103 protein-coding genes and 3 tRNA genes (2 of these 106 cut by a window edge) are annotated in these 115343 nt (G+C 73.0%); 70 read left to right on the forward strand and 36 right to left on the reverse strand.

The annotated features are described in order from the left end of the window. Window positions 1-741, forward strand: the 3' portion of a protein-coding gene (locus M8316_RS03670) for a sugar kinase (RefSeq protein ID WP_250052120.1). It extends 339 nt beyond the left edge of the window; 741 of the gene's 1080 nt are visible here — the last part of the coding sequence; its start codon lies off the left edge, out of view; it ends in the stop codon at window positions 739-741. 311 nt (window positions 742-1052) lie between these two features. Continuing rightward, a complete protein-coding gene (locus M8316_RS20410; RefSeq protein ID WP_272494597.1) occupies window positions 1053-6536 on the forward strand; it encodes a LamG-like jellyroll fold domain-containing protein in 5484 nt (1827 codons plus the stop codon). 243 nt (window positions 6537-6779) lie between these two features. Here the strand turns inward: M8316_RS20410 and M8316_RS03685 are convergent, their stop codons facing one another. Further along, window positions 6780-7004: a tautomerase family protein gene (locus M8316_RS03685; RefSeq protein ID WP_250052121.1), complete on the reverse strand. Its 225-nt coding sequence runs from the start codon at window positions 7002-7004 to the stop codon at window positions 6780-6782. Window positions 7005-7166: 162 nt separating this feature from the next. On the opposite strand from M8316_RS03685, the gene M8316_RS03690 reads away from it, so the two are divergent. Both M8316_RS03690 and M8316_RS03695 read left to right on the forward strand, forming a co-directional pair. After that, the gene (locus M8316_RS03690) at window positions 7167-7823 is read left to right on the forward strand and encodes a YcnI family protein (protein ID WP_250052122.1); all 657 of its coding nucleotides are present in this window, start codon (window positions 7167-7169) and stop codon (window positions 7821-7823) included. Beyond that, window positions 7820-9460 (forward strand): copper resistance CopC/CopD family protein, encoded by a 1641-nt coding sequence (locus M8316_RS03695; RefSeq protein WP_250052123.1) that lies wholly within the window; start codon window positions 7820-7822, stop codon window positions 9458-9460. The genes M8316_RS03690 and M8316_RS03695 overlap by 4 nt, the downstream gene beginning before the upstream one ends. Here M8316_RS03695 and M8316_RS03700 read toward each other — a convergent pair. Beyond that, window positions 9417-10652 (reverse strand): cobalamin-independent methionine synthase II family protein, encoded by a 1236-nt coding sequence (locus M8316_RS03700; RefSeq protein ID WP_250052124.1) that lies wholly within the window; start codon window positions 10650-10652, stop codon window positions 9417-9419. The two genes, M8316_RS03695 and M8316_RS03700, sit on opposite strands and share 44 nt — an antisense overlap. Window positions 10653-10860: 208 nt before the next feature. Beyond that, window positions 10861-11661 (reverse strand): IclR family transcriptional regulator domain-containing protein, encoded by an 801-nt coding sequence (locus M8316_RS03705; protein ID WP_250052126.1) that lies wholly within the window; start codon window positions 11659-11661, stop codon window positions 10861-10863. 220 nt (window positions 11662-11881) lie between these two features. On the opposite strand from M8316_RS03705, the gene M8316_RS03710 reads away from it, so the two are divergent. From M8316_RS03710 to M8316_RS03750, 9 genes are all read left to right on the forward strand, one after another. Continuing rightward, window positions 11882-13051: a CaiB/BaiF CoA transferase family protein gene (locus M8316_RS03710; protein ID WP_250052127.1), complete on the forward strand. Its 1170-nt coding sequence runs from the start codon at window positions 11882-11884 to the stop codon at window positions 13049-13051. Further along, the gene (locus tag M8316_RS03715) at window positions 13048-13890 is read left to right on the forward strand and encodes a citryl-CoA lyase (RefSeq protein WP_250052129.1); all 843 of its coding nucleotides are present in this window, start codon (window positions 13048-13050) and stop codon (window positions 13888-13890) included. The genes M8316_RS03710 and M8316_RS03715 overlap by 4 nt, the downstream gene beginning before the upstream one ends. Continuing rightward, window positions 13877-14380, forward strand: coding sequence for a DoxX family protein (locus tag M8316_RS03720; protein ID WP_250052130.1), 504 nt, complete (start codon window positions 13877-13879; stop codon window positions 14378-14380). Before M8316_RS03715 ends, M8316_RS03720 begins: the two co-directional genes overlap by 14 nt. Before the next feature lie 49 nt (window positions 14381-14429). After that, complete coding sequence (locus M8316_RS03725; protein ID WP_250052131.1) at window positions 14430-15341, forward strand: DODA-type extradiol aromatic ring-opening family dioxygenase; 912 nt, start codon at window positions 14430-14432, stop codon at window positions 15339-15341. Then, complete coding sequence (locus tag M8316_RS03730) at window positions 15338-15700, forward strand: hypothetical protein (RefSeq protein ID WP_250052132.1); 363 nt, start codon at window positions 15338-15340, stop codon at window positions 15698-15700. Before M8316_RS03725 ends, M8316_RS03730 begins: the two co-directional genes overlap by 4 nt. Before the next feature lie 71 nt (window positions 15701-15771). Then, the gene (locus M8316_RS03735; RefSeq protein WP_250052139.1) at window positions 15772-17247 is read left to right on the forward strand and encodes an amidohydrolase family protein; all 1476 of its coding nucleotides are present in this window, start codon (window positions 15772-15774) and stop codon (window positions 17245-17247) included. Next, complete coding sequence (locus tag M8316_RS03740; protein WP_250052140.1) at window positions 17244-19034, forward strand: FAD-dependent monooxygenase; 1791 nt, start codon at window positions 17244-17246, stop codon at window positions 19032-19034. Before M8316_RS03735 ends, M8316_RS03740 begins: the two co-directional genes overlap by 4 nt. Window positions 19035-19198: 164 nt before the next feature. Continuing rightward, the gene (locus M8316_RS20960) at window positions 19199-20263 is read left to right on the forward strand and encodes an isopenicillin N synthase family dioxygenase (RefSeq protein WP_250052142.1); all 1065 of its coding nucleotides are present in this window, start codon (window positions 19199-19201) and stop codon (window positions 20261-20263) included. Then, a complete protein-coding gene (locus M8316_RS03750) occupies window positions 20260-21132 on the forward strand; it encodes a helix-turn-helix transcriptional regulator (RefSeq protein WP_250052144.1) in 873 nt (290 codons plus the stop codon). The genes M8316_RS20960 and M8316_RS03750 overlap by 4 nt, the downstream gene beginning before the upstream one ends. 44 nt (window positions 21133-21176) lie before the next feature. On the opposite strand, the gene M8316_RS03755 is transcribed toward M8316_RS03750, so the two are convergent. Beyond that, window positions 21177-22097, reverse strand: coding sequence for an aldo/keto reductase (locus tag M8316_RS03755; RefSeq protein ID WP_250052146.1), 921 nt, complete (start codon window positions 22095-22097; stop codon window positions 21177-21179). Window positions 22098-22274: 177 nt separating this feature from the next. Between M8316_RS03755 and poxB the strand changes: the two genes are divergently transcribed. Both poxB and M8316_RS03765 read left to right on the forward strand, forming a co-directional pair. Beyond that, window positions 22275-23996 (forward strand): ubiquinone-dependent pyruvate dehydrogenase, encoded by a 1722-nt coding sequence (poxB, locus tag M8316_RS03760; protein ID WP_250052148.1) that lies wholly within the window; start codon window positions 22275-22277, stop codon window positions 23994-23996. 33 nt (window positions 23997-24029) lie between these two features. After that, on the forward strand, window positions 24030-25295 hold the full coding sequence (locus M8316_RS03765; protein WP_250052150.1) for an MFS transporter: 1266 nt from the start codon (window positions 24030-24032) through the stop codon (window positions 25293-25295). 148 nt (window positions 25296-25443) lie between these two features. Here M8316_RS03765 and rpsN read toward each other — a convergent pair whose 3' ends face one another. From rpsN to M8316_RS03805, 8 genes are all read right to left on the reverse strand, one after another. Beyond that, window positions 25444-25746, reverse strand: a complete 303-nt coding sequence (rpsN, locus tag M8316_RS03770) for a 30S ribosomal protein S14 (protein WP_250052152.1) — start codon at window positions 25744-25746, stop codon at window positions 25444-25446. After that, window positions 25746-25982: a 50S ribosomal protein L28 gene (gene rpmB / locus M8316_RS03775; RefSeq protein WP_250052154.1), complete on the reverse strand. Its 237-nt coding sequence runs from the start codon at window positions 25980-25982 to the stop codon at window positions 25746-25748. The genes rpsN and rpmB overlap by 1 nt, the downstream gene beginning before the upstream one ends. 28 nt (window positions 25983-26010) lie before the next feature. Continuing rightward, window positions 26011-26133: a type B 50S ribosomal protein L36 gene (ykgO, locus tag M8316_RS03780; protein ID WP_139979359.1), complete on the reverse strand. Its 123-nt coding sequence runs from the start codon at window positions 26131-26133 to the stop codon at window positions 26011-26013. Window positions 26134-26175: 42 nt separating this feature from the next. Further along, window positions 26176-26430, reverse strand: coding sequence for a 30S ribosomal protein S18 (gene rpsR, locus M8316_RS03785; protein ID WP_250052156.1), 255 nt, complete (start codon window positions 26428-26430; stop codon window positions 26176-26178). Next, on the reverse strand, window positions 26427-26606 hold the full coding sequence (rpmF, locus tag M8316_RS03790; protein ID WP_250052158.1) for a 50S ribosomal protein L32: 180 nt from the start codon (window positions 26604-26606) through the stop codon (window positions 26427-26429). The genes rpsR and rpmF overlap by 4 nt, the downstream gene beginning before the upstream one ends. Window positions 26607-26647: 41 nt before the next feature. Then, complete coding sequence (locus tag M8316_RS20965) at window positions 26648-27757, reverse strand: CobW family GTP-binding protein (RefSeq protein ID WP_250052160.1); 1110 nt, start codon at window positions 27755-27757, stop codon at window positions 26648-26650. Window positions 27758-27943: 186 nt separating this feature from the next. Continuing rightward, complete coding sequence (locus tag M8316_RS03800) at window positions 27944-28948, reverse strand: sugar phosphate isomerase/epimerase family protein (protein WP_250052162.1); 1005 nt, start codon at window positions 28946-28948, stop codon at window positions 27944-27946. A 176-nt stretch (window positions 28949-29124) separates the two neighbouring features. Continuing rightward, complete coding sequence (locus tag M8316_RS03805; protein WP_250052164.1) at window positions 29125-30162, reverse strand: LacI family DNA-binding transcriptional regulator; 1038 nt, start codon at window positions 30160-30162, stop codon at window positions 29125-29127. A 218-nt stretch (window positions 30163-30380) separates the two neighbouring features. On the opposite strand from M8316_RS03805, the gene M8316_RS03810 reads away from it, so the two are divergent. Further along, window positions 30381-32591, forward strand: coding sequence for a cytochrome P450 (locus M8316_RS03810; RefSeq protein WP_250052166.1), 2211 nt, complete (start codon window positions 30381-30383; stop codon window positions 32589-32591). 27 nt (window positions 32592-32618) lie between these two features. Here M8316_RS03810 and M8316_RS03815 read toward each other — a convergent pair whose 3' ends face one another. The 6 genes from M8316_RS03815 to M8316_RS03840 form a co-directional block, all read right to left on the reverse strand. Then, a complete protein-coding gene (locus M8316_RS03815) occupies window positions 32619-33191 on the reverse strand; it encodes a P-loop NTPase family protein (protein ID WP_250052168.1) in 573 nt (190 codons plus the stop codon). Between the two features lie 105 nt (window positions 33192-33296). Then, window positions 33297-34178 (reverse strand): class II fructose-bisphosphate aldolase, encoded by an 882-nt coding sequence (locus M8316_RS03820; protein WP_250052169.1) that lies wholly within the window; start codon window positions 34176-34178, stop codon window positions 33297-33299. Next, window positions 34175-35608, reverse strand: coding sequence for a GntP family transporter (locus tag M8316_RS03825; protein ID WP_250052170.1), 1434 nt, complete (start codon window positions 35606-35608; stop codon window positions 34175-34177). Before M8316_RS03825 ends, M8316_RS03820 begins: the two co-directional genes overlap by 4 nt. 198 nt (window positions 35609-35806) lie before the next feature. Then, window positions 35807-36745 carry an NAD(P)-dependent oxidoreductase gene (locus M8316_RS03830; protein WP_250052171.1) on the reverse strand — a complete coding sequence of 313 codons (939 nt, stop codon included), beginning with the start codon at window positions 36743-36745 and terminating at the stop codon, window positions 35807-35809. Beyond that, entirely contained in the window at window positions 36742-38226 is a 1485-nt protein-coding gene (locus tag M8316_RS03835; RefSeq protein WP_250052172.1) for a four-carbon acid sugar kinase family protein, read from the reverse strand. The genes M8316_RS03830 and M8316_RS03835 overlap by 4 nt, the downstream gene beginning before the upstream one ends. 196 nt (window positions 38227-38422) lie before the next feature. Further along, on the reverse strand, window positions 38423-39124 hold the full coding sequence (locus M8316_RS03840; RefSeq protein ID WP_250052173.1) for a FadR/GntR family transcriptional regulator: 702 nt from the start codon (window positions 39122-39124) through the stop codon (window positions 38423-38425). 174 nt (window positions 39125-39298) lie between these two features. Here M8316_RS03840 and M8316_RS03845 point away from each other — a divergent pair, with 174 nt between their 5' ends. From M8316_RS03845 to M8316_RS03870, 6 genes are all read left to right on the forward strand, one after another. Further along, window positions 39299-39688 carry a tautomerase family protein gene (locus tag M8316_RS03845; RefSeq protein ID WP_250052174.1) on the forward strand — a complete coding sequence of 130 codons (390 nt, stop codon included), beginning with the start codon at window positions 39299-39301 and terminating at the stop codon, window positions 39686-39688. 122 nt (window positions 39689-39810) lie between these two features. Continuing rightward, window positions 39811-40569 carry a sulfite exporter TauE/SafE family protein gene (locus M8316_RS03850; RefSeq protein WP_250052175.1) on the forward strand — a complete coding sequence of 253 codons (759 nt, stop codon included), beginning with the start codon at window positions 39811-39813 and terminating at the stop codon, window positions 40567-40569. 142 nt (window positions 40570-40711) lie between these two features. Next, entirely contained in the window at window positions 40712-41767 is a 1056-nt protein-coding gene (locus tag M8316_RS03855) for a LacI family DNA-binding transcriptional regulator (protein ID WP_250052176.1), read from the forward strand. A gap of 267 nt (window positions 41768-42034) precedes the next feature. Beyond that, window positions 42035-42964, forward strand: coding sequence for a TIM barrel protein (locus tag M8316_RS03860; RefSeq protein WP_250052178.1), 930 nt, complete (start codon window positions 42035-42037; stop codon window positions 42962-42964). 83 nt (window positions 42965-43047) lie between these two features. Continuing rightward, window positions 43048-44073: a Gfo/Idh/MocA family protein gene (locus M8316_RS03865; RefSeq protein ID WP_250052179.1), complete on the forward strand. Its 1026-nt coding sequence runs from the start codon at window positions 43048-43050 to the stop codon at window positions 44071-44073. A 194-nt stretch (window positions 44074-44267) separates the two neighbouring features. Next, window positions 44268-45149 (forward strand): sugar phosphate isomerase/epimerase family protein, encoded by an 882-nt coding sequence (locus M8316_RS03870; protein WP_250052181.1) that lies wholly within the window; start codon window positions 44268-44270, stop codon window positions 45147-45149. A 290-nt stretch (window positions 45150-45439) separates the two neighbouring features. On the opposite strand, the gene M8316_RS03875 is transcribed toward M8316_RS03870, so the two are convergent. After that, window positions 45440-45793 carry a universal stress protein gene (locus M8316_RS03875; protein ID WP_250052183.1) on the reverse strand — a complete coding sequence of 118 codons (354 nt, stop codon included), beginning with the start codon at window positions 45791-45793 and terminating at the stop codon, window positions 45440-45442. A gap of 40 nt (window positions 45794-45833) precedes the next feature. Continuing rightward, on the reverse strand, window positions 45834-47255 hold the full coding sequence (locus M8316_RS03880; RefSeq protein ID WP_250052185.1) for a sugar porter family MFS transporter: 1422 nt from the start codon (window positions 47253-47255) through the stop codon (window positions 45834-45836). A 267-nt stretch (window positions 47256-47522) separates the two neighbouring features. Between M8316_RS03880 and M8316_RS03885 the strand changes: the two genes are divergently transcribed. From M8316_RS03885 to M8316_RS03910, 6 genes are all read left to right on the forward strand, one after another. After that, window positions 47523-48284: a GntR family transcriptional regulator gene (locus tag M8316_RS03885; RefSeq protein WP_250052187.1), complete on the forward strand. Its 762-nt coding sequence runs from the start codon at window positions 47523-47525 to the stop codon at window positions 48282-48284. Between the two features lie 227 nt (window positions 48285-48511). Then, the gene (iolC, locus tag M8316_RS03890) at window positions 48512-49495 is read left to right on the forward strand and encodes a 5-dehydro-2-deoxygluconokinase (RefSeq protein WP_250052189.1); all 984 of its coding nucleotides are present in this window, start codon (window positions 48512-48514) and stop codon (window positions 49493-49495) included. Between the two features lie 5 nt (window positions 49496-49500). Next, window positions 49501-50370: a Cgl0159 family (beta/alpha)8-fold protein gene (locus tag M8316_RS03895; protein WP_250052191.1), complete on the forward strand. Its 870-nt coding sequence runs from the start codon at window positions 49501-49503 to the stop codon at window positions 50368-50370. Further along, window positions 50367-51317 carry a 5-deoxy-glucuronate isomerase gene (iolB, locus tag M8316_RS03900; RefSeq protein ID WP_250052193.1) on the forward strand — a complete coding sequence of 317 codons (951 nt, stop codon included), beginning with the start codon at window positions 50367-50369 and terminating at the stop codon, window positions 51315-51317. Before M8316_RS03895 ends, iolB begins: the two co-directional genes overlap by 4 nt. Continuing rightward, a complete protein-coding gene (iolD, locus tag M8316_RS03905; RefSeq protein WP_250052194.1) occupies window positions 51317-53287 on the forward strand; it encodes a 3D-(3,5/4)-trihydroxycyclohexane-1,2-dione acylhydrolase (decyclizing) in 1971 nt (656 codons plus the stop codon). The genes iolB and iolD overlap by 1 nt, the downstream gene beginning before the upstream one ends. Window positions 53288-53409: 122 nt before the next feature. After that, entirely contained in the window at window positions 53410-54912 is a 1503-nt protein-coding gene (locus M8316_RS03910; protein WP_250052195.1) for a CoA-acylating methylmalonate-semialdehyde dehydrogenase, read from the forward strand. Between the two features lie 78 nt (window positions 54913-54990). Here M8316_RS03910 and M8316_RS03915 read toward each other — a convergent pair whose 3' ends face one another. From M8316_RS03915 to M8316_RS03935, 5 genes are all read right to left on the reverse strand, one after another. Next, window positions 54991-55659, reverse strand: a complete 669-nt coding sequence (locus tag M8316_RS03915) for an SDR family NAD(P)-dependent oxidoreductase (RefSeq protein WP_250052196.1) — start codon at window positions 55657-55659, stop codon at window positions 54991-54993. 153 nt (window positions 55660-55812) lie between these two features. After that, the gene (gene sodN, locus M8316_RS03920; RefSeq protein ID WP_250052197.1) at window positions 55813-56214 is read right to left on the reverse strand and encodes a superoxide dismutase, Ni; all 402 of its coding nucleotides are present in this window, start codon (window positions 56212-56214) and stop codon (window positions 55813-55815) included. A 208-nt stretch (window positions 56215-56422) separates the two neighbouring features. Further along, complete coding sequence (gene soxR / locus M8316_RS03925; protein ID WP_250052198.1) at window positions 56423-56896, reverse strand: redox-sensitive transcriptional activator SoxR; 474 nt, start codon at window positions 56894-56896, stop codon at window positions 56423-56425. Then, window positions 56893-57444 (reverse strand): flavin reductase family protein, encoded by a 552-nt coding sequence (locus M8316_RS03930; protein ID WP_250052199.1) that lies wholly within the window; start codon window positions 57442-57444, stop codon window positions 56893-56895. Before M8316_RS03930 ends, soxR begins: the two co-directional genes overlap by 4 nt. A 180-nt stretch (window positions 57445-57624) precedes the next feature. After that, entirely contained in the window at window positions 57625-58233 is a 609-nt protein-coding gene (locus M8316_RS03935) for a flavin reductase family protein (protein ID WP_250052200.1), read from the reverse strand. A 106-nt stretch (window positions 58234-58339) separates the two neighbouring features. On the opposite strand from M8316_RS03935, the gene M8316_RS03940 reads away from it, so the two are divergent. After that, entirely contained in the window at window positions 58340-59515 is a 1176-nt protein-coding gene (locus tag M8316_RS03940) for an SLAC1 family transporter (protein ID WP_250052202.1), read from the forward strand. 104 nt (window positions 59516-59619) lie between these two features. Here M8316_RS03940 and M8316_RS03945 read toward each other — a convergent pair whose 3' ends face one another. Beyond that, window positions 59620-60999 carry an NAD-dependent succinate-semialdehyde dehydrogenase gene (locus tag M8316_RS03945; protein WP_250052204.1) on the reverse strand — a complete coding sequence of 460 codons (1380 nt, stop codon included), beginning with the start codon at window positions 60997-60999 and terminating at the stop codon, window positions 59620-59622. 51 nt (window positions 61000-61050) lie between these two features. Further along, a complete protein-coding gene (gene gabT / locus M8316_RS03950; protein ID WP_250052206.1) occupies window positions 61051-62403 on the reverse strand; it encodes a 4-aminobutyrate--2-oxoglutarate transaminase in 1353 nt (450 codons plus the stop codon). A gap of 119 nt (window positions 62404-62522) precedes the next feature. On the opposite strand from gabT, the gene M8316_RS03955 reads away from it, so the two are divergent. Both M8316_RS03955 and mptB read left to right on the forward strand, forming a co-directional pair. After that, window positions 62523-63416 (forward strand): LysR family transcriptional regulator, encoded by an 894-nt coding sequence (locus M8316_RS03955; RefSeq protein WP_250052207.1) that lies wholly within the window; start codon window positions 62523-62525, stop codon window positions 63414-63416. 66 nt (window positions 63417-63482) lie between these two features. Beyond that, window positions 63483-65030, forward strand: coding sequence for a polyprenol phosphomannose-dependent alpha 1,6 mannosyltransferase MptB (mptB, locus tag M8316_RS03960; protein ID WP_250052208.1), 1548 nt, complete (start codon window positions 63483-63485; stop codon window positions 65028-65030). Window positions 65031-65073: 43 nt separating this feature from the next. Here mptB and M8316_RS03965 read toward each other — a convergent pair whose 3' ends face one another. Genes M8316_RS03965 through M8316_RS03975 form a run of 3 tightly spaced genes read right to left on the reverse strand, consistent with a single transcriptional unit; the run spans window position 65074 to window position 68325 of the window. Continuing rightward, window positions 65074-65874 (reverse strand): hypothetical protein, encoded by an 801-nt coding sequence (locus tag M8316_RS03965; protein WP_250052210.1) that lies wholly within the window; start codon window positions 65872-65874, stop codon window positions 65074-65076. A 19-nt stretch (window positions 65875-65893) separates the two neighbouring features. After that, entirely contained in the window at window positions 65894-67144 is a 1251-nt protein-coding gene (locus M8316_RS03970) for a multidrug effflux MFS transporter (protein ID WP_250052212.1), read from the reverse strand. Beyond that, the gene (locus tag M8316_RS03975; protein ID WP_250052213.1) at window positions 67141-68325 is read right to left on the reverse strand and encodes an ROK family transcriptional regulator; all 1185 of its coding nucleotides are present in this window, start codon (window positions 68323-68325) and stop codon (window positions 67141-67143) included. Before M8316_RS03975 ends, M8316_RS03970 begins: the two co-directional genes overlap by 4 nt. A gap of 84 nt (window positions 68326-68409) precedes the next feature. Between M8316_RS03975 and zwf the strand changes: the two genes are divergently transcribed. From zwf to eda, 3 genes are read left to right on the forward strand one after another with little or no spacing between them, the layout of a single operon-like run. After that, a complete protein-coding gene (zwf, locus tag M8316_RS03980) occupies window positions 68410-70098 on the forward strand; it encodes a glucose-6-phosphate dehydrogenase (protein WP_250052214.1) in 1689 nt (562 codons plus the stop codon). After that, window positions 70095-72029 carry a phosphogluconate dehydratase gene (gene edd / locus M8316_RS03985; protein ID WP_250052215.1) on the forward strand — a complete coding sequence of 645 codons (1935 nt, stop codon included), beginning with the start codon at window positions 70095-70097 and terminating at the stop codon, window positions 72027-72029. Before zwf ends, edd begins: the two co-directional genes overlap by 4 nt. After that, window positions 72013-72639, forward strand: a complete 627-nt coding sequence (gene eda / locus M8316_RS03990) for a bifunctional 4-hydroxy-2-oxoglutarate aldolase/2-dehydro-3-deoxy-phosphogluconate aldolase (protein WP_250052216.1) — start codon at window positions 72013-72015, stop codon at window positions 72637-72639. Before edd ends, eda begins: the two co-directional genes overlap by 17 nt. A 58-nt stretch (window positions 72640-72697) precedes the next feature. Here the strand turns inward: eda and M8316_RS03995 are convergent, their stop codons facing one another. Beyond that, window positions 72698-73882: an XdhC family protein gene (locus tag M8316_RS03995; protein ID WP_250052217.1), complete on the reverse strand. Its 1185-nt coding sequence runs from the start codon at window positions 73880-73882 to the stop codon at window positions 72698-72700. 132 nt (window positions 73883-74014) lie between these two features. After that, window positions 74015-75157 carry a glycosyltransferase gene (locus M8316_RS04000; RefSeq protein ID WP_504928282.1) on the reverse strand — a complete coding sequence of 381 codons (1143 nt, stop codon included), beginning with the start codon at window positions 75155-75157 and terminating at the stop codon, window positions 74015-74017. A 103-nt stretch (window positions 75158-75260) separates the two neighbouring features. Here M8316_RS04000 and M8316_RS04005 point away from each other — a divergent pair, with 103 nt between their 5' ends. From M8316_RS04005 to M8316_RS04060, 12 genes are all read left to right on the forward strand, one after another. Further along, the gene (locus M8316_RS04005) at window positions 75261-75584 is read left to right on the forward strand and encodes a DUF1905 domain-containing protein (protein ID WP_250052219.1); all 324 of its coding nucleotides are present in this window, start codon (window positions 75261-75263) and stop codon (window positions 75582-75584) included. 109 nt (window positions 75585-75693) lie between these two features. Continuing rightward, complete coding sequence (locus tag M8316_RS04010; RefSeq protein ID WP_250052221.1) at window positions 75694-78048, forward strand: FdhF/YdeP family oxidoreductase; 2355 nt, start codon at window positions 75694-75696, stop codon at window positions 78046-78048. 31 nt (window positions 78049-78079) lie between these two features. Continuing rightward, on the forward strand, window positions 78080-79102 hold the full coding sequence (locus M8316_RS04015) for a pirin family protein (RefSeq protein ID WP_250052223.1): 1023 nt from the start codon (window positions 78080-78082) through the stop codon (window positions 79100-79102). A gap of 129 nt (window positions 79103-79231) precedes the next feature. After that, entirely contained in the window at window positions 79232-79810 is a 579-nt protein-coding gene (locus M8316_RS04020) for a DNA-3-methyladenine glycosylase I (protein WP_250052225.1), read from the forward strand. Window positions 79811-79867: 57 nt separating this feature from the next. Beyond that, complete coding sequence (locus M8316_RS04025) at window positions 79868-80269, forward strand: CidA/LrgA family protein (protein ID WP_250052227.1); 402 nt, start codon at window positions 79868-79870, stop codon at window positions 80267-80269. Next, window positions 80266-80970 carry an LrgB family protein gene (locus tag M8316_RS04030; protein ID WP_250052229.1) on the forward strand — a complete coding sequence of 235 codons (705 nt, stop codon included), beginning with the start codon at window positions 80266-80268 and terminating at the stop codon, window positions 80968-80970. The genes M8316_RS04025 and M8316_RS04030 overlap by 4 nt, the downstream gene beginning before the upstream one ends. A gap of 101 nt (window positions 80971-81071) precedes the next feature. Beyond that, window positions 81072-81144: transfer RNA gene (locus M8316_RS04035), tRNA-Thr, on the forward strand. A gap of 53 nt (window positions 81145-81197) precedes the next feature. Continuing rightward, window positions 81198-81274: transfer RNA gene (locus M8316_RS04040), tRNA-Met, on the forward strand. A 41-nt stretch (window positions 81275-81315) separates the two neighbouring features. Further along, window positions 81316-81486 (forward strand): 50S ribosomal protein L33, encoded by a 171-nt coding sequence (gene rpmG, locus M8316_RS04045; protein ID WP_136570641.1) that lies wholly within the window; start codon window positions 81316-81318, stop codon window positions 81484-81486. 95 nt (window positions 81487-81581) lie between these two features. Next, window positions 81582-81995 (forward strand): FAS1-like dehydratase domain-containing protein, encoded by a 414-nt coding sequence (locus M8316_RS04050; protein WP_250052231.1) that lies wholly within the window; start codon window positions 81582-81584, stop codon window positions 81993-81995. Beyond that, entirely contained in the window at window positions 81992-82390 is a 399-nt protein-coding gene (locus M8316_RS04055) for a MaoC/PaaZ C-terminal domain-containing protein (protein ID WP_250052233.1), read from the forward strand. The genes M8316_RS04050 and M8316_RS04055 overlap by 4 nt, the downstream gene beginning before the upstream one ends. Continuing rightward, window positions 82383-83441 (forward strand): UDP-N-acetylmuramate dehydrogenase, encoded by a 1059-nt coding sequence (locus M8316_RS04060; RefSeq protein WP_250052235.1) that lies wholly within the window; start codon window positions 82383-82385, stop codon window positions 83439-83441. Before M8316_RS04055 ends, M8316_RS04060 begins: the two co-directional genes overlap by 8 nt. A gap of 31 nt (window positions 83442-83472) precedes the next feature. Here the strand turns inward: M8316_RS04060 and M8316_RS20970 are convergent, their stop codons facing one another. Together M8316_RS20970 and M8316_RS04070 are read right to left on the reverse strand one after the other, a co-directional pair. Then, complete coding sequence (locus tag M8316_RS20970) at window positions 83473-84228, reverse strand: DUF4190 domain-containing protein (RefSeq protein WP_250052237.1); 756 nt, start codon at window positions 84226-84228, stop codon at window positions 83473-83475. A gap of 38 nt (window positions 84229-84266) precedes the next feature. Further along, window positions 84267-85316: an adenosine deaminase gene (locus M8316_RS04070; protein ID WP_250052239.1), complete on the reverse strand. Its 1050-nt coding sequence runs from the start codon at window positions 85314-85316 to the stop codon at window positions 84267-84269. A 129-nt stretch (window positions 85317-85445) separates the two neighbouring features. On the opposite strand from M8316_RS04070, the gene M8316_RS04075 reads away from it, so the two are divergent. The 6 genes from M8316_RS04075 (at window position 85446) to M8316_RS04100 (ending at window position 89451) form a co-directional block, all read left to right on the forward strand. After that, window positions 85446-85518 (forward strand) — tRNA-Trp (locus M8316_RS04075). A 35-nt stretch (window positions 85519-85553) separates the two neighbouring features. Next, window positions 85554-85778: a preprotein translocase subunit SecE gene (gene secE / locus M8316_RS04080; RefSeq protein ID WP_250052241.1), complete on the forward strand. Its 225-nt coding sequence runs from the start codon at window positions 85554-85556 to the stop codon at window positions 85776-85778. A gap of 168 nt (window positions 85779-85946) precedes the next feature. Continuing rightward, entirely contained in the window at window positions 85947-86789 is an 843-nt protein-coding gene (gene nusG, locus M8316_RS04085; protein WP_250052243.1) for a transcription termination/antitermination protein NusG, read from the forward strand. Window positions 86790-86982: 193 nt separating this feature from the next. Next, window positions 86983-87411 carry a 50S ribosomal protein L11 gene (gene rplK / locus M8316_RS04090; protein ID WP_250052245.1) on the forward strand — a complete coding sequence of 143 codons (429 nt, stop codon included), beginning with the start codon at window positions 86983-86985 and terminating at the stop codon, window positions 87409-87411. Between the two features lie 120 nt (window positions 87412-87531). Beyond that, a complete protein-coding gene (rplA, locus tag M8316_RS04095; RefSeq protein WP_250052247.1) occupies window positions 87532-88245 on the forward strand; it encodes a 50S ribosomal protein L1 in 714 nt (237 codons plus the stop codon). A 129-nt stretch (window positions 88246-88374) separates the two neighbouring features. Next, window positions 88375-89451, forward strand: a complete 1077-nt coding sequence (locus tag M8316_RS04100; RefSeq protein WP_250052249.1) for a TRM11 family SAM-dependent methyltransferase — start codon at window positions 88375-88377, stop codon at window positions 89449-89451. 108 nt (window positions 89452-89559) lie between these two features. On the opposite strand, the gene M8316_RS04105 is transcribed toward M8316_RS04100, so the two are convergent. Further along, the gene (locus tag M8316_RS04105) at window positions 89560-90840 is read right to left on the reverse strand and encodes an aspartate aminotransferase type Ic (protein WP_250052251.1); all 1281 of its coding nucleotides are present in this window, start codon (window positions 90838-90840) and stop codon (window positions 89560-89562) included. Between the two features lie 303 nt (window positions 90841-91143). On the opposite strand from M8316_RS04105, the gene rplJ reads away from it, so the two are divergent. The 18 genes from rplJ to M8316_RS20435 all read left to right on the forward strand — a co-directional run bounded on the left by rplJ (window position 91144) and on the right by M8316_RS20435 (window position 115294). Continuing rightward, window positions 91144-91782, forward strand: coding sequence for a 50S ribosomal protein L10 (rplJ, locus tag M8316_RS04110; RefSeq protein ID WP_250052253.1), 639 nt, complete (start codon window positions 91144-91146; stop codon window positions 91780-91782). Between the two features lie 86 nt (window positions 91783-91868). Continuing rightward, window positions 91869-92261, forward strand: coding sequence for a 50S ribosomal protein L7/L12 (gene rplL / locus M8316_RS04115; RefSeq protein ID WP_250052255.1), 393 nt, complete (start codon window positions 91869-91871; stop codon window positions 92259-92261). Window positions 92262-92615: 354 nt separating this feature from the next. Then, window positions 92616-93569, forward strand: a complete 954-nt coding sequence (locus tag M8316_RS04120; protein ID WP_250052257.1) for an ABC transporter ATP-binding protein — start codon at window positions 92616-92618, stop codon at window positions 93567-93569. Window positions 93570-93576: 7 nt separating this feature from the next. Next, complete coding sequence (locus M8316_RS04125; RefSeq protein ID WP_250052258.1) at window positions 93577-94359, forward strand: MlaE family ABC transporter permease; 783 nt, start codon at window positions 93577-93579, stop codon at window positions 94357-94359. Between the two features lie 7 nt (window positions 94360-94366). Next, on the forward strand, window positions 94367-95194 hold the full coding sequence (locus M8316_RS04130) for an MlaE family ABC transporter permease (protein WP_250052259.1): 828 nt from the start codon (window positions 94367-94369) through the stop codon (window positions 95192-95194). A 2-nt stretch (window positions 95195-95196) separates the two neighbouring features. After that, window positions 95197-96477, forward strand: a complete 1281-nt coding sequence (locus tag M8316_RS04135; RefSeq protein ID WP_250052260.1) for an MCE family protein — start codon at window positions 95197-95199, stop codon at window positions 96475-96477. Next, window positions 96474-97520, forward strand: coding sequence for an MCE family protein (locus M8316_RS04140; RefSeq protein ID WP_250052261.1), 1047 nt, complete (start codon window positions 96474-96476; stop codon window positions 97518-97520). The genes M8316_RS04135 and M8316_RS04140 overlap by 4 nt, the downstream gene beginning before the upstream one ends. Continuing rightward, complete coding sequence (locus M8316_RS04145; protein WP_250052262.1) at window positions 97517-98515, forward strand: MCE family protein; 999 nt, start codon at window positions 97517-97519, stop codon at window positions 98513-98515. Before M8316_RS04140 ends, M8316_RS04145 begins: the two co-directional genes overlap by 4 nt. Next, window positions 98512-99672 (forward strand): MCE family protein, encoded by a 1161-nt coding sequence (locus M8316_RS04150; RefSeq protein WP_250052263.1) that lies wholly within the window; start codon window positions 98512-98514, stop codon window positions 99670-99672. Before M8316_RS04145 ends, M8316_RS04150 begins: the two co-directional genes overlap by 4 nt. Next, a complete protein-coding gene (locus M8316_RS04155) occupies window positions 99669-101297 on the forward strand; it encodes an MCE family protein (RefSeq protein WP_250052264.1) in 1629 nt (542 codons plus the stop codon). The genes M8316_RS04150 and M8316_RS04155 overlap by 4 nt, the downstream gene beginning before the upstream one ends. Next, window positions 101294-102580, forward strand: coding sequence for an MCE family protein (locus tag M8316_RS04160; RefSeq protein ID WP_250052266.1), 1287 nt, complete (start codon window positions 101294-101296; stop codon window positions 102578-102580). Before M8316_RS04155 ends, M8316_RS04160 begins: the two co-directional genes overlap by 4 nt. Window positions 102581-102587: 7 nt before the next feature. Continuing rightward, on the forward strand, window positions 102588-103370 hold the full coding sequence (locus tag M8316_RS04165; RefSeq protein WP_250052269.1) for a hypothetical protein: 783 nt from the start codon (window positions 102588-102590) through the stop codon (window positions 103368-103370). After that, window positions 103367-104182, forward strand: coding sequence for a J domain-containing protein (locus M8316_RS04170; protein ID WP_250052271.1), 816 nt, complete (start codon window positions 103367-103369; stop codon window positions 104180-104182). The genes M8316_RS04165 and M8316_RS04170 overlap by 4 nt, the downstream gene beginning before the upstream one ends. A 316-nt stretch (window positions 104183-104498) precedes the next feature. Then, a complete protein-coding gene (gene rpoB / locus M8316_RS04175) occupies window positions 104499-107963 on the forward strand; it encodes a DNA-directed RNA polymerase subunit beta (protein ID WP_250052274.1) in 3465 nt (1154 codons plus the stop codon). A 97-nt stretch (window positions 107964-108060) separates the two neighbouring features. Beyond that, the gene (locus M8316_RS04180; protein ID WP_250052276.1) at window positions 108061-111927 is read left to right on the forward strand and encodes a DNA-directed RNA polymerase subunit beta'; all 3867 of its coding nucleotides are present in this window, start codon (window positions 108061-108063) and stop codon (window positions 111925-111927) included. A 276-nt stretch (window positions 111928-112203) separates the two neighbouring features. Then, complete coding sequence (locus M8316_RS04185) at window positions 112204-113490, forward strand: geranylgeranyl reductase family protein (protein WP_250052278.1); 1287 nt, start codon at window positions 112204-112206, stop codon at window positions 113488-113490. 9 nt (window positions 113491-113499) lie between these two features. Further along, window positions 113500-114342, forward strand: coding sequence for a lysophospholipid acyltransferase family protein (locus M8316_RS04190; RefSeq protein ID WP_250052280.1), 843 nt, complete (start codon window positions 113500-113502; stop codon window positions 114340-114342). 25 nt (window positions 114343-114367) lie between these two features. Beyond that, entirely contained in the window at window positions 114368-115294 is a 927-nt protein-coding gene (locus M8316_RS20435; RefSeq protein ID WP_308195952.1) for an NUDIX hydrolase, read from the forward strand. Between the two features lie 19 nt (window positions 115295-115313). Here M8316_RS20435 and M8316_RS04205 read toward each other — a convergent pair whose 3' ends face one another. After that, window positions 115314-115343 carry the 3' portion of a hypothetical protein gene (locus M8316_RS04205; RefSeq protein WP_250052282.1) on the reverse strand. It continues 1170 nt past the right edge of the window, so the window shows 30 of its 1200 coding nt (coding positions 1171-1200); its start codon lies beyond the right edge, outside the window; its stop codon occupies window positions 115314-115316.

A 115343-nucleotide genomic window follows, 5' to 3' on the forward strand; every position in this document is an offset into this window, starting at 1 on the left:
GTGCGCGGTGCCCTGGGCGTCTCCGACCGCGGCGCCACCGCCACCAGCCTGCTGACCCCGGGGGACCTCGACCTCGAGGACCTCTTCGGGCGCCGCGGGGTGCGGTGGCTGCACACCGGCGGTGTGCTCGCCGGGCTCTCGCCGGGCACGGCGGCCCTCGCGGAGGAGGCGATGGCCGTCGCCCGGCGGCACGGCACCGTGGTCTCCTACGACACCAACTTCCGCCCGAGCCTGTGGGCCGACCGCGGCGGCCCGGACGCGGCGGTCGCGGTCAACGCCCGCCTCGCCGCGCACGTCGACGTCCTCGTGGGGCACCCGGCCGACGTCACGCCGCCCGGCGAGGGCGACGCGCCCCCGGACCGCTCGCCCGACGGCTTCGCCGACGCCTGCGCGAGCCTGGGGGAGCGCCTGCCGCACCTGTCGGTGGTGGCGACCACCCACCGTCGCGTGCAGGACGCCTCGCGCAACGACTGGCAGGGCCTGGCCTGGTCGCGCGAGGACGGGGTGGTGCGCTCGCGCCCCTACGCCGACCTCGCCGTCCTCGACCGCGTGGGCGGCGGCGACGGCTTCGCCGCGGGCCTCGTGCACGGGCTGCTGGGCGGCGAGCCCCTGGCGTCCTGCGTGGAGCTGGGGGCCGCCCACGGCGCCCTGGCGGTCACCACGCCCGGCGACACCTCGATGGCCACGGCGGACGAGGTGCGCGCGCTCGCCGCGGGAGGCGGGTCGGCCGTGCGTCGCTGACCCCGCCACGCGCCGCAGTCGCAGTGCCCGCGCCGGGCGCACGCGGCCCCGCGAGAGGCCCCGACAGCGGCCCCGACAGCGACCCCCAGCCCCGGGACGGCGTCCCGGGGCTGGAGGCGTGTCCGCATACGTGAACTGCGGATCCTAAAGATTCACAAATAGGAATCTGATTCTTGACTGTGATGTGACGTGCGCCATACAGTCGAGCCGCCAGCGGTCCTCTCGGGCCCCACCTGCGCCGGCCCGACCATCGGGCGGTGCTCGCACGGGGCGGGTCGCCGGCACGTCAGTTCCACGAACCAAGGAGCCCCATGAACGTGCTTCGCAGGTCTGCTCGCAGACGCCTGGCCGGCCGGTTGCGCCGGTCGGCACTGCACTCCGTCGCCCTGGTGGCGGCGCTGGCCGTGGCCGTGCCCACGACCCAGGCCGTCACCGCCGCCCCGGCTGCCGCCGCGGACGAGGACGGGACCCTCTCGGTCCTGCTCTTCTACAAGCCCAACTTCCACGCCTCGAACGTCGAGGCCCGGGCCGCGATCCGCGACCTGGCCGCCGACCTCGGCACGGAGTACGGGCTGCCGGTCGACATCCAGGAGACGGACGACCCGTCGGCCTTCACCCCCGAGAACCTCGCCACCAAGGACGCGCTCGTCTTCGCGCAGACCGGCGGCGTGCTGTTCAACGACGCCCAGCGCGCGGCGCTCGAGGACTACATCCGCGGCGGCGGCGGCTACATGGGCCTGCACTACGCGGGCTGGTCGGTCGGCCAGAGCGAGCACGACGTCAACCCGTTCTACGCCCGCCTCGTCGGCGCCTCCTCCGAGGGGCACCCCGAGAACCCGGCCGTGCGCCCTGGACGCGTCGTCGTCACCGACACCGACAGCCCGCTGACCGCAGGCCTGCCGGCGGAGTTCACCCGCAGCGACGAGTGGTACGACTGGATCGTCAACCCGGCGCCGAACGTGCGCACGCTGCTCTCGGCCGACGAGTCCTCCTACGGCATGGGCCGCCAGGGCTCCTCGCACCCGATCACCTGGTGCCAGGAGATCGACGAGGGACGCTCCTGGTACTCGGGCATGGGCCACGCCGGCACCGCCTACTCCGAGGGCGTCATCCGCACCCAGATGAGCCGCGGCCTCGCCTACGCCGCCGGCCTGCTCGAGGCCGACTGCTCCCCGCCGTCCAAGGAGGAGCAGGGCGGCTGGAGCGGCGTCACGCCGTGGCCGCTGGTGCCGATCAACATGTCGCTGACCTCGGAGGGCACCGTGCAGTCCTTCGGCAGCGTCGGCGGCTGGGGCACGGACGCCACCCCCTACGACTGGACCGGCAACAGCTCGGTCACGCAGGGCGGCCAGACCGAGGTCGACATCTGGGACCCCGCCGAGGAGCGGACGCTCGAGAACCTCCGCGACGGCATCATCCCGAACCTGACCTACACCGACCTGTTCTGCTCGATGCAGGTCCAGAACCCGCTCAAGGGCGCCACGATGACGGTGGGCGGTGACGACGGCCTGGGCGGCAACGCCCCGAACGACGCGGCCATCGGCGTCACCAGCTACTCGACGAACTCCGGTCTGCAGACCGAGGCGCCGATGAACTACCCGCGCTGGTACCCGACCGGCACGACGCTGCCCAACGGCGACGTCGTGGTGCAGGGCGGCAGCCTCAAGGGCGGCCCCGGCGGCCCCGCGGTGCTCACCCCCGAGCTCTACGCCCCCGACGCCGGCAACGGCTGGAAGACCCTCGACGGGGCCACCAGCGACGTGGCCTACGGCGACGGCGGCGGCGTCGACGAGAACCGCTGGTGGTACCCCCGGGCCTTCGTGGTCCCCGGCAAGGGCACCGTCTTCAACGTCACCGGCACCCAGATGTACGAGCTCGACCCCTACGGCAACGAGGGCGAGGGTGAGCTGACGCTGCGCGGCACGCTGCCCGGCGCCGTCGCGAACCAGGGCGGCCTCGGCAACCCGGTCGGCGCCACGTCCACCGCCACCATGTACCGCCCCGGCAAGATCCTGCAGGTCGGCGGCGGCTGGTGGGCCAACGGCGGCGGCCCGGCCGGCGCCCGCGCCGGCCTGACCATCGACATCACCGGCGGCACCGAGAACCCGGTCGTCGAGGCCACCGACCCGATGCAGTTCGGCCGGCACTGGTCGACCTCCACGCTGCTGCCCGACGGCGACGTCCTGGTCACCGGCGGCAGCACCGACAACAACGGCAACGGCGGCTACGTCACCAACCCGGAGATCTGGCACCCCGAGACCGGCGAGTGGACCACCGTCGAGGTGCCCCACGAGCACGCCCGGCTCTACCACTCCACCGCCCTGCTGCTGCCCGACGGCCGCGTCATGATCGGCGGCGGCGGCACGCCCGGCCCGCGCAACTACACCGACGTCGAGTACTACTCCCCGGCCTACCTCTACGACGGCGACGAGCTCGCCGCGCGGCCGGAGATCACCGACGCCCCCGCGCGGGTCGGCTACGACGGCGTCTTCGACGTCTCCACCACCGGCGCGGTCTCCCGCGTGACCCTCGTCCGCAACGGCTCGGTCACGCACGGCTTCAACAACGACCAGTCGTTCCAGGAGCTCGACTTCACCCAGGACGGCGACACCCTCACCATCGACGCCCCGGTCGACGGCACCTACGCCACGCCCGGCACCTACATGCTGTTCGTCTTCGACGAGTCCGGCACGCCCTCCGAGGCGTCCCTGCTCGACCTGGCGCCCGGCGTGAAGATGGACCAGCGCACCCCGATGGTCGTCGACCAGTTCGAGTACCCGCGGCTGCCCACCGACTGGCGCGGTGGCAACCCGCCGCAGGTCGTCGACGTCCCCGCCGGCAACGGCCGGATGACGCCGTGGAACGTCACCGACGACGTCCAGCTCGTCCGCGGCACCGCGAACGGCCAGGGCGGCATCGGCGCGGCCGGTCACCAGCTCTCGCTGGGTGACTCCGGCTCGCTCCAGCGTCGTCTCACCGGCCTGGACGAGGGCGCGACCTACCGGGTCTCGCTGCGCTACGCCCGGGACGGCCGCGACGCCGCCGGCCTCGGGGACGCCTCGGCGACCCTGACCGTCGGCGACCTGTCCGAGACGCTCACCGCGACGACGGCGAACAGCTCGGCTGCCGACGGCAACCGGGTCACCTACGCCACGTACGTGGGCACCTTCACCGCCGGCTCCCGGGCCGAGCGGCTGCGCCTGGCCGCACCCGGCTCCGGCGCCGGCCTCATGGTCGACGACATGGTCGTCATCGCCGAGGACCCGGGCACCGCCGACGCCGACCTCCACTACGAGCTCGACGAGGGCACCGGCACCACCGCCGCCAGCACAGGCACCGACGCGTCCGTCGGCGACGCCGTGCTGACCGGCGACACCGGTTGGTCGGAGAACGGCGTCGAGGGCGGCTCGCTCGACCTCGTCGGCGGCGAGAACACCAACGCCGTCGACCTGCCCGACGACCTGCTCGCCGGCGCGGACGACTTCACCACCTCGTTCTGGGTCCGCCCGGACGCGCTGAACAACTGGACCGGCCTGTTCCACCTGGGCACCGGACTGGGCGGGGCCGGCGGCTTCTTCCAGATCCAGACCCAGACGCAGGCCGACGGCAACACCGGACTCGCGGCCACCTTCAAGGTCGCCGGCCAGCCGCTCCAGGAGCGGGTCTACGCCACCCCGGCCGTCGACGTCGCCGTCAACACCTGGAACCACGTGGCGTTCACCCGTGAGGGCTCGACCGGCACGCTGTTCCTCAACGGCGAGCCGGTGGCCAGCCGCGACGACCTGACGATCGCCCTGAGCGACGTCACCGCCGCGGGCACCGAGAACAACTGGCTGGGCCGCAACGGGTTCCCGGACGCCTCCTTCGACGGTCTCGTCGACGAGGTCCGTGTCTGGTCCTCGTCGCTCTCGGCCACCGACGTCGCGGCGCTCTACGCCGACGGCACGGCCCTGAGCACCACCACGACGGTCGAGGCCGACCTGGCCTCCCCGTCCCCGTTCGCCGAGCCGGTCACCTTCACCGCCACCGTGGCGGCCGACGGTGCCACGCCCGAGGGCTCCGCCTCCCTGGTGGTCGACGGCTCCGTCGTCGGCTCCCCGGTCACCCTGACCGAGGGCACCGCCACCTTCGAGGCCGTCGCGCTGAACCGCGGCGAGCACGAGGTCCGCGTGGACTTCACCGCCGACGCCGGCTGGCGCGACTCGACCGAGACGATCACGCACACCGTCCAGGGCCCGCCCCCGGGCTCCGGCGTGCCGATCCGCTACGCCTTCGACGAGGGCAGCGGTGACACCGTGGCCAACGAGGGCCTCGACCAGTCCGTCGGCTCCGCCACCCTCGGTGGCGAGACCTCGTGGGCCGAGGGCCGCTTCGGCTCCGCGGTCCTGCTGCCCGGCGGCGGCGCCGCCACCGGCAACCAGGTGGCGCTGCCGAACGACATCGACGCGGGCATGAGCGACGAGTTCTCCATCTCGGTCTGGGCCCGCCCGGACGCGCTGCCGAACTGGGTGCCGCTCGTGCAGATCGGCTCCAGCACGGACACGTTCTTCCTGCTGCAGTCCAACACGCAGGCCGGCGGCCCCACCGGGTTCGCCGCGACCTTCAAGGCCCCCGGCAACGCCAACCAGGAGCGTCTGACCCTCGGTGGTGACGTGCCGCTGAACGAGTGGACCCACATCGTCTACACCCACAGCGGGACGACGGGCCGGATCTACTTCGACGGCGAGCTGCAGGGCGAGCGCACCGACTTCACGCTCGACCTGAGCGACGTCGGCGTCGACGGCCACACCACGGCCAACATGATCGGTGGCACCAGCTGGCCCGACGGTCGCTACGACGGTCTGGTCGACGAGTTCCGCATGTTCGGCTACGCGCTGACCCAGGAGCAGATCGACGAGCTCTACGTCGGCCCGGCCCCGGAGAACGAGGCGCCCGTGGGCGTCGAGGACTCCTACGAGACCGAGCAGGGCACCGCCCTCGAGGTCGACGCCCCCGGCGTCCTGGGCAACGACACCGACGCGGACGGCGACACCCTCGTCGCCCTCGCCGAGGACGCCCCGGAGCACGGCTCGGTCGACCTCGCCGAGGACGGGTCGTTCACCTACACCCCCGACGAGGCGTTCTCCGGTGAGGACACCTTCACCTACACCGCCTCCGACGGCACGGACTCCTCCGAGCCCGTGACGGTGACCATCACGGTCACCGAGGTCGACCCGGCCCTGGTGGAGACCACCACCAGCGCCACGGTCCGGTCCTCCACCTACGGCCGCCCCGTGCGGGTGGACGTGGAGGTCCGGCCCGGCACCGCCACCGGTGCCGTCGAGGTCCTGCTGGGCGAGGACGTCCTCCGCTCGGTCGACCTCGAGGACGGCGCGGCGCGCGTCGGCCTGGGCCGCACGACGCTGCGACCGGGCCGGCACGAGCTGACCGTCCGCTACGCCGGCGACGAGACCCACGCGGCCTCGTCGACCACCGTCGAGGCCGTCGTCCGCAAGGCGCCGACGACCCTGACCGTCAAGGCCCGCGGTGCGATCGAGCGGGGCCAGCGGCTCCGGGTCAAGGCCCTGGCCCAGGCGCCGGGCCAGGTGACGATCGCGGGCAAGGCGCGCGTCGTCGTCCGCGGCGGGGTCCGCTCCGGCCGCTACGTCACCACCGTCCGCGTGCGGGACGGCGTGGCCGTGCTGCGCCTCCCGCGCGCGGTGCAGCGGGGCCGGATGACCGTGCGGGTCGCCTACCTCGGCAACCGCCTGGCCACCCGCGCCGCCGACACCAAGGTGGTGAGGGTCCGCCGCTGACCGAGCACCGTTGACGAGCGGGTCCGGGAGGTCCTCCTTCCCGGGCCCGCTCCGTCACGCCCTGCCCCCGCCGAGTCGGCAGCAGCGTGCTGCCGACTCACCGCCCAGTAGGCAGAAGCTTTTATCCGGGCGTGGGAGCGCCGGGCGGGGACGTGGCAGCGCCGGCCTGGAGACCAGGCCGGCGCTGTCGTGGGTGCCGGGGTGGGTGCCGGCGGGTGCGCGGGTGGCGCGGGGTGGGGCTGCTCAGCCCTGGGCGAGGCCCGCGACCACGCCGGCCCTGCTGTCGTCCTCGCTGGCGAGCACGCCGCCGTTGGCCACGGTGTCGGCGGTGATCTCGGTGAAGACCATGCGGACGTCCTGGCGGCGCGCCCCGAGCAGCTCGACGGCGCTGGTGGCGACGGCCTGGGCGAAGGCCCGACGCTGCTCGATGGTGCGGCCGGCGAGCAGCTCGACGGTGATGTTGGGCATGGGGTGCCTCTCTCTGGTGGGCCGCCCACGCGGTCACGTACACGGCTTCGATTCACTGACGTGAACGACAGTAGCCATTCCTGTGTCGAATTCACATCCTTGACTTGAGTTCGGTTCACTGATTCAGTGACGCACGTCACCCCTCCAGCAGAAGGAACCGACGTGAGCAGCACCCGTCGCACCGCCCGTCTCGCCGTCCTCCCGGGGGCCGTGGCGGCCGCGTTGCTCCTCCCGGCCGCGCCGGCCGCGGCGCACGTCGGGATCACCCCCGACACCACCGCCGCGGACGCGTACGCGGTCGTCGAGGTGGCCGTGCCGCACGGGTGCGACGGCTCGCCGACGACGTCCGTGGCCATCTCCGTGCCCGACGGTGTCATCGGCGTCGTGCCCACCCGGCACCCGCTGTGGGACCTCGCCACGGCCGAGGCGGACGACGGCACGCAGACCGTCACCTACACGGCCCTCGAGCCGCTGCCCGAGGGCGTGCGCGACACCTTCGAGATCGCGCTGCGACTGCCGGACGCCCCTGGCGAGACGCTCGTGTTCCCCACGATCCAGACCTGCGAGGAGGGGGAGACCGCGTGGATCGAGGTCGCCCCCGAGGGCGAGGACGCGCACGAGCTGGAGCACCCCGCCCCGTCCTTCACCCTGACCGAGGCCACCGGCGAGGACCACCACGGCGCGGGCTCCGCGGCCGAGGAGGAGCCTGCGCAGGCCGGCGTCGGGCCGGTGAGCACCGCCGCGCTCGGCCTCGGCGCCGTCGGTGCCGTCCTCGGTGGGCTGGCGCTCGCCCGCCGCGGGCGGCCGCGCCGTCCGTGAGGCGCCTGCTGGCCCTGGTGCTGCTCGTCGGGGCCCTGCTGCTCGGGGTGCCCGCCCCGGCCTCGGCCCACGCGAACCTGCTGGGGTCCGACCCGGCACCCGGCGCCGTGCTCGAGGCCTCGCCCGAGGTGATCGGCTTCGACTTCACCGAGCCGGTCTCCCTGCCGCCCGGCGGCGTGCAGGTCTTCGACGCCTCCGGCGTGCCCCTGGCGGCTGAGGCCGAGGCGGTCGACGACCGCCTCGAGGTGCGGCTCGCCGCCCCGGTCGAGGGCACCGTGGTCGTGGTCTGGCGGATCATCTCGCTCGACACCCATCCCGTGGCCGGGTCGCTGACCTTCTCCGTGGGGGAGCCCAGCCCGGACGTGGCGCCCCCACCGGTCGAGGTGGACGCCTCCACCGACCCGCCGTTCCTCCTGGCGCCGGCCCGGTGGCTCGGCTACCTGGGCCTGCTGGCCGCGGGCGGTCTGGTCGCGGGGCTCGTCCTCCTGCTGCCCGCCGGCATGGCGCAGGCGCGTCGGCGGGTGCTGCGGGCGACCCGCGCCGCCGTCGTCGTCGGTGTGCTCGGCTGGCTGGCGACCGTGCCGCTCAGCGTGCTCTACCAGGTCGGCGGGGACGCCTCCGCGCTGGCCGACCCGGCGGCCTGGGCCACCTGGCCCGGATCGGAGTGGCTGGTCCTGGCCCTGGTGCTCGGGGGCCTGCTCGCGCTCCTCGTCCTCCTGGGGCGGCCCGGCCGCCTGCGCCCACGCATCGCCCTCGGGCTGGGGGCCGTCGCCGTGGTCGCCCCCGCGCTGTCCGGGCACACCCGCGCGGCCTCCCCGCAGGCGGTGGCGATCGCCGCGGACGCGGTGCACCTGCTCGCCGGCGCCGCCTGGCTGGGCGGGCTCGTGGCCCTCGTGCTGGCGCTGTCGGTGCCGGACGAGCAGGACGAGGCGGCCACCGTGCTGGGGCGCTTCTCCGTGCTCGCCGGCGGGCTGCTCGCCCTGGTGGCCGTGACCGGCACGCTGGGCGCCTGGCTGACCGTCGACGGCTGGAGCGCGCTGCTCGGGACGGCCTGGGGCCGGGTCCTGCTCGTGAAGGTGGCCGTGGTGGTCGTCGTGGTCGCGCTCGCGGCGTGGAACCGGGGCGTGCTGGTGCCGCGGCTGCGCGCGGCGTCCCGCCGGGAACGAGGCGCACGCACGCGGCCGGTGCTGCGCGTGGCCCTGGCCGAGGCCGCGCTGCTGGTCGGGGTGCTCGGCCTCACCGCGGTGCTGGTCGACCAGGTGCCCGAGGTCGTCGAGCCCGCGGCGGCCGCCGCGACCGGCCCCGTCACCGGCGTGCTGGAGAACAGCGGGGGCGACGACCTCGCGGTGGCCGTGGAGCTCAGCCCGCGGGCGGTCGGGCCCACGACGGTCACCATCCGGGTCACCGACGCCGCCGGCGTCCCGACCGAGGGGCTGGAGCCGCCGCGGGTGCGCCTCCTGGGCGGTGACGGGGAGGGCCCGGACCTCGGCCTCGTCCCGCTGACCCCCGTCAGCACCGGCACCTACGCGGGGCAGGTGACGGTGCCGACGGCGGGCGAGTGGGACGTGGAGGTCTCGCTGCGGACGGGGGAGTTCACCAACCCCGTCGCGGTGCTGACGTTCGACGTGCCCGGCTGAGGCCGGCGCGGCGGGCGCCCTCGCCGAGCGCCTCGACCTTGGCCCAGGCGATCTCGGGGTGCACCCGGCCGCCGAGCCCGCAGTCGGTGGAGGCGATCACCCGCTCGTGGCCCACGGCGTCGACGAACCGGCCGAGCCGCTGCGCGACCAGGTCGGGGTGCTCCACCACGTTGGTGGCGTGCCCGACGACGCCGGGCACGAGCACCAGGTCGTCGGGCACGTCGACCTCGTGCCAGAGCGTCCACTCGTGCTCGTGCCGGGCGTTGGCCGCCTCGAACGAGAGCGAGCCGACCCGGGCCCGCAGCACCTCGGGCAGGATCGCGGCGAGCGGCAGGTCGGTCACGTGCGGACCGTGCCAGGACCCCCAGCACAGGTGCAGGCGCACCTGCTCGCGGGGCAGGCCCTCGATCGCGTGGTTGAGCGCGTCCACGCGGACGCGGGTGAAGGCCCGGTAGTCCTCGACGCTCGGCTCGGGGTTCACCTGGTCCCAGCTCTCCGCGAGCGAGGGGTCGTCCAGCTGCAGGACGAGGCCGGCGTCCGTGATCCGCCGGTACTCCTCCTTCAGCACCTCGGCCCAGGCCCACACGTGCTCCTCGTCGGAGCCGTAGTGCGTGTTCCACACCCGCGCGGCGCTGCCGGGCGCGATGGCGGTGAGGAAGCCCCGCTCGCCGGGGGCGAGCGCCTCGGTCAGGCGGCGGACGTCGGCATCCGTGGCGTCCTGGCCGCGGTAGGCCAGCGGCCCGGTGGTCGTGGGGAACGCGGTGGCGGGCGAGCCCTCGGAGACGCCGGAGGCGGGGTCGGCGTAGGCGCCGGGGAACAGGTGCCGGTCACGCCGGTCGACGAACGAGGTCAGGCGGACGTCGCCGGGGCCGGAACGCACGCGCGGCTGGCTGAACAGGTCGGTGCCGGTGAGGGCGAGCCCGGCCACCCGCTGGAAGGAGTAGGACCACCAGGCGCCGTAGTCGAGGGCGCTGGCCATGGTCTTGCCGTACTCGCCGTCGCCGACGAGCGTGATGCCTGCGTCGCGCTGGCGGCTCACCACCTCCGCGACGGCCTGCGTGAGCAGCGCGTCGTAGTCGGCGGAGGGCTCCCAGGTGAAGCCGTCCTCGGCGAAGGTGCGTGCGCCGGCGGCCTCGAGGAGTGCCTGCGAACGAGGCAGGCTGCCGGCGGTCGTGGTCTGGATGGTGGGCACAGGAGGGCCTCTCTCCCGGGATGTCGCGTCCCGCGTCGGCGCTCCGCCCTGAGGGTCTGGCTCACGGAGGTTTCCGTTCACAGTGGCGCGACCGCCCCGGGTTCTCACCGGGTTCCTCGACGTCGAGCGGAGCAGGCGTGACGCTAGCGCGGGCCTCGCCGCCGGCTCCGGATCGGACGACGGGTGAGACGGTGCCCGCCTGGCGGGGTCAGTGCGTGCCGGCCAGCGGCAGGCGGCCGAGCAGCGCCAGGTCCGCGTTGATCGCCTGCGTGGTCTCCAGCAGGCGGGGCAGGTGCTCGGCGAGCAGGGTCTCCACGCTGGTCTCCGCGGCGTGCACGGTCACGTTCATGGCGGCGACGACGCACCCGCTCGCGTCTCGCAGGGGAGCCGCCACGGAGCGGACGCCGGCGGCGAGCTGCTCGTCGGTGAGGCACCAGCCGCGCTCGCGGGTGCCCGCCAGCTCCTCGAGGAGGTGTGGCAGGTCCGGCTGGAGTCGCGGTACGACCCCGGAGCGAGACGGGTGGGCCAGCACGGCCTCCACCTGGGCCGGGGTCAGCTCCGACATCAGCACCTTGCCGAGCGAGGTGGAGGCGGCGGGGAAGCGGGTGCCGATGTCGACGCGCAGGGCGATGATCTTCGGCACCGCGACCCGCGCGACGTAGACGATGTCCGCGCCGTCGAGCTGGGCGGCGGAGGAGGACTCCCCGGTGCGGGAGACCAGCTGCTGCATGTGCGGCCGGGCCGCGTCCCACAGCCCCGAGGACGAGACGAACGAGAGGCCCAGCTGGAGCACGCGCGGGGTGAGCGAGAAGCCGCCGCGGCCGGCACGGACGTAGCCCAGCTCCTCCAGCGTCAGCAGGATGCGCCGCACCGTCGGCCGGGCGAGCCCGGTGAGCTCGGCCAGCTCCGACATCGTGAGCTCGGGGTGCTGGGCGTCGAAGGCGCGGATGACCTCGAGGCCGCGTGCCAGGGACTCGATGAAGTCGGGTCCGGTGCCGCGCTCGGCCATGCCGCCTCGCTCCTGTTCCGGGTTCGGGCTGGTTCGGGTCAGCCCCCGCAGGGGGGGGGCCGGCAGTCACTCTACGCACAGCTCCGTCGCAGGTCACCGGCCCGTGACCGCCTGGCGGTCATTTGTCCGATTGCCCGGCGAAACCCTTGACGGGGGCGGGTGACGGTGGTCACAGTGCCGTTATGCGGACAGATGACCGACAGGCGGACGTGGTGGCGCGATGACCGGCGAGGGACCTCTCAGCGGGCTCGTGGTCGCGGACTTCTCACGCATCCTCGCCGGCCCCTACGCCACGATGCTGATGGCCGACATGGGCGCCGAGGTGATCAAGGTGGAGAGCCCGGGCGGGGACGACACCCGCACCTGGGTGCCACCCACCCGGGACGGGGTCTCCACCTACTACCTGAGCATCAACCGCAACAAGCGCTCGGTGGCCCTGGACCTGCGTGACGAGGCCGACCTCGCCGTGGCCCGCGAGATCGCGTCGCGGGCCGACGTCCTGATCGAGAACTTCCGCCCCGGCGGCCTGGCCAAGTACGGCCTCGACCACGCGTCCGTCTCCACGCTGAACCCGGGCGTCGTCTACGCCTCCATCTCGGGCTTCGGCTCGGGCGGTGGTGCGCACCTGCCCGGCTACGACCTGATGGTGCAGGCCATCTCCGGGCTGATGAGCCTCACGGGGGACCCCGAGGGCCAGCCCTTCCGGGCCGGCATCTCGGTCTTCGACGTCGTCACCGGCATGCACGCGCTCATCGGCATCCTGGGCGCGCTGCACGAGCGGGAGTCCTCCGGGCTCGGCCAGCACGTGGAGGTCAACCTGCTCTCCTCGGCGCTCTCGGGCCTGGTGAACCAGACCGCGGCCTACGTCGCCGGCGGCACCGTGCCGACCCGGATGGGCAACGCTCACCCCAGCCTCTTCCCGTACGAGCCGCTGCCTGCCTCCGACGGCGACATCATCGTCATCGCCGGCAACGACCGGCAGTTCGCCACCCTCTGCGAGGCGCTCGGCGCCCCGGGGCTGGCCGAGGACCCCCGGTTCCGCACCGTCGGCGACCGCACCGAGAACCGCGAGGCCCTGCGCCCGCTGCTCGTGGAGCGGCTCGGCGAGCGCACCCGGGCCGAGTGGTTCGACCTGCTGATCAAGGCGGGCGTGCCCGCCGGCCCGATCAACACCGTCGCCGAGGGCGTCGAGTTCGCCGACGGCCTCGGCCTGGACCCCGTCGTCCAGGTGGGCGAGGGGGACGAGGCGGTGCCGCTGGTCCGCAACCCGCTGACCTTCTCCCGCTCCTCGGTGCGCTACGACCGCCCGCCGCCGCAGGTCGGGCAGCACACCGAGGAGGTGCGGGCCTGGCTCGACGGGCTCGCCGACGCCGAGGCGGGCTCCCGGTGACGGCGCCCGGCGGCACGCCCGACTTCCCCACGTCGCTGGGGATGTCGACCACGTCGACCATCACGCTGCTGGGCGAGGACCTCGCCGAGGACCTGATGGGGCAGGTCGGCCTCACCGAGCTGGTCTACCGGATGGTGACGCTGCGGGTGCCGACCCCCGGCCAGGTGCGGATGCTGGACGCCTGCCTCCTGGCGCTGGCCGACCACGGCTTCACGCCCACCGCCATCGCGGCCCGGCTGACGTTCCTCAGTGCGCCCGACTCGGTGCAGGGCGCCCTCGCTGCCGGCCTCCTCGGCGGCGGCTCCCGCTTCCTGGGGGTGACCGAGGACTGCGGCCAGTTCCTGGCCGCGGTGATCGGCGACCTCGAGCAGGTCCCCACCGACGAGGAGGGCTGGGACGAGGTGGCCCGCCGCGTCGTGCAGGAGGCCCGCGCCGAGCGGCGGATCATCCCCGGCCTCGGGCACCCGGTGCACAAGGAGCTCGACCCCCGCACCCCGGCACTCATCCGGATCGCCCACGAGACGGGCAGCCACGGCGCCCACCTGTCGCTGTTCGAGGCGATCGGTCGGGTGCACCACGAGGTGCTCGGCCGCCGGCTGGTGCTCAACGGGGCCGGCGTCGTGGGGGCCGGGCTGGCCGACCTGGGGCTGCCGCTGCCCCTGCTGCGCGGCTTCGCCCTGCTGGCCCGCGCCGCCGGCCTGCTCGGCCAGCTGGCCGAGGAGCTGCGGATGCCGGTGGGCATGGACACCTACCTGACCGTCGAGCACCACGCCAGGTTCGTCGACCCCGCCGACGTCCTCGCCGCCCAGGAGGAGGGGAGCCCCGGTGGAGGCCGTTGACGTCGGGCTGCTGCTGCTCCGCCTGGGTCTGGCTGCCCTCGTGGCCGGGCACGCGCTGCAGAAGAGCCTGGGCTGGTTCCGCGGGGCCGGGTTCGCCGCCACGGCGCAGGTCTTCGAGTCGTGGGGCTTCCGGCCGGGGCGGCGGATGGTGGCGGTGGCCGCCGTCAGCGAGCTGACCGCGGCGGTGCTCGTCGGCACCGGCCTGGCCTTCCCGCTGGGCTGCGCGATCGCCGTCGGCACGATGGTCGTCGCCGCCGCACCGAGCGCGGCCCAGGGGCTGTGGGCGCACCTCGGTGGCTGCGAGGTGCCCGTGCTGTACGGGTTCGTGGCCGCCTGCCTCGCCGTCACCGGACCCGGGGCGCTCTCGCTCGACCAGGCGCTGGGCGTGCCCGACGGCGGTGCCGCCGGCACGGTCGCGGCCCTCGTCCTGGCGCTGCTGGCCCCCGTCGTCCCCCTGGCCCAGCGACGTCGCGCCCTGCGCACGGCCTGAGCCCCCACCTCCATCGCCCGAGAACCGAGAAGAAGCCGAAGGGACGACCATGGCCCAGCTCGTCGCCATCCTCGCGACCACGCACCATCCGTTCTACTACCGCACGAGCCGGCTGCCCGCCGACGAGGCGCCGCCGTTCGCGGCCGAGTGGATCAGCAAGGTGGCCGCCTACCGGGAGACCCTGACGCGGGCGCGGCCCGACGTGCTGGTCATGGTCGGCTCGGACCACTTCCACCAGCTCTGGCTGGACAACATGCCGCAGTTCCTCGTCGGCAACGCCCCGGTCTACGACGGCAACTGGGAGAACGAGGTCCGTGAGTTCGGGATGCCCAAGCTGCTGCTCCAGGGGCACCCGGAGCTGTCGTCCTACATGCTGCGCGAGGGCATCGACCGGGGCTTCGACCTGGCCTTCTCCAACGAGCTGCGGATCGACCACTCGGTGACGTGCCCGATCTTCACGGTGCGCCCGGACGCCGACCTGCCGATCGTGCCGATCTACACCAACATCTTCGCCCCGCCGCTGCCGCGACCCGAGCGGTTCGTGCAGCTGGGCCGCACCATCCGGGAGATCGTGGACGCCTGGCCCAGCCACCTGCGGGTCGCCGTGATCGGCACCGGGCACCTCTCGCTGGAGCTGGGCGGCCCCCGGCAGTTCGGCCCCACCGGGCCCGACCCGGAGTTCGACGCGCAGGCGGTCGACTGGATCGCCCGCGGCGACATCGACGGCGTGCTCAAGAACGTGACGCTGGACAGCCTGCACGCCCCGGGCAACGCCACCCACGGGTTCATGGACTTCATGCTGATGATGGGCGTCGCCGGCTACGCGGCCGCCGACCACGTCGACAGCCTCAGCCTCTTCCACACGATGGAGGCCTACTTCACCTGGTACCCGAACCCGCACCTGGTCGAAGGACCGGTCGACGGGCTGGGCGCCGGGCTCGACCTGGGGGTGCGGGCATGAGCAGGTACCTCGTGGACAAGTTCCTGTTCACCGTCGACCGGGACGCCGCGCTCACCGAGCGCTACCGGGAGGAGCCCGCCGCGCTCGTGGCCTGGTGGGAGGCCGAGATGGCCAACCGCGTCCTGAACTGCATCGCCGCCGAGGACTCGACCTGGCTCTCCTTCACCGAGGAGGAACGGCGTGCCCTGGTCGCCCACGACCACGTCGCGCTCTTCGAGATGGGGGCCCACCCCTTCCTCACGCTGACCCTGTGGATCGCGATGTTCGAGCGGGACTTCCCGGAGCCGCTCGCCATGCAGCACGACTACGCGCGCCGTCTGGCGCACGTGTCCCTGCCCTACCCCGACATCACCACCTGATCGGGGTCGTCGGCGCACCCGCGTGGTGGGCCACCCCGGTTCGACCCGTCCCAGCAGAAAGGCACACCGCCGTGACCGACACCGCCGCACCGACTCCCGACCAGGTCTCCTCCGCTCCCGCCGTCGTCCTGCGCCACGGGCTCGTCCTCACGATGGACGACTCCCGCACGATCCTGCCCGACACCGACGTCCTCGTCGTGGGCGAGAAGATCGAGGCCGTCGGGCGCGACCTCCCCGTGCCCGACGGGACGGTCGAGATCGACGCCCGGGGCGGGATCGTCATGCCCGGCATGATCGACACCCACCGGCACATGTGGCAGACCGCGATGCGCGGGTACGGCTCCGACTGGACGCTCACCCAGTACTTCGTGTGGAACTACCTCGAGCACGGGCGTCGCTTCCGCCCCGAGGACTACTACGCCGGCAACCTGCTCAGCGCGATCGAGGCGATCGACGCCGGCGTGACCACCAGCGTCGACTGGTCGCACGGCCTGGCCACGGTGGAGCACGCCGAGGCCGCCACGGACGCGCTCGAGGAGGTGCCGGGCCGGTTCGTGCTGGCCTACGGCAACATCCACGGCGCCCCGTGGGAGTGGGCCACCTCGCCGGACTTCCGCAGCTTCGTGGAGCGCCGGATGCCGCGCTCGGACATGCTCGGGTTCCAGATGGCCTTCGACGTGACCGGCGACAGCGAGTTCCCCGAGAAGGCGGCCTTCGAGGTCGCGCGGGACCTGGGCGCCCCCGTGACCACGCACGCCGGGGTGTGGGGTGCGACCAACGACAACGGCATCCGGCTCATGCACGAGCACGGCTTCATGACGCCGGAGACGGTCTACGTGCACGCGGCCACCCTCAGCGACGACAGCTACCAGCGGATCGCCGCCACCGGCGGCCACGCGTCGGTCTCCGCGGAGTCGGAGTCGAGCTGCGGACAGGGCTACCCCTCGTCCTGGGCGCTGCGCCGGCACGGCATCGACATCTCGCTCTCGGTCGACACCAGCGTCTGGTGGAGCGGCGACGGGTTCTCGGCCATGCGCTCGGCGCTGAACGCCGACCGGGCGCGCGAGCACCACGAGGCGCACGCCTCCGGCGACACCGTCACCCACATCGCCGCCCGCTCGGAGGACGCGGTCGGCTGGGCCACCCGCGGCGGCGCCCGCGCGCTCGGCCTCGACCACGTCGTCGGGAGCGTCGAGGTCGGCAAGAAGGCCGACCTCGTGCTCGTGAAGAACGACGACTCCCCGGTCATGTTCCCGGTGCTGCACCCGTACGGGCACGTGGTCTTCCAGGCGCAGCGCGGCGACGTGCACACGGTGATGGTCAACGGCCGGGTCCTCAAGCACGACGGCAAGCTCGTCGGCATCGACCTGGGCCGTGCCCGTGCGGCCGTGGAGGCCACCGTCGAGCACCTGCGCTCGGAGCTCGGAGAGGACGAGTGGCAGGCCGGGATGAACCCGGACGTCCCGGAGTCGAAGGTGCTCGACAACCCCTACACCTACACCGACTACGCCGACGCCTCGACGCACGCAGGGGCGGGGCAGGCGTGAGCGCGCCCGTCGTCATCGTCGGCGGGGGCCCGGTCGGTCTGACCACCTCCCTGCTGCTGAGCCGTCTGGGCGTGCGCAACGTGGTGCTCGAGCGGCACCCCGGCACCTCCATCCACCCGAAGGCGGTCGGGCTCAACCAGCGCACCGTCGAGATCCTGCGCTCCCTCGGACTGGGGGACGCCGTCGCGGCCGCCGGCGCTCCGCCGCGGACCGTGTCGCGGACCGGCTGGTACACCTCGCTCGGTGGGCCGACGCCGCTGCACGGCCGGGAGATCGCCGTGCGTGACGCCTGGGGCGGCGGGCAGTACGCGGACGAGTACGCCGCGGCCAGCCCGGCGCCGTACACGATGCTGCCCCAGATCCGGCTGGAGCCGATCCTGCGGGCCGCCGCCCAGGCGAGGCCGGAGGCGCAGCTGCTCTTCGACTGCGAGGTGGTCGGGATCGTGCCCGAGGGGGACGGCGTGGACGTCGTCGTCCGCGACGCCCTCGGCGAGCACGTGGTGCGTGCGAGCTACGTCGTGGGTGCCGACGGCGGACGCACCGTCGCGGACGCGCTCGGCATCGACATGAGCGGCCCGCGCGATCTCGTGGACATGGTCAGCGCGCACTTCAGCGCCGACCTCACCGACGTCCTGCCCAACCACGAGTGCCTCATCTACTGGTTCGTGAATCCTGACCTGGGCGGCTCGATCGGCAGCGGGTACCTCTACCACCTGGGGCCCTGGGACGACGAGGGCCGGTCCGCCGAGTGGGTGTTCGCCTGCGGCTTCGGCCCCGACGACCCGGAGCGGTTCGACGAGCAGGGCATGCGCGAGCGGCTGGGGCGCTCCCTCGGCGTGGACCTCCCCGAGGTGGAGATCCACTCGATCTCGCACTGGTACATCAACGCCGTCGTCGCAGACCGCTTCCGCGAGGGGCGGTGCTTCCTGGTCGGTGATGCGGCCCACCGCATCCCGCCGTGGGGCGCGCTGGGCCTCAACACCGGCATCCAGGACGCGCACAACCTGGCCTGGAAGCTGGCTGCCGCGCTGCGGGACGAGTCGTGTGAGCCGCTCCTCGACACCTACGAGCAGGAGCGGCACGCGATCGCCCGCAGCGTCGCCGACTCGTCCCTGCACAACTTCGCCAACCACGGCGGGCTGATCGACACCGCGATCGGCCTCGCCCCCGGTCAGGCGGCCGCCGAGGGATGGGCCGCCCTGGCGACCCTCTGGTCGGACTCGCCCGAGGGCCTGGCCAAGCAGGAGGCCCTCGGCGACGCCGTGCGCTACATGGACGCCGAGTTCCACGCCCACGGCGCCGAGAACGGCTTCGCCTACCCCACTGGCGCGCTCGTCCCGGACCCCGAGGCGCAGCTGCTTCCGGACGACACTCTGGTCCACCGCCCGACGACCCGACCCGGACACCACGTGCCGCACGCCTGGCTCCGCACGGATCGAGGCCGGGTCTCCACCGTGGAGATCGGCGAGCCGGGCCGGTTCCTCCTCCTCGTGGGGGCTGGAGCGGAGGGTGCTTGGCGGGCGGCCCTCGCGTCGTTGTCGCACCCGGTGGCCGCGGCCGTGGACGTCGTCGCCGTGGCCCCTCCCGGCACGGAGCCGGGGCCGGGGGTCGTCGTCGAGGACGGCACGTGGACGAGGCTGCGCGAGGTCTCGGACGACGGGGCGGTGCTGGTGCGGCCCGACACGATGGTGGCGTGGCGGTGCACGGCCCGGCCGGCAGATCCTGCGGGCGCTCTCGGTGCTGCCCTGGATGCGGTCGTGCCCGTGAAGGAGGGAGCCACGCGCTGACGCGCCCGCGAGGTTCACGTCGGCGAAACACGGCCCGCCTACGGTGACGGTGTCGGAGCTCAACAAGACAGCAGGGCACCCGCGGCGGCACGAGCAGAGCCGCACGGGGCGCCGGGAAAGCGGACACCTCCGACGGACCATCCACCGCCTCCCGAGGAGCACCTGTGCGCACACCCTTCACCGTCCCCACCGTCGACGTCACGCCGTACGTGGTCGGCGGTACCGCCGCCGAGCGGGCCGCCTGCGCGGCCGCCATGGACGCCGCCTGCCGCGAGGTCGGCTTCGTCCAGGTGGTCGGGCACGGCGTCCCGACCACCACGGAGGAGGCGTTCGCGGCCGCGCTGGACGCCTTCTTCGGCCAGGACCTGGAGGCCAAGAAGGCCGTCGTCCGCCCGCCGCACGAGAACCGTGGCTACACCCCGCCCCGCTCCGAGAGCCTCGCGCTGAGCGCGGGCGTGCAGTCCGAGACCCGGATGAAGGACTTCTTCGAGGCGCTCAACGTCGGCGCGACCGCGGCCGAGCACGCGCACGCCGACCTGGCCGGGCTGGGCGTGGCCGGCCACTACGCCGAGAACACCTGGCCCGACGTCCCCGGCTTCCGCGAGGCGGTGGACGCCTGGCGCGCCGAGGCCGGACGCGTGGCCCGCACCCTGGTCGACGTCTTCACCGACGCGCTCGACCTGGCGCCCGAGGTGCTCGGCGGCCTGCTCGACCACCCGATCGAGCTGCTGCGGATGAACAACTACGCCCTCGAGGCCGGCACCGAGGTGGAGCTGGACGAGGACCTCGTCGGCATGGGCGAGCACACCGACTTCGGGATCGTCACGGTGCTGTGGGCCGACCGGGTCCGCGGGCTCCAGGTGCTGCACGAGGGCTCCTGGCACGACGTCTCGCCCGCGCCGGGCGCGCTGCTGGTCAACCTGGGCGACCTCACCACCCGCCTCACCAACGAGCAGTGGCTCTCCACGCTGCACCGGGTGAAGCCGCCGATCGTCGGCGGCACCATCGAGCGCCGTCGCTCGGCCGCGTTCTTCCTCGACGGCGACGCCGAGAAGCGCGTCGGCCCGCTGCCGGCGTTCGTGGACGCCGAGCACCCGCCGCTGTACGCGCCGGTCACCATCGACGAGCACGTCGCCGCCAAGCTGAGCGGGTCGCGCGCCGGCGTCCTCAACTCCGCTGCCGAGCGGGAGGCCGCACGGTTGGCGACCTCTGGTCTCATGGAGCGGTGAGCACCTCCGCCGTCGCGACCCTCCCCCCGCTCGCGCAGCACCTGCGTGCCTGGCGCGACCGCCTCACCCCGGACGAGGCGGGGCTGCCGAGCCCCGCGCTCACCGCGTCGGGGCGGCGCCGCGCCCCGGGGCTGCGGCGCGAGGAGCTGGCGCAGCTGGCGGGGGTGAGCGCCGACTACCTGGTGCGGCTGGAGCAGGGTCGTGCCCAGCACCCGTCGCCGCAGGTGGTCGACGCGCTGGCCCGCTCGCTGCGCCTCGACGCCGAGGAGACGGACCGGTTCTACCGCATGGCCGGTCAGCTGCCGCCGTCCCCGGAGCGGATGGACCGGCAGGTCAGCGCCAGCCTGCGCCGCATCGTGGCGCGGCTGGGCGAGTCGCCGGTCAGCGTGGTGGACGCCGCGTGGAACACGGTGCTCCAGAACCGCGCCGCCGACGCCCTCTTCGGCGACCTCTCCGACGCCGACGACCACCCCGGCGGACGCGGCCGCAACCGCGCCTGGCGCACCTTCGCCGGCACCGGCGACGCGGGTCGCCTCGACGAGGCGACCCGCGTGGTGGTCGAGACCGACATCGTGGCCGACCTCAAGGCCGCCTGCCTGCGGCTACCGGACGACCCGGACCTGCAGGCCCTGGTCGGCGACCTGCGCGCGGTCAGCCCGCGCTTCGCCGAGCTCTGGGCCGAGGTGCCGGCGCGGGTGCGCGGGGCCCAGCGCAAGACCCTCGTGCACCCGGTCGTGGGCACCTTCACCGTCGACTGCGACGCCCTGGAGGTGCAGGGCAGCGACCTCGTCCTCGTCATCTTCACCGCCGAGCCCGGCAGCGCGGACGCGGCGGCGCTGGACGAGGCGATCAGGCTCGGCTCGCGGTAGCCGGTGCCAGTAGCCGGTGCCAGTAGCCGGTGCCGGTGCCTGGCTCAGTGACCGACCGGCCTCGGCTCCACCTTCTCGAGCTCGGCGAGGTCGTCGGCGTCCAGCGCCACGTCGAGCACCGCCATGTTCTCCTCCAGGTGCGCGACCGACGACGTGCCCGGGATGAGCAGCAGGTTGTCGTAGCGGGCCAGCAGCCACGCGAGGGCGACCTGGGTGGCGCTCGCCCCGTGCCGCTCGGCGACCCCCGCGACGTGCGGGTCGGCGGCCAGTGCGGCGGGTCCGCCGCTGAAGGCCGAGCCGAGCGGGAAGTAGGGCACGTACGCGACGCCGTGCTCGCGGCACAGGGCCAGCACGTCGTCGTCGGAGCGGTCGAGCAGCGAGTAGGGGTTCTGCACCTGGCCGATGCCGACGGTCTCGATAGCGGTGCGCACGGTGTCGAGGTGCACCGAGGAGACACCGATCAGGTCGAGCTTGCCCTCCTCGCGCAGCTCGGCGAGCGCACCGAGCTGGTCCTCCAGCGGCGCGGCGTCGGCGCCGGGGGCGTCGCGCTCGTAGCGGCGCAGGTTCACCAGGTCCATCCGCTCCACGCCGAGGCCGCGGAGGTTGTCCTCGACGGCGGCCTTGAGCTGCTCGGGGCGCCCGGCGGGCAGCCAGCCGCCCTGCTCGTCGCGGTAGGCACCGACCTTCGTGACCAGGCGCAGGCCCTCGGGGTAGGGGTGCAGGGCCTCGCGGATCAGGTCGTTGACGACGTCGGGGCCGTAGAACTGCGCGGTGTCGACGTGGTCGACGCCCAGCTCGATCGCGCGGCGCAGCACGGTGCGCGCTCGCTCGGGGTCGGACGGCGGCCCGAAGACGCCCGGGCCGGCGAGCTGCATCGCGCCGAAGCCGATGCGGTGGACGGGCTTCTCGCCCAGGTGGCCGGTGCGGACGGAGGAGGTGTTCGTGGGCTCGGGGGAGGTGGTCATGCCTCCACGGTGCCCCGCCGGCGTCCTACTCACCACCGCCCGGGTCGTCCTAGGACTCGGAGTCCTGGTCTGCGCCCGATCCACGGACGGGGACGCCCCGCACCACCCCACCCGGTGTGACGGGTGAGACCGACCGGGTGCGACTAGGTCGGTGCCCGGGGTGGGTATCGGTTGCTCATGACCACCGTCGCCCAGAACATCGTCGACACCCTCGAGGCCAACGGCGTCACGCGCGTCTACGGCGTCCCCGGTGACTCGCTCAACGGCTTCACCGACGCCCTGCGTGGCTCCGGCATCCGCTGGATGCACACGCGGCACGAGGAGGCGGCGGCGTTCGCGGCGTCCGCCGAGGCCGCCACGACCGGCAGCATCGCCGTCTGCGCCGGGTCCTGCGGGCCCGGCAACCTGCACCTGATCAACGGCCTCTACGACGCCAACCGGTCACGCGTGCCGGTGGTCGCCATCGCCGCCCACATCCCCACCGCGGAGATCGGCACCAACTACTTCCAGGAGACCCACCCGCAGGACCTGTTCCGCGAGTGCAGCGTCTACTCCGAGTACGTCGCCAGCCCCGCCCAGATGCCGCGTCTCCTGCGCATCGCGATGCAGACCGCCGTGGAGAAGCAGGGCGTCGCCGTCCTCGTCGTCCCCGGCGACGTGGCGCTGGCCGAGGCCGCCGACACCACGGTCTCCACCATCACGACCACCCGGCCCCGCGTCGTCCCGCAGGACGACCAGCTGGCCGAGGCGGCCCGCCTGCTGGACGCGGGCAAGCGCGTCACGATCCTGGCCGGCGCCGGGTGCGCCGACGCCCACGACGAGGTGGTGGCGCTCGCCGACACGCTCGGCGCGCCGGTCGTCCACGCGCTGCGCGGCAAGGAGCACCTCGAGCACGACAACCCCTTCGACGTGGGCCTCACCGGCCTGCTCGGGTTCTCCTCGGGCTACAAGGCGATGGAGGAGTCCGACACCCTGCTGATGCTGGGCACCGACTTCCCCTACACCCAGTTCTTCCCCGAGCACGCCACGACGATCCAGGTCGACATCCGCGGCGAGCAGCTCGGCCGGCGCACCACCATCGACCTCGGCATCGTCGGCGACGTGGCCGAGACCGCCCGGGGCCTGCTGCCGCGGCTGACCCGCAAGACCGACCGCGGGCACCTCGAGGACGCCCTCGCCCACTACCGGAAGACCCGCGCGCAGCTGGACGACCTGGCCAGCCCCACCAAGCCCGGCCGCAAGATCCACCCGCAGTACCTGACCCGCGTCATCGACACCCACGCGAGCGACGACGCCGTCTTCATCCCCGACGTCGGCTCCCCGGTCACCTGGGCCTCGCGCTACCTCACGATGAACGGACGCCGGCGCCTCATCGGGTCCTTCAGCCACGGCACCATGGCCAACGCGCTGCCGCAGGCCATCGGCGTGGCCGCCTCGCACCCCGGCCGCCAGGTCGTCGCGCTCGCCGGGGACGGCGGCCTCGCCATGCTGATGGGCGAGCTGCTGACGCTGAAGCAGCTGGACCTGGACGTCACCGTCGTCGTCTACAACAACTCCTCGCTCAACTTCGTCGAGCTGGAGATGAAGGCCGCCGGGTTCGTGAACTTCGCGACCGAGCTCGACAACCCCGACTTCGCCCAGGTCGCGCGGGCGATCGGCCTGCACGCCGTCCGGGTCGAGGAGTCCGACGACGTGGAGGCCGCCGTGAAGGAGGCGCTCGCCCACCGCGGGCCCTCGCTGATCGACGTGGTCACCGACCGCCAGGAGATGTCGATGCCGCCGACCGTCACCGCCGAGCAGGTCAAGGGCTTCACGCTCTACGCCCTGCGCACCGTCATGTCCGGTCGCGGCGACGAGATCATCGACCTGGCCCGCACGAACCTGCGCCAGCTCTTCTGAGCCGACGCTCCCATCTCGGAAGGGAGCCGCCACGTGAGCGTGGCCCAGCAGCACGACCGGCCGCACGACCAGCCGCAGGGGGACGACCCCGGCACCCGGCCCGACGGCGGCGCCCGGCGCGCCACGATCTGGCTCTTCGCCGGCGTCGCGGGCGCCACCGCCTCGACCAACTACTACAACCAGCCGCTGGTCGACTCGATCGCGCGCGGCTTCGGGGTCTCCGACTCCGCGGCCGCCACGTCGGTCACCGTGGCGCAGGTCTGCTACTCGCTCGGCCTGCTGCTCATCGTGCCCTCGGGCGACCTGCTGCGTCGGCGTCGGCTGGCGACGGTCCTGCTCGCGCTCGTCGCCCTCGGGCTCGTGGCGCAGGGGTTCGCGCCCACCTACCCGGCCTTCCTGGCCGGCCTGGTGCTCACGGCGTTCGGCGCGGTCACCTCCCAGGTGCTCGTGGCGTTCTCGGCCTCGCTGGCGCCGCCCGGCCGGCGGGCCGGGACCGTGGGCACGGTGATGAGCGGGATGCTGCTCGGCATCCTGCTCGGACGCAGCGTGGCCGGCCTCCTCTCCGAGCTGGGCGGCTGGCAGACCGTCTACCGGGTGGCGGCCGTCCTCGCCGTCCTGGCCCTGCTCGGCGTCCGCGCCCTGGCTCCCGAGGGCGGGCACGAAGGACCCACCCCGCGGTACCTGGCCGTGCTCCGCTCGATGCCGCCGCTGCTGGTGCGCTACCCGCGCCTGGTGAGCCGTACGCTGATGGGCGGGCTGACGTTCGCGGGGGCCAGCGCGGTCTTCGCGACCATGTCGCTGCACCTCTCGCGCGACCCGTTCGACCTCTCCGACGGGGTCATCGGGCTGATCGGCCTGGTGGGGGTCGCCGGCGCGGTGGCGGCCACGCCTGTCGGACGCGGCGTCGACCGCGGCTGGGACCGCTGGCTCGGCCTCGCGACCATCAGCTCCCTCGGCCTCGCCTGGGTGCTGTTCTCGACCTGGGGCGCCACGTCCATCGTGGTCTTCGTGGTGGCGATGGTGCTGCTGGACCTCGGTCTCCAGGGCACCCACGTGGCCAACCAGGGCGTCATCCAGTCCCTCGACGACGCGGCCCGCGCCCGGATCACCTCGCTCTACATGACCGGGTACTTCCTCGGCGCCACGCTCGGCTCGGCCATCGGCGTGGCGGCCTGGGACGCGGGCGGCTGGACCGGCATCTGCGTCGCCGGCTTCGTCCTGCTCGTCCTGGCCTACGCGGCCTGGGGCCTGGACACCGTGCTCGCCACGCGCGAGCGCCGCGCCGCGAGCGCGCACTGAGCGCGCGCTGAGCCCCGGAGCTGGGAGCCCGGACGCACGCCGGCCCGCCGACACCTTCCGAGGAGGCGTCGACGGGCCGGACGGGTGGACGGGGAGGGGGCTCGAGCACCACCACGAGCAGCACCCCACCCCGCCTGTCAGGGGCGGGTCACCAGGAGGACTTGGTGATCCCGGGCAGCTCCCCGCGGTGCGCCATCGAGCGCAGGTTGAGGCGTGAGAGCCCGAGCTTGCCGACGTAGCCGCGGGGGCGTCCGTCGACCTGGTCGCGGTTGCGCACGCGCACGGGGCTCGCGTCGCGGGGCAGCCTCGAGAGGGCGCGCACGGCGGCCTCCCTGGCCTCGGCGGTGGACGCCGTCCGCACCGCCTCCTTGAGGGCGGCCCGGCGCTCGGCGTACCGCGCGACGGCGCGCTTGCGGCGCTCGTTGGCGGCGATCTTCGAGGTCTTGGCCATCAGAGCCTCACCCCTCGCCGCTGCAGGTCGGCGACGACGGCCTCGATGCCGCGGGCGTCGACCACCGTGATGCCGCGGGCGCTGAGCGTGAGCGTCACGCGTCGGCCCAGGCTGGGGACCCAGTAGCGCTTCTTCTGGACGTTGACGTCGAAGCGTCGGTTGGTGCGGCGGTGGCTGTGCGAGACGTGGTGGCCGAACTGCGGCGTGGTGCCGGTGACCATGCAGGTGCGGGACATGCGGTCCTCTCGTGGACGGGCGGGGGCCTCAGCCCTGGCGGGCCTTGAGCCGGGGGTTCTGCTTGTTGATGACGTACGTGCGGCCGCGGCGGCGCACGACCTGGGAGCCGGGCTGCTTCTTCAGCGAGCGCAGGGAGTTGCGGACCTTCATCGGGTCTCCTTCGGAGCCTTCGGGGACGGGGAGCGGGAGCGCTCAGCGGCGCGCAGAGGTGTAGGGGAGCAGCGCGACCTCGCGGGCGTTCTTGATCGCCCGGGTGACCATCCGCTGCTGGCGCGGGGTGATGCCGGTGACGCGGCGGCTGCGGATCTTGCCGCGGTCGGAGACGAACTTCCGCAGCAGGTCGGTGTCCTTGTAGTCGACGTGGGCGACGCTGGGTGCCAGGAGCGGCTGCGAGCGGCGGGTGCGGGTGGTGGTCCGCGGCTTGCGGGCCCCGCGCGGCGCGCTCATCGGGCGTTCCCCGGCAGCTGGACCAGGCCGCGCTGCACGGCACGCACGAGCGGCCGGGGCACGCGGTGCACCTCGCCGTCGACGACGACGGGCACCAGGTCGGGGGCGGTCGCCTTCCAGGCGGACCGGCGGTGGCGGGTGTTGCTGCGCGACGTGCGGCGCTTGGGCACGGCCATGGGCGTGCTCCTCTCGATGGGAAGGGGTCGGGGAAGTGGGGTCAGGCGACGTCGGTGATCTCGCCGAGCCACGGCTCGAGACCGTCCTCGGCGACCCGCCAGGAGCCGGTGCCGAGCAGGCCCTCCTCGGGGGTCACGAGCATCCGCTCGAACGCCTCCTCGAGGCCGGCGGGCGGCTCGCCGACGCCGGTGTAGACGAGCCGGGTGAGCGGGGTGCGGGCGCCCCAGCGCTGCCAGGTGCCGATGCTCAGCTGGCCGCCGGCGCCGCTCCACTCGCCGAGGTCGCCGGGTCGGGTGGCGACCCAGAAGCAGCCGCGGGCACGCCACCGGCCACAGCCCAGCGACTCGATGTCGTCGACGAGCCGCTCCGGGTGGAAGGGGCGGTGGGAGACGAGGACGCGGCGCCAGGCCCGCGCCTCGCCGGTCTGCTCGGCGGACGGCTCGGCCAGCGGCTCGTCGTCGGTGGGCAGCATCCACGCGACCGCGGCCTCGTGGTCGTGCCGCCCGGCGAGCAGGGCACCGGCGTCGAGCTCCGCGCAGCCGGTCACGAGCATGGCCTCTGGTCGGGCCAGGGCACCGACGAGGGCGGCGAGCTGCGGCCCGGACCCGCCGGTCAGCACCGTGACGTCGGCCAGCTCGACCTGGGCGCAGGCGACCTCACCGAGGCCACGGTCGTCGTCGGGGCCGGTCTGCAGGCCGCGGTCGGCCAGGTCGTCGTCGCAGAGCAGGTCCTCGACGACGTCCTCCCCGCCGGCGTCCACCTCGCCCCCGAGGGCCGCCACGACGCTCGCGAGCCGGACGTGGCGGGCGAGCCGGGTGTCGTGCTCGAGGACGGCGCTGACCTGGTCGGCCTCGCTGGCCACGGGCAGGCAGGAGACGACCGCGTCCCAGCGGCCGGCGCGAGCGAGGTGCTCGATGGTGGGCAGGACGTCCTCGCGCAGGGCGCAGTCGACGCAGGCGTGCTCGAGCTCGACGTGCGCGGTCTCGAGGTGGCCGGAGGCGTCCGAGACGGTGCGGGTGAGCACCTGGGTGACGGGGTCGATGCGGTGCCGGACCACGACCACGCCGGGCAGGTCCAGCGAGAGCGCCAGCACCGCGGCGTCCATGGCCGTGGCGTCGACGCCGGTGACGACGAGCAGGGGTGTGCGCACAGCGCTCCTCCGTTCATGAGAATGAGAACGAGTCTCATTACAGCACGGTCGGGCGAGGTGTGCACGTCCGGGACGCAGCACGGGCCCGCTGCCGGTGGCAGCGGGCCCGTGTGCGTTCACCTCCCCTGAAGGGCTCCGAGGGAGGGTCTCGTGGGGCGGATCAGTGGCTGATCCACGCGGGAGGGGTCAGCGCAGGCCGACCTTCTCGGCGGCCTCGAACAGGACGCCGGCGGCCTCGGTGAGGCCCTCGACGCGGCCGAGCGAGGTGTCCTCGTGCTCGATGTTCACGCACATGTCGGGGTCGATCTTGTTGAGCTCGACGAGCCAGCGCGACCAGAAGTCGGCGTCGTGGCCGCGACCGAGGGCCACGAAGTCCCACGCGGAGTCCTTCGGCCACTCGTTGGCCCACTCGTCGCCGCCGAGGTTCACGCGGTCCTCGGACGGGTCGAGCTTGCGGAAGCCGTTGTCCAGCACGCCGTAGAGCGCGGCACGCTCGGTGTTCACGCGGACGTCCTTGGCGGCGGCGTGGAAGACGAGCTCGCCCAGGTCGGCGGTGACGGCCACCGGGTCCATCTGCTGCCAGAACAGGTGCGAGGCGTCCAGCTCGACGCCCACGTGGGTCGCGCCGGTCATCTCGACGAGGCGGCGGATGTCGCGCGGGTTGAAGACGACGTTCTGCGGGTGCAGCTCGAGAGCGACCTTGACGCCGAGGTCGGCGGCGAGACGGTCGGTCTCCTTCCAGAACGCGGCGGCGACGTCGAACTGGTAGTCCAGGACGTCGAGGGCGGCCGAGTTCCAGGCGTTGACGATCCAGTTGGGGCGGGTCGAGCCGGGCTCGCCGCCGGGCAGGCCCGACATGGTCACGACGCGGGTCTGACCCAGGCGCGCGGCCAGCTTGATCGAGCGGCGCACGTCCTCGGAGTGCTTGTCGCCGATGGCCTTGGTGGGGTGCAGCGGGTTGCCGTTGCAGTTGAGGCCGGCGATCTCCACGCCGGTGCCCTCGAAGATCCCGAGGAAGTCGTCGCGCGCGGTGTCGCTGGTGAGGATCTCGTCGATGTTCGGCACGTGCACCGGGGGCAGGAAGCCGCCGGTGTTGATCTCGATGCCGGTCAGGCCGACCGACGAGATGACCTCCAGGGCCTCGGGGAGGCTCCGGTCGTGCAGGATCGCGTTGTAGACGCCGTAGCGCATGGACTTCCTCCGCTGTGAGGACGCCGGGGACCGGCTTCGGGTGGGTGTGGGGCACGTCCCCATGAGGCCGGGCCCGCACGGGGGCCGGACCGGAGAAGGTGACGTGCCACACAGCGTACGCGTCGTGGCTAGCACGTGCTAGTCCGAGGCGCGGAAACCTTGCCCAGGTGCAGACCTCAGGCCGGCGCCGGGCCGGTGGTGCGTCGCTGGACGAGGGTCGGCGCCACGAGCTGCACGCGCTCGCCCACGTCCTCGCCGCCCGCGCGGGCCACGAGGCGGCGCACCGCCAGGTCGGCCAGGGTGCGCGGGTCCTGGCGCAGCGTCGTGATGCCCAGGACCTCCGCGCCGGCCAGGCGGCTGTCGTCGTGGCCGACGAGGGAGACCTGCTCGGGGACGCGGACGCCGGCCTGGTTGAGGGCGGTCAGCGCGCCGGCGGCCACGTCGTCGCTGTACGCCACGACCGCCGTCGGCAGTGCGTCGGCGTCCGCGAGCATCTCGGTCATCGCGAGGAAGCCGTCCATCTGGTCCTGCCCGGCGCACTCGACCACCTCGAGCGTCACGTCGTCGTGCCTGTCGGCGGCCCGTGCCAGGGCGGCCGCGCGGGAGGCGGCCACCAGCCCCGGACCGCCGCGCAGGTGGGCGATCCGGCGGTGGCCGAGGTCGTGCAGGTGCTCGAGCGCCAGGCTCATGGCGGCGTCGTCGTCCGAGCGGACCACGTCGACCTCCGGATGGGCGACCTCCCAGCCGAGCACGACCAGCGGCAGCTGGCCGGCGAGCCGGGGCTCGGCGACCTGCGGGCCGAGCATGACGAGCGCGTCGAAGCGCAGGTCCTGGAGCGAGGTGAGTGCCGTGGCCTCGTCCCGGGTGGGGGTGCTGAAGCCGAGGGCGAGGCCCCAGCGCACCTGCTCGGCCGCCCCGTAGAGGGCCTCGAGCAGCTCGAGGTGGAAGTGCCCCTCCTGGCCGAAGAGCACGCCGAGCATCTGCGAGTCGAGGCTGGCCAGCGAGCGCGCCCGCAGGTCCGGGCGGTAGCCGAGGTCGGCTGCCGCGGCCAACACCCGCTCGCGAGTGGCGGGGCCGGCGCCGGGCCGGTCACGCAGCACCAGCGAGACGAGGGTGGGGGAGACGTTCGCGGCGCGGGCCACGTCGGCGAGCGTCACGCGGCGGGCGGGACGACGGGGGCGGGCCTCCGGGGTCGCGGGCGGGACGTCGGGCATGGCGTAGGTCTAGCCGCCTCGGCCGCAGGGGGCAAGCGCGGTCATTTCCATGGATTGACTAAAGCGCTTTAGAAAAATGCGCGGAAACCATTGACCGCGCTTCTCGCCGACCCGCACACTCCTGTGCTGTGACCGGGGCCACGTGCCCCGACGGCCCCGACGCGAGCTGCCCGCGAGACCTCCCGCGGCCCTGCGTCCGACCCGAGAAGGACCTCGCCATGACCACTGTGGTGCCCGAGTACAACCCGTTCGCCCCCGGCTTCTACGACGACCCGTTCCCCACGTACGCGTGGATGCGCGACGCGGCGCCGGTCTTCCACAGCGAGCGCTGGGGCTGGTACGCCCTCTCGCGCTTCGAGGACGTGCGCACTGCGATCCTGGACGCCGACACCTTCCGCAGCTTCGAGGGCATGGACCTCGACGACACCGCGCACATGCAGCTCGGCCCGGGGTCGCTGCCCAACACCGACAACCCGCGCCACGACAAGATCCGCGCGATCGTGCAGCCGTGGTTCACCCCGCGCCGGATCGGTGGCCTGGAGGAGCCGATCCGGCGGGTGGTGCGCAACCTCGTCGCGCAGTGGCGCGAGCGCGGCACCGCCGACCTCGCCGCCGAGCTGGCCTGGCCGATGCCCTTCGACGTGTTCTTCACGCTCATGGGCCTGCCGATCGCCACGGGCGAGGAGCGCGAGCGGCTCGAGGGCTGGGTCCACGGCCTCAAGGGCCGCGTGCCCGGCACCCCGCACCTCACCGACGCCGCCGTGGTCGACACCGCCGCCATCACGCAGTACTTCCGCGACCTGCTCCAGGAGCGCAAGGAGCGCCCGCAGGACGACCTGGTCAGCCTCATCGCGCACGCGGAGATCGACGGCGTCCCCTTCGCGCCCGAGGACATCGACCCCGCCTCCGAGGTCCTCGGCTTGATGATGGTGCTGTTCCTCGGCGGGGTGGAGTCCACCGCGGGCCTCACCGCCACCACGCTCAAGCTGCTGGCCGAGAACCCCGACCAGCGCGCGCTCGTCCGTGCCGACCCCACCCTCATCCCGCAGGCCATCGAGGAGGCCGTGCGCTGGGCGACCCCGCTCCAGCTCACCGCCCGCACCACCTCGCGCGACGTGCACCTGCACGGCCAGGTGATCCCGCAGGGCTCCCGCGTGGCCCTGGTGACCGGCGCCGCGAACCGCGACGAGCGCCGCTTCCCCGACGCCGACCGCTACGACGTCACCCGCGGCCTGATCAAGCACGTGGGCTTCGGCGAGGGCGTGCACGGCTGCCTCGGTGCGCCGCTGGCGCGCCTGGAGGTGCGGATCGCGCTGGAGGAGGCGCTGCCGGTCCTCGGCGACTACGAGCTCGACGGTGCCCCGACCTTCTACCCCAGCTCGGTCAACATGTACTGCTGGCAGCACCTGCCGGTCAGCTTCACCCCGCCCGCCGCCGAGACCCAGGCGCTCGACGGCAAGCGCGAGGAGACCGCCTCGACCGCGCTCACCGAGCATGCCGTCGTCGTGGAGGAGAAGGTCGAGGCGGCGGACGGCGTCGTGGCGATCACCCTGCGCGCCGACTCCGCGGACGGCCGGCTGCCGTCGTGGGCGCCCGGTGCCCACGTGGACGTCGTCGCCGGTGACGCCCCCGTGCGCCAGTACTCGCTGTGCGGTGACGTCGAGGACCGCGGCCGCTACCGCATCGGCGTGCTCCGCGAGCCCGCCAGCCGCGGCGGCTCGGCCCACCTGCACGAGGGCGTCTCCGTCGGCGACCGCCTGGTCGTGCGCGGCCCGCGCAACCACTTCGCGCTCAGCCCCTCGCCCCGGTACCTGTTCCTCGCGGGCGGCATCGGCATCACCCCGATCCTGCCGATGATCGCCGCCGCCGAGGCGGCCGGCGCCGAGTGGCATCTCGTCTACGGCGGTCGGACGAAGGCGTCCATGGCGTTCCTGGAGGAGCTGGCCGTGCACGGCGACAAGGTGCGCCTCGTCCCGCAGGACACCGAGGGCCACCTGCCCCTGGCCGAGCTGCTCGGCACGCCGCTGGCCGACACCCAGGTCTACGTCTGCGGCCCCGGTCCGCTGCTCGACGCGGTGGAGGAGAGCTGCGCCCACTGGCCCTCGGGCTCGCTGCACCTCGAGCGGTTCGCCCCGCGCGAGGACGCCGACCTCGGGCCCGCCCGGCCCTTCGAGGTGCAGCTCGTCCGCACCGGCGTCACCCTGCACGTGCCGGCCGACCGCAGCGCGCTCGACGTGGTGCACGAGGCGGGCGTCGACGTCCTCTCCTCCTGCGCGGAGGGCACCTGCGGCACCTGCGAGACCCGGGTGCTGGAGGGCGAGGTGGAGCACCGCGACTCCGTGCTCGAGCCCGCCGAGCGGGCCGCGCAGGACTGCATGATGCTGTGCGTCTCCCGCGCCTGCTCCGACCGGCTCGTGCTGGACCTCTGAGACTCGGGATCCCTCAGGGCTGGCGGCTCAGCCGCCCCGGGTCGCGTCCGTCAGCGGCCCGGCGAGCCAGGCGTCGGCCTCGCGGTGGCTGCGCAGCCGCACCACGACCAGGCCCGGGTGGGCGACCCGCGCGTCGTCCACCCGGGCCGCGGTGCGTCCGTGCCCGCGCCAGCCCCAGCGCACGACGTGGTCGCGGTCGGTGAGGAAGGTGTGCAGCGGTGGCTCGACGTTGCCGTTCCACAGCACCTCCCGGCGGAGCCGACGGCGCAGCGTGCGCGCCACGAGCTGTCGCATCACGGTGCGTCGTGGCAGGTCGAGCCAGACGAGCGTGTCCGCACGCTCCAGCAGCAGGGGCCTGGCGGTCCCGTACTGGAGCTCGGTGATCCACGTCGGTCCCGCGACCAGTGCCCGGACGTCGTCGAGGAACTCCGGCCGGGGCGTCCACTGCGGACCGTGGTGCAGGGCGTCGAGCTCGGTGTGCCCGATGTCGGTGAGTGCCGAGACCCGGCGCGCGAGGGTGGTCTTGCCCGACCCGGAGGTGCCCGCGACCAGCACGCGGTGCGGTCGCGGCAGCGGGTCGAGGGGTCCGAGCAGGGGCATCGCACCAGCCTAGGTCCCGGACGCGGCAGCGCCCCCGCCCGGTCTGGTGACCGGAGCGGGGGCGCTCTGCTGTCCGTGCTGCGTCGCGTGCTGAGGGAGGGGCGATCAGGGGTCGAGCAGGTCCAGGAACCCGCCGACCGTCTCGCCGACCTGCCCGCGCCACGCGGCCACGAGACCGCGCACGTTGGCGCCGGAGGAGACCGCCGCCGGCACGGCCGAGCCGAGCTTGGCGAGCAGCTCCTGGCGCACCTCGGTGTTGACGTTGACCTTGCCGATGCCGCGTCGGGGCGCGGCGGCGAGGTCGGCGCGGGGCAGGCCCGACGCGCCGTGCAGCACCAGCGGGACGCCGGCGGCGTCGCTGACCTCGCGGATGCGGGCCAGCAGCTCCCAGTCCAGGTGCGGGTCGCCCACGTAGTTGCCGTGCGCGTTGCCGATGGAGACCGCGAGCAGGTGCGCGCCGGAGCGCTCCAGGAACACCGCGACGTCGGCCGGGTCCGTCATGCCGGCGGGCACGTGGGAGACCTTGTCGGTGCGGTCCTCGTCGCCGGCCAGGGCACCCAGCTCGGCCTCCACGCAGGTGCCCTCGGGCAGCCGCGCGATGACCGAGGCGACGAAGGCGGCGTTGTCGGCCAGGGAGAGGTGCGAGCCGTCGGCGAGCACGGCGTGCGCGCCGGCGTCCACCGTGGCCTCGATGAGGTCGGGGTCCCTCGCGTGGTCCAGCTGGACGACGACGGGCACGCTCGCGCCGTCGGCGAGCCCGCGCAGCGCACGGACCAGGCGCAGGCCGGTCGCCTCGGCGGCCACCACCGGCGGCACGAGGAGGATGACCGGACGCTTGCGCTCCTCGGCGGCCGTGACCGTCGCCAGCGCGGTCGAGAAGTCGTAGCAGGCCACCGCCGTCACCGCTCCGCCCGCGGCCAGACGCGCCGAGACCACCCCGGCCAGGTCGGCCGGGGTGGTCGCGGTGGCGGTGGCGTGAGCCGTCACAGACCCACCGCGGTGACGATGCCGAAGCAGACGGCGGTGAGCAGGAAGCCGGCGATGCCGAGGACCGAGGTCAGCACGGTCCAGGTGCGCAGGCCGTCGGCCACCGAGAGACCCAGGAACCGGGTGACCACCCAGAAGCCGGAGTCGGTGACGTGGGAGAAGCCGAGCGCGCCGAAGCCGGTGGCCAGGACGAGCAGGGCGACCTGCACGGTGGTGTAGTCGCCGCCCACGACCGCCGTGGTGAGCAGGCCGAGGGTGGTGACGATGGCGACCGTGGCCGAGCCCTGGGAGACGCGGAGGACCACGGCGACCAGGAACAGGGCGAGCAGCAGCGGCATGCCGGTGGCGGACAGCGAGTCGGCCAGGGCGGTGCCGATGCCGGAGACGGTCAGCACCTTGCCGAAGACGCCGCCGGCGCCGGTGACGAGGATGATGATCGCGGCCGGGGCGAGGCCCGCGTCCAGGGCGGAGCCCAGGTCGGCGGAGCTGACGCCGCGGCGGGTGCCGAGCACGTAGTAGGCGATGAAGGTCGTCACGAGCAGGGCGACGGCGGGAGCGCCGACGAAGCCGAGCACGGTGTCGGCGGTGGAGCCCTCGGTGACCATGAGGCCGCCGATGGTGCCGGCCATGATCATCACGATCGGCAGCAGGATGAAGAACATCACCGAGCCGGAGCCGGCCGGGTTCTCGCGGGCCGCCTTGACGACGGCCGACTCGTTCTCCTCCGCGGCGGGGGTGCCGGTGGCGCCGGTGCCGGAGGCCAGCATGGAGGCGCGGAACGACGCGAAGGTGCGCGCGGTCTCGGGGAGCATCGCGATGTCGCGCTTGTTCAGCACGCCGGCGACGTAGTAGCTGAGGAACGCCAGCGGGATGCAGATGACCAGGCCGAAGATGGTGATCCAGCCCAGGTCGGCGTCCACGATCGCGGCGCCGCCGACCACGCCCGGGTGCGGGGGCACGGTCACGTGGATGGCGAGCATGATGCCGCCGACGGGCAGACCGACCTTGACCGGGTCGGCGCCGAGCGCCACGGCGAAGCCGTAGATGATCGGGATGAGGACGATGAACCCGACGTCGAAGAAGACCGGGATCGCCAGCAGGAAGGCCACCGCGGTCAGCGCCGCGATGATCTTGGCCTCGCCGAACGTCGAGGTGAACGTGTCGGCCAGCGAGCGGGCGCCGCCCGAGACCTCGATGAGCTTGCCGAGCATGGTGCCCAGGCCGACGAGGAGGGCGACGTTGCCGAGCGTGCCGCCCATGCCCTCCACGATCGTGGTGACGACGTCACCGAGCGGGATGCCGACGACGAGCGCGGTGAGCACGCTGACGCCGAGGAGTGCGAGGAACGCCGGCAGCTTGAGCCGGATGATCGCGACGAGCAGCACCGCCACCGCCACGATGGCGGTGATGAGCAGACCGGTCGTACCCATGGGTGGTCTCCTTCGAGAGTGGACGGCCGAGGCCGCATGGACAGCAGTGTGTTGCGTGCGTGCGCAGGGCACAGCAACCGGCGGGCAACAGGGGGCGCCAGCCGGCGGGGAGCGGGGGGTCAGGCGGATAGTGCGCGACGAAAAGCACCCGGAACGGGCGCGAACCGGTGCTTGTCGTCGCGCACTATCGGAGCAACGTCAGTCCTGAGCGGGACGCTGCGGGGCGAGGGTCTTGATGACGGCCGAGTCGTCGGCCAGCCCGAGGCCCTGGGCCTCGCCGAGGAGGAAGAGCTGCTCGGCGGCGACGGCGACCGGGGCGGCGAGGTGGTGCTCGCGGGCCGCCTTGCCGACGATGCCGAGGTCCTTGACGAAGATGTCGAGGCGGCTGAGCACCTCGGCACCGTCCTCGTCCCAGGCCTGGAGCATCCGGGGGCCGCGGTTGCCGAGCATGAAGCTGGCGGCGGCACCGGCCTGGAGGCCGTCGAGGGTGCGCTGCAGGTCGAGGCCCAGCTTGTCGGCCAGCGCCAGCGCCTCGGCGGCGGCAGCGATGTGGACGCCGCAGAGCAGCTGGTTGACGGTCTTCATGGCCTGGCCGTCGCCGGCCTTGTCGCCGACCACGACGAGCGTGGAGGACATGGCGTCCAGCACCGGCTGGGCCTTCTCGCGGTCGGACGGGGTGCCGCCCACGACCACGAGCAGGTCACCGGCGCCGGCGCGGGCCGGACCGCCCGACAGCGGGGCGTCGACCAGGCCGATGCCCAGCTCGGCCAGCTTCTCGGCGGCCTCGACGACGACGCCCATGCCGACGGTGCTGGTCATGAGCACCACGGAGCCGGCCGACAGCACCTCGGCGATGCCGTTCTCGCCGAACAGGCTCTCGGAGAGCTGGGCACCGTCACGCACGGCGAGCAGCACGACGTCGGCCGGGGCCGCCGCGGAGCGGGCGTCGGGGTGCACGGTGATGCCGGAGGCGGCGGCGAGCTCGGCGCGCGCCGCGGCGGGGTCGAAGCCGTGGACCGTCGCGACCGTCGTCAGGTTCTGCGCCATCGGCAGACCCATGGCACCCAGGCCCAGGACGCAGACGGACAGGCCCTCGGCGGGGGTGCTGGTCTCGGGGGTGACGGCGGTGGCGGTCATCGGGTGGCTCCTTCGGACAGGGTGCGGACGACGTGGGTCAGGGAGTCGTCGTTGCCGACGTTGCCGGCGAAGACGACGTAGGGGGTGCCGAGGCCGGGCCCGTCCATGGGCTGCCACAGCGAGACGATGCCGGGAAGCATCGGACCGCGGACCATGGCGCGGCTCATGCCGAGACCCTCGGTCGCGGTGTCGGAGGAGGTGATGCCTCCCTTGGCGATGACGAAGCGCGGACCGGCCGTGCCGGCCTCGCCGCCCACGCCCTCGTCGACGACCGTGCGCACGACCCCGACCAGGGCGGCCGACACGGTGCGGGAGATGTCGAGGCTCTTGGCGCCGTCCTCGACGCGGACGAGGGTGCGCGAGGTGTGCAGGACGACGGTGCCGGACTGCAGCCCCTTCTTCACCCGGGCCACGACGTCGGCGACGTGGGCCTGCGACTGCGCGGGGTCCAGCACGAGCGGGACCTCGAGCTCGACGACCTCCTGCTCGACGTCGCTGGCGCGCAGGTCGGCGAGCTGGCGGGTGGTGAGGGCGACGTGGCTGCCGATGACGACGAGGCCGCCGGTCGCGGCACCGCCCTCGGCGCCGTAGACGGTCTCGGGGTCCAGCGGGGCCGGCGGCTCGAGGCCGATCAGCGCGCGGACGAAGGTCGGCCCGACGCGGTGCACGAAGGTGTGGCCGTGCTCCTGGGCGAGCAGGACGCCGAGGGCGACGACCCGCAGGTCCTCCTCGGTCACGGCGTCGACGGCGACGGGGAGGCCGCCGGTCGCCTGCTCGAGGACCTCGGCGACGGCCTCGGGGCCGCCCTCTCGGATGGTGCGCAGGTCGACGTTGAGCACGTCGGCCGCGGCGTACCGGCCCTGGGTCACCTCGGCGACCCAGTCGCGCAGGTCGGAGGAGGAGTAGCCGAACGTGGCGTCCTTGGCGAACTCGGTCTCGCCGACCGGCACGGCCTCGCCGTCGGTCACCCAGTAGTGCACGCCGTCGACGGTCACGCGGCCGGCGTCCGGGAAGGCGGGGACGAGCAGGACGGCGTCGACCTGGTGCCCGGCGACGGTGCTGCCGCTCGCGGTGGTGACGTCGGCGGCGACCTCCTCGACGAGGGTGTCGGTCTCCAGCGGGAAGTGGCCACGCAGGGTGGAGTCGCCGCGCGAGACGAACGTGACCTCGACGCCGGCGGCGGCCGCCGCGGCGCGGGCCGAGCGGGCGACCTCGCGGTTGCGCTGCGCCGCCTCGGCCGGGTCGAGGCTGCGGGTGTTCGTGAGCACGTAGACGGCCGGGACCTGCTGCTCGAGGGCCCAGGCCAGGTCGGCCTCGGTCCAGCGGGTCAGCACGGGCAGCCCGGCGACGGGCTGGGTGCCGGTGGGGTCGTCGTCGAGGACGACGAGGACGGGGGCCTTCGCGGCCTTCGCCTCGACCTCGGCGGCGCTGGTCGTGGGCGACGGTGCGTGGCCGGCCAGGACCTGCGTGATGGTGGTCATGGGGGAGCTACTTCCGGGCTAGTTCTCTGATGTCAGACATCTGACAGTAAGTGTGTGACCTGAGTCGCGTCAACGTGAAGGCATGGTCCACATCACGAGACGGCCGTCACATGGCCTGAAACGTTCCAGTGGCCCTGTCGGTCGGCGTCCGGGCGCGACTGACGGCCCCCGGGCGGGGGGTCGGAGGGGTGGCGCCTCAGTCCTTCAGGACGTAGGTGTGCAGGTCGTCCAGCGTCTGCTGCATGTGCCCGGCCATGGCCGCGCGGCAGGCCTCTGCGTCGCGCGCCTCGGCCGCGACCAGCACGTTCTCGTGGTGGACGAGCGCGTGCGCCTGGATCTCCGGCACCTCGGACGTCTCCAGCCGCGTCTCGGCGAGCAGGCGCCGCACCGGGTCGAACATCACCGGCACGAGCAGGTTGCCCGAGGCGTGCAGCAGCACGTCGTGGAAGGCGAGGTCGTGCTCGACGAAGGAGTCGACGTCGCTGCTGTGGTGGGCGGCTCGCATGGCGTCGAGGTGGGCGCGGAGAGCGGCCACGTCCTCGTCCGTGACGCGGGGGCCGGCGAGCTCCGCGGCCCCGACCTCGATCATCCGCCGCATCTCGAGGACCTGCAGCGACATGGCGCGCGCGCCGCCGCTGGCCGTCGCGGCCCGGGCGACGGCCTCGATCGACGTCCAGCGGTCGACCTCGTTGACGAAGCTGCCCCGGCCGCGCTCGGTGCGCACCACGTTCATGGCGGCGAGCTGCTTGATGGCCTCGCGGGCGGTCAGGCGGGAGACCTCGTACTCCTCGCCGATCACGAGCTCCGAGGGGAGCAGCGTGCCGGCCGGGAGGTCCCCGGAGACCATGCGCGAGAGGAGCCCGTTGGCGACGACGCTGACCAGGGACTCGCGTGGCACGGGCGGCACCTCTCGGGTGGGTTCGTGCCCAGGCTGGGCGGGAACCGGTCGGATGTCGGACAAGTGGCTGCACCCTAGCCGCCGACGGGCCCCGGGGCCGGGACCGCGTATTCCGTCGGGGTGGGTGACCTAGATGACCTGGTTTGTGCATATGTCATGACATATGCTCAAAGCATGCCGTTCGTTCGTATCGACCTCGTCGAGGGGCGCACCCTCGAGCAGATCCACGCCATCGCCGACGCCGTGCAGGAGTGCATGGAGGAAGTGTTCGCGGCCCCGCCGCGCGACCGCTACCAGGTGGTCACCGAGCACAAGCCTGGGCGGATCATCCTGGAGGACACCGGGCTCGGCCTCGAGCGCACCGACGGCGTCGTCGTCATCTCGGTGCTCCAGCAGGGCCGCTCCGCCGAGCAGAAGCAGGCGCTCTACGCCGCGCTGGCCGAGCGTCTCGAGCTCAAGGCCGGCGTCCGCCCGGAGGACCTCATGGTGAACGTCTCCGAGAACACCCGCGCCGACTGGTCCTTCGGGATGGGGCGCGCGCAGTTCCTCACCGGCGAGCTCTGACCGCTCGCCCCCGTGCCGGGGGTCCGCTCCGTGACCCCCGGCACACCCTCGTGTGGCACGTGCTCCAGACTGGATCGGCCTGACGTCGCCGGCGTCGGGCCCGACCCGAGCCGAGGAGCCCCGTGCTGACCTCCCTGATGCCGACCCTGTCGCCGCTGGACTGGGTGCTCCTCCTGGTCGCGGCCTTCCTGGTCGGCTTCGCCAAGACCGCCGTGGGCGGGGTGGGTGCGGTCTCCTCCGCCCTGTTCGCCCTCGCGCTCCCGGCCCGCGCCTCCTCCGGCGCCGTGCTGCCGCTGCTCGTGGCCGGCGACGTGATCGCGGTCAGCACCTACCGGCGCAGCGGCTCGCTGTCGGTCCTGCTCAGGGTGCTGCCGGCCGTCGTGCCCGGCCTCGTGGCCGGCTGGCTGTTCATCGGCGTGGTCGACGACCAGGTCATGAAGGCGACCATCGGCACCATCATCGTGGTGCTGGTCCTCGTGCAGCTGTGGGCCAAACGGGCGAACCCGGAGTCGCGCCTGGGCCAGCACTGGGCCTTCGCCGTGGGAGCGGGCTTCGTGGCCGGCTTCGCCACGATGACGGCCAACGCCGCCGGCCCGATCATGGCGATGTACCTGATCGCCGCGGGCATGCCGAAGCTCCAGATGCTCGGCACGAGCGCCTACTTCTACCTCGTCGTGAACCTGATGAAGGTGCCGTTCAGCGCCAACCTCGACCTGATCGACGCCGGCTCGCTGGTGCTCGACCTCGCGCTCGTCCCCGCGCTCGCCGTCGGCGCCTGGGTGGGCGTGAAGGTGATCCACCGGCTCGACCAGCGCTCGTTCGAGTGGATCGCGCTCGTGCTCAGCCTGGTGGCGGGCGTCCTGCTGCTCGTGACCCTCTGACCCGCCCATCGGGCGCCCGCAGAGCCCGCCTGCTGGTACGGACCGGCGCACCTGACTGGCACGTGACATGAGACCTGCGACACCTGGCCGTGGCCCCTGGCCTAGGGTGGCTGCCCAGGACGAACCGGCGAGGGGGAGCCAGGTGAGCGAGAACCGGTCCGGCGCGGTGGGCAAGCCGCCCACGATGGCGGACGTGGCGCGCCATCTGGGCATCTCCCGCCAGCTGGTCTCCATCGTCATGCGCGACGCCCCCGGGGCCAGCGAGGAGACCCGGACGCGGGTGCGCGAGGCGGCCCGCGAGCTGGGCTTCGCGCCGCACACGGGTGCCCGCACGCTGCGTCAGACCCGCAGCTGGACGCTCGGGGTGCTGTTCGTGCCGGCCCACGCGGCCGAGCACGAGATCGTCGAGGCCATCTACCCGCTGGCCGCCAAGCACGGGTACGACGTGGTGCTCTCCGCCCTCACCGACACGCGCGGGCTCGAGGCCTCGGTGGAGGAGCTGGTCGGCCACCGCTGCGCCGCGCTCCTGCTCATCGGTGCGCCGCTGGAGGAGGGCCTCATGGCCCGCCTCGTCGACCGGGTGCTCGTGCCGGTCGTCTCCGTCGGCAGCGGCGCCCGCAACGGCGACTACGACGTCATCCGCTCCGCCGGTGACGAGGGCATGCGCGCGGCCGTGGAGCACCTGGTCTCGCTCGGCCACGAGGAGATCGCCTTCGTCACCCTCGACTCCATGCCGGACGGGCCGCTGCGCCGCCGCGGCTACGAGTCCGCGGTGCGCGACCTGGGCCGTGAGGTCGACCTCGTGACGGTGCCCGGCGACTACCGCGACGACGACTACTTCGAGGAGGCCGGCGCGGCCGCCGGCCTGGCGCTGCTCGAGCGGCCGCGGCTGCCCACCGCCGTCCTCGTGCCCAATGACTCCGCCGCGATCGGGCTGCTGCTCACGCTGGCCCGCAACGGCGTGCGGGTGCCCCAGGACGTCTCGCTGGTCGGCTTCGACGACAACCCGATGTCGCGGCTGAGCGCCATCGACCTCACCACCTCCCGGCAGGACCCGGAGATGCTCGCGCGCGCCGCGGTGGACGTGGCGGTCCGCCGCATCGAGGCGGAGCCCGGCACCGTGCGACGCACCGGCGAGCTCGTGGTGCCCACCACGTTCATCGCGCGGAGCAGCTCGGCGGAGCCCCGTCGGGGTTGACAGCTGGGAAATTCCTGAGTCCTGCGTCGTGCCCCGCGACCACCACCCCGCCCCAGGTGGGGTGAATAGGGGCGTTGACCTGCGACGACGCAGCCGGACGCCGGCGTCCGCCCTCACCCGTCGTGGGAGGGTGAAAAACTGGGGCACCGCGCCCACTTGACACGAACTAGCACGTGCTAGTCCCATTGTGCCCACCACCACACGTGGTCGGCCTCACGTTGCCTGTGTCACGGCCGCCCCGCAAGCGCTGCAAGGGAGTAGCACCGTATGTCCGACCTCTCGAAGCTCAAGCTCGGCACCGCCCCCGACTCGTGGGGCGTGTGGTTCGCCCGCGACGACCATCAGGTCGGCTGGGAGCAGTACCTCGACGAGATCGCGGCCACGGGCTACGCCTACACCGAGCTCGGCCCGCAGGGCTTCATGCCGCAGGACCCCGCGCAGCTGAAGGACGAGCTCGCCAAGCGCGACCTCACCGTCTCCGGCGGCACCGTCTTCGCCGGGCTGCACAAGGGCGCCGAGGCGCTCGAGAAAGCCAAGAAGGAGTTCGGCCAGGAGGCCGCCCTGCTCCAGGCCGTGGGCGCCGAGTACCTCGTGCACCTGCCCGAGCAGTACACCGACCAGCACACCGGCACCGCCACCGAGGGCGCCGAGCTCGACCTCGAGCAGTGGAAGAACCTCGTCACCGGCACCGACGAGCTGGCCGCCTACCTGTACGAGTCCTACGGGGTGAAGCTCGTCTTCCACCCGCACGCGGACACCCACGTCGACACCCAGGACCGCATCGAGAAGTTCCTGACCGACACGAACCCCGAGCTGGTCAACCTCTGCCTCGACACCGGCCACGTCGCCTACTGCGACGGCGACAACGTCGACATCGTGGAGAAGTTCCCCGAGCGGATCACCTACGTGCACCTGAAGTCCGTGGACCCCGAGGTGCGGGCCATGGTCATCAAGGAGAAGCTCCCGCTCTCGGACGCGGTGCAGCACGGCGTCATGTGCGAGCCGTGGGCCGGGGAGCCGCACATGCCCACCTTCCTCGACTCCCTGGGCGTCCTGGACCGCGAGATCTTCACGATCATCGAGCAGGACCTCTACCCGGTCGAGCCGCACGTCCCGTTCCCGATCGGTGCCCGCACGGCCGGCTACTACGCCGGCTGCGGCCTCGGCCCCGTCCGCCGCTGGCGCGGCATCCGCTGACCTGCCGCTCCGGCACGCAGCACACCCTCCCCACAGACCCCACCGTCCGGGCCGGCCCGGACCCCTCGAGGAAGAGACACCCCATGACCCTGCGCATCGGCGTCATCGGCACCGGCATGATCGGCCAGCAGCACGTGGAGCGGCTGCACGGGCTCGTCCCCGGCGCGACCGTCACCGCGATCACCGACCACAACGAGACCCTGGCCAAGGAGGTGGCCTCCCGGTACGACGGGATCACGGTCCACCCCGACGGCCACTCCGTGATCAACGCCGACGACGTCGACGCGATCGTCGTGACCTCCTGGGGCCCCACGCACGAGGAGTTCGTGCTCGCCTCCATCGCCGCCGGCAAGCACGTCTTCTGCGAGAAGCCGCTGGCCACCACCGCCGAGGCCACCCTGCGCATCATCGAGGCCGAGGTCGCCCACGGCTCCCGCCTCGTCCAGGTCGGCTACATGCGCCGCTACGACGCCGCCTACCGCGAGATGAAGGCGACGATCGCCTCGGGCGTCATCGGCGCCCCGCTGGTGTTCATGTCCGGCCACCGCAACCCCGACGTGCCTGCGATCTACACCCGCGAGATGGCGATCGTCGACACCGCCGTGCACGACTTCGACGTGGCCCGCTGGCTGCTGGACGCCGAGATCACCGGCATCCGCGTCATCGCGCCCCGCTCCAACCGTCACGGCCTGGACCGTGAGGGCGGCGACGACCTGCAGGACCCGCTGCTCATGACCGTCGAGACCTCGACGGGCGCGATCATCCACGTCGAGACCTCCGTCAACATCCGCTACGGCTACGACATCCGCGGTGAGGTCATCGGCGAGGACGGCACCGTGGCCCTGGCCGACCGCGGCCTCACCGCCGTGCGCGCCAACGGCGCCGTCTCCGTGCAGGTGCCCGGTGACTTCCAGGCCCGCTTCCGCTCGGCCTTCGACACCGAGTTCACCGAGTGGGTCGCCCAGGTCTCGTCCGGCGAGCCCCTCACCGGCCCCAGCAGCTGGGACGGCTACGCCGCCACCGCCGTGTGCGCCGCCGGCGTCCAGGCCCTGCAGACCGGCGAGCGCGTCGGCGTCGACCTGGTCGAGAAGCCCGCGCTCTACGCCTGAGCCCCACGCACGTACGCCTGTCCTCGCAGGCGTCCCGGTCGCCCGCGCCACCTCTCGCGGGCGGCCTCCGCCGTCGACCGCCTCCCGGGCCGTGCCAGCCCCGGGTCGCGGTCGGCGGCACCGTCACGTCGCGGCCGCCCCGCCGGCCGCGGACGTCGCCCCGCAGCACCACCGACACGGAGAGACAGACCCAGATGAAGATCGCGCTTGACCCGTACATGTACCGCGACGTGCCGCTGACGCAGCTGCCCGGCGTCGTCGCCGACCTCGGCTTCGAGTACATCGAGCTCTCGCCCCGCGAGGACTTCACCCCGTTCTTCCTCCACGCCCGCGCCAACGACGACACCGTCAAGGGCTTCAAGAAGGCCCTGGACGCCGCCGGCGTGAAGATCGCCTGCCACCTCCCGCTCTACCGCTGGTCCGGCCCGGACGAGATCCAGCGCCAGGCCGCCGTCCGCTACTGGAAGCGCGCCATCGAGCTCACCACCGAGCTCGGCTGCGACATCATGAACTCCGAGTTCAACGGTCGCCCTGAGGACGCCGAGACCTCCGAGGGCCAGTTCTGGCGCTCGATGGAGGAGCTCATGCCGGTCTTCGAGCGCGAGGGCATGCGCCTGCGCCTGGAGCCGCACCCCGACGACTTCGTCGAGGACGCCAAGACCTCGATCGACATGATCCGCGGCATCAACTCGCCGCTGGTCTCCTACCTGTACTGCTGCCCGCACACGTTCCACCACGGTGCCCACTCCGCGCAGGAGATGGTCGACATCATGGACTACGCCGGTGACCTGCTGACCCACGTGCACCTCGCGGACGTCTTCGACCACACCGCGTCCTCGGGCCTGCGCTACATCACCAACCCTCCCGGCAACGCCGTGCGCGTGCACCAGCACCTCGACATCGGCCAGGGCGAGCTGGACTGGGACGCCTTCTTCTCCAAGCTCGGCACCATGAAGTTCGCCCAGGACGACGACGCGATCCTCACCTCGTGCGTGTTCGCGTGGGAGGACCGCCGCGACGCGTCCACCCACCACATGCGCAGCGAGATCGACAAGCACATCAAGCGCTGGGGCTGATTCATCGGTCGCCTCCGGCGACGCAGCCTGACCGATCCCCCAGAGACACATCCCCTGTGCCTCTGGGGGATCAGTGCTTCCGGACCCATGAAGCGTTCGCGCGCGACGCCTGTTCTGCAGCGACGATGGCGAGGTGACGACCGCGAGCCTGCGAGCGTCGGTGCCGAGGGCTCGGAGCGAAGAACAGGGGTATAAGCGCGCGAACATGCGCCCGGAGGGCGCCGAAATGACACGAACCCGGCCCCGCCGAAGCGGGACCGGGTTCGCGTGGGTGGAGCAGGTGCTGCGTGTCAGGCGTCGACCTTCACGGCGACGACGGGCACGGGGCACTCGAGCAGCAGGCGCTGGCTGACGGAGCCCAGGAGGGCCTTGCCGACGGCCGAGCGGCGCTTGATGCCGATGACGAGACGGTCGATCTTGAGGTTCTCGATCTCGTCGAGCACGGCGTGCACGGGGTCGCGGTCGCCGCGGCCCTTGCGGTTGATGATCTCCACGCCGGCGTCCACGACCGGGAGGTCGGCCAGGGATCGCAGAGCGAGGTTGAGGACGTAGAGCTTCTGGCCGAGCAGCTGGGCCTCATCGGCAGCGGCGACGAGCGCCTTGCTGCCCTCGGGGCTGTCGGTCACGGCAACGAGGATGGACATGCGTGCCTTCTTTCGTGTCGTCGGTGGGGAGCGGCGCCGGTCAGGCGCTCATCTCCGCCTCGAACTGCTCGAGCGTCTTGCCCCGGGTCTCGGGGACGAAGAAGTAGATGAACAGGGTGGAGAGGACGCCGATGCCCGCGAAGATGAAGAAGGTCGGGCCGATGCCGAGGGCGGAGACGACCTGCGGGAAGGCGAAGGCGACGAGCGCATTGGTGATCCAGAGGACGAACACGCAGGTGCCCATGGCGAAGGAGCGGATCTTCAGCGGGAAGATCTCGGCGAGCATCAGCCACACGAGCGGGCCGAGCGTGCCCTGCATGAAGAACACGAACAGCGCGACCAGCACGAGGATGGCGTAGGGCTTGAAGTCGTTCTCGGGCAGGAAGTTGCCGGCGAGGCCCACCGCGAGGTGGAAGAAGATGATGAGGCCGTAGCCGCCGAGCAGCATCGTGCGGCGGTCGATCTTGTTGATCAGCAGGATGCCGACGGTGATGCCGAGGAGGCTGGCGAGACCGTTGAGGGTGTTCGCGATGATCGCGGCCTCGGCGGAGAAGCCGGCGTCCTGCAGCAGCTGCGTGCCGTAGTACATGATCGAGTTGATGCCGGTGACCTGCTGGACGATGCCCAGGCCGATGCCGATGAAGATCAGCCGGCGCACCCACGGGACGGCCAGGTCGGACCAGCCGCCGGTCTGGGCCTCCTGCTCCTCCTCGATGAGCGCGTGGACCTCGTCCATCTCCGCGTCGGCGCGCTCGGGGGAGCGGACCTGGTGGAGGACCTCGCGGGCCTCGTCGTCACGGCCGCGGCCGGAGAGCCAGCGCGGGCTCTCGGGCATCCGCAGCATGCCGAACAGCAGCGCGAAGGCGGGCAGCACGGCCACGACGAGCATCCAGCGCCAGACGTGCTCCTCGCCGCCCCAGATCTGGAAGATGATCGCGTTGATGATGAACGCGAGGAACTGACCGAGGACGATCATGACCTCGTTGCGGGTCACCAGGGAGCCGCGGCGCTCGTAGGGCGAGACCTCGGCGAGGTAGACCGGCACCGTGGTGGAGGCGCCACCGACGGCCAGGCCGAGGATGAAGCGGAAGACGGTCAGGACCTCCCAGCTGGGGGAGAGCGAGCAGCCGATGGTGCCGACGATGAAGAGGCCGGCGAGCCAGATGATGTTGTGCCGACGGCCGAAGCTGTCGGAGAGGCGGCCGCCGAGCAGGGCGCCGATCGCGGCGCCGAAGATCAGGATGCTGACGACGATGCCCTCGGTGGTCGAGGTGAGTCCGAGCTGCTCGGTCATCGGCTCGAGGGCGCCGTTGATGACACCGGTGTCGTAGCCGAAGAGCAGACCGCCGAACGTGGCCACCACCGTGATGAGCCGGAGCCGCGAGACGTGCGGGCCGGGGGTGTCCGGTGGGAGGTTGGACGGGGTGTCGGACGTATGCGCAGGAGCGCTGGAGCTGGCCATGGTGAACCTTTCGTCTCCAGGGATGTCGTAGGTCATCTGACGTGGCGCCGGGCACACTAGCACGTGCTAGTGACTTCGATCTCGTCCCGCTTCGCCCCTGTGGGCGACCTGTCAGACATCGACGTGACGCGATCCGGTCCGGTCGCAGGCCGCTGAACTGCGACGATGTCGCCCTGTCGCGGTTCCGGCCCATCTGCGACCATGTGGGCATAATGTTGAGACAATTAACCTGCGTGGGGCGTCCGACCCCGCGACGAGGAGGCTGACATGGCCCTCGAGGAGGCCCACTGGCCCGAGGAGCTCTTCGCGGACCTCGACCGCACGAGCCCCCTGCCCATGTACTCCCAGGTCGCGAGCCGGCTGGAGTCGGCGATCCGCAGCGGCGTCATCCCCGCCGGCGGCCGGATCGAGAGTGAGATGGCGATCGCCGAGCGGCTGCAGATCTCGCGCCCCACGATCCGCCGCGCCATCCAGGACCTCGTCGACAAGGGTCTGCTCGTGCGCCAGCGCGGCATCGGCACCCAGGTGGTGCAGGGCCAGGTCGAGCGCTCGGTCGAGCTCACCAGCCTCTTCGAGGACCTGAGCCAGGCCGGCATCAGCGCGACCACGACGCTGCTCGACCACGAGGTGCTCGAGGCCGACGAGGACGTGGCGGCGCGGCTGAGCCTCCCGGCGGGCGACCCCGTCCTGCACATCCGTCGCCGCCGCATGGCCGACGGCGTGCCCGTCGCCGTGCTCGACAACCACCTGCCCGGTGAGTTCGCCGACCTGCTCCCGGCCTCGCTCGAGGGTGCCGGCCTCTACCAGCTGCTGCGCTCGCGTGGCGTCGGCATCCGCATCGCCCAGCAGCGCATCGGCGCCCGGGCGTGCACCCCGGACGAGGCCTCGCTGCTGGAGATGGAGCCGGGCGCCCCGGTGCTGACCATGGAGCGGCTCACCTACGACCACACCGGCCGGGCCATCGAGCTCGGCCGGCACGCGTACCACCCCGACCGGTACAGCTTCTCCACGACGCTCGTCGCGCGCTGAGCCGTCCGTCCCGAGGGCTCCGGGGCGGGCCTCGTCCGACCTCGTGCCCGACCCCCGACCCGGGGTTGGCGTCGTGCCATGTCAGGTCTAAAGTGAAGTTGTTAGGACAATCTCTTGACGAGACGAGCCTCACACGCGAACCTGGTGTCACGTCCCCCGGAGTCCCTGTCTCCGGACGTGCCCGTGAGTGAGACCGGGCCGCGCTCTACCCAGAACGGAGTCACGTCGTGACAGCGAACGACCAGGCCTACGACCTCGTGTCGATCGGCCGCACCGGAGTCGACATCTACCCCCTCGACCACGGCGTGGGCCTCGAGGAGGTCAAGACCTTCGAGAAGTTCCTCGGCGGCAGCGCGACCAACGTCGCCGTCGCGGCGGCGCGGTACGGCCGCAAGGCCGCCCTCGTCACCCGCACCGGGGACGACGCCTTCGGCCGCTTCGTGAAGCTGGAGTCCGAGCGCCTCGGCGTCGACCCCGCCTTCATCACCACCGGCCCCGCGGTGCCCTTCGGCCCGCCGACCCCGGTCACGTTCTGCGAGATCTTCCCGCCGGACGACTTCCCGCTGTACTTCTACCGCCACCCCATCGCCCCGGACCTCATGCTCGAGGCCTCGGACGTGCCGATGGACGCGGTCAAGGACGCGAAGATCTTCTGGGCGACCGTCACCGGCCTCTCGCAGGAGCCCTCGCGCGGCGCTCACTTCGCCGCCTGGGAGGCCCGCGGCCGCAGCCCGCTGACCATCCTCGACCTTGACTACCGCCCGATGTTCTGGGAGAGCCCCGAGCTCGCCAGCGAGCAGGTCGGCAAGGCGCTCGAGCACGTCACCGTCGCCATCGGCAACAAGGAGGAGTGCGAGGTCGCCGTCGGCGAGACCGAGCCCCAGCGTGCCGCTGACGCCCTCCTCGAGCGCGGCGTCGAGCTCGCCATCGTCAAGCAGGGCCCCAAGGGCGTCCTCGCGGCGACCAAGGACGAGCGCGTCGAGGTGCCGCCGGTCTACGTCGACGTCGTCAACGGCCTCGGTGCCGGCGACGCCTTCGGTGGCGCCCTGTGCCACGGCCTCCTGGCCGGCTGGGACCTCACCCGCATCCTCCAGTTCTGCAACGTCGCCGGGGCCGTCGTGGTCGGCAAGCTCGAGTGCTCGACGGCCATGCCGGACGAGGCCGAGGTGCTCGAGGCCATGAAGACCCTCATCCCCTCCACGAAGGGCTGACCCTCATGATCGACCTCACCGAGATCCGCGCCCGCGAGCCGCACCGCATCGCCGAGGCCTGGGCCGCACGCAAGCGCCGTCCCCTGCTGGGCGACGACGGCCAGATGATGATCGTGGCCGCCGACCACCCGGCCCGCGGTGCCCTCTCCGTGCGCGGCGACGGCAACGCGATGTCCAACCGTCGCGACCTGCTCGAGCGCCTCGCCACCTCGCTGGAGCGCCCCGGCGTCGACGGTGTGCTCGGCACCGCGGACATCCTCGACGACCTGCTGCTCATGGGTGCGCTCGAGGGCAAGCTCGTCTTCGGATCGATGAACCGCGGCGGCCTCATGGGCGCCGGCTTCGAGTTCGACGACCGGATGACCGGGCACACCGTCTCCGAGATCGTCCAGCGCGGCTTCGACGGCGGCAAGATGCTCAACCGCATCTGCTACGAGGACGCCGGCACCGTGGCGATGCTCGAGCGCTCCGCCGTGGCCATCGACGAGCTGGCCGCGGCCGGCAAGATGGCGATGCTGGAGCCCTTCATCTCCACCCGTGACGCCGAGACCGGCAAGGTGAAGAACCTGCTGGACCCGGACAACGTCATCAAGTCCATCGCGATCGCCGAGGGCCTGGGCGCCACCAGCGCCTACACCTGGCTCAAGCTGCCCGTGGTCGACGAGATCGAGCGCGTCATGGAGAGCACCACCATGCCGTCCCTGCTGCTCGGCGGCGAGCCCAAGGGCGACCCGGAGGAGGCCTACGCCTCCTGGCAGAAGGCCCTCGAGATCGACACCGTGCGTGGCCTGATCATCGGCCGCACGCTGCTCTACCCGCCGGACGGCGACGTCGCCGGCGCGGTCGACATCGCGGCGAAGATGGTGCACGGATGAGCGCCGGCAACGACGCCTGGGTGCTCCCGCTCGGCGCCGCGGCCGCGGACGGCTGCGACGTCGTCGTCGACGACCGCGTCGAGGGCTGGGCGCACACCGGCCTCAAGGTCGTGACCCTGGGCGAGGGTGGCCAGCACACCCTCGAGGCCGAGGGCTGGGAGCTCGTCGTGGTGCCGCTCTCCGGCGGCTCCGTCGGCGTGGTCTCCACCAGCGCCGCGGGCGAGAAGAGCGAGGCGACCCTGGTCGGCCGACCCTCCGTCTTCGCCTCCTCCACCGACGTGGCCTACGTGCCCGCCGGCTCCACCCTGGAGCTGTCGGCCGCCGGCCAGACCGGTGACGAGACCGTGCGCGTGGCCGTCTGCGCCGCCCGCACGAAGACCGCCGCCGCGACGGAGCGTCCCTTCGTGCACCTGCCGGCCGCGAACGTGCCCGTCGAGATGCGTGGCGCGGGCATCTGCTCGCGCGAGGTGCGCAACTTCGGCATCCCCGGCGTGCTCGAGGCCGAGTCGATCATCGCCTGCGAGGTGCTCACGCCCGCCGGCAACTGGTCGAGCTACCCGCCGCACAAGCACGACGAGCACCGCCCCGGCGAGGAGACCGTCCTCGAGGAGATCTACTACTTCGAGACCCAGGTCGAGGGCGAGGCCGCCGGCACCGCCACCCGTGGCGACAAGGACCCGATCGGCTACCAGCGCGTGTACGGCACCGACGAGCGTCCGATCGACGTCCTCGCCGAGGTCCGCACCGGCGACGTCGTCCTGGTGCCCCACGGCTGGCACGGCCCCGCGATGGCCGCGCCCGGCTACGACCTGTACTACCTGAACGTCATGGCCGGCCCCGGCGAGGAGCGGTCCTGGCTGATCTGCGACGACCCCAGCCACGGCTGGGTGCGCGAGACCTGGGGCGACCAGCCCCTCGACCCGCGCCTGCCCTTCGGAGGAAAGTGATGAGCGAGACCGTTCCGCAGCCCACGACCGGGTACACCCCGGGCGGGACCGTGCGCCTGACCGTCGCCCAGGCGACCGTCGAGTTCCTGGCGCACCAGTACTCCGAGCGTGACGGGGAGCGGCAGAAGCTGTTCGCCGGCTGCTTCGGCATCTTCGGCCACGGCAACGTGGCCGGCATCGGCCAGGCCCTGCTCCAGATGGAGGAGGTGGCCCTGGACGCCGGCGAGGAGCCGGGCCTGCCCTACGTCCTGGCCCGCAACGAGCAGTCGATGGTGCACACCTCGGTCGCCTACGCCAAGCAGAAGGACCGGCTGCAGACCTGGGCCTGCACCGCGTCCGTCGGCCCCGGCTCGACCAACATGCTCACCTCGGCCGCGCTGGCCACCATCAACCGCATCCCGGTGCTGCTGCTGGCCTCCGGCACGTTCTCGACCCGCCGTTCCTCCCCGGTGCTGCAGGAGCTCGAGGCGCCCTACGCCGGCGACGTCACCGTCAACGACGCCTTCCGCCCGCTGTCGGCGTTCTTCGACCGCGTCACCCGCCCCGAGCAGCTGCCCTCGGCGCTGATGTCGGCGATGCGCGTGCTCACCGACCCGGCCGCCACGGGTGCCGTCACCCTGGCGCTGCCGCAGGACGTCCAGGCCGAGGCCTTCGACTGGCCGGTGGAGATGTTCGAGGACCGCACCTGGCACGTGGCCGTGCCCCGCGCCGAGGTCTCCCGGATCACCGCGGCCACCGAGCTGATCAAGGCCGCCAAGCGTCCGATGATCGTCGCCGGCGGTGGCGTGCACTACTCGGTGGCCGAGGAGGCCCTGGCGTCCTTCACCGAGGCCACCGGCATCCCGGTCGGCGAGACCCAGGCCGGCAAGGGCTCGCTCCTGCACGGCCACCCGCGCCTCATGGGCGCGGTCGGCTCGACCGGCACCACCGCCGCCAACGCGATGGCCGCCCAGGCGGACCTCGTCATCGGCATCGGCACCCGCTGGAGCGACTTCACCACCGCCTCGCGCACCGCGTTCCAGAACGACGGCGTGCGGTTCGTGAACATCAACGTGGCCCAGATCGACGCCGTCAAGCAGGCCGGCCTCACCGTCCTCGCGGACGCGAAGGAGGCGCTCACCGACCTGCAGGCCGCGCTCGCGGGCTGGAGCGTCGAGGACGCCTACCTCACCGAGCAGGCCGAGGCCTGGGCGGCGTGGGACGCGGCCGTCGAGGCGTCCTACCACCCCTCCGCGGAGGTCACCGACGCGCTCGCCCCGGGCCTGCTGACCCAGGGCAACGTGCTCGGCATGGTCAACGAGCTCACCGACCCGCGCGACGTCGTCCTGTGCGCCGCCGGCTCCATGCCGGGCGACCTGCACAAGCAGTGGCGCGTGCGCGAGCGCAAGGCGTACCACGTCGAGTACGGCTACTCCTGCATGGGCTACGAGCTGCCGGCCTCGCTGGGCATCCGCCTGGCCGACGAGTCCCGCGACGTGTTCGCGATGCTCGGCGACGGCGGCTACCTGATGATGCCGACCGAGCTCGTGACCGCCGTCCAGGAGCGGATCAAGGTCATCATCGTCCTGGTCCAGAACCACGGCTTCCACTCGATCGGCTCCCTCTCGGAGGAGCTCGGCTCGCAGCGCTTCGGCACCAAGTACCGCTTCCGCGGCGACGCCGGTCGCCTCGACGGCGAGAAGCTGCCGATCGACCTGGCCGAGAACGCCCGCAGCCTCGGCGCCACGGTGCTCGAGGTCTCCAGCCCCGACGAGTTCGCCAAGGCGGTCCGCGAGGCCAAGGAGATGCCGGCCGACGGCCCGGTGGTCATCCACGTCCAGACCGACCCGCTGGTCTACGCCCCCGACAGCGAGAGCTGGTGGGACGTGCCGGTGAGCCAGACCTCCGAGCTGGAGTCCACCAAGGACGCCTACCAGCGCTACCTGGAGCACCAGGCCAAGCAGCGGCAGTTCGTCGCTCCGGCCGGCTGATCCAGCCCCCGTCTCGCGGGGCCGGCCGGATCTCGTCCCCGGCCGGTCCCGCGACACCAACCACGGCGGGCCCACCGCCCCCTCCTGCACCACCAGCACCCGCAACCTCCACGAGGAGAACCATGAGCACGCCCGCTCGCATCACCCACCTCATCGCCGGCAAGCCCTGGGAGGGCACCGCCGAGCGCACCAGCCCGGTGTTCAACCCCGCCACCGGCGAGCAGACCGGTGTCCTCGACCTCGCGTCGGCCGACCTGGTCTCCGACGTCGTCGGCATCGCGAACAAGGCGTTCGAGTCCTGGGGCTCGCTGTCGCTGGCCCGCCGCTCCGCCGTGCTGTTCAAGTTCCGCGAGCTGCTGAACCGCGACAAGGAGAAGATCGCCGCGCTCATCACCGCCGAGCACGGCAAGGTCCTCTCCGACGCGCTGGGCGAGGTCCTGCGCGGCATGGAGGTCGCCGAGTTCGCCTGCGGCATCCCGCACCTGCTCAAGGGCGGCCACACCGAGAACGCCTCCACCGCGGTGGACGTCTACTCGCTGCGCCAGCCGCTCGGCGTCGTCGGCGTCATCTCGCCGTTCAACTTCCCGGCCATGGTGCCGCTGTGGTTCGTGCCGATCGCCATCGCCACCGGCAACGCCGTCATCATCAAGCCCTCCGAGAAGGACCCGTCCGCCACGCTGGCCATGGCCGCGCTGTGGACCGAGGCCGGCCTGCCCGACGGCGTCCTGAACGTCGTCAACGGTGACAAGGAGTCGGTCGACGCCCTGCTGACCCACCCCGACGTCAAGTCGATCTCCTTCGTCGGCTCCACGCCGATCGCGAAGTACGTCTACGAGACCGGCACCGCGCACGGCAAGCGGGTCCAGGCCCTCGGTGGCGCGAAGAACCACATGCTGGTCCTTCCCGACGCCGACCTCGACCTGGCCGCCGACGCCGCCGTCAACGCGGGCTTCGGCTCCGCCGGCGAGCGCTGCATGGCCATCTCGGCCCTCGTGGTCGTCGAGCCCGTCGCCGACGAGCTCGTCGCCAAGATCGCCGAGCGCGTCGCCACCCTCAAGACCGGTGACGGCACCCGTTCCTGCGACATGGGCCCGATCGTGACCTCGCAGTCGCGCGACCGCATCGTCGGCTTCATCAACGAGGGCGAGGAGGCCGGCGCGAAGCTGGTCTGCGACGGCCGCTCGGGTGACTTCGACGCCGACGGCGACAACGGCTTCTTCGTGGCGCCGACGCTGTTCGACCACGTCACCACCGACATGAGCATCTACACCGAGGAGATCTTCGGCCCGGTGCTCGCCGTCCTGCGCGTCGACAGCTACGACGAGGGCCTGGCGATGATCAACGCCAACGCCTACGGCAACGGCACCGCGATCTTCACCAACGACGGTGGTGCGGCTCGCAAGTTCCAGAACGAGGTCGAGGTCGGCATGATCGGCATCAACGTGCCGGTCCCGGTCCCGGTGGCCTACTACTCCTTCGGCGGCTGGAAGAACTCGCTCTTCGGCGACACCCACGCCCACGGCACCGAGGGCGTGCACTTCTTCACCCGCGGCAAGGTCGTCACCCAGCGCTGGCTGGACCCGAGCCACGGCGGCCTCAACCTGGGCTTCCCCCAGAACGACTGATCTTCGCCTGACGGAGCCCAGACGGCCCCGCACACCTCACGGTGTGCGGGGCCGTTCCTGTTCACCTCGGGGCGGGACTCAGTCGTCCAGGCCCTGGGCGAAGGTGCGGAACTCGCCCTTCTCGCTGTGGATGGTCCACAGCTTCTCGGCGAGCACCTCCGGGTCCTTAATCGGGTGACCCTCCTCGATGGCGCCCGGGATGATCAGCTGGCCGACGTGGATGCCGTCGTCCTTGAGGGCGTCGTGGAACATCTGGCCCAGCGCGGACTCGGCCGCGAACGAGACCGAGGTGCCGGCGAAGTGGGCGACCGGACGCACGGCGCTGCCGCCGTTGACCAGCAGGACGGTGCCGCCGCCGAGCACGCGCATGTGCTGCTGCACCTGGTGGACGGCGGTGAGCAGGCCGTGCACGGAGAAGTCGAGCGCGGGCTGCAGATCCTCGACCGTGGTCTCCAGGACCGGGCGGAGGAACTCCTTGGCGGGCAGCGGGCTGTACTGGAGCACCTCGACCGGCCCGAGGTCCGCGGAGGCCTGCTGGAGCGCGGCGCGCAGCGCGTCGCGGTCGGTGACGTCGGCGGAGTAACCGCGCACGGCGGCACCGGTCTCGTCCGCCAGGTCGGCGGCGAGGTCCTGCACGCGCCCCAGGTGGCGCGAGACGAGGGCGACGGAGAAGCCCTCCTTGGCGAAGCGACGGGTCACGGCGGCGCCGAGGTTGGCGCCGGCGCCGATGATGGCGATGGTGGGCACGAGCCCTCCTTCAGGGGAGTGGATGTCTGTCCCTCTCCCGGTTCCCCTGTGCGTCGCCTGTCCTCTCACCCGTGCGGGACGACGCGGGTAAAAAGACGACGACCCGCCCCCACCGAGCCTGGCGGGAGCGGGTCGAGCAGGGGAGGGAGGGCCTCAGGCCTTCTTGGTCTCCCAGAAGATCTCGGCGATCTCGTCGATCTTGGCGAGGAGGGAGTCGGCGGCCTCGGCGTCCATGGTGCCCTTGGTGCCGGTGGCGCCGGCCAGCTTGGTGGCCTCGTTGAAGAGGGTGTGGAGCTGGGGGTACTTCTCGAAGTGCGGGGGCTTGAAGTAGTCGGTCCACAGCACCCAGAGGTGGTGCTTGACGAGCTCGGAGCGCTGCTCCTTGATGAGCACGGCGCGGGTGCGGAAGTCGGGGTCGGAGGAGTCGTTGGCCTTGGCGATGACGGCCTTGACGGACTCGGCCTCGATGCGGGCCTGGGCGGGGTCGTAGACGCCGCAGGGCAGGTCGCAGTGAGCGGAGACGGCCACCGTGGGGGCCAGGATCTGGCGGAACATGAAGGTCCTTCGTGTCGGGGTGCGAGTCCCTCGACCCTAGAACCTCCAGTGCGGTCGAGGTCAAGGTCTCCGACCGGGTGGTCGTCGTCACGGTGGGGGAGCGTCGCCGCAGGTCAGAGCCTGTGCAGGACGCTCGTGTTACGCCCTCTTTGCGCCGCTGTCGTCCGGCGCTCCGAGGGGATGGGGTGGCGCCGGGGGAGGGCGGGGTTCAGAGGCGGCGTGGCCCGCTGCCGTCCTCGCCGAGGACGTCGTCGGGGTTGATGAGCCCGCACGCCTTCATGGACAGGCAGCCACAGCCGATGCACCCGGTCAGCTGGGTCGTGAGCCGGTCGAGCGCGTCCCGGCGCTCCTGGAGCACCCGGCGCCACTCCCGCGACGCGCGGCGCCAGTCCTCCTGGCTGGGGGGCGTGTCGGCCGGCAGCCCCTCGAAGGCCAGGCGGACGTCGGCGAGCGGGATGCCCAGGCGCTTGGCGACGCTGATCAGGGCGATGCGGCGCAGGGCGTGCCTCGCGTAGCGGCGCTGGTTGCCGGCGGTGCGCTCGGAGGCGATGAGGCCCTCGTCCTCGTAGAAGCGCAGGGCGGTGACGGGGATGCCGCTGCGACGGCTGACCTCCCCGATCGTCAGCAGCTCGTCGGCGTCGTGCGGCCCGGGCGGGGGAGCGGGCGGTGCCGGCGCGGTCACGGGCCGGTCGCCGGGTCGGGCCGGCGGAGCTCGGCGGGGGTCCACCAGCGTCGGTCGGCGTAGACCAGTGGCTGCAGCGCGTCCCCGCCGCTCGTCCCGTCCGTGTCGTGCTCCGTGTCCCGCTGAGCCAGGACGACGTCGTCGACGGCCACCAGCACCAGCCACGAGTCGCCGGCGGGCACCACCCGGCTGACCCGGCCGTGCAGGACGGCTGCCGCCCCGTCCACGACCGGGAGGGCGTCGGGGGAGGTGAGCCACGGCTGGTCGGGGGTGAACCGGTCGCCACCGCTGCGCGCGAAGGACTCGGCCAGCGGACGGTGGTCCGCGGTGAGCAGCATGACGGCCACTCGCGGGCTGCCGGCGATCGCCTGTGCCGAGGAGCCGCTGCGGGAGAGCGAGAACGACAGGATGGGCGGGTGCGCGCTGACGGAGGCGACGCTGGAGGCGGTGATGCCGACGGGGCCGTCCTCGCCCTCGCCGACCACGATCGCGACCCCGGCCGGGTGCCGACGGAAGGCCGCCTTGAAGGACTCCGCGGAGGCGCTCACCGGACCACCTCCCGACGGGTCGTGGCGTGGGGTGCGGCGGGGCGCGGCATGAGGGTCCTCCAGGGGCGGTTCGGGGTGCGGTTCAGGGGGCGGTCCCGCGTGCGGGGGTGCTCTCGCACGGTAGGACCTCGACCTCGCTCGAGGTCAAGGTGTCCGCCGGGTGGTCCTCGCCCGGAGGCCTCAGCGCGGCCGGCTCATCCGCAGCTCGGTGTCGGCCACGAGGTACTCGTCCAGGTAGCCCGCGCGCATCAGCGGCCGGGCCCGGCGGGTGTCGAAGCGGCCGTCGGCGGTCAGGTGGCCCTCGTCGAGGTGGACGCCGACGACCTGACCGACCACCAGCCACTGGTCGCACTCGGCGCCGTCCGTGTCGCGCAGCCGGGCGTCGTGCACGACGACGCACTCCAGCGCGGCGGGGCTGGCGGCGACGAACGGCGCGTCGACGACCCGGCCCTGGGCCGCCTCGATCCCGGCGGCCTCGAACTCGCTGGTGCCGTGCGGCAGCGGTGCGCAGGAGGCGTTCATCTGCTCGGCCAGCGCCTCGGTGGCCAGGCTCCAGGTGAAGACGCGGGTGTCCAGCGCGTTGGTCGCGGAGTCCTTCATGCCCGTCGAGCTGAACATGACCATCGGCGGGGCGTGGTTGACGCCGTTGAAGAAGCTGTAGGGCGCGAGGTTGTCGGCGCCCGTGGCGCTGCGGGTGCCGATCCAGCCGATGGGGCGCGGGGCGACGATCGCCTTGAACGGGTCGTGCGGCAGGCGGTCGCGGTCGCGGGAGTCCGGGGTGTAGAACACGACGCCGACCCTGCCACGTCAGCCTGGCCGACCCACAGGCGATGCCTGTGGAGTCGGCGGGAAACGGGTACTTCTGGTGGCCCGCGGCCGGGAGCAGCCTGGAGGCATGTCCAGCACCGCCGCCCCCCTGCACCACCGCGGACCCGTCCCGCCGTCGGCCGACGCGCCCCGCCCGCGCCCGGCCCGCCTGCCGCTGCCGCCCGTCGGGCCCGCCTGGTTCCCCGCGTCCATGGGCACGGGCATCCTGGCCACCCTGCTCGGCACCTACGGGGCCGGGGGCAGCCTCGGCGGCACGGACGTCGGCGGGGTGCTCACCACGCTGGCGGTGCCGATGATGGTGGCCGGCTGGCTGGTGCTGGCGGTGCTCGTCGGTGGGTTCGCCGTCCGCTCCGTGCGGCACCCGGGCGCGTTCGTCGCGACCGTGCGGGACCCGGCCGTGCTGCCGCTGTGGGGCACGGTCTCGATGGGGCTGCTCGCCGTGGGTGCCGCCACGCTCACCGTGCTGCCGGTGCTTGCGCCGGCGGCAGCCACCGCGGCCGTGGTCGTGGACGCGGTGCTGTGGACCCTCGGCACGCTGCTCGGCGTGGCCACCGCGCTCGGGTTCGGCGCGGTGCTGGTGCGGCAGACGGCCCTCGTGCCGACGCCGGTGTGGGGGCTGCCGATCGTGCCGCCGATGGTCTCGGCGACGACCGGGGCGTCGCTGGTGCCGCACGTGCCCGGGGCCGCCGGGCAGTTCCTGCTGCTGCTCGCGGCGGCGGCCTGCTTCGCCCTGGCGCTGGCCCTCGGCCTCGTCGTCTTCGGCGTCGCCTACGCCCACCACTGGCGGGTCGCCCCGCTGCCGCCGGCGGCCTCCGCCGCGGCCTGGATCCCGCTCGGCATCGTGGGGCAGTCCACGGCCGCCGCGCAGGTGATCGCCGCGCAGTCCGGCCGGTTCCTCACCGCGCCGGCCGCGCTCGAGGCACAGCGGGTGGCGGACGGCTACGGCCTCGTCGTGCTCGCGCTCGGGCTGCCCCTGGTGGCCTGGGCGGCGCTCGTGACCGCGCGCGGGTTCCTCGGCCGGATGCCGTTCACCCCCGGCTGGTGGGCGCTCACGTTCCCGATCGGCACCCTCGCCCTCGGCTCGCACCTGCTCGGTGCGGCGCTGACCGGCGCCGGTGGTGGCGCGGTCGGGTCGGTCGTGACCGCCTACGGCTGGCTGGCGCTCGCGACCCTGGTCTGCACCTGGACGCTGTGCTCCGTCGCCTCGCTGCGGGCCGTCGTCCCGCTGCTCCACCGCCCCTGACCCGCCCCTGACCCGCCCCTGACCCCCGAACCAGCCGAGTCGGCAGCAAGTTACTGCCGACTCGGCGGTGCCAGGGGTGGGGCAGGAGGGGGCAGGGACGTGGGTCAGGACCAGGCGACGGAGAAGTACTGGGCCTCGGTGAACTCCAGCAGGCCCTCGCGGGCGCCCTCGCGGCCGAGGCCGGACTGCTTGACGCCGCCGAAGGGCGCGGAGGGGTCAGAGACCAGGCCGCGGTTGATGCCGACCATGCCGGCCTCGACCCGCTCGGCCAGCTGCAGGGCGCGCTTGAGGTCGCCGCAGAACAGGTACGAGGCGAGGCCGTACTCGGTGCCGTTGACCAGCGCGAGCACCTCCTCGTCGCTCGTCCAGGTGGTGATGGGCGCGACCGGGCCGAAGATCTCCTCGGCCAGGACGGCGGCGTGCTGGTCGACCCCGGTGAGCACCGTGGCCGGGTACCAGTGGCCCTCGCCGGTGGGCACCTCGGCGCGGTAGGCGACGGTCGCGCCGTCCGCGATCGCCCCGTCGACGGCCTTGGTCACCTTCTCCACCGCGGCGGCGGTGATCAGCGGGCCGATGTCGCCGCCCTTGGCCGCCGGGGCGACCTTCAGCTGCGAGACGGCCTCGACGAACTTGGCGGTGAACTCCTCGGCCACGTCGGCGTGCACGTAGAACCGGTTGGCCGCGGTGCAGGCCTGGCCGCCGTTGCGGAACTTGGCGAGCATCGCGCCGGTGACGGCCTCGTCCAGGTCGGCGTCTTCGGTGACCACGAGCGGGGCGTTGCCGCCGAGCTCCATGGACGCGTTGACGACGCGCTCGGCGGCCTGGCCCAGCAGCAGCTGACCGACCCGGGTGGAGCCGGTGAAGCTGATCTTGCGGACCCGCTCGTCCTCCAGCCACGTGGAGACCACGGAGCCCGCGTCGGTGGTGGTGACGATCTGCACCGCGTCCTCGGGCATGCCGGCCTCGACCAGCAGCTCCTTGACCGCGATGGCCGTGAACGGGGTCTCCGCGGCGGGCTTGAGGACGCAGGTGCAGCCGGCCGCCAGGGCGGGGCCGATCTTGCGGGTGGCCATGGCCGCGGGGAAGTTCCACGGGGTCACGAGCGCGGCCACGCCGACCGGGCGGTGGGTCACGATCGTGCGGGTGCCGCCGGCGGGGGACTCGCCGTAGTCGCCGCCGGGCCGCACCGCCTCCTCGGAGAACCAGCGGAAGAACTCGGCGGCGTAGACGACCTCGCCGGCCGCGTCCGAGAGCGACTTGCCGTTCTCGGCCGCCATCATCTCGGCGAGGCGGTCCTTGTCGCGCAGCATCAGCTCGAAGGCCTTGCGCAGGACGTCGGAGCGGTGCCGCGGCGTCGTGCGCGACCACTCGCCGAAGGCCGCGTGGGCCCGGTCGACGGCGGCGCGTGCCTCCTCGGGGCCGTGGTCGGGCACGTGGCCGATGACCTCGCGGGTGGCCGGGTTCTCGACGGGGAAGGTGCTCATGGGGTCAGCCTGCTCTGTGCGGAGGGGTGGCGGAAGGTCCGGTCGGGCGTCTCAGGCGCCGGCGAACGCGCGCTCGAGGACGTCGACGGCGTCGGTGAGCAGCGCGTCGCTGATCGCCAGCGGCGGGAGGAAGCGCAGCACGTTGCCGTAGGTGCCGCAGGTGAGGACCACGACGCCCTCGGCGTGCGCGGCGGCGGCGACGGCCTTGGCCAGGGCAGCGTCCGGGTTCGTGGTGCCCGCCTCGACCAGCTCGACGGCGATCATCGCGCCGCGCCCGCGCACCTGGCCGACGCGTGCGTCGCGGGCGGCGAGGTCGCGCAGCCGGCCACCGAGCAGGTCGCCGATCTCCCGGGCCCGCGCGACCAGGCCGTCGGCCTCGATCGCGTCCATGACCGCGAGCGCCGCGGCGCAGGCGACCGGGTTGCCGCCGTAGGTGCCGCCGAGGCCGCCGGCGTGCGCGGCGTCCATGATCTCGGCCCGGCCGGTGAGGGCGGAGAGCGGCATGCCGCCCGCGATGCCCTTGGCCGTCACCAGCAGGTCGGGCTCGAGGCCCTCGGCCTCGCTGGCGAAGTAGTGGCCGGTGCGGGCGAACCCGGTCTGCACCTCGTCGGCGACGAAGACGACGCCGTTGGCGCGGCACCAGGCCTGCAGCGCCGGGAGGAACCCGGCGGCCGGCTCGATGAAGCCGCCCTCGCCCTGGATCGGCTCGATCACGACGCACGCCAGGTTGGCGGCGCCGACCTGCGACTCGATCATCGAGATCGCGCGCGTGGCCGCCTCGTCCCCGCTCAGGCCGTCGCGGTAGGGGTAGGAGAGGGGCGCGCGGTAGACCTCGCCCGCGAACGGCCCGAAGCCGTGCTTGTAGGGCATGTTCTTGGCGGTCATCGCCATCGTGAGGTTGGTGCGGCCGTGGTAGGCGTGGTCGAAGACGACGACCGCGTCCTTGCCGGTGTAGGAGCGCGCGACCTTCACCGCGTTCTCCACGGCCTCGGCGCCGGAGTTGAACAGCGCGGAGCGCTTGGCGAAGTCGCCGGGGGCCAGGGCGTTGAGCCGCTCGGCCACGGCCACGTAGCCCTCGTAGGGGGTCACCATGAAGCAGGTGTGGGTGAACGCGGCGGCCTGGGCCTGCACGGCCGCGACCACGCGCGGGTCGCTCACGCCGACGGTGGTCACGGCGATGCCGGAGCCGAGGTCGACGAGGTGGTTGCCGTCCACGTCCACGACCACGCCGCCGGCGGCCTGGGTCGCGTAGACCGGCATCGTCGTGCCGACGGCCGCGGCCACGGCGTCGGACTTGCGGGCGGCCAGCTCCACCGAGCGCGGACCGGGGATCGCGGTCACGACCTTCCGCTCCTGCGGGACGCCGTTGACGGTCGGGGCGGGGGCGGTCGGCGTGGTGGTCATGGGGTGGCTCCTGGTGGTCGGTGGTGGCTCCCGTCCATCGTGGTCCCGCGGCACTATGCGCGTCCAAGACCTATGCTGGCGGCACTTCATGCCTCTCGGGCATGGCGCGAGGGGGTCGGATGGAGCTGCGGCACGTCGCCTACGCCGTGGCGGTGGTGGACGCCGGCGGGGTCTCCGCGGCCGCGGAGGCGGTGCACGTCAGCCAGCCCTCGCTCTCGCGCCAGCTGCGCCAGCTCGAGGCCGACCTCGGCGTCACGCTCTTCGAGCGGGGGTCTGGGCCGCTGCGGCCCACCCGCGCCTGCCTCGCGCTCCTGCCCGCGCTGCGCGAGCTGCTCGCGCTGGCCGGCCGGGTCGAGGAGCAGGCGGCCGTGCACGCCCGCGGCGGCCTCGACCGGGTGGTCGTGGCCGCCCCGACCGTGACCCTCACCGACGTCGTCTCCCCGTTCGTGGCCACCCTGGGCGCGGACGACCCGGTGCTCGACGTGCGCCCCGAGGACTCCCGGCTGCCCGCCGACATGCTCGCCGCCGGCGCCGACCTCGCCATCGGCACCCGACCGCCCGCCGCCCCGGCGCGTTGGCGGCCGCTCGCGACGCTCCCGGTCTGGGCCTACGTGCGCCCCGACGACCCGTGGGCCGGCCGCGTGCAGGTGCCCCTGTCCGAGCTGGTGGAGCGCCGCCTCGTGCTCCTCCCGCGGCCCTTCACCTCGCGCGAGGCGCTCGAGGCCGCGCTGACCGCCGCCGGCGCACCGGCACCCGCCGGCGTCCTGGAGGCCGCGAGTGGGCCCATCGCCCAGGCCCTGGCGGCCGCCGGACGCGGCGTGGCGGTGGTCTCCGACGACGCCCGGCACGACCTCGTGCCGCTGACGGTGCGGCTGCCCGCCGGCGCGGGCGACGCCGGGCGGCTCACCATCCGGCTCGTCGTGGCCTGGGACTCCCGCGCCCCCGCGCAGGCCGGTCTCTCGGCCCTGGCCGACCGGCTGGCCGCGTTCGTCACCTCCCGCTACGGCGGCTGAGGATCGTTCACCGCCCCGTCACCGGCGCGGGGTCGCGCGTCCACCGGGCCTGCCTAGCGTCGCCGCGTGGTCCCTGTCCTCCCGGCCCGGCTGCTGGCCCGCGGTCTCGTCGGCTCGGTGCTGGTGCTGCTGGGCGGGCTGGTGGTCTCGACGCTGCCGCGCTCCACGCCGCTGCTGGAGGTGCAGGCGCTGGTGGCGCTGCGCGAGGCGATGCCCGGGCGCCTGCTGGGCGTCGTCGTGGTGCTCGTCGGCATGGGCCTGCTCGCCGGCGCGTGGCTCTCGCTGTGCCGTAGCGTCGCCGTCGCCGAGGAGGACGAGGCGGGCGACGCGCTCTCGCTCGTGCGCACCGCGACCCTGCTGTGGAGCGTGCCGCTGCTGCTGGCGCCCCCGCTGTTCTCCCGCGACGGCTGGTCGTACGCCGCGCAGGGGATGCTCGTGCACCTGGGGCAGGACCCCTACGTGGTCGGGCCCGGGGTGATGGAGGGGCCGATCATCCAGGCCGTCGACCCTCGCTGGATGGGCACGGCCACCCCGTACGGCCCCGTGCCACTGGCCTGGGGCGACCTCCTGGCGGGGCAGACCGAGAGCCCCTGGGCGCTGGTGATGGGCCACCGCGTGCTCGCGCTGGTCGGGCTCGTGCTGCTCGCCTGGGCGGTGCCGCGGATGGCCCGGTGGAGCCGGCTGAACCCGGCGCTGGCCTCCGGTCTCGTTCTGTGCTCGCCGCTGATGCTGGCCAACGGCGTGGGCGGGCTGCACAACGACCTGCTGGTGGCGGGGCTGATGGCGGCCGCGCTCGTCGTCACCGTGGAGCGCGGACGCGCGGGCTGGGTGTGGGGCGCGGTGCTGGGCTCGCTGGCCGCGGGGGTCAAGGGCCCGGGCGGGCTCGTGTGCGTGGCCGTCGTCCTCGTCTCCCTGCCCGCGGGCGCACGGCTGGTGGCGCGGCTGCGCCGGCTCGTCCAGGTCGCCGCGGTGTCGCTGACGCTGCTGGCGCTCCAGGGCCTCGTGCTCGGCACCGGGTCCGGCTGGGTCGCGCAGCTGTCGGTGCCCGCCAGCGTGAACACGCCGCTCTCGCTCACCACGCTGGTGGGTGGGGCCGTGGACGCGGTGGTCGGCACCGGCCTGCGGCTGCTGGGCGTCGAGTGGGCCGACGCCACGGGCCTGACCCTCGTCCGCCAGGTCGGGACGGTGCTGACCCTGGCGGTCGTGGCGTGGGTGGCGCTGCGCCGCCCGACCGGCGACCCGGCGTCGGCGGTCGCGAGCGCGGCCCTCGTGCTGGGGGCCACCGTCGTGCTGAGCCCGGTGGTGCACCTCTGGTACCTGCTGTGGCTGCCGCCGTTCCTGGCGACGCTGCGGCTCTCGCGGGTCTCCACCACCGGCCTCGTGGCGCTCAGCGTGGTGGCGGGGCTCGTCGCGCCGATGGACTCCTCGTTGCACGGTGCCTACTCGGCGATCGTGCTCGGCTCCATGACCATCGCCGTGCTGTTCCCGGTGCTGCTCATGACGCCCCGGGCCCGCGCCCGGGTGGAGCGGATCGCCGCCGCGCACTGGCCGGAGATCACCGGTGTGCCCGCACGGTCGGCGCTCGAGGAGCAGCCGGCCGGTCGGGCGGGCTGAGCGTCAGCCCAGGAGGGGCCCGCGTCGGCCCAGGAGACCCGCGTCAGCCCAGGAGACCCAGCGTCGCGGCGTCCTGCGCCACGACGGCGGGCGCGGTGCTGGTGAAGGACACGAACCACCGCCGCGCGCGCTCGAGGTCGACCCCGCGCAGGGTGTCGGCGTCGGTGCTGGTCAGCGCCTCGGCGACCTCGTCGCCGGCACCGCCGTCCCACGCCACGGCGGTGCCGGCCAGCACGGAGAGCCAGCCGGGGCGACCCTCGGCGGGCAGCGCGGCCGGCAGGCCGCCGGTGCAGCGGAACCGCAGCTCGCGGTCGAGGCAGGCGTCGATCCAGCCCGGCAGCACGGACGCCGGCAGCCCGGCGTCCGTGGGCAGGGCGGCCCGCAGGTCGCTCATGGCGAGCTCGTCGGCCGCGGCGAGCCAGCCGTGCGTGGCCTCGGTGGGCGGCAGCGTGACCCAGACGGGCACGTCCTCGCCGTCGGCGTCGAGGAGCAGCCCCTCGCCCCGGGCGGCGTCGACGGCCGCGGCCACCCGGCGGGCGTTGCCGACCGGGTCGGCCTCGTCGCGCAGGGCCACCTGGAGGCCGGCGGTGACGATGCCGCGCTTGTCGACAAGGCGCGCGGGCCCGGCCACCTGACCGGCGCCCGCGGTCAGCACGACGAGCACCGGCGGCATGGCGTCCGCGCCCGGCCCGGGAGCGGCGTCGGCGACGCCCGGGAGCTCGGTGTCGGGCACGGCGCGGGTGGCGATGATGCCGCCGAGCAGGCCGGCGGAGGCGGTGGCGTCGTCGACGAGCCCGCGGACGGCGGGGGCGGCGCTGCTGGTCGTGGGGGGCTCGAGGGTCACGACCTCCACGCTACGCACGTCAGGCGGTCGCGGCCCTCGCCCGTTCGGCGCGCACCGCGAGCCCCAGCATGCCGCCGGAGGCCAGCAGGAAGACGAGCATCACCGCGGCCAGCGGCACGAGCGTGGCGGCGCCCAGCGCGCCCAGCACGGGTGCCACCAGCGCCCCGCACAGGAACGGCAGGGCGCCCTGCCAGGCCGAGCCGGTGCCCGCGTAGTCGCGGATCTGCTCGGCGGCCAGCACCGCCGCGTTGCTCATCGACATCGACGACGGCGCGACGCCCACCCACAGCGCCACCAGCAGCAGCGGCAGCGGGGCGTCGAGCAGCGCGAGCACCAGCAGGGTCGTCACGCCGAGCAGCGAGAGCACGAGCCCGGCGGCGCTGAGGGCCCGGTGGCCCACGCGGGTGCGGGTGAACAGCCGCACCGACCCGAACGCGAAGCCCGCCATGCCCAGTGCGCACGCGCCGAAGACCAGGGAGTACTGCCGCGGGCTCAGGCCGAGGTCCTCCTGCAGCACGAGCGCGGAGTTCGAGACCCAGGTGAACATGGCGGTGAAGGCCAGGACCTGGGTGAGCAGGTAGCGCCGGTAGACGAGCCGCCCGAGCACCACGCGGCCGTTGCGCCACACCGAGCCGAGGCCGCCCGGCTGGCGTCGGTGCACCGGCAGCGTCTCGGGCACCCGGCGCCAGGCCAGCACGGCCAGCACGAGGCCGCCGGCGGCGATGAGGCCCAGCAGTCCGCGCCAGCCGACCACGTCCAGCAGGAAGCCGCCGGCCACCGGTGCCAGCGCGGGGGCGAGCATGACGATCGCCATCATCGTGGTGACCACGCGGGCGGTGTCGGGGCCCTCGGTCACGTCCAGGACGACGGCGCGGGCCAGCACCATGCCGCAGGCGCCGCCGAGCCCCTGGAGCAGCCGCGCGGCCAGCAGCACCTCGATGCTCGGGGAGAGCGCGGCGAGCACGCCGGCCACGGCGAAGACCACGGTGCCGCCGACCAGCAGCCTCCGTCGGCCTGAGCCGTCGGAGAGCGCACCCGCGAACAGCTGGCCGAGCGAGGCGCCGACCATGAACGCGGTCAGGCTGAGCTGGCCGCCGGCGTCCGTGGTGCCGAGGTCGGCGGAGAGCCGGGGGAGGCCGGGCAGGTAGGCGTCGGTGGCGACGGGGGTGATCATCACCAGCGCCACGAGCAGCGGGACGAGGCGGCGCAGCCGCACGCCGTCGTCCTCGAGCCCCGGGGTCGGCGCGGGGGCGGGGGCGGGGCGGGTCACGCGCGCTCGCGCAGCAGCGCGTCGACGGCGTCGGGCGCCAGGGCGCGGTCGATGGCGAGCGCGGCGCAGCCGTGCAGCCCGGCGGCCTCGCCGTGGGTGGCGGGCAGGAATCGCAGCGCGCGGGTGGCGCCGGGGTGGCCGTCGGCGTAGAGCGACTCGCGCAGGCCGGCGGTGAACAGGTCGAACGCGCCGCCGAGGTCCCCGCCCACGACGACGACCTCGGGGTGCAGCAGGTTGACGGCCACGCTGAGCACCTCGCCGATGTGCCGGCCGCCCTCGCGGATGAGCCGGCGGGCGGTGGGCTCGCCGTCGAGCGCGAGCTGCACGAGGTCGCGCACGTGCCGGGCCTCGAGGCCCTCCTCCTGGAGCCGGGCGACCAGGGCCCAGCCGCCGGCGAGGGTCTCCAGGCAGCCGGTGGCGCCGCAGCGGCAGGGCAGGTCGCCGGCGGCGTCGACCCGCGTGTGGCCGAGCTCGCCGGTCAGGCCGCGGCCCTCGCCGACGAGACGGCCGTCGGCGACCACGCCGAGGGCGAGACCGGTGGAGGCCTTGAGCACGAGCATCGTGCGGGCGGCCGGCACCCGGCCGAAGAGCTCGGAGCGGGTGAGCACGGAGGTGTCGTTGTCGAGGTGCAGCGGCGCGCTGGTGACCTTGCGCAGCCACGGCTCCAGCGGCACGCCGTCCCACCCGCGCACGACGGGGGTGTCGACGCTGGTCAGGCCGATGGGGTCGACCGCGCCGGGCAGGCTCATGCCGACGCCGGAGACGGGCAGGTCCACGGGCGCCAGGACGGCGGCCAGCCGCTCGACCACGTCGGGCATCAGCTTCTCGGGGCTGGTGCCGGGCTCGTGGTCGCGGGTGTCGCCGGCGATCTCGCGGCCGGCGAGGTCGAAGACGCCCACCTGGCTGCGCGAGCGGCCGACGGCGACGGCCAGCACCACGCTGTGGTCGGGGTCGAGGTGCAGCGCGCCGGCGGGGCGACCGCCGGTGGAGGGCTGCTCCTCGCCCTCGTGCAGCAGGCCCGCGTCGATCAGCGTCGCGAGCCGCGAGGCGACCGAGGAGCGGGAGAGGCCGGTGACGCGGCTCAGCTCGCCACGCGTGGTGGCGCGACCGGTACGGACCAGGTGGAGGAGCGCGCCGGCCGTGGTCCCGGAGGCGCTCGTGGGGAGCGTCGTGATGGTCATCGTCGCCCAGTGTTCCACAGACTTTTGCCGGATTTCGACGTAAGTCGGTTTGTATCGATCCAAAACCGTGCCATGGTTCTGCTCATGGCCCACATCTCCCAGACGCCGGTCCCCCCGACCAGCGGCGTCGTCGGCGGCTCCACGTCGTCCGACCCGGCCGCCACCGTCCACGTCCCGGCCCGCCCGGCGACCCCCGCTCCCGCCTCCGGCACCTCGGCCGCGTTCGGCTCCTCGGCCGCGTTCGGCGCCCCCGCGACCGGCACGGCCGCCGGCGCCCGCGGCGCGGCCAAGCTGCCGACGTCCTGCGACTTCACCGTCTTCGGCGGCACCGGCGACCTCGCGATGCGCAAGCTGCTGCCGGCCCTGTACTCCCGCGACCTCGAGGGCCACCTGCCCGCCGACACCCGGATCATCGGCGTCTCCCGCTCCGAGCTGGACGACGACGGCTACCGCGCCGAGGTCCGCGCCGCCCTGCACCGCTTCGTTGAGCCCGAGCGGCTCGACGAGACCGTCGTCGAGCGGCTCCTGGGCCGCCTGCACCACCTGTGCCTCGACGCCCACGACCCCGAGGGCTGGCACCTGCTGCACGCCCTGCTCAAGGACCGTCCGCACGAGGAGGAGACCATCCGCGTCTTCTACCTCGCGGTCGCGCCGGTCATCTTCGGCCCCACCTGCAACCGGCTGGCCGACCTCGGCCTCGCCGACGAGCGTGCCCGCGTGGTGATGGAGAAGCCCATCGGCCACGACCTGGAGAGCTCCCGCGAGGTCAACGATGCCGTGGGCGACGTCTTCGACGAGAAGCAGATCTTCCGCATCGACCACTACCTCGGCAAGGAGTCGGTGCAGAACCTGCTGGTCACGCGCTTCGCCAACACCTTCCTCGAGCCCCTGTGGTCCTCCCGCTGGGTCGACCACGTGCAGATCACCGCGGCCGAGACCGTCGGCGTCGGCACCCGCGGCGGGTACTACGACCACGCGGGCGCCATGCGCGACATGCTGCAGAACCACCTGCTCCAGCTGCTCTGCCTCGTCGCGATGGAGCCGCCGACCTTCGTCGGCCGCGAGAACGTCCGCGACGAGAAGCTCAAGGTCCTCCAGGCCCTGCGGCCCCTGACCCCGGCGGACGTCGACCGCCTCACCGTGCGCGGCCAGTACGGCGCGGGCCTGGTCGACGGTGCCCCGGCGGCCGGGTACAACGAGGACCTCGGCGAGCACGTGCCGGAGGGCGGCTCGCGCACCGAGACCTTCGTGGCGCTGCGGGCCGAGGTGCAGAACTGGCGCTGGGCCGGCGTCCCCTTCTACCTGCGCACCGGCAAGCGGATGAGCACCCGCTACTCCGAGATCGTCGTGGTCTTCAAGCAGCCGCCGCACGAGATGTTCCCCCACGCCACGGGCCCGGTCGTCGGCAACCGGCTGCACATCCGCGTCCAGCCCGACGAGGGCATGCAGCTGCTCGTCACGGCCAAGGAGCCCGGCCCCGGCGGCATCCGCCTGCGCCCGGTCTCCCTGGACCTCTCGTACGCGACCACCTTCGCCGAGCGCTCGCCCGACGCCTACGAGCGGCTGCTCATGGACGTCGTGCGCGGCGACCCGACGCTGTTCATGCGCCGCGACGAGGTGGAGGCCGCCTGGACCTGGGTGGCGCCGATCCTCGAGACCTGGGCCGCCTCCCACGAGGCCCCCAAGCGGTACCCGGCCGGCACCTCCGGCCCCTACGCCTCCGCCGCGCTGCTCGAGCGCGACGGCCGATCCTGGCAGGAGCCCGACCAGTGACCACTCCCAGCAACCAGGGCGCTCCCGTCCCGCGGCCCGAGGCCGACGCCGTCCCCCTGCACCCGGTGATCGCGCAGGTCACCGAGCGGCTCGTGGCCCGCAGCGCCACCGCCCGGGCCACCTACCTGGCCCGCACCGACGCCGCCGGCACCGCCGGCCCGGCCCGCACCCGGCTGGCCTGCGCCAACCTGGCCCACGGCTTCGCCGCCTCCGAGCCGGTGGAGAAGATCGACCTGCGCGGCACGGTGAAGCCGAACCTGGCGATCGTCACCAGCTACAACGACATGCTCTCCGCGCACCAGCCGTTCGTGGACTACCCGCCGCAGATCAAGAAGGCCGTCATCCGCGCCGGCGGCATCGCCCAGGTCGCCGGCGGCGTGCCCGCCATGTGCGACGGCATCACCCAGGGCCGCGCCGGCATGCAGATGTCGCTGTACTCCCGCGACGTCATCGCGATGGCCACCGCCATCGGGCTCTCGCACGACATGTTCGACGCCACCCTCATGCTCGGCGTCTGCGACAAGATCGTGCCGGGGCTGCTCATCGGCGCGCTCTCCTTCGGCCACCTGCCCACCGCGCTGGTGCCGGCGGGCCCGATGACCTCCGGCCTGCCGAACAAGGAGAAGGCGCGGACGCGGCAGCGCTTCGCCGAGGGCAAGGCCACCCGCGAGGAGCTGCTGGAGGCCGAGGCCGCCAGCTACCACTCCGCGGGCACCTGCACCTTCTACGGCACGGCGAACTCCAACCAGCTGCTGGTCGAGCTGATGGGCCTGCACCTGCCCGGTGCCTCGTTCGTCAACCCCGGCACCCCGCTGCGCTCGGCGCTGACCGACGCGGTCTCGGCCCGGGTGACCCGCCTGGCCGCCGACGTCCAGGCCGGCGAGCCCGTGGCCCGCCTGGCCGACGTCGTCTCCGAGCGGACGATCGTCAACGCCTGCGTGGCGCTGCTGGCCTCCGGCGGCTCGACCAACCACACGATGCACCTGGTGGCGATCGCCCGCGCGGCCGGCGTCGAGCTCACCTGGGACGACCTCTCCGACCTCTCCGCCGTCGTCCCGCTGCTGACCCGCATCTACCCCAACGGCTCCGCGGACGTGAACCACTTCGCCGCCGCCGGTGGCACCGCCTTCCTGGTGCGCACCCTGCTCGACGCGGGCCTGCTGCACGAGGACGTCGAGACGGTCGCCGGCCCCGGCCTGCGCCGCTACACGATGGAGCCGCGCCTGGCCGAGGACGGCTCGCTGAGCTGGGTCGAGGGGCCGACGGCGTCCCTCGACGCGGCGGTGCTGCGCCCGGTCGAGGAGCCCTTCCAGGCCGACGGTGGCCTCCGCGTCCTCTCCGGCCCGATCGGCACCGCGGTGATCAAGACCTCCGCGGTCTCGCCCGAGCACCGGGTGGTCACCGCGCCGGCGATCGTCATGGACGACCAGGCCGACTTCATCGCCGCCTTCGACCGGGGCGAGCTGGACGGCCGCGACTTCGTCGCCGTGCTGCGCTACCAGGGCCCGGCCGCGATCGGCATGCCGGAGCTGCACAAGCTCACCCCGCTGCTGGGCGTCCTCCAGGACCGCGGCCAGCACGTCGCGATCGTCACCGACGGCCGCATGTCCGGGGCCTCGGGCAAGGTCCCCGCGGCCATCCACGTCACGCCCGAGGCCGCGCTCGGCGGGGCCATCGCGAAGATCGTCGACGGCGACCTCGTCACCGTCGACGGCGTCGCGGGCACCCTCTCGGTGGCGGACGCCGACGTGGTGCTCGCCCGCCCGTCCACCGGCGCCGCGCCGAGCGCCGCCGAGTTCGTCGGCACCGGCCGGGAGCTGTTCGGCGCGTTCCGCGCTACGGTCGGCCCGGCCGACCAGGGGGCCAGCGTCTTCCCGGCTGTCACCGCCCAGCACTCGATCGAGGAGATCCCCGTTGCCCAGCACGCCTGAGTCCCTGCTCGACCTCGTCCCGGTCGTCCCCGTCGTGGTGGTCGAGGACGTCGCGCACGCCGTGCCGCTGGCCCGGGCGCTGGTGGCCGGTGGCCTGCCCGTCATCGAGCTGACCCTGCGCACCCCGGCGGCCCTCGAGGCCATCCGCGCGATCGCCGCCGAGGTCCCCGAGATCACCCTGGGCGCGGGCACCGTCACCACGCCGCAGCAGGCCAAGGAGGCCGCCGCCGCCGGCGCGACCTTCCTGGTCTCCCCGGGCGCCACCCCGCGCCTGCTCGACGGGATGCTCGAGACCGGGCTGACCTTCCTGCCCGGCACCGCCACCGTCTCCGAGGTCCTGGCCGTGCTCGAGGCCGGCATCAGCGAGATGAAGTTCTTCCCGGCCGAGGCCTCCGGCGGCGCGCCCTACCTGAAGTCGATCTCCTCCCCGGTGGCCGGCGCCCGGTTCTGCCCCACCGGCGGCATCACCGCCGCGTCCGCGCCGTCCTACCTGTCGCTGCCCAACGTGGGCTGCGTCGGCGGCTCGTGGCTGACGCCGGCCGACGCGCTCGCGGCCGGTGACTGGGCCCGCGTGGAGTCGCTGGCCCGCGAGGCGGCCGGCCTGCGCTGACCTGGCTGCCCGCCGAGGCGGCAGCAGCTTTCACGGCCCGCGAGCCGTGGGACGAGCGCTACTGCCGACTCGGGACGGGGAGCGGGGCGTCCGGGCGGTGCAGGGCGCCGGTGGTCTCCCCGAGGGGGCGGCCGCTGGCGCCGTGCCGCGTCGCCACCACCTCGCCGAGCACCGACAGGGCCGTCTCGGCGGGGGTGCGCCCGCCCAGGTCGAGGCCGACGGGGGAGGAGAGCAGCGCCGTCTCGGTGCTGCTCAGGCCGGCCTCGTGCAGCCGGGCCAGCCGGTCGGCGTGGGTGCGGCGCGACCCCATCGCACCCACGAAGGCGGGGCGGACGTGGTCGGGCAGCCGCAGCGCCACCGCCAGCAGCGGCACGTCGAACCGCGGGTCGTGGGTGAGCACCACGACCACGGTGCGGGGGTCCACCCGGCCCGCGGCCGCCTCGGCCGCGAGGTGCTCGTGCGGCTGGGCGCGCACCACCTCGTCGGCGTGCGGGAAGCGGGCGGTGGTGGCGAACAGCGGGCGTGCGTCCGTGACCGTCACCCTGAAGCCGAGGAACGACCCCGCCTCGGCGAGCGCGTCGGCCAGGTCGATCGCGCCGTAGACGAGCAGCCGCGGTGGGGCCGCGTGCACGTCGACGAGCACCGTCATCCCCTCGCCGAGCCGCTCGGCGGCCGGGCCGTAGCCCAGCGTGCCGCCGCGTCCGGCCGTGAGGGCGCCGCGGACGTCGTCGGCGACCGCCGCGTCCGCGCGTGCGCCCAGCCCCAGGGAGCCGTGCACGCCGGCCTCCGAGACCACGAGCCTGCGACCCAGCAGCGCCGGGTCCGGGTGCTCGACCACCACGGCCAGGGCGGCCGGCCGTTCGGCGGCGACCTGCGCCAGCAGGTGTGCCAGCTCCGGGGCGGTGCCCGGTGAGACGGCCTCGACCAGCACGTCGATCGCGCCGCCGCAGGTGAGCCCGACCGCGAACGCGTCGTCGTCGCTGACCCCGTAGCGCTGCACCCGGGGGCCCGCGCCGGCCAGCGCCTCGTGCGCCAGGTGGTAGACGGCCGCCTCCACGCACCCGCCGGAGACGGAGCCGGTGACCGCGTCGTCCGCGGGGTCCGCGCCCGGGGTCAGCACCAGCCGCGCGCCGACCGGCCGCGGGGCGGAGGAGAAGGTGCGCACCACGGTCGCCAGGCCGACGGCCTCGCCGCGAGCGAACGCCTCGCGCAGGGCGGCGAGGGCGGGATCGAGCGTGGGCACGGCGCCACCCTAGGTTCTCCGGAGCGGCGCGGGGCGCGGACGGGGCGGCCGTCGCAGGACCGTGCTCGACCCGTGCCCGACCCGTGTCGTGAACCGTGCCCGACCCGTGCTGTGGTCGGCGCCGGACCCGCCTCAGGCGGGCTGGCGCACGAGCCCGCTTGCCCCGGCGTGCACCTCGAGCATCGCCTGCACGGACGCGGCCCAGGTGAACTGCTCGGCGCGGCGTCGGGCCGCGACCCGGGTGAGCTCCCGGGGGCGGCGGGCCAGGTCGAGCACCGCGTCGGCCACCGCGGCCGGGGTGGGCGCGGCCCGGCGGCCGGAGGCGGCGTCGACGAGCTCTCCGGCACCGCCGGTGTCGGCGGTGACCACCGGCGTGCCGCAGGCGAGTGCCTCCAGCACGGCCAGGCCGAACGTCTCGCCCGGGCACACCGAGAGGGCCACGTCCGCCTCCCCGATGCGGGCGGCCAGCTCCTCGCGCGCGGTGACGAAGCCGTGGAAGACGACGGGGGCGCGGCCGGCGAGCTCCTCCAGCTCGGGCCGGTGCGGGCCGTCGCCGTAGACGTCGAGGCGGACGGGCACGCCGCGGCGGTGCAGCTCCACGGCCGCGCCGACGGCGAGGTGGGGCGACTTCTCCCGCGAGAGCCGGCCGACGAGCGCGAGCCGCAGCGGGCCACCGCCCGGGTGCGGCTCGCGGGTGGGGACCGGGGCGGCCGGCGGTCGGAAGGTCGCCAGGTCGACGCCCAGCGGCACGCGCGTGACCGGGCACCCGACGGCGCCGGCGGCGGTGCGGAACTCCCGCTCGGCGTAGTCGGAGGTCACCACGAGGCGGTCGAAGCTGCGCACCAGCACCTTGTTGAGCAGGGCGACCGGGTGCCGGGTGGGGTCCATCCGGGTCAGCATCGCGACCATGTCGTCGAGCCGCTCGTGGCTGAAGAGCACGGTGCCCACGCCCCGTCGCCGCGCCCAGCGCGCCACCAGCAGCAGCGTGAGCTTGTCGTTGACCTCGATCGAGGTGGGGCCGAAGCGCTCGAGCACGTCGACGACCCGCCAGGGCTCCACCACGAGCCGGTAGCCCGAGTAGACGCGGGGGGCGCGCACCTGCACGACCGTGCCGTCGGGCCCCTCGGTGACGGTGTCGGTGGGGCCGGGCACGACCAGCAGCCGCTCGGCGCCGGCCTCGACGTAGCCGCGCCCCAGCGCGGTGATCGCCGTCCGCATGCCCCCCGAGGCGGGGCCGACGAAGTTGGCGAGCTGGGCGATGCGCACGGGCCGCATCCTCGGGCCCGTGCGTGAACGCCCGTCGACCAGCGGGCGGACGGTGCCTGTCGGATGTGCCTGTCGTGTGCGGCTGTCGGCGGTGCGGGGCACCCTGGACCCCGTGACCGCCTGGGAGTTCGCCGCGCCGGTGTGGCTGCACGTGCCTGCGAGGGCGGACGCCGGCGGCGAGCCCGCGCCCGGCACGTGGGCCTTCTGCACCCTGCCCGAGGACGTGGGGGAGGAGGTGCGCCTGCTGTCCGGGCCGCGCCGTGGCTTCGGGTCGGTGCGCGTGCAGGTCGAGGTCGGCCGGAGCGCCTGGTCGACGTCGGTGTTCCCGGGCAGCGACGGCTTCGTCCTGCCGCTGAAGAAGGCGGTGCGCCGCGCGGAGGGCCTGGAGCCCGGCGACCTCGCGCACGTGCGGCTGCGGCTGGTCGCCGCGCCCTGAGCGCTTGGACCTGAGCACCCGTACCCGAGCGCCGGCGCGCACCGGCTCGTGTGGCGCCTCGCCCGGGTGGTGCTGGTGGAGCAGCACGTGACAGGCAAGGATGCGAGACATGGCTTTCTGGCACCGTGAGGCTCCTGTCGACGACGTGGACGAGGGCGACCTGACCCTCAGCGACGGGATGCACTCCGCCGCCGGACCGGTCGCGGTCGGCGTCGCGATGAAGCGGGGTCTGGAGCAGATGGGCGTGCGCCGCACGGCCAGCACCCTGCTCCGGCTCAACCAGGTCGAGGGCTTCGACTGCCAGGGCTGCGCCTGGCCCGACCCCGCGCCGGGCCACCGGCACGCGGCCGAGTTCTGCGAGAACGGCGCGAAGGCCGTCACCGAGGAGGCCACGAAGCGTCGGGTCACGCCCGAGTTCTTCGCCGCCCACCCGGTCGCCGAGCTGGCCGAGCGCACCGACTACTGGCTGGGCCAGCAGGGACGGATCACGCACCCGATGGTGCTGCGCGAGGGCGCCTCGCACTACGTGCCGATCTCGTGGGACGACGCGGCGGCGATGTTCGCCGAGACCATGGCCGGGCTCGGCTCGCCGGACGAGGCGATCTTCTACACCTCCGGCCGCGTCTCCAACGAGGCTGCGTTCGCCTACCAGCTGATGGTCCGCTCGCTGGGCACCAACAACCTGCCCGACTGCTCGAACATGTGCCACGAGTCGACCTCCGTCGGCCTCGCCCAGGCGATCGGGATCGGCAAGGGCTCGGTCTCCCTGGAGGACCTCTACCGTGCCGACGTCATCGTCGTGGCCGGCCAGAACCCGGGGACCAACCACCCGCGGATGCTCTCGGCGCTGGAGGAGGCCAAGAAGAACGGCGCGAAGATCATCGCGATCAACCCGCTCAAGGAGACGGGCCTGGTCAAGTTCCGCAACCCGCAGACCCCGCGCGGCATGGTCGGCCCCGGCACCGAGATCGCCGACCTGCACCTGCCCGTCCGGGTCAACGGCGACCTCGCGCTGTTCCAGGCGATCGGCGCCCTGCTCGTGGAGTGGGACGCGCTCGACCACGACTTCCTAGCGCGGCACACGGCCGGCTACGAGGAGTACCGCGACCACCTCGGCTCGCTCGACTGGGACGCGGTGCTCCGCGCGACCGGCCTGAGCCGCGAGCAGGTCACCGAGGCCGCGCGGATGATCGCCGGCTCCTCGGCCACCATCTACTGCTGGGCCATGGGTGTCACGCAGCACCGCAACGCCGTCGCGACCGTCCGCGAGATCGCCAACGTCGCGTTCCTGCGCGGCGACATCGGCAAGCCCGGCGCGGGCCTGTGCCCCGTCCGCGGGCACTCCAACGTGCAGGGCGACCGCACCATGGGCATCTGGGAGAAGATGCCCGACTCCTTCCTCGACGCCCTCGACGCGGCCACCGGCATCACCAGCCCCCGCGAGCACGGCCTCGACACCGTCGACTCGATCAGGGCGATGGCCGAGGGCCGGGCCAAGGTCTTCCTCGGGATGGGCGGCAACTTCGTCTCCGCCGCCCCCGACACCGCCGTCACCGAGGAGGCGTTCCGCGGCGCGGAGCTCACGGTGCACGTCTCCACCAAGCTCAACCGCAGCCACGTGGTGCACGGTCGGCAGGCGCTGATCCTGCCCACGATGGGCCGCTCCGAGAAGGACCTCACCGGCGGCGTCGTCCAGCGCGTCACCGTCGAGGACTCGATGTCCGCCGTGCACGCCTCGCACGGCCCGCTGGAGCCGGCCAGCCCCCACCTGCGCAGCGAGGTCGACATCGTCTGCCTGCTGGCGACGGCCTGCCTGGGCGAGGGCCACGTCGTCGACTGGCCCCGGCTGCGCGCGGACTACACCGAGATCCGCCGCCTCATCGCCCAGGTCGTCCCCGGCGCCGCGGCCTACGCCGAGAAGGTGGACGCGCCGGGCGGCTTCGTCCTGCCCCACGGCCCGCGCGACACCCGCACGTTCCCGACCGAGGCAGGCAAGGCGACGTTCGCGGCCAGCCCGATCGACGTGCTGCACGTGCCCGAGGGGCGGCTGCTGCTCCAGACGCTGCGCAGCCACGACCAGTTCAACACCACCATCTACGGCCTCGACGACCGCTACCGCGGGATCAAGGGCGGACGACGGGTCGTGATGGTCCACCCGGACGACGCGGCCGACCTCGGCCTGGAGGTCGGTGGCTGGGTCGACCTGGTCTCGGAGTGGACCGACACCGAGACCGGTGAGGCCTCCGAGCGCCGCGCTCCGTGGTTCCGGGTCGTGGCCTACGACCAGCCGCGGGGCTGCGCGGCGGCCTACTACCCGGAGACCAACCCGCTCGTCCCGCTCGGGTCGACGGCGCTGGAGTCCAACTGCCCGACCTCCAAGTCCGTCATCGTCCGCCTCGAGCGCGTCGACGCGCCCACCGGCGTCGTCGGCTCCGACGCGGGCTGGGTGGTCCCCACCGCCTGACCTGGCAGCCGACGAGACCCCGGGAGCCGCGATGACCAACCCCGACCCGCACCCCGACGAGGTCGACTGCGCGGCGGGCCCGCACCCGGACGCGCTGGAGGTCCTGGCGCCGCGCGAGGTGCCGCTGGGCGGCCCGCGGGCCATGACGGTGCGCCGCACGCTGCCCCAGCGGGGCCGCACCCTCGTCGGGGCGTGGTGCTTCTGCGACCACTACGGCCCGGACGACGTGGCCGAGACCGGGGGCATGGTGGTCGCGCCGCACCCGCACACCGGCCTGGCGACGGTCTCCTGGCTGTTCACGGGCGAGATCGAGCACCGGGACTCGGTGGGCACGCACGCGCTGGTGCGGCCGGGCGAGCTGAACCTGATGACCGCCGGGCGCGGCATCTCCCACTCCGAGGTATCGACCGCCGCCACGACGGTGCTGCACGGCGCGCAGCTGTGGCTGGCGCTGCCCGAGGACGCCCGGCACGGCGAGCCCCGGTTCGAGCACCACGTCCCCGACCCCGTGGCAGGCGAGGGCTGGGAAGCGCGCGTGTTCCTCGGCTCGCTGCTGGGCTCGTCCTCGCCGGTGCCCACCGCCACGCCCCTGCTGGGGGCGGAGCTGAGGCTGGCGCCCGGGGTCGGTCTCGACCTGCCGCTGGACCCGACTTTCGAGCACGCCCTCCTCCTGGACGCCGGCAGCCTCACCGTCGCCGAGGGCCCGCTGGCCCCCGGGGAGCTGGGCTACCTGGCGCCCGGGCGCGCCTCGGCGCGGCTCGAGGCCGGGGGCGAGGGCGCCCGCCTGCTCGTGCTCGGCGGCGAGCCGTTCGGCGAGGCCATCGTCATGTTCTGGAACTTCGTGGGCCGCAGCCACGAGGAGGTCGCGGCCTACCGCGCCGACTGGCAGGGGCAGGTCGCCGGCGACGGTGACGCGGCCGCGGCCGACGCCGGCCGGGTCGTCGCGGACTCCCAGGACGTCGCACCCGGCCGGTTCGGCACGGTCGAGGGCGACCACCGCCGCCCGCTCCCGTCCCCGGCCCTCCCCGGCACCCGCCTGCGCGAGCGCCACTGACCACCGCTGGCGTGGGCGACCACCCCGCGCCGGGCCACCCACCGTCCACAGGCGGTCTCGGCGACGCCGCCGTCCACACCCGAGCCCGGCGAGAGGTCCACCGTCGCCGCCCGGTGCCAGGCTGAGCGCATGGAACCGATCACCGGAGACGACGGGCTGGTCCGCTGCCCCTGGGCAGGCGGGCCGGGCCCGATGCGCGACTACCACGACCACGAGTGGGGCCACCCGGTCCACGGCGAGGCCGCCCACCTGGAGCGGCTGGTGCTGGAGGGCTTCCAGGCCGGCCTGTCCTGGTCCACGATCCTGACCAAGCGTGGACGGTTCCGGGAGGTCTTCGCGGACTTCGACGCGGACACGGTCGCGGCCTTCACCGACGACGACGTCGAGCGGCTGATGGGCGACCCGGGCATCGTCCGCAACCGGGCCAAGATCGAGGCCGCCCGCCGCAACGCCGCGGCGACCGTGGCGCTGCGCGAGGACGGCGGGCTCGAGACGCTGCTGCACTCCTTCGCGCCGCCGACGCCACCGGCTCCTGCCACCACCGAGGAGCTGGGCACCACGTCGGCGGAGTCGGTGGCGATGTCGAAGGCGTTGAAGAAGCGGGGGTTCTCCTTCGTCGGACCCACCACGATGTACGCGCTGATGGAGGCGATCGGCATCTTCGACCCGCACCTGGTCGGCTGCCACGCACGCGGCACGGGCTCCTGAGGCCTGGGAGACCCGGGGGAGCAGCACGCGGGCGCACCGGTGCCAGACTCCGTCGACGTGCCCTTCCTGACCGGTCTCACCTGGCTGCTGGGGTGCCAGCTCGTCGGCACCCTGCTCGTCCACCTCACCGACCTGCCGGTCCCCGGCCCGGTCGTGGGGATGCTGCTGCTCCTCCTCGTCCTGCGCCTGCGGCACCCGAGCGAGGACGGCTCGCCCGCCGGGCGTGGCGAGGGCAGCGTGCACGTCGCGGCCGACGCGCTGCTGGCCCACCTCCAGCTGTTCTTCGTGCCCGCCGGTGTCGGGGTGGTGGCCTACCTGGGGCTGCTCCGCGCGGACGCCGTGCCGGTGCTGGCCGGCCTGGTCGGCTCCTGGCTCGCGGGCCTGGTCGCGGTCGGTCTCCTGGCCCAGCTCCTGGGCCGTCGCTCCGCTCGCCGGGGGCAGGGCGGGGGAGCCGCGTGACCTGGCTCCTGGACCAGCCCCTGACCTGGCTGTTCGCGACGCTGCTCGCCTACCGCGGCGGCTGCTGGCTGCGGGACCGCACCGGCCGCCACCCGCTGGCCCAGCCGGTGCTGGTGGCGGTGCTGGTGCTGGGCGCGCTGCTGCTGCTCACCGGCACCGACCTGGACGTCTTCGACGACGGCACGGCGGCGATCAGCTTCCTGCTGGGGCCGGCCACGGTCGCCCTGGCGGTGCCGCTGCACCGCCAGCTGCACCGGCTGCGGGGCTACGCGGTGCCCCTGGTGACCTCGATCGTCGTCGGGTCCGTGGTCTCGATGACGAGCGCCTGGGGCCTGGTCACGCTGCTCGGCGGCTCCGAACGCCTGGCCTGGACGATGACCCCGAAGGCGACGACCGCCGCGGTCTCGATCCCGCTGTCGGAGACGGTCGGGGGAGTGCCTGCCCTCACCGCGGCCCTGACCATCCTCGCCGGCATCCTCGGCGCGGTGGCCGGCCCGACGGTCCTGACCTGGCTGCGGGTCCGCGACGCCCGGGCCCGCGGCCTGGCCGTGGGCGCCGCATCCCACGGCATCGGCACCGCCCGGGTGCTGGGCGACGACGAGGTGACCGGTGCGTTCTCCGGGCTCTCGATGGGCCTGACGGCGGTGGCCACCAGCCTGCTCCTGCCGGTCCTGGCGCTCGTGCTCGGCGGCGGGGCATGATGTCGCCGTGGGCCCTCTGACCTGGGCAGACACACGCATGGCGCACGAACGTCACGCCGATTTCGCAACGCGGGCGGGCATGTGTAATCTTCTTTCCCGTTGCCCCTTTAGCTCAGTCGGCAGAGCGTCTCCATGGTAAGGAGAAGGTCTACGGTTCGATTCCGTAAAGGGGCTCTGGGATCGAGGTTGGACGCAGGCTTACGCTGGTGTCCAACCTCGTCCCCTGTGGCGGGGTAGCTCAGGTGGTTAGAGCACACGGCTCATAATCGTGGTGTCGCGGGTTCGAGTCCCGCCCCCGCTACCACTGACTCATCCGCACTTCCTCGATCAACCAAGGACTTCCCCGTGGCCTCCAAGAGCTCTGACGTTCGCCCCAAGATCACGCTCGCCTGCGTTGACTGCAAGGAGCGGAACTACATCACCAAGAAGAACCGTCGGAACAACCCCGACCGGATCGAGCTGAACAAGTTCTGCCCGCGCTGCCGCAAGCACACCGCGCACCGCGAGACCCGCTGAACCTCAGCACCAGACGCACGGCGACCCGCCCGGCTCCGGCCCGGCGGGTCGCTGCGTTTCGAACCCGTCCCGCCCGGCGCACTAGGCTCGGCCGCATGCCCGTGGACTCCTCCCTCGTGGGGCGTGCCTACCCGGCGTCCAGGCCGTACACGGTGACCGACGAGCGCGTCCGCGCGTTCGCCGAGGCCACCGGCGGTACCTGGAGCGGCGGTGCGCTCCCGGCGACCTTCCCGATCGTCCTGGCCTTCGACGCCATGTTCGACTTCCTCGACGCCGAGGGCGTCGCGCTGCACCGGATCGTGCACGGCGAGCAGAAGTTCGCCTACGCCCGGCCGCTCGCGGTCGGCGACGTCCTGAGCGCCACCCTGTCCGTCGCCGGCCTGCGCCAGATCGCCGGCAACGACATCATCACCACCTCCAGCGAGATCACCGACGCCGACGGCGCCGTGGTCTGCACGGCCACCGCCACGCTGGTGCACCGCGCCCCCGGCGAGGAGGAGCAGGCATGAGCGCCCTCGAGGCAGGCACCGTCCTGGAACCGCAGACCTACCCGGTCACGCGCGCCCACCTCGTCCGCTACGCGGGCGCCAGCGGCGACTTCAACCCCATCCACTGGTCCGACCGCGTCGCCACCAGCGTCGGCCTGCCCGGCGTCATCGCTCACGGCATGTTCACCCAGGCGCTGGCCGCCCGCGCGGTCGCGACCTGGACCGACGGCGCCGACGTGGTCGAGCTCGGCTGCAAGTTCACCAACCCCGTCGTCGTCCCCGACGACGAGGGCGTCGAGGTGGTCGTCGGCGGCACCGTGAAGAAGGTCGAGGACGGCCTGGTCACGATCGCCCTCGAGGTCACCTGTGGCGGGCAGAAGGTCCTCGGCATGCCGAAGGCCGTCGTCCGTGCCTGAGGTCCAGGACCCGGCCGCGACCCGGCTGGCCGAGCACACCACCCTGCGCCTGGGCGGCCCCGCCCGCCGGTTCGTCCGCGCCACGACCGACGACGAGCTGGTGGCCGCGGTGACCGCGGCCGACGACGCCGGCGAGCCGCTGCTGCTGCTCGGCGGCGGCTCCAACCTCGTCGTGGCCGACGAGGGCTTCGCCGGCACCGTGGTGCAGGTCGCCACCCGCGGGATCACCGCCGACGTGGACGACGGCGAGGTCAGCTGCGGCGGCGCCCTGGTGACCGTGGCCGCCGGTGAGCCCTGGGACGACGTCGTGGCCCACGCGGTCGCCCGCGACTGGGCCGGCATCGAGGCGCTCTCGGGCATCCCCGGCTCCACCGGCGCGACGCCCGTCCAGAACGTCGGCGCCTACGGCCAGGAGGTCGCCCAGACCATCGCCCAGGTCCGCACCTGGGACCGGCACGACCGCGCCTTGCGCACCTTCGCGGGCGCCGACTGCGGGTTCGCCTACCGGTGGTCGCGGTTCAAGGCCGAGCCCGACCGCTACGTCGTCGTCTCGGTGACCTTCCAGCTGCGCGCCGCCTCGCTCGGCGGGCCGGTGGCCTACGCCGAGCTCGCCCGCACCCTCGGTGTCGAGCAGGGGCAGCGCGCCCCGATCGCGCAGGTGCGCGAGGCCGTCCTCGGCCTGCGGGCCGGCAAGGGCATGGTGCTGGACGCGGCGGACCACGACACCTGGTCGGCCGGCTCGTTCTTCACCAATCCCGTGCTGGCCGCCGAGCAGGTGCCCGACGGCGCGCCCGCCTACCCGCAGCCCGACGGCACCGTGAAGACCTCCGCCGCCTGGCTGATCGACCACGCCGGTTTCGCCAAGGGCTACGCGGTCACCTCGGACGCCGCCGCGTCGCTGTCGACCAAGCACACCCTGGCGCTCACCAACCGCGGTGGCGCGCGCACCGCCGACCTGCTCGCCCTGGCCAGGGCGGTGCGGGACGGGGTGCGCGAGCGCTACGGGGTCGAGCTGGTCAACGAGCCGGTGCTGGTCGGCTGCTCGCTCTGAGCGCCGGCCGCCGCCCCGCCGAGTCCGGGCCTCAGACGCCCGTGTAGGGGCCGCTCGAGGTCGGCACCGCGACCGCCAGCACCACGAAGAAGACGATCGCGAGCAGGCCCAGGGCCAGGAACACGGTGCCGATGATGCCGAGCACCATGCCGGCCGTGGCCTCGCCGGTGCCGCCCCAGCGGTCGGGCTCGCGTCGCACGGCCCGGCGTGCGCGGGCGCCGAGCACCCAGGCGACCGGCGAGGCCAGGAAGCCGAGGCCGCACATGAGGCCGAGCGCGAGGCCCACGATGCCCAGCACCAGGGCCGGCATCGCCTGACCGTGCCGCGGCACGGCGGCGTAGGGGTACCCCTGCTGCGGGTAGGGCTGCTGGTACGGCTGCTGGTAGGGCTGCCCGTAGCCCGGCTGCCCGTAGGCCCCGGTGGCCGGCGGGTACCCCTGGGGGTCCTGCGGCGCAGGCACCGGCGTGGCCGCCCCGGCGCCACCGGCGTGCGGCGGGAGCGGGAGGGTCGGCTGTGCCGGCGGTGCCTGCTGCTCCGGGGGCGGGTACGCCTGCGGGGCGACTCCCCAGCCGGGCGCGGGCGCCTGGTCCTGGGTGGACCCCGGCGGGGTCCAGGCCGGCGGCTGCCAGGTGCGGGGCTCCCAGTCCGGCTCGTCCTGGGCGGCGGCCGCGGACGACGGCCCGGGCTCCGGGGTCGGGTCCGGCGTCGGCTCGGCCTGCTCGGCCTGCTCGGGCTTGGTCAGGTCGACGCGCTGGACGGGCTGGGTCTCCTCCGGGTCCTGGCTCACGAGCCCATCCTCTCAGGCCGCGACCCCGGCCCGTCCGGTCACTGGTCCTTGCGCCACGCGTCGACGTCGGCCAGCGCCCGAGCCAGCACGTCGGAGGGCGCCCGGGAGGCCCGCAGCGACATCCGGGCCAGCTCGGCGAGCGTGTCGTCGTCCAGCCCGTGCGCGTCGCGCACCGCCTCGTACTGGCCGAGCAGCCGGGGCCCGAAGAGCAGGGGGTCGTCGGCGCCCAGGGCCACGGTGGCGCCGGCGGCCAGGAGCCGCGGCACCGGCACGGACGCCAGGTCCGGGTAGACCCCGAGGGAGACGTTGGAGGTCGGGCAGACCTCGAGGGCGATGCCCGCCTCCACCACGCGCTCGAGCACCGCGGGGTCCTCCACCGAGCGCACCCCGTGGCCCAGGCGCCCGGGGTGCAGGGCGTCGAGGCAGGTGCGCACGTGCTCGGCGCCGCGCAGCTCGCCGCCGTGCGGGACCAGCAGCAGCCCAGCGCGCTCGGCGATGGCGAAGGCGGGGCCGAAGTCGAGGGTGCTGCCGCGGCGCTCGTCGTTGGAGAGGCCGAAGCCGACGACCCCGCGGTCCGCGTACTGCGCCGCCAGCCGTGCCAGGGTGCGGGCGTCCAGGGGGTGCCGGGTCCGGTTTGCGGCGATGACGACGGCCATCCCGAGCCCGGTCGCGCGCGAGGCGTCGGCCACGGCGTCGAGCACCAGGTCCGTCATGGCGGTGATGCCGCCGAACCGGGCCGCGTAGCCGCTGGGGTCGACCTGGATCTCGGTCCACACACCGCCGTCCGCCGCGTCGTCCTCGGCCGCCTCGCGCACCAGCCGGCGCACGTCGTCCTCGGTGCGCAGCACCGCCCGGGCCACGTCGTAGAGCCGCTGGAAGCGGAACCAGCCCTTCTCGTCGGCCGCGGACAGCGTGGGCGGCCAGTCCTCCACCAGCGCGTCGGGCAGCCGGACGCCGTCGCGCTCGGCGAGCTCGAGCAGGGTGGTGTGCCGCATGGAGCCGGTGAAGTGCAGGTGCAGGTGCGCCTTCGGCAGGGCCCGCAGGTCACGCCGCTCGGTGACCGTGCGTGCACGGGAGTCGGGGGGCATGGCCGCCAGCGTAGGAGGGACCCGTTTGGACGAGGTGCAGCGGCACCCGTAGTATTCCCGTTCGGTGGTTCGTTCCACAGGCTCAGTCACGTCCTCGGGCGTGCCGACCGCCGGGACCGGACGCATCGGAGGGCACTAGCTCAACTGGCAGAGCATCGGTCTCCAAAACCGAAGGTTGGGGGTTCAAGTCCCTCGTGCCCTGCAAAGAGACGACGACGAACGACGAGAGGTGACGACATGTCGGACACCCGTAGCGAGAAGGTGGAGCGCACCGGGCCGGTGACGTTCCTCCGGCAGGTCGTCGCCGAGCTGCGGAAGGTCGTCTGGCCGACCCAGGAGCAGCTGGTCACCTACTTCGTGGTGGTCCTGGTGTTCGTGGTCGTCATGATGGCCTTCATCTCCCTGCTGGACCTGGGCCTCGGCCGCCTGGCCTTCGCCCTGTTCAGCGGCGAGCTGTTCTAGTCCCCGCGAGAGGTGGCGCACGCGGCGCCACCTGGCTCTACGCTGGGACGCCTAGGCTTGGCCCCGCCCGGGTCGGCACGCCGTGCGCGCCGCCCACCGGTAGGGCCGCCGCACCCGGCAGGACGCCGGGAAACCCCGGACCGGGGAGGCCCCGGTCCCGTCGAGCTGATGGAGCATCACGTGTCGGAGCAGTACGAGTCGGAGCAGGTCGACCCGGTCGAGGAGACCGAGGTCGAGCCGCAGGACGTGGCTGCTGACGAGCCCGACGTCGACGAGGACGCCCTCGACGAGGTCGACGCCGACCTCGCCGAGGACGCGGACGTCGAGGACGAGGCCAGCCAGGACGAGGCCGCCGAGGCCGCCGAGGCCGAGGAGAGCGACCCCCTCGAGGAGTTCCGCCGCGAGCTGTGGGCCAAGCCGGGCGACTGGTTCGTGGTGCACACGTACTCGGGCATGGAGAACCGGGTCAAGCAGAACCTCGAGAACCGCATCATCTCCCTCAACATGGAGGACTACATCCACGAGATCGTGGTCCCCACCGAGGAGGTCGCGGAGATCAAGAACGGCCAGCGCAAGATGGTCAAGCGGACCGTCCTGCCCGGCTACGTGCTCGTCCGCATGGACCTCACCGACGAGTCCTGGTCCGCCGTCCGGCACACGCCGTCGGTCACCGGCTTCGTCGGCTCCTCGCACCAGCCGGTGCCGCTGACCATGACCGAGGTCGAGGACATGCTGGCCCCGGCCGTCGTGGCCCGCGCTGAGGCGGAGGCCGCCGCTGCCGGCGCCTCGTCCTCCGGTGGCGGCTCCTCCTCGCAGCCGGCCAAGAAGCCGATCGAGGTCGCAGACTTCGCGGTCTCCGACTCCGTCATGGTCGTCGACGGCCCGTTCGCCACGCTGCACGCCACGATCACCGAGATCAACGCCGAGTCCCAGCGCGTCAAGGCGCTCGTGGAGATCTTCGGCCGCGAGACCCCGGTCGAGCTGTCCTTCAGCCAGATCCAGCGCGTCTGAGCCTCGCGAGCCTGCGAGCGAGGGCCCGCCACCCTGCCGGGGTGGCGGGCCCTCGCCGGTCCGGAACCCGCCGGTTTGGGCGGGAGCGGCACCTCGCCGCACAATGAACGCTGCGCCCGGTGACGGGCGCAGGTGGCAGAGGGCGCGACGGCGTCCTCGTCATGACCACGAGACAGAAAGAGAAGGAAGCATCATGCCTCCCAAGAAGAAGATCTCTGCACTGGTCAAGGTGCAGCTGCAGGCCGGCGCCGCGACCCCGGCCCCGCCGGTCGGTACCGCTCTCGGTCCGCACGGCGTCAACATCATGGACTTCTGCAAGGCGTACAACGCCCAGACCGAGTCCATGCGCGGCAACGTGATCCCGGTCGAGATCACCATCTACGAGGACCGCTCGTTCACCTTCATCACGAAGACCCCGCCGGCGGCGGAGCTCATCAAGAAGGCTGCTGGTCTCCAGAAGGGCTCCTCGGTCCCGCACAAGGAGAAGGTCGGCAAGCTGACCAAGGACCAGGTGCGCGAGATCGCCACGACGAAGCTCCCCGACCTCAACGCGAACGACATCGACGCCGCGATGAAGATCGTCGAGGGCACCGCCCGCTCCATGGGCGTCACCACCGACTGACGACCTCGCTGACGCAGCACTGCGTCGCCGATGCGCGACGCACGCGTCCGCACCCCTCTGTGGCAGGGCCGCGCTGGCCCACACGACCACACCTGGAACGAGTAGAAGAGAGACCAGACCATGCAGCGCAGCAAGAGCTACCGCGCGGCTGTCGAGTCCTACGACATCGACGCCCTGCACGCCCCCCTCGACGCGATCCAGATCGCGAAGGGCTCCAGCAAGAAGAAGTTCGACGAGACCGTGGACGTCGTCATGCGTCTCGGCGTCGACCCCCGCAAGGCCGACCAGATGGTGCGCGGCACCGTCAACCTGCCCCACGGCACCGGCAAGACCGCCAAGGTCCTCGTCTTCGCCGTCGGTGACAAGGCCCAGGCCGCCCTCGACGCCGGTGCCGACGAGGTCGGTGGCGACGAGCTGATCGAGAAGGTGGCCGGCGGCTACCTCGACTTCGACGCCGTCGTCGCGACCCCGGACCTCATGGGCAAGGTCGGCCGCCTCGGCCGCGTGCTCGGCCCCCGCGGCCTCATGCCGAACCCCAAGGTCGGCACCGTCACCCCGGACCCGGCCAAGGCCGTGACCGACATCAAGGGCGGCAAGATCGAGTTCCGCGTGGACCGTCACGCCAACCTGCACTTCATCATCGGCAAGGCGTCCTTCGGCGAGAAGCAGCTGGCCGAGAACTACGCCGCCGCGCTCGAGGAGGTCCTCCGCCTCAAGCCGTCCGCCTCCAAGGGCCGCTACGTCAAGAAGGTCACCTTCTCGACCACCATGGGCCCCGGCATCCAGGTCGACCCCTCCGTCACCCGCAACATCGCGGGCGACGAGGAGGCCTGAGCCCCTCTCGCTCCTGGTGAGCGAAGCCTGACGACGGCCCGTCGCGCCCCCCACCGGGGCCGGCGGGCCGTCGCCGTTCCCCCTCCCTCGACCGGCCACGCACCCGCCCCACCCCCCGCAGGAGTCAGCATGAGCACCTGGGCCGTCCTCGTCCGCCCCTCGGCCAACCGCGTCTACGCCGACGCCACCCCGGCCCTGCTCCTCGCCGAGGCACAGGTGCTGGCCGCCACGGCGCTGCGCGAGGAGATCGACGACGTGCGCCTGGTCGAGATGGGCGGGCTGCCGTACCTCCAGGTCCGCACCGTCGACGTGGAGCTGAGCGAGCGCACCCGCGCCCACCTCTCGCTGCTCTCCGGCGGGTACGCCCTCTTCGAGCTGGAGGACGCCGGCTTCGGGCCCGCGCTGCTGCCGACCGAGCCCGCGCAGGTGCGCACCCTGGACGAGGACCTGCTGACCATCCAGAAGTACGTCGGCAAGACCAACGAGCTGTTCACCCGGCTCCTGCTCAACCTCACCGTGTGGGCCTCGGCCACCCCGGACGGGCTGCTGCCGACGTCCGTGGCACCGCGCAAGCGCGCCACCCGCGTGCTCGACCCGCTGTGCGGGCGCGGCACCACCCTGCACGCCGCGCTCGTGCACGGCTGCGACGCCGAGGGGCTCGACACCGACGGCAAGGCCTTCGACGCGCAGGAGGCCTACCTCAAGACCTGGCTGCGCACGAAGCGGCTCAAGCACACCGCGGACGTCTCCCCGCTGCGCCGCGACGGGCAGAGGCTCGGGCGCCGGCTCGCGATCGAGGTGGCGGCCGACAAGGAGGCCTGGAAGGCCGGGCGCACCCAGCGGCTCGCGGTCGTCGAGGCCGACACCCGGCGCACCGGCGACGTGTTCAAGGCCGGCTCCGCCGACGTCCTGGTCACCGACGCGCCGTACGGGGTCAAGCACGGCTCCCACGGTGCGGACGGCGGCCGCAGCCGCGGCCCGGCCCAGCTGCTCACCGAGGCGCTGCCGGGGTGGCGGCGCGTGCTGCGGCCCGGGGGAGCGGTCGGCATCGCCTGGAACACCCACGTCGCCCCCCGCGAGCAGGCGCTGGAGATCCTGGCCGACGCCGGCCTCGAGCCCCTGGACGACGGCCCCTGGCAGGGGTTCCGGCACCGCGTGGACGCCGGCATCGACCGCGACGTCGTCGTGGCGGTCAACCCCGGCTGAGCCCGCAGAGACCCCTTGGACGCGCGAGACCCCGGGACGTCATGCGTCTGAGGGACACTGCGTCCGCTCCGCATGACGTCCCGGGGTCGGCGTCCGGGAGCGCCCGGCTCAGCTGCTGAGCTTCTCCGCGGCGGCGAGCGCCACGCAGGTGGCGACGCCGGCCATGGCGGTCTCGACCTGGTCCAGCGGCGGGAACGTCGGAGCCAGGCGGATGTTGCGGTCGCGCGGGTCCAGGCCGTGCGGGAACGCCGAGCCCGCGGGCGTCAGCGAGATGCCGGCCTCCTTGGCGAGCTGGACGACGCGGGTGGCGGTGCCGTCGACGACGTCGAGGTTGACGAAGTAGCCGCCGGTCGGCTCGGTCCACTCGGCCACGCCGAGACCCGAGAGCGCGCCCTCGAGGGCGTCCTGCACGGCGGCGAACTTCGGCGCGATGATGTCGCGGTGCTTGCGCATGTGCGCGCGCACGCCCTCGGCGTCGCCGAAGAACTCCAGGTGGCGCAGCTGGTTCACCTTGTCCGGCCCGATCGAGGCCATGCCCAGGTGCGTGAGGAACCAGGCCTTGTTCACCGGCGACATCGCCATCATGGCCACGCCGGCGCCCGCCCAGGTGATCTTGGAGGTCGAGGCGAACACGATCGGCCGCTCGGGGTGGCCGTTGGCCGCCGCGATCGCGAGAGCGTCGGCGCTCTTGACCTCCACGTCGGTGAGGTGGTGCAGCGCGTAGGCGTTGTCCCACAGGATGCGGAAGTCCGGCGCCGCCGTCGGCATCGACATGAGCGCGGTGGCGACCTCGACGGAGCACACCGAGCCGGTCGGGTTGGCGTAGGTCGGCACGAGCCACATGCCCTTGACCGACGGGTCGTCGGCGACGAGCGCCTTGACCGCCTCGACGTCCGGCCCGTCCTCGTGCATGGGCACGGTGACCATCTCGATGCCGAGGTCGGCCAGCAGCGTGAAGTGCCGGTCGTAGCCGGGCACCGGGCAGATGAACTTCACCGTGCCGGCGTCCTTCCACGGGGCGTCGACGCCGGCGGCACCCCACAGGAGCAGGGACGTGACGGTGCGGTGCATCATCTCGAGGCTCGAGTTGCCGCCCGCGATCACCTGCTGCGGCTCGACGCCGAGGAGCTCGGCGAACAGGGCGCGCAGGCCGAGGAGACCCTCGAGCCCGCCGTAGTTGCGCACGTCGGTGCCGGTGGCGTCCGTGGTGGAGGTGGGCAGCGAGAGCAGGCCGTTGGAGAGGTCCAGCTGCTCCGCGGACGGCTTGCCACGCGTGAGGTCCAGCTTCAGCCCGCGATCCTTGAGGGCGGCGTAGTCGGCCTGGGTCTTCGCGAGGAAGGCAGCCAGGTCGTCGGCGGAGAGCTGGTCGAGCGGCGTGCGGTCGGTCATGGTGCCGATCCTGCCAGCCGGTACCGTGCTGGCACACTCCCTGCGCGGGGGATGGACGCCGCCGACGTCCACGATTTTGCGTGGCGGCCCGACACCCCTACCTTGGTACGCGTAACCAGAGACCGCCGGTCGTCCTGATGCGAGAGCAGCAGGATTGAAGGCCTCGCGAGAGCGAGCGACCCGCGCAGGATACAGAGCACCGAGCAGGCACGAGAGTGCCGCTCCCACGCCCTGGGCCTGCGCCCGGGGCGTTCGTCATTTCACGGGGTTCACGGTGGCTCTCCGACCGATGTAAGGAGACCCATGGCGCGGGCAGACAAGCAGGCGGCCGTCTCGGACCTCGTTGAGCAGTTCAACGAGTCCGCTGGCGCCGTGCTGACCGAGTACCGCGGTCTCACCGTGAAGGAGCTGCAGGACCTCCGCCGCTCCCTCGGCGAGAACGCCACGTACGCCGTGGTCAAGAACACGCTGACCAAGCTGGCCGCGAAGGAGGCCGGGCTCTCCGGCTTCGACGACCTGCTGACCGGCCCGACCGCCGTTGCCTTCATCAAGGGCGACATGGTCGAGGCTGCCAAGGGCCTGCGTGACTTTGCCAAGGCCAACCCCACCCTTGTCATCAAGGGTGGAGTCATGGACGGCCAGGCGCTCGACGCTGCCGAGGTGGCCAAGCTGGCCGACCTCGAGTCGCGCGACGTCCTCCTGGGCAAGATGGCGGGCGCCATGCTGGCGTCGCTGTCCCAGGCCGTCTACCTCCTCAACGCCCCCCTCGCCCAGGCCGCCCGGCTCGCCGGTGCGCTCGAGGCGAAGGCGCAGGAGGACCCCTCGATCCTCGCAGGTGGTGCCGGTACGCCGGCCGCCGCCGAGGAGGCCCCGGCTGCTGCCGAGGCCCCCGCCGACGAGGCCCCCGCGGCCTCCGACGAGGGCGACACCGCCGAGGCGTGACCCTCCCGGGTCACCCACGGCTACCACCACCTGAAACCCGGACGGCGCCCGCGACGGGCGCCGACCACAGCTGAAAGGACGCCACCATGGCGAAGCTGAGCACCACCGAGCTCCTCGACGCGTTCAAGGAGATGACCCTCATCGAGCTCTCCGAGTTCGTGAAGGAGTTCGAGGACACCTTCGGCGTCACCGCGGCCGCCCCGGTCGCCGTCGCCGCCGCCCCCGCTGCCGGCGGTGCCGCCGGTGGCGAGGCCGCCGCCGAGGAGAAGGACGAGTTCGACGTCGTCCTCGAGTCCGCCGGTGACAAGAAGATCAACGTCATCAAGGAGGTGCGCGCCCTGACCTCCCTCGGCCTGAAGGAGGCCAAGGAGCTCGTCGAGGGTGCGCCCAAGACCGTCCTCGAGGGCGCTGCCAAGGACGTGGCCGAGAAGGCCAAGGAGTCCCTCGAGGCCGCTGGCGCCTCCGTCACCCTCAAGTGACCTGAGTCCCCTCCGGGGGACACCGCCCCGCACGGGGCACCTGCACGATCCGCCGAGGGCGGTCATCCCGATCAGGGGTGGCCGCCCTCGCGGCGTTCCCGGCGCCGGCCGTGACAGCGCTGCCGAGAGCGGCCGGCGGTCTTGACCGGCGCGGCCTCCTGCTCGAAACCCCTCCGGTGAGGCCCCGCCCCTGCCGACCGGCAGGACGGACCTGCCACCGGATGTGACCGCGACCACGCGTCCAGCGTGACGTGGGCGACATTCGTGCGTAACCTCGCGCCGACCCCGCCGTTGTTACTGGCAGGTCAGGAAGCGGCGCCACCCGGTGCCGCCGCACGGGAGGGGAGGCGCTCGATGGGTGTCGAGATCAAGGTCGAGAACCTGACGAAGTCCTTCGGCAGGCAGCTGATCTGGGGAGACGTCACGCTGACGGTGCCGGCCGGGGAGATCTGCGTGATGCTGGGCCCGTCGGGCACCGGCAAGTCGGTGTTCCTGAAGTCGCTGATCGGGCTGCTGAAGCCCGACCGGGGCTCGATCGTCATCGAGGGCACGGACATCGCCTCCTGCTCCGAGCGCGAGCTGTACGAGATCCGCAAGCTGTTCGGCGTGCTGTTCCAGGACGGCGCGATGTTCGGCTCGATGAACCTCTACGACAACGTCGCCTTCCCGCTGCGCGAGCACACGCGCAAGTCGGAGTCCGAGGTCCGGCAGGTCGTCATGGAGAAGATGGACCTGGTCGGCCTCGTCGGCTCGGAGGACAAGCTGCCCGGCGAGATCTCGGGCGGCATGCGCAAGCGCGCCGGCCTGGCGCGCGCGCTCGTCCTCGACCCCGAGATCGTGCTCTTCGACGAGCCCGACTCCGGCCTGGACCCGGTGCGCACCGCGTTCCTCAACCAGCTCATCGTCGACCTCAACGCCCAGATCGACGCGACCTTCCTGATCGTCACCCACGACATCAACACCGCGCGCACGGTGCCCGACAACATCGGCCTGCTCTACCACAAGCACCTGGCCATGTTCGGGCCGCGCGAGATGCTGCTCTCCTCCGAGGAGCCCGTCGTGCGCCAGTTCCTCAACGCCCAGCGCGTCGGCCCGATCGGCATGTCCGAGGAGAAGGACGCCGACGAGCTGGCCGCCGAGGCCGACCAGGAGCTGCCGCCCCTCCCGCCGATCCCGCTCCAGCTGGAGCCGTCCAACGGCATCCCCCGGCGCAGCCAGCGCGAGCCCGGCGGCTGGTGCCGCGAGCACGGCGTGACGCCGCCGCCCGGATCGTTCTCGCCCGGCATGGCCATGGCGACGGGGGCCTGAGGGACCGATGGCCTCGACCACCGCCCGCCTGCTCGCCCCGGTGGGGGCTGCGGGCAGCCTCTTCGCCTTCGCGCTCGACGTCGCGCGCGGGCTCTTCCGGCGACCCTTCCAGCTGCGCGAGTTCATCCAGCAGGCCTGGTTCGTGGCGTCGGTGACGATCATCCCGACCGCGCTGGTGGCCATCCCGTTCGGCGCGGTCATCGCGCTCCAGGTCGGTGGCCTGATCCGCCAGTTCGGCGCCGAGTCGTTCACCGGCTCCGCCTCGGTCCTCGCCGTCGTCCAGCAGGCCGCCCCGATCGCGACCGCCCTCCTCATCGCCGGCGCCGGCGGCTCCGCCATCGCCGCCGACCTCGGCGCCCGCAAGATCCGCGAGGAGCTGGACGCGATGATGGTGCTCGGCATCGACCCGATCCAGCGCCTGGTGGTGCCCCGCGTGCTGGCCACCATGCTGGTCGCCGTCTTCCTCAACGGCCTGGTCTCGGTGGTCGGCGTCGCCGGCGGCTACGTCTTCAACGTCGTCCTCCAGGACGGCACGCCCGGCGCCTACATCGCCTCCTTCACCGCGCTCGCGCAGCTGCCCGACATCTGGATCGGCCTGGTCAAGGCTTTGATCTTCGGCCTCATCGCGGCCGTGGTCGCCTCCTACAAGGGGATGAACGCCGGGGGTGGGCCCAAGGGCGTGGGCGACGCGGTCAACGAGTCCGTCGTGATCACGTTCCTGCTGCTGTTCATCGCCAACTTCGTCCTCAGCGCGGTCTACCTCCAGGTCGTCCCCCCGAAGGGCGGGTGAACGGGCCGTGGCCGACCTCAAGGCGATCTACACCAAGCCGCTCGGGGCCCTCGACGACCTCGGCGGGCAGCTCGCGTTCTACCTGCGCGCCCTGGCTGCGACCCCACGCACCGCACGGCGCTACTACAAGGAGATCCTGCGCATCCTGTCCGAGGTCACCCTCGGCTCGGGCTCGCTGGCGGTCATCGGCGGCACCGTGGGTGTCATCGTCTCGATGACCTTCTTCACCGGTGCGCAGGTGGGCCTCTCGGGCTACGCCGCGCTCGACCAGCTGGGCACCGCCCGGTTCGCCGGCTTCGTCTCGGCGTACTTCAACACCCGCGAGATCGCCCCGCTCGTGGCCGGCATCGCGCTGGCCGCCACGGTGGGCTGCGGCTTCACCGCACAGCTGGGCGCGATGCGCATCTCCGAGGAGATCGACGCCGTCGAGGTGATGGCGATCCCCTCGATGCAGTACCTGGTGAGCACCCGCATCATCGGCGGCCTCATCGCGATCGTCCCGCTGTACGTGGTGGGGCTGCTCTCGTCCTACTTCGCCACCCGGCTCACGGTGACCGGCATCTACGGCCAGTCGGCAGGCACCTACGCGGACAACTTCACCAAGTTCCTGGCACCCGAGGACGTGCTCTGGTCCTTCGGCAAGGTGCTCGTCTTCGCGGTGACGGTGATCCTCATCCACTGCTACTACGGCTACACCGCCAGCGGCGGGCCGGCCGGCGTCGGCGTGGCCGTGGGTCGCGCGGTGCGGACCTCGATCGTCGCGGTGAACGTCATCGACCTCATGCTGTCGATGGCGATCTGGGGCACCACGACCACGGTCAGGTTGGCGGGGTAGTCGTGCTGCTGCGTCACGTCCGCACGCTCGGACTCGTCTTCCTCGCACTGCTGCTGGTGGCGGTGTGGCTCACCTACGCCCAGTTCACGGGCGTCTTCCGCGACTACACGACCGTCACCCTGCGCAGCACCAGCGCCGGGCTCCAGCTGCCGCGGCGCGGCGACGTGAAGATCCGCGGCGTCATCGTCGGCGAGGTGCTCTCCTTCGACGCCACCTCCGAGGGCGTGGACGTGGAGCTCGGGCTGTTCCCCGACAGCACCGGGACCATCCCGTCCAACGTCTCCGCCTACATCGTGCCCAAGACGCTGTTCGGCGAGAAGTACGTCAAGCTCGAGGTCCCGGCCGACCCGGCCCGGCCGATCCAGGCCGGCGACACGATCACCCAGACGCGCCTGTCGACCGAGGTCGAGGAGGTCCTCGACGACCTCTACCCGCTGCTGCGCACCGTCCGCCCCGCCGACCTCAACGCCACGCTCACGGCGCTGGCCACGGCGCTGGAGGGTCGCGGAGACCTCATCGGGGAGAACCTCGAGACGGTCGACGCCTACCTGAAGAAGCTCAACCCGCAGCTGCCGGCCCTGGTGGAGGACCTGCGCCTGACCGCGGAGGTCTCCGACCTCTACGCCGACGTGCTGCCCCAGGTCGGGCAGATCCTGGACGACACCGTCACCACGACCACCACGCTGCGCGACCGCGAGGAGATGCTGAACGCCCTCTTCAACGACGTCAGCGCGTTCTCCGGCTCGGCACGCACCTTCCTGCGCGACAACGAGCAGAACCTGATCCGTCTCGGCGAGGTCTCCGAGCCGCAGGTGCGGCTCCTGGCCAAGTACGCCCCGGAGTTCAGCTGCCTGACGGAGGGCCTGGTCAACGCGGGCAAGATCCAGGCCGAGGCCTTCCGCAACCACACGCTGCACATCACCCTCGAGACGCTGCCGAACCAGCCCCGCGGCTACACCGCCGCCGACGTCCCGCGCTTCGGCGAGGACCGCGGCCCCAGCTGCCTGCACCTGCCCAACCCGCCGTTCGACCAGGACAACCCGCTCCGGGCCCAGCCGAACATGGACGACGGCGTCGACGAGCCCACCGGCAAGGGAACCTCACGCGTGACCCCCAGCTACTTCTTCCGCACGGACGCGGGCCGCGCCGGCAGTGACGCCGAGACGGCCCTGGTCGACTCGCTGCTCGCGCCGGCCCTCGGCACGACCGCCGAGGACGTGCCCGACCTGGGTGCCCTCCTGGTGGCGCCGATGGCCCGCGGGGCGGAGGTGGAGCTGCGATGAAGCTCCTCGACGGCCGCACCGCCGCCGACCTGGTCAAGCTCGGCATCTTCGTCCTCGTCACCACGCTGGCCACGGGCCTGCTGGTGATCACGGTCGGCAACCTGTCCTTCGCCGAGACCCGGCCGGTGCGCGCGACGTTCACCGACGCCACCGGCGTGGTGGCCGGCGACGACGTGCGCGTCGCCGGCGTCAAGGTCGGCTCCGTGACCGACATCGAGGTCGTGGACGGCAGGATGGCGATGGTCTCCTTCGACCTCCAGACCCAGGTGCCCGTCACCGACGTAACCCACGCCACGATCCGGTACCGCAACCTGGTCGGGCAGCGCTACATCAGCCTCGACCAGCGGCCCTCGTCCGACCCCGTGGACCTCGGGGAGGTCGACGGCGACCCGGTGATCGCGGTGGCCCAGACCAGCCCGGCGCTGGACCTGACCGTGCTGTTCAACGGCTTCAAGCCGCTGTTCCAGGCCCTGAGCCCGGCCGACGTCAACCAGCTCTCCTACGAGATCGTCCAGGTCTTCCAGGGGGAGGGCGGCACGCTGGAGAGCCTGCTGGGCCACACCGCGTCGGTCACCCAGACGCTCGCCGACCGCGACGAGGTCATCACCGACCTGATCGAGAACCTCGACCAGGCGCTGGACCACCTGGCCGACCGCGACGACCAGCTCTCCGACCTGATCATCACGTTCAAGCAGCTCGTGCGCGGGCTGAAGAACGACCGCGAGCCGATCCTCGACTCGCTGACGCAGATCTCGCTGCTCTCCGAGGAGACCGCCGGCCTCGTCACCGACGTGCGCGCCCCGCTGGTCACCGACATCAAGCAGCTGCGCCGGCTCACGCGGAACATCGACGACGGCTCCGAGGAGCTCGACCGTGCGCTCCAGGTGCTGCCGGTCAAGCTCAACACCATCGGCGGCACCGCCACCTACGGCTCCTGGTTCAACTTCTACCTCTGCCACTTCGAGGCCGACGTGACCATCCCCGGGGGCGAGACCGTCCCGCTGAAGTACGAGACCGGGTCTGCGAGGTGCGACCTCGGATGAAGCCCTTCCGCGAGCGCAACCCCGTGGTGATCGGCGCCGTCAGCCTCGTCGTGCTGGCGCTGCTGCTGGTCGCCGCGTTCCGTGCCCAGGACCTGCCCCTCATCGGTGGCGGGCAGACCTACTACGCCGAGTTCAGCGAGGCCGGCGGCCTCAAGGTCGACGACGAGGTCCGCATCGCCGGCGTCCGCGTCGGCGAGGTGCGCACCATCGAGCTGGACGGGGACAAGGTCCGCGTCGGGTTCCGGGTCAGCACCGACGACACCTTCGACACCGACGCCCGCGCCTCCATCCGCGTGAAGACGCTGCTCGGCGACATGTTCCTGTCCGTCGAGCCCAGCGTCGCCAGGGCGGGGCAGGCCGGCCCCCGGATGGAGGAGGGCGGCACCATCCCGGTCTCGCGCACGACCTCCCCGTTCGACGTCGTCGACGCCTTCACCGGGCTCGCCGACACCGCCGAGCGGATCGACACCGACCAGCTCACCGAGTCGCTGCGCACCCTGGCCGACCTGACCCGCGACACCCCCGAGGAGTTCCGCGGCGCCCTGGCCGGCGTCTCGGCGCTCAGCGCGAACATCGCGGCCAAGAACGACGAGATCAACAGCCTGCTGGTCAACCTGCGCCGGCTCTCCACCGTGCTCGACGCCCGTGACGAGGACATCGTCGCGCTGATGAAGGACGCCGACGTCCTGTTCCGGGCGCTGGTCGAGCGGCGGCAGGCCATCCACCGGCTGCTCGTCTCCACCCAGCGGCTCTCGCGGGAGCTGACCACGCTGATCCGGCAGTCGCGCGCCGACCTGAAGCCCGCCCTGGAGAACCTCGACGCGGTGCTCGACGTGCTCAACAAGAACGAGGACAACATCGACAACAGCCTCCGGCTGATGGCGCCGTTCTACCGCGTCTTCGCCTCGACGCTGGGCAACGGCCCCTGGTTCGACACCTACATCCAGAACTTCCCGCCGATCGCGGAGCTGCAGAACGGTGGTGGTCTCGGATGAGGGCCCTCACCACCGTGCGCACCGTGCTCCTGGCGCTCGTCGCGCTGGCCGTGGTCGTCACCGTCGGCGTCGTCCTCCTGGACGGCGACGACGGCAAGACCCTGACCGCCCGCTTCACCTCCGCCGCCCAGCTCTACGAGGGCAGCGACGTGCGGGTGCTGGGCGTCCCGGTCGGGGAGATCACCTCCGTGCGCCCCGACGGCACGGACGTGGTGGTCACCATGCGCTACGACGGTGAGCTGGACGTCCCCGCGGACGCCCAGGCCGTCGTCATCTCCCCGTCGGTGGTCGGCGACCGCTACGTGCAGCTCACCCCCGCCTACACCGGCGGCGCGGTGCTGGAGTCCGGCGCCGAGCTCGGCACCGACCGCACCGCCGTCCCCCTCGAGCTGGACCAGGTCTACCAGTCGCTCGACGACCTGACGGTGGCGCTCGGCCCCGACGGCGCGAACAGCGACGGTGCCCTCTCCGACCTGCTCGTGCAGACGGCCGAGAACTTCGGCGGCCAGGGCGCGACGTTCCGGCAGACGCTCAGCGACTTCGCCGACTTCACCGAGACCCTCGACGACAACTCCGACGACCTGTTCGGCGCCTCGGCCGAGCTGGGGCAGTTCCTGGAGACGCTCGCCGACAACGACACGACCGTGCGCCGGTTCAACAGCTCGCTGGCCGACGTCTCCGACCTGCTCGCGGGCGAGCGGCAGGACCTCGCCGCGGCGCTGGACGCGCTCGCGACGGCGCTCACCCAGGTGCGCCGCTTCGTGGACGACAACGGGGAGATCCTCACCGAGGACGTGAAGGGGCTGAACCGCGTGGCCAAGGTCCTGGTGAAGCAGCGCGCCGCGCTCGACGAGACCCTCGACGCCGCACCGCTGGCGCTGAACAACCTGTACCTGACCTACAACCCGCAGGCCGGCACCCTCGACACCAACGCGAACCTCACGCTGATCGAGGACCAGCTGGTCAACGACCCGGCGCTGCTGCTGTGCACCGTCGCCAACTCCGTCGACGACACCGGTGGCCTGTGCGACGCCCTCGAGGGCGCGCTGCCGCGCCCCGGTGCCCTGGACGCGCTGCGCGGGCGCAGCGGCAGCACGAGCGGCGCCGCGGTGCTCTCCGACGCCACGCTCGGCGGACTCGTGGCGGTGACCGAATGAGCGCCACCCAGCCCCGACGCCAGCCCCGACGCCAGCCCCGCCGTGGGCCCGGTCGGCTGGCCCGCCTCTGGCGCGCGGCGGCGCTGGCCGTCGTCCTGCCGCTGGGCCTCTCGGCCTGCAGCAGCGGCTTCGACGTCTACTCCCTCCCGCTGCCCGGCGGCCCGGACGTCGGCGACGACCCGATCACCGTCACCGCCCAGTTCCGCGACGTGCTGGACCTGGTGCCCAAGTCGACCGTCAAGGTCGACGACGTCACCGTCGGCCAGGTCACCGACGTGGCGCTCGCCGACGACGGCGAGACCGCCCTGGTCACCCTCGAGCTGCGCGAGGACACCGAGCTGCCCGCCGACGCGGTGGCCCGCATCCGCCAGACCAGCCTGCTCGGCGAGAAGTTCGTCGAGCTCGACGCCCCCGACGGCGGCGGCACCGGCAGCCTCGAGGACGGCGCCGCCATCGGCCTGGACGCCACCGGGCGCAACACCGAGGTCGAGGAGGTGCTCGGCGCGCTGAGCCTGGTGCTCAACGGCGGCGGCGTGGCCCAGCTGAAGACCATCGCCACCGAGCTGAACACGGCGCTGGAGGGCCGCGAGGGCACCACCCGCGACGTGCTCGAGCAGATCCGGGTGCTGATGCGCACCCTGGACACCAACAAGGCCGACATCGTGGACGCGATCGAGCGGATCGACCGCCTGGCCCGGTCGGTGCGTCGTCAGCAGCCCTCCATCGACGCCGCGCTGGAGGAGCTGCCGTCCGCCCTGCGCTCGCTGGACTCCCAGCGCGAGGACCTCGTGAGGATGCTCCGGTCGCTCAACCGGCTCGGCGACGTCGGCGTGCGCGTCATCCGCTCCACCCAGGAGTCCACCACCGCCACCCTCGAGCAGCTCCAGCCCGTGCTGGCCGAGCTCGCGAACAGCGGCGACTCGCTGGTGGAGTCGTTCAACGTCTTCCTCACCTACCCCTTCGTGGACGAGGTCGTCGGCCGCAACCCGCAGGTCGCGCGCAACCTGCACATGGGCGACTACACCAACCTCTCCATCGAGATGCAGATCGACCTCTCCCTGGGCCTGGACGACGGCATCCCGACCGAGCTGCCCACGCTGCTCCCTTCGGACCTCGACCCGACGGTCGTGCTCGACCTCGTCGCCGAGTGCCTCGCCTCCGGGGACCTGACCTCCGAGGCCTGCCAGCGGGTGCTCGCCACCCCCCGCCTCCTGCTGGAGCTGCGCGAGGAGTGCGCACGCCCCCGCAACAAGGACGTCGCCGTGTGCACCCTGCTCAACCAGCTGCCCGGCCTGCCGAACCCCGGCGGCGGCGAGTCCAGCAGTGGCGGCGGCGGTCTCCCGCTCCCGCTGCCCTCGATCTCGCTGCCCGGCCTCGGGCGGGCCGGCGTCGACGCGCTGCGCACCCCCGCGCAGACACCGGGCTCGACGACGGGCTCCACGACGGGCTCGTCCACGGGCACGGCACGGACGACGGTCGGCGACCGCGGCCCCACGATGGGCGATCTCTCCGCCCTCTACGACGCCGACCTCGTGGCGCTGCTCGTGCCCGGCCTGGTGGGGACGACCAGCGACACCAGCCCGGACACCACCCGGGACACCAGGGACGGGGGTGAGGTCCGGTGATCACCCGCCGCACCCGCATCCAGCTGTTCGTCTTCGCGCTGATCACCCTGGTCGGCTGCTCCTACGTGGGCGCCACCTACGCCCAGCTCGACCGGTTCTTCCGCGACACCGACTACGAGGTCGTGGCGCACTTCGCCTCCTCCGGCGGCATCTTCGCCGGCGGCCAGGTCACCTACCGCGGGGTCGCCGTCGGCCGGGTCGACGACCTGGTGCTCACCGACGACGGCGTCGACGTCCACCTGCAGATCGACAAGAAGTGGGACACCATCCCGGCGGACACGCTGGCGGTGGTCGCGAACGCCTCGGCCGTCGGTGAGCAGTACGTCGACCTCAAGCCGCAGACGAAGAGCGACCCGTACCTGGAGCAGGGCTCGGAGATCGACACCGCCGACACCGCCGTCCCGATCGCGACCGAGAAGCTGCTCGGCGACGTGGCCCGCACCGTGCAGTCGGTCGACCGCGACGCCCTGCGCACCACGGTCACCGAGCTCGGGGCCGCGTTCGGCGGCAGCGGCGAGGACCTGTCCCGGCTCATCGACTCCGGCTCGTCCTTCATCGAGGACGCCGACGCCAACTTCCAGATCACCACCGACCTGATCCGCGACGCCAACACCGTGCTGAGCACGCAGCTGAGGAGCGAGCAGGACATCCGCACCTTCGCGCGCCGGCTCTCGCAGTTCTCCTCGACGCTGGCCGGCGCCGACCCGGACCTGCGCCGCCTGATCAAGGCCGGCTCGCCCGCCGCACGCTCCCTGCGCACCCTGATCGAGGACAACCGCGTGGAGCTGGGCGACCTGATCAACAACCTGGTGACCACCGGGCAGGTCGTCACCCGGCACCTCGACGGCGTCGAGCAGCTGCTGGTCATCTACCCCTACGTGGTGGAGGGCGGTTTCACCGTTGTCTCCAAGAGCCCCACCAGCGGGCTCTACAACGCCCACTTCGGCCTGATCATCACCGACAACCCGGTGTGCCAGCAGGGCTACGAGAGCACGCAGAAGCGCACCCCGAGCGACCGCGACGAGCGGCCGATGAACACGAAGGCCCGCTGCACCGAGGGGCCCGGCACCAGCAACGCGCGCGGTGTGCAGAACCTCAACCGGCCCGCCGCCGCCTACGACCCCGACAGCGTCGTGGCCAGCTACGACCCCGAGACCGGCGACCTCACGTGGGGCGGTGTGCCGCAGGGCGGCGCCAACGCCGCCACCCCGGCCCCCGCCACCCTGGCCGGGGACGCGTCCTGGCTCTGGCTCGACGCGCTCGCCACACCGGCGGGGGAGTGACCGGCCCATGACCACCACCCAGACCGGCTCCCGGGCCTCCACCCGGACCGCACCCACCCGCACGTCCGAGGAGGACCTCACCGTGCAGCCCGACCAGCAGCCCCCCGAGCAGCGGCCCGCGCCCACCCGCGCCGCCCTGCTGGTGCGCCGCTTCCTGCTCGTCGACCTCGTGCTCCTGATCATCGGCTCGGGCGCGGTCCTGACCTGGCTGCTCCTGACCAGGACGCCCGACACCGAGCCCCTCGGCGACCGGGTCTCCTCGCTGGTCACCGGGCGCAACGAGGTCCAGGTCCGCCGCGACGAGGTGGCCGAGGTGGCCCGCACGATGATGACGCGGGTCAACAGCTACGGCCCCGAGGACCTCGCCGACGACGGCACCATGCCCGACTACCGCGACGGCGTGTCCTCGCTGCTCACGCCCGGCTTCGCGGCCGAGTTCGACGACCAGGTGCAGATCGCCGAGGCCACCGTGGCCCAGGCGGGGCTGGGTCGCACCACCACCGTCCACGCCGTCGGTGTCTCGGAGCTGGCCGACGACGAGGCCACCGCGCTGGTGGCCGGCGAGTTCACCAACACGTACCCCGGCGACGGGGACGAGCGGGTCTCCGACGAGCCCGCCACCTACCGGGTCGAGGTCACCCTGCGGCTCGTCGACGGGGCGTGGCTGGTCGACGCCTTCAGCCCGGTCACCGGCACCGGCGTCACCACCGACGGCAGCGCGGACGACGGGGCCGGCGCCGACGGGAGCACCACCGACGGGAGCAGCACGGACGGGGGGAGCAGCCGATGAGCGGGCCCACCTGGTACGACGTCCTCGGCGTGGAGCCGGGCGCGAGCGCGGACGACGTGCGCGCCGCCTGGCGGGCGGCCCTGGCCGAGCTCGACCCCGGCGACCGTCGGGCGAAGCTCGCCACCGAGGCCGCCGAGACGCTCCTGGACCCCGAGCGCCGCGCCGCCTACGACGCGTCGCTCGCGCCGGCCGCGGGGGAGCCCGTGGATCCGCTGGACGAGGCGGCGCCACCGGAGCCGCACACCGTTCCCGAGTCGGCGTCCGAGCCGGCGTCCGAGCCCGCGTCCGCGGCGTCGGGCCGGCTGGTGCCGGCCTGGCTGCTGGCGGTGCTCGCCCTGCTGGCGGCGCTCAGCGTGGGCGGCACGGTCGCGGTGGCGGCGCAGCCGCACCACCGCGTCATCACCGGCGACGCGGGCACGGTCGAGGCCGACGCCCAGGCCGCGCAGGCGGCGGCGGAGCGGGCCGTGGGCCCCGTCCTGTCCTACGACTACCGGACGATGGAGGAGGACGGCGCCCGGGCGCGGACCTACCTCACCGCCGACTACACCGAGACCTACGACCAGCTGTTCGCGGTGCTGGAGGAGAACGCCCCCACCTCCCAGACCGTGGTCGGGCCGGTCGAGGTCGTGGACTCCGCGCTGGTGCGGGTGGGGGACGACCGCGTCCAGGTGCTCGTGTTCGCCAACCGGCAGCGCACCAACGCCTCGACCACGCAGCCGGACGTCTACCAGGACCAGCTGACGCTGACGATGGTGCTCGACGACGGCCAGTGGCTGGTCGACGACATCACCACGACACCCCTGGCGGACTGACCTCCGAGCCGGCCGCCGGACCGACCTCGCGGCCCGCCGGCGGGGAGTCGGCGGGGCGCCGGCGGGGCGCCGGCGGGGCGTCGTCGCGGTCAGGACACGGCGCGCCCATTCGGCCGAACTGCTTGACCGGGGTGCCCGGTGCCCGCATCATCTTTCCGACGGGGCTACCGGGCCCCCCTCCTCGATGTTGTGGGGCGTCGTGCGTTCGGGTACTGTTGCGCTTTGCGCCTGCCCTCAAATGCTCGACAGCCTGCCCGGTGGCTCTCTGAGTGGGGGGTGGCGCCATTCGATGAGCTGACCTGTCGAAGGATGACTCTTGGCTGCGCCTGCCACCTCTGGTAACTCCCGTCGCACCTCGTTCGCAAAGATCTCCGAGCCCCTGGCTCTTCCCCAGCTCCTCGCCCTGCAGACCGACAGCTTCGACTGGCTGATCGGCAACGAGAAGTGGCTGTCGGTGGTCGACCGCCGCCGCGAAGCAGGCGAGGACGTGTCGGAGAAGTCCGGTCTCCAGGAGATCTTCGAGGAGATCTCTCCGATCGAGGACTTCAACGAGACGATGTCGCTCTCGTTCGACAACCCGGTCTTCTACGACCCGAAGTACACCGTCGACGAGTGCAAGGAGAAGGACTTCACCTACTCCGCCCCGCTCTACGTCTCCGCCGAGTTCACCAACAACGACACCGGTGAGATCAAGGGCCAGACGGTCTTCATGGGCGACTTCCCGCTCATGACCAACAAGGGCACCTTCGTCATCAACGGCACCGAGCGCGTCGTCGTCTCCCAGCTGGTCCGCAGCCCGGGCGTCTACTTCGAGCGCGCCGCCGACAAGACGTCCGACAAGGACATCTACTCCGCGAAGCTCATCCCGAGCCGCGGTGCGTGGCTGGAGTTCGAGGTCGACAAGCGCGACCTCGTCGGCGTCCGCCTCGACCGCAAGCGCAAGCAGAACGTCACGGTGCTGCTCAAGGCCCTCGGCTGGACGAACGAGCAGATCCGCGAGGAGTTCGGCGAGTACGAGTCCATGATGCTGACCCTGGAGAAGGACAACACGTCCAACCAGGACGAGGCGCTGCTGGACATCTACCGCAAGCTCCGCCCGGGCGAGCCGCCGACGCGCGAGGCCGCGCAGACGCTGCTGAACAACTACTACTTCAACCCCAAGCGCTACGACCTGGCGAAGGTCGGCCGCCACAAGATCAACAAGAAGCTCGGTCTGGTCGAGGCGTTCGACCAGCAGACGCTGACGGTCGACGACATCGTGGCCGCGATCCGCTACATCGTGGCCCTCCACGACGGCCGCACCGAGCTGGAGGCCCCCCAGGGCGCCCTCGGCATCGAGCCCGACGACATCGACCACTTCGGCAACCGTCGCATCCGCACGGTCGGCGAGCTGATCCAGAACCAGCTCCGCACGGGCCTGGCCCGCATGGAGCGCGTCGTCCGCGAGCGCATGACCACGCAGGACGTGGAGGCGATCACGCCGCAGTCGCTGATCAACATCCGCCCCGTGGTCGCGGCGCTGAAGGAGTTCTTCGGCACCTCGCAGCTCTCGCAGTTCATGGACCAGACCAACCCGATCGCCGGCCTGACGCACAAGCGTCGCCTCTCGGCGCTCGGCCCGGGTGGTCTGTCCCGCGACCGCGCCGGCATGGAGGTCCGCGACGTCCACCCGTCGCACTACGGCCGCATGTGCCCGATCGAGACCCCTGAGGGTCCGAACATCGGTCTGATCGGCTCGCTGGCCTCCTTCGGCCGGATCAACCCGTTCGGCTTCGTCGAGACCCCGTACCGCAAGGTCGTCGACGGCCAGGTCACGGACCAGGTCGACTACCTGACGGCGGACGACGAGGACCACTTCGTCATCGCGCAGGCCAACGCCGTGCTGGACGAGGAGGGGCGCTTCGTCAACGAGCGCGTCCTGGTCCGTCAGCGCGACGGTGAGGTCTCCGAGCTCCTGGCCGGCGAGGTCGACTACATGGACGTCTCCCCGCGCCAGATGGTGTCGGTCGCGACCGCCCTCATCCCGTTCCTCGAGCACGACGACGCCAACCGTGCGCTCATGGGCGCCAACATGCAGCGTCAGGCCGTCCCGCTGATCCGCAGCGACGCGCCGCTGGTCGGCACGGGCATCGAGTACCGCGCCGCGGTCGACGCCGGTGACGTCGTCACCGCCGAGGCCGCCGGAGTCGTCAAGGAGGTGTCGGCCGACCTGGTCGAGACCCTCAACGACGACGGCACCTACTCCTCCTACCGGATGGCCAAGTTCCGTCGCTCCAACCAGGGCACCTCGATCAACCAGCGCCCGCTGGTCTCCGAGGGCGACCGCGTCGAGGTCGGCTCGCCGATCGCCGACGGCCCCTGCACCGACGACGCCGAGATGGCGCTGGGTCGCAACCTCCTCGTGGCCTTCCTGCCCTGGCAGGGCCACAACTACGAGGACGCGATCATCCTCTCGCAGCGGCTGGTCCAGGAGGACCTGCTCACCTCGATCCACATCGAGGAGCACGAGGTCGACGCCCGCGACACCAAGCTCGGCCCCGAGGAGATCACCCGGGACATCCCGAACGTCTCCGAGGAGGGCCTGGCCGACCTCGACGAGCGCGGCATCATCCGCATCGGCGCCGAGGTCTCCACCGGTGACATCCTCGTCGGCAAGGTGACCCCCAAGGGCGAGACCGAGCTGACCCCCGAGGAGCGCCTGCTCCGCGCGATCTTCGGCGAGAAGGCGCGCGAGGTGCGCGACACCTCGATGAAGGTCCCGCACGGCGAGTCCGGCACCGTCATCGGCGTCCGCGTCTTCGACCGCGAGGCCGGCGACGAGCTGCCCCCGGGCGTCAACCAGCTGGTCCGCGTCTACGTGGCCCAGAAGCGCAAGATCTCCGTCGGTGACAAGCTCGCCGGTCGTCACGGCAACAAGGGCGTCATCGCGAAGATCCTGCCGATCGAGGACATGCCGTTCATGGAGGACGGCACCCCGGTCGACGTCATCCTGAACCCGCTGGGCGTGCCGCGACGCATGAACATCGGTCAGATCCTCGAGCTCCACCTGGGCTGGCTGGCCCGGCAGGGCTGGGACCTGAACCTGTCCGGCGCCCCGGACGACGCCGCCTGGAAGCAGCGCCTGCGTGGGATCGGCCTGGAGACCTCCGAGCCGAACACCAAGCTCGCGACCCCGGTCTTCGACGGCGCGCTCGAGGACGAGATCACCGGCCTGCTCGGCGCGACGCTGCCGAACCGGGACGGCGACCGTCTGATCGACGAGACCGGCAAGGCCAAGCTCTACGACGGCCGCTCCGGCGAGCCGTTCCCCGAGCCGGTCGCGGTGGGCATGAAGTACATCCTGAAGCTGCACCACCTGGTGGACGACAAGATCCACGCGCGCAGCACCGGCCCGTACTCGATGATCACGCAGCAGCCGCTGGGCGGTAAGGCCCAGTTCGGTGGCCAGCGGTTCGGCGAGATGGAGGTCTGGGCGATGGAGGCGTACGGCGCCGCCTACGCCCTCCAGGAGCTGCTCACGATCAAGTCGGACGACGTGCCCGGCCGCGTGAAGGTCTACGAGGCCATCGTCAAGGGCGAGAACATCCCGGACTCCGGCATCCCGGAGTCGTTCAAGGTTCTCGTCAAGGAGATGCAGTCGCTCTGCCTGAACGTCGAGGTGCTCAGCCAGGACGGCTCGCAGATCGAGCTCCGTGACGCGGAGGAGGACGTCTTCCGCGCCGCCGAGGAGCTCGGCATCGACCTGTCCCGCCGCGAGCCCAGCAGCGTCGAGGAAGTCTGAGCCGGTGAGGTGCCGGGCGGGTGAGACTCCCGCCCGGCACCACCCTCAGTCCCCTTCACCCAGCAACATTCCGTTCTAACGAAGGACATCAGCCACCGTGCTCGACGTGAACTTCTTCGACCAGCTCCGGATCGGCCTGGCCACCGCCGACGAGATCCGCCAGTGGAGCCACGGCGAGGTCAAGAAGCCGGAGACCATCAACTACCGCACGCTCAAGCCCGAGCGTGACGGCCTCTTCTGCGAGAAGATCTTCGGTCCCACCCGGGACTGGGAGTGCTACTGCGGCAAGTACAAGCGCGTGCGCTTCAAGGGCATCATCTGCGAGCGCTGCGGCGTCGAGGTGACCCGTTCCAAGGTGCGTCGCGAGCGCATGGGCCACATCGAGCTGGCCGCGCCCGTGACCCACATCTGGTACTTCAAGGGCGTCCCGTCGCGCCTGGGGTACCTGCTCGACCTGGCCCCGAAGGACCTCGAGAAGGTCATCTACTTCGCGGCCTACATGATCACCTCCGTCGACGAGGACGCCCGTCACCGCGACCTGACCTCCCTCGAGGGCAAGGTCGGCCTGGAGCGTGAGCGTCTCGAGCGCCGGCGCGACCAGTCCCTCGAGGACCGGGCCGCCAAGCTGGAGACCGACCTCGCGGCCCTCGAGGCCGAGGGTGCGAAGTCCGACCAGAAGCGCAAGGTCAAGGACGGCGCCGAGCGCGAGATGAAGCAGCTCCGCGACCGGGCGCAGCGTGAGCTCGACCGCCTCGAGGAGGTCTGGGACACCTTCAAGAACCTGAAGGTCCAGGACCTCATGGGCGACGAGCTGCTGTACCGGGAGATGAAGAACTGGTTCGGCAAGTACTTCGAGGGCCACATGGGCGCCGCGGCGATCCAGAAGCGCCTCCAGGACTTCGACATCGCGGCCGAGGTCGAGAACCTCCGCGAGACCATCGCGACCGGCAAGGGCCAGAAGAAGGTCCGCGCCCTCAAGCGCCTCAAGGTCGTCGACGCCTTCCGCAAGACCGGCAACCAGCCGATCGGCATGGTGCTCGACGCCGTCCCGGTCATCCCGCCGGACCTGCGTCCGATGGTGCAGCTGGACGGTGGCCGCTTCGCGACCTCCGACCTCAACGACCTGTACCGCCGCGTGATCAACCGCAACAACCGCCTCAAGCGGCTGCTCGACCTCGGTGCGCCCGAGATCATCGTCAACAACGAGAAGCGGATGCTCCAGGAGGCCGTCGACTCGCTGTTCGACAACGGTCGCCGCGGTCGTCCCGTCACCGGCCCGGGCAACCGGCCGCTGAAGTCGCTGTCCGACATGCTCAAGGGCAAGCAGGGTCGCTTCCGTCAGAACCTGCTCGGCAAGCGCGTGGACTACTCGGGCCGCTCGGTCATCGTGTCGGGTCCGCAGCTGAAGCTGCACCAGTGCGGTCTGCCCAAGCAGATGGCGCTGGAGCTGTTCAAGCCGTTCGTGATGAAGCGCCTCGTCGACCTGTCGCACGCGCAGAACATCAAGTCGGCCAAGCGCATGGTCGAGCGCGCCCGCCCCGTGGTGTGGGACGTGCTCGAGGAGGTCATCACCGAGCACCCGGTGCTGCTGAACCGTGCGCCCACGCTGCACCGCCTCGGCATCCAGGCCTTCGAGCCGCAGCTGATCGAGGGCAAGGCCATCCAGATCCACCCGCTCGTCTGCGGCGCGTTCAACGCCGACTTCGACGGTGACCAGATGGCCGTCCACCTGCCGCTCTCCGCGGAGGCGCAGGCCGAGGCCCGCATCCTGATGCTGTCGACGAACAACATCCTCAAGCCGTCGGACGGCCGTCCGGTGACCATGCCCTCGCAGGACATGATCATCGGCCTGTTCTGGCTCACCTCCGACCGTGGTGAGCAGAAGGGCGACGGCCGCGCCTTCGCGTCGCCGGCCGAGGCCGTCATGGCCTTCGACCGCGGCGAGATCTCCATGCAGAGCACCATCAAGGTCCGCCAGGACGACGTGGTGCCGCCGGAGGGCGTCGAGGGTCAGCTGGGCGAGGCGGTGGTCTTCCCGACCACGCTCGGCCGCATCCTGTTCAACGACCTGCTCCCGATCGACTACCCGTACGTCAACGGCGAGGTCGGCAAGAAGAAGCTGGGCCAGATCGTCAACGACCTGGCGGAGCGCTACCCCAAGGTCGTCGTCGCGGCGTCGCTGGACGCGCTGAAGGACGCCGGCTTCCGCTGGGCGACCTTCTCCGGCGTCACCGTCTCCATCGACGACGTCACGACCCCGGACGACAAGCCGGGCATCCTCGCGGGCTACGAGAAGCAGGCCGCGAAGGTGCAGAAGGACTTCGAGCGCGGTCTGATGACCGACGACGAGCGCCGTCAGGAGCTCGTGGAGATCTGGACCGAGGCCAGCCGCCGCGTCGGTGACGCGATGGAGAAGGCCTTCGACCCGACGAACCCGATCTACATCATGGTCCACTCCGGTGCGAGCGGAAACATGAACCAGATCCGTCAGGTCGGCGCCATGCGTGGTCTGGTGGCCAACCCGAAGGGCGAGATCATCCCGCGCCCGATCAAGGCGAACTTCCGTGAGGGCCTCTCGGTCCTGGAGTACTTCATCTCCACCCACGGTGCTCGCAAGGGTCTGGCCGACACCGCCCTGCGTACCGCGGACTCGGGCTACCTGACCCGTCGTCTGGTGGACGTCAGCCAGGACGTGATCATCCGCGAGGAGGACTGCGGCACCGAGCGCGGCCTGCCCAAGGTCATCGCCGAGCGCACCGAGTCCGGGGCCCTGGTCGCCACGGAGAACGTCGACACCTCGGCCTACGCCCGGTGCTCGGCCACCGAGATCACCCACCCCGAGACCGGCGAGGTGCTGGTCGAGGCGGGCGGCGACCTTGGCGACGTGAAGATCGACGAGCTCATCGCGGCCGGCGTGGAGAGCGTCAAGCTCCGCTCCGTCCTCACCTGCGAGGCCCGCACCGGTACCTGCGCGAAGTGCTACGGCCGCTCGCTGGCCACCGGCAAGCTCGTGGACATCGGCGAGGCCGTCGGCATCATCGCGGCCCAGTCCATCGGTGAGCCCGGCACGCAGCTGACCATGCGTACCTTCCACACCGGTGGTGTCGCGTCGGCGTCCGACATCACGCAGGGTCTGCCCCGCGTCGTCGAGCTGTTCGAGGCCCGGTCCCCCAAGGGCCGTGCCCCGATCACCGAGGCCGCCGGTCGGGTCGAGATCGAGGAGACCGACAAGGCCCGCAAGGTCCTGGTCACCCCGGACGACGGCTCGGAGGTCCAGGAGTACCCGGTCTCCAAGCGTGTGCGTCTGCTCGTCTCCGACGGTGACCACGTCTCCGTCGGCCAGATGCTCACCGTCGGTACCCCGGACCCGCAGGACGTCCTGCGCATCCTCGGTGTCCGTCGGGCCCAGGAGCACCTGGTGGGCGAGGTCCAGCAGGTGTACCGCTCGCAGGGCGTGTCGATCCACGACAAGCACATCGAGATCATCGTGCGGCAGATGCTGCGGCGCGTGACGGTCATCGAGTCGGGCGAGACCCACCTGCTCCCGAGCGACCTGGTCGACCGGACCCTCTTCGAGGAGGAGAACCGTCGCGTGGTCTCCGAGGGCGGCAAGCCGGCCTCGGGCCGTCCGGTCCTCATGGGCATCACCAAGGCCTCGCTGGCGACCGAGTCGTGGCTCTCGGCGGCTTCCTTCCAGGAGACCACCCGCGTGCTCACCGACGCGGCCATCAACGGCCGCAGCGACTCGCTGCGCGGTCTGAAGGAGAACGTCATCATCGGCAAGCTGATCCCGGCGGGTACCGGCCTCGAGCGGTACCGCAACGTCCGGGTGGAGCCCACCGAGGAGGCGCGTGCCTCGGCCTACTCGGTCACCGGGTACGACTCCTACGACTACGAGTTCGGCAGCACCGGCGGCCAGGCCGTCGCGCTGGACGACTTCGACTTTGGCTCTTACCAGAACTAGCGCGCAGCGCTAGGTCTGGTCACCAGGAGCCAGATCGAGCAAGGAAGGCCCCGCTCGCGCTTGCGCGAGCGGGGCCTTCCGCGTCGAGATCATCTCTTACCAGAACTGACGTCACCTGCGAACGGCCCCGCTCCCACTCCGGTGGGGGCGGGGCCGTTCCGCGTCCGGAGCCCTGTGCGGGCGCGGACGTCATCCATCCGAGGGAGTGGACGTCCGCCCCGTCTGACGTCCCCCCGTATGACCTCCCGACTGGGCGCACCTGCCAGAATCGGGGACGTGAGCAGCGCCGCCGTGACCGCCCGCCCCACCGAGACCGACGTGCTGGTGGTCGGGGCAGGTCCGGCGGGCTCGGCGGCGGCGGCCTGGCTGGCCCGCGCCGGCGTGGACGTGGTGCTCGCCGACGCGGCCACCTTCCCGCGGGACAAGACCTGCGGTGACGGCCTGACCCCGCGCGCCGTGCACGAGCTGGCACAGCTGGGGCTCGAGGACTTCCTCCGCGGGCGCACCGTGAACCAGGGCCTGCGGGCGCACGGCTTCGGCCAGACCCTGCACCTGCCGTGGCCCGGCGGTCACCTGCCCGACTGGGGCAGCGCCGTGCCGCGCACCGAGCTCGACGACCGGCTCCGCCAGGTGGCGGTGGACGCCGGCGCGGTCGACGTCCAGGACGCCCGCGCCGTCGACGTCCGCATGAGCGGGAGCCGGGTGGCCGCCGTGGTCCTCGAGCGACGAGGGGACGGCGGCCGTGCCGAGGCCGAGCGCTTCGAGATCGCCTGCCGTCGCCTCGTGGTGGCCGACGGCGTCCGCTCGCCCCTGGGCAAGGTGCTGGGCCGGGAGTGGCACCGCGACACCGTCTACGGCGTGGCCGGGCGCAGCTACGTGACCAGCGAGAAGCACGACGACCCCTGGATCAGCTCCCACCTGGAGCTGCGCGACGAGGAGGGGCAGGTGCTCTCCGGCTACGGGTGGGTCTTCCCGCTCGGCACCGGGGAGGTCAACCTCGGCGTCGGCACGCTCGCCACGGCCAAGCGGCCCGCCGACATCGCGGTCAAGCCGCTGATGGCCTTCTACGCCGACCAGCGTCGGGCGGAGTTCGGCCTCGGCGAGGAGCTGCGGATGCCGACCTCCGCCCTGCTGCCGATGGGCGGCGCGGTCAGCAACGTCGCCGGCCCGAACTGGGCGCTGATCGGCGACGCCGCCGGCTGCGTCAACCCGCTCAACGGCGAGGGCATCGACTACGGCCTGGAGACGGGCCGGTTCGTGGCGTCCCTGCTGGGCGACCTGGGCCCCGACGCCCACGGGCTCGCGTCGGCCTGGCCGGCGCTGCTGCGCGAGCACTACGGCGAGGCCTTCTCCATCGCCCGCCGCCTCGCCGGCTTCGTGACGGTGCCGTGGGTGCTGCCGCGGATGGGTCCGGCCGGCATGCGGTCCACGGCGCTGATGACCCTGGCCCTGCGCTGGATGGGCAACCTGGTCACCGAGGAGGACCGCGACGCCGCGGCTCGGCTGTGGCGAGTGGCCGGCAAGGGCTCCGTCCGCCTCGACGACCGTCCGCCCTTCTCCTGAGCCCGCGCGATGACCACACGAGCGGGCCGCACGGTGCGCGCCGACGCCTGCCCGGTCGCCGGCGGCCGCGCCGGCGGCGGTGAGCGGGTCTACGACGCCGTCACCCGCACCGGGCACCGCCTGCTGGGCTCCCTGGCGGTGCAGGAGCGCTGGACCGGGCTCGAGCACGTGCCCACCAGTGGGCCGGTGGTGATCGCCGGCAACCACCACGCGTTCCCGGACTTCGCCGTCGCCGGCCACGCGCTGCTCCAGCGCGGCCGCTACGCCCGCTTCCTGTGCCGGGGCTCGTTCTGGGGCTGGGCACCGCTGGGCCGGGCGCTGGACACGATGGGGCACGTGCCGGTCGACTTCGCCGCCCCGGCGGCCGCCCTGCTCGCCGCCCGCAGGCTCCTGGACGACGGCGAGGCGGTCGTCGTCTTCGGGCAGGCCGGGTTCGGCCACTCCTACACCGTCGAGCGGCTCATGCCGGGCGCCGCGGCGCTCGCGCGGCTCACCGGCGCCCCGCTGGTGCCGCTGACGCTGTGGGGCACCCAGCGCCTGTGGCCGGTCAAGCGGCACCCCGAGGACCGGCCGGCGCTGCCGCGTCCGCGCCGCCACGCCGTCGTCGACGTCGTGCTCGGGGAGCCCCTCGCACCCGGTGCCGACGACGCGGCCACCACCCGGGCGCTCGGCGCCGTGCTCGACGGCACCCTCACGCGGCTCCAGCGGCTGCCCTCGCACCGGCCGCGGCCGGGCGAGAGCGACCCGACCTACCCGGCCCACCTGGGCGGCGGCGGGCTCGGCCCGGCCGAGGCCACGCTGCTGGACCGTCGTCCGCCCGGGGTCGTGGACCGCGGGTGGGGCACGCGCTGACGCCCGCGCCCCGTAGGTTGGGCGCGTGAGCGAGCAGCAGCACGACGAGGCCGACGACCAGAGTCAGACCCCGCCGCAGGTGCAGCGCCTGGCCGCCTACGCCCTGGTGCTGCGTGGCGAGCAGGTGCTGCTGAGCCTGGTCGCGAGCCACATCCGGCCCGACGACCTGTGGACGCTGCCCGGGGGCGGGGTGGAGCACGGCGAGCACCCCCGCGAGGCCGTGGTCCGCGAGGTCCACGAGGAGACCGGGCTGTCCGTCACGGTCGGGGAGACGAACCGGGTGATCAGCCAGCATCGGCCGGACGCCACCTGGGCCGACGGTCGGCGCAGGGACTTCCACCACGTGCGGATGGTCTTCGAGGGCTGGGTGCCCCGGGACTCGCCCGCCCCGCGCACCGTCGAGGTCGGGGGCAGCACCCGGGACGCGGCCTGGCTGCCGCTCGCCGACGTGCTGGCCGGCCGCGTGCCCGTGGACGCGCTGGTGCGCGAGGCGCTCGCCGGCCACGCCGTCGTCCGGCACCAGCGGCTCTCGGCCTACGCGCTGCTGCGCCGCGACGACCGGGTGCTGCTCACCCGCGTCTCCGCGCGCGGCGCGCACCCCGGTGCCTGGACGCTGCCGGGCGGCGGGGTCGAGCACGGGGAGGACCCGGCCACGGCGCTGGTGCGCGAGGTGGGGGAGGAGACCGGCCTGGAGGTCGCCCCGGCGGGGCTGCTCACGGTGCACGACACCCACTTCACCGGCACCGCGCCGAGCGGGCGCACCGAGGACTTCCACGGCGTCCACCTCGTCTACGCCGCCACCCTCACCGCCGGGGACGAGCCCGCCGTCGCCGAGGAGGACGGCACCACCGACGAGGCGGCCTGGCACCCCGTCACCGACGTGCTGGACGGCGAGGTGGGGGTGCTGGACGTGGTGCTGGCGGCCCTGCGCGCCGACGCCGGGCCCGCCTGAGCAGACGCCGGGCCGCCGGTCAGAAGCGGGCCGCCGCGACCTCGCACAG

The sequence above is a fragment of the Nocardioides bruguierae genome, assembly GCF_023554635.1.
Taxonomy (GTDB): domain Bacteria; phylum Actinomycetota; class Actinomycetes; order Propionibacteriales; family Nocardioidaceae; genus Nocardioides; species Nocardioides bruguierae.

What these genes read in the sequence shown, in the direction of transcription:
- M8316_RS03865 (WP_250052179.1), top strand. Translation starts at nt 43,048, where the DNA reads ATGACCCTGCGCATCGGCGTCATCGGCACCGGCATGATCGGCCAGCAG.
- M8316_RS03710 (WP_250052127.1), top strand. Translation starts at nt 11,882, where the DNA reads ATGACCGGCGAGGGACCTCTCAGCGGGCTCGTGGTCGCGGACTTCTCA.
- M8316_RS04100 (WP_250052249.1), top strand. Translation starts at nt 88,375, where the DNA reads ATGAGCACCTGGGCCGTCCTCGTCCGCCCCTCGGCCAACCGCGTCTAC.
- M8316_RS03875 (WP_250052183.1), bottom strand. Translation starts at nt 45,793, where the DNA reads ATGTCCATCCTCGTTGCCGTGACCGACAGCCCCGAGGGCAGCAAGGCG.
- M8316_RS03800 (WP_250052162.1), bottom strand. Translation starts at nt 28,948, where the DNA reads ATGCGCTACGGCGTCTACAACGCGATCCTGCACGACCGGAGCCTCCCC.
- M8316_RS03810 (WP_250052166.1), top strand. Translation starts at nt 30,381, where the DNA reads ATGACCACTGTGGTGCCCGAGTACAACCCGTTCGCCCCCGGCTTCTAC.
- M8316_RS03730 (WP_250052132.1), top strand. Translation starts at nt 15,338, where the DNA reads ATGAGCAGGTACCTCGTGGACAAGTTCCTGTTCACCGTCGACCGGGAC.
- M8316_RS04020 (WP_250052225.1), top strand. Translation starts at nt 79,232, where the DNA reads ATGGAACCGATCACCGGAGACGACGGGCTGGTCCGCTGCCCCTGGGCA.
- M8316_RS03725 (WP_250052131.1), top strand. Translation starts at nt 14,430, where the DNA reads ATGGCCCAGCTCGTCGCCATCCTCGCGACCACGCACCATCCGTTCTAC.
- M8316_RS04105 (WP_250052251.1), bottom strand. Translation starts at nt 90,840, where the DNA reads ATGACCGACCGCACGCCGCTCGACCAGCTCTCCGCCGACGACCTGGCT.
- ykgO (WP_139979359.1), bottom strand. Translation starts at nt 26,133, where the DNA reads ATGAAGGTCCGCAACTCCCTGCGCTCGCTGAAGAAGCAGCCCGGCTCC.
- M8316_RS20410 (WP_272494597.1), top strand. Translation starts at nt 1,053, where the DNA reads ATGAACGTGCTTCGCAGGTCTGCTCGCAGACGCCTGGCCGGCCGGTTG.
- iolD (WP_250052194.1), top strand. Translation starts at nt 51,317, where the DNA reads ATGAGCGAGACCGTTCCGCAGCCCACGACCGGGTACACCCCGGGCGGG.
- rpsN (WP_250052152.1), bottom strand. Translation starts at nt 25,746, where the DNA reads ATGGCCAAGACCTCGAAGATCGCCGCCAACGAGCGCCGCAAGCGCGCC.
- M8316_RS03880 (WP_250052185.1), bottom strand. Translation starts at nt 47,255, where the DNA reads ATGGCCAGCTCCAGCGCTCCTGCGCATACGTCCGACACCCCGTCCAAC.
- poxB (WP_250052148.1), top strand. Translation starts at nt 22,275, where the DNA reads ATGACCACCGTCGCCCAGAACATCGTCGACACCCTCGAGGCCAACGGC.
- M8316_RS03845 (WP_250052174.1), top strand. Translation starts at nt 39,299, where the DNA reads ATGCCGTTCGTTCGTATCGACCTCGTCGAGGGGCGCACCCTCGAGCAG.
- M8316_RS04155 (WP_250052264.1), top strand. Translation starts at nt 99,669, where the DNA reads ATGAGCGCCACCCAGCCCCGACGCCAGCCCCGACGCCAGCCCCGCCGT.
- M8316_RS04165 (WP_250052269.1), top strand. Translation starts at nt 102,588, where the DNA reads ATGACCACCACCCAGACCGGCTCCCGGGCCTCCACCCGGACCGCACCC.
- M8316_RS04050 (WP_250052231.1), top strand. Translation starts at nt 81,582, where the DNA reads ATGCCCGTGGACTCCTCCCTCGTGGGGCGTGCCTACCCGGCGTCCAGG.
- M8316_RS03940 (WP_250052202.1), top strand. Translation starts at nt 58,340, where the DNA reads ATGTCCAGCACCGCCGCCCCCCTGCACCACCGCGGACCCGTCCCGCCG.
- M8316_RS03860 (WP_250052178.1), top strand. Translation starts at nt 42,035, where the DNA reads ATGTCCGACCTCTCGAAGCTCAAGCTCGGCACCGCCCCCGACTCGTGG.
- M8316_RS03830 (WP_250052171.1), bottom strand. Translation starts at nt 36,745, where the DNA reads ATGACCGCCACCGCCGTCACCCCCGAGACCAGCACCCCCGCCGAGGGC.
- secE (WP_250052241.1), top strand. Translation starts at nt 85,554, where the DNA reads ATGTCGGACACCCGTAGCGAGAAGGTGGAGCGCACCGGGCCGGTGACG.
- rpmB (WP_250052154.1), bottom strand. Translation starts at nt 25,982, where the DNA reads ATGTCCCGCACCTGCATGGTCACCGGCACCACGCCGCAGTTCGGCCAC.
- M8316_RS04190 (WP_250052280.1), top strand. Translation starts at nt 113,500, where the DNA reads ATGACCACACGAGCGGGCCGCACGGTGCGCGCCGACGCCTGCCCGGTC.
- M8316_RS03815 (WP_250052168.1), bottom strand. Translation starts at nt 33,191, where the DNA reads ATGCCCCTGCTCGGACCCCTCGACCCGCTGCCGCGACCGCACCGCGTG.
- M8316_RS03685 (WP_250052121.1), bottom strand. Translation starts at nt 7,004, where the DNA reads ATGCCCAACATCACCGTCGAGCTGCTCGCCGGCCGCACCATCGAGCAG.
- rplJ (WP_250052253.1), top strand. Translation starts at nt 91,144, where the DNA reads ATGGCGCGGGCAGACAAGCAGGCGGCCGTCTCGGACCTCGTTGAGCAG.
- M8316_RS04120 (WP_250052257.1), top strand. Translation starts at nt 92,616, where the DNA reads ATGGGTGTCGAGATCAAGGTCGAGAACCTGACGAAGTCCTTCGGCAGG.
- M8316_RS03825 (WP_250052170.1), bottom strand. Translation starts at nt 35,608, where the DNA reads ATGGGTACGACCGGTCTGCTCATCACCGCCATCGTGGCGGTGGCGGTG.
- M8316_RS04070 (WP_250052239.1), bottom strand. Translation starts at nt 85,316, where the DNA reads ATGCCCCCCGACTCCCGTGCACGCACGGTCACCGAGCGGCGTGACCTG.
- gabT (WP_250052206.1), bottom strand. Translation starts at nt 62,403, where the DNA reads ATGACCACCACGCCGACCGCCCCCGCCCCGACCGTCAACGGCGTCCCG.
- M8316_RS03755 (WP_250052146.1), bottom strand. Translation starts at nt 22,097, where the DNA reads ATGACCACCTCCCCCGAGCCCACGAACACCTCCTCCGTCCGCACCGGC.
- M8316_RS04145 (WP_250052262.1), top strand. Translation starts at nt 97,517, where the DNA reads ATGAAGCCCTTCCGCGAGCGCAACCCCGTGGTGATCGGCGCCGTCAGC.
- M8316_RS03895 (WP_250052191.1), top strand. Translation starts at nt 49,501, where the DNA reads ATGATCGACCTCACCGAGATCCGCGCCCGCGAGCCGCACCGCATCGCC.
- M8316_RS04055 (WP_250052233.1), top strand. Translation starts at nt 81,992, where the DNA reads ATGAGCGCCCTCGAGGCAGGCACCGTCCTGGAACCGCAGACCTACCCG.
- M8316_RS03975 (WP_250052213.1), bottom strand. Translation starts at nt 68,325, where the DNA reads ATGACCATCACGACGCTCCCCACGAGCGCCTCCGGGACCACGGCCGGC.
- iolB (WP_250052193.1), top strand. Translation starts at nt 50,367, where the DNA reads ATGAGCGCCGGCAACGACGCCTGGGTGCTCCCGCTCGGCGCCGCGGCC.
- rpmF (WP_250052158.1), bottom strand. Translation starts at nt 26,606, where the DNA reads ATGGCCGTGCCCAAGCGCCGCACGTCGCGCAGCAACACCCGCCACCGC.
- M8316_RS03705 (WP_250052126.1), bottom strand. Translation starts at nt 11,661, where the DNA reads ATGGCCGAGCGCGGCACCGGACCCGACTTCATCGAGTCCCTGGCACGC.
- nusG (WP_250052243.1), top strand. Translation starts at nt 85,947, where the DNA reads ATGGAGCATCACGTGTCGGAGCAGTACGAGTCGGAGCAGGTCGACCCG.
- M8316_RS03870 (WP_250052181.1), top strand. Translation starts at nt 44,268, where the DNA reads ATGAAGATCGCGCTTGACCCGTACATGTACCGCGACGTGCCGCTGACG.
- sodN (WP_250052197.1), bottom strand. Translation starts at nt 56,214, where the DNA reads ATGTTCCGCCAGATCCTGGCCCCCACGGTGGCCGTCTCCGCTCACTGC.
- M8316_RS03805 (WP_250052164.1), bottom strand. Translation starts at nt 30,162, where the DNA reads ATGCCCGACGTCCCGCCCGCGACCCCGGAGGCCCGCCCCCGTCGTCCC.
- rplL (WP_250052255.1), top strand. Translation starts at nt 91,869, where the DNA reads ATGGCGAAGCTGAGCACCACCGAGCTCCTCGACGCGTTCAAGGAGATG.
- M8316_RS04140 (WP_250052261.1), top strand. Translation starts at nt 96,474, where the DNA reads ATGAAGCTCCTCGACGGCCGCACCGCCGCCGACCTGGTCAAGCTCGGC.
- rplA (WP_250052247.1), top strand. Translation starts at nt 87,532, where the DNA reads ATGCAGCGCAGCAAGAGCTACCGCGCGGCTGTCGAGTCCTACGACATC.
- M8316_RS03910 (WP_250052195.1), top strand. Translation starts at nt 53,410, where the DNA reads ATGAGCACGCCCGCTCGCATCACCCACCTCATCGCCGGCAAGCCCTGG.
- M8316_RS03945 (WP_250052204.1), bottom strand. Translation starts at nt 60,999, where the DNA reads ATGAGCACCTTCCCCGTCGAGAACCCGGCCACCCGCGAGGTCATCGGC.
- M8316_RS04125 (WP_250052258.1), top strand. Translation starts at nt 93,577, where the DNA reads ATGGCCTCGACCACCGCCCGCCTGCTCGCCCCGGTGGGGGCTGCGGGC.
- M8316_RS03835 (WP_250052172.1), bottom strand. Translation starts at nt 38,226, where the DNA reads ATGACCACCATCACGCAGGTCCTGGCCGGCCACGCACCGTCGCCCACG.
- M8316_RS03955 (WP_250052207.1), top strand. Translation starts at nt 62,523, where the DNA reads ATGGAGCTGCGGCACGTCGCCTACGCCGTGGCGGTGGTGGACGCCGGC.
- M8316_RS03885 (WP_250052187.1), top strand. Translation starts at nt 47,523, where the DNA reads ATGGCCCTCGAGGAGGCCCACTGGCCCGAGGAGCTCTTCGCGGACCTC.
- rpsR (WP_250052156.1), bottom strand. Translation starts at nt 26,430, where the DNA reads ATGAGCGCGCCGCGCGGGGCCCGCAAGCCGCGGACCACCACCCGCACC.
- M8316_RS04150 (WP_250052263.1), top strand. Translation starts at nt 98,512, where the DNA reads ATGAGGGCCCTCACCACCGTGCGCACCGTGCTCCTGGCGCTCGTCGCG.
- zwf (WP_250052214.1), top strand. Translation starts at nt 68,410, where the DNA reads ATGGCCCACATCTCCCAGACGCCGGTCCCCCCGACCAGCGGCGTCGTC.
- M8316_RS04015 (WP_250052223.1), top strand. Translation starts at nt 78,080, where the DNA reads ATGACCAACCCCGACCCGCACCCCGACGAGGTCGACTGCGCGGCGGGC.
- M8316_RS04000 (WP_504928282.1), bottom strand. Translation starts at nt 75,157, where the DNA reads ATGCGGCCCGTGCGCATCGCCCAGCTCGCCAACTTCGTCGGCCCCGCC.
- M8316_RS04170 (WP_250052271.1), top strand. Translation starts at nt 103,367, where the DNA reads ATGAGCGGGCCCACCTGGTACGACGTCCTCGGCGTGGAGCCGGGCGCG.
- M8316_RS04010 (WP_250052221.1), top strand. Translation starts at nt 75,694, where the DNA reads ATGGCTTTCTGGCACCGTGAGGCTCCTGTCGACGACGTGGACGAGGGC.
- rplK (WP_250052245.1), top strand. Translation starts at nt 86,983, where the DNA reads ATGCCTCCCAAGAAGAAGATCTCTGCACTGGTCAAGGTGCAGCTGCAG.